Source organism: Bacteroides sp. AF32-8BH (assembly GCF_003435205.1).
Lineage (GTDB): Bacteria > Bacteroidota > Bacteroidia > Bacteroidales > Bacteroidaceae > Bacteroides > Bacteroides ovatus.
The window spans coordinates 1-115,343 of sequence record NZ_QVLZ01000009.1 but is presented as its reverse complement, the minus strand read 5'-3'; the positions used below and the strand labels follow the sequence as shown (position 1 = coordinate 115,343).

Sequence of the window (115,343 nt, the reverse complement as noted above, 5' to 3'; positions counted from 1 at the left end):
AACGGCTCTTGCCCATGATGTCATTGTCACTCGCAGGAAGTTTGGTGTGTGCCGTTTGCCGCCCTTTTTCCGTTTCTTCCAACGACCTCCATACTTTCACAATGCCCTTGAAGAAACGGGCAATCTTTGTGTCCATAATGCGGTCATAGAGTAGCAGGAACAGGAACCAGAGGTTGCAGCCGACCGATACGGCCAGCAGAATCATCGTCATGCTCATAGTTCTACTTTGGGGACTGCGTTCAACATACGGTTCAGCTCGTCACGGTGGGTACGGAGGTATTCCCTTACCACGTTCTCGGTGAAATCGGCAATCGTGACTTCTCCATTACCAAGCAGGCGGACAATCATGGCTATCTTGTCATGAATATCCTTGCTGATGTACACCTGTTTCCCGTCCCTTGCCTTGAAGCCTGATTTTTTCAGGAAGGCGCGACAATCATTCTTTTTTCTTTTCATGTTTCTTTTTGATGGTTAAAATACCGGATTGTAATTCTTTGCGTAATGGCTTTTTATCGCCTCCTCGCATTGTTTGAAATGGTGCGCAAGCACATGGTCGATGTAGGCGGACAGAGACAGCCTGTCATGCCCGATCACGCGGGTGATGCGCATGATGCGTTCGTGGAACTCCGGGCGCACATACGCCATCTTCCCCTCACGCGCCTTTACTTCGGGTTCTCGGATGAACAGCCGTTCATACTCTTTCTCGCTGCATTTGCCATGGATTGAAATGGACGATGTAATCTCCACACTCGTCTGCACTTGGGCAAACATACCGTTACCGCCTTGTTGCGGCAATCTTCTCTTAGGGTTCTTTTCCTTTATCATATTCAAATCAAATCTTCACGTTGTTTTTTGTATAATTCGTTTATTCTCTCTTTGTGCTGCTCCAGATGCCGGCGCAACACGGTATCCACATAGCCGCCTACCGGGATGTCCCCTCCGGCGATATCGTTCACTATCTTGAGGATTTTACCGTGAACATCGCGGCTGATATAGACACACTGGCGGGTCTTTATCTCGTTGCGGCGCAGGAACAGCTCATTATAGTCCTCTTCCGGCCTTTTCCGGCGGATGCCGTCCCTCTGCGCTTTCTCCCGGGTCACGGGTGGCGCGGGTGGCGGCTCCGGTACGGCGGTGCTTTCTCCGGCCGGTGCTACGGGAACTTCCTGCGTGGGGCGCGATGTCCCGTCAAGGGTGCGCCGCCCGATGGAGGCAAGCAACAGCTCCTCGTCGATGCCTTCCGTGTTCACTTTCCTGCTGCCCATGCTCACTGCGGTCTGATGATGTCACTTATCTCCTCGGAAAACTCACGGATGCCGCTCCCCTTCAACAGGGAGGTGTCCATTGGGAAGATGGTCGAGCGGAACACGCTCTTGCGCTCTTCCGACAAGTCGCGGCGGAACTTCTTGCTGTCGGGCAGGCGGGTGGAAAGCACCGGGAAGCCCATTTCGGCAATCACCTCCTCGTAGATGCCGTACAGGTCGTTCCGCTCCCTGCCGTCCACCATCGTCCAGAACAGGTACAGTCCTTTTGTCTTCGCCTGTCCGGTCGTCATCAGCCTGTCGCGGAACATCGTGACGAATTTCAGGGTGCTCTCCACGACAAAACGGTCAGCGCTAAGGGGTGTGAAGATATAGTCCATCTGCGAGAGCGTCTTTATCACGCCGTTGCTCCGGAGTGTCCCCGGCATGTCGAAGAACACCACATCGGGTTTCACATCCTCGGCGGCAACCATTCTTTCAGCGTCGTCGAGGGCGTTCACCGCATCGCTTTTGATGATGGTGTAGGCGTTCTTCCTGATTTTGCGGAAATGGTCGCACGCGAGAGCCTTGAAATAGGTGCTGCTGTCGATGAGTCCCGTTTCATGCTCACGCAGGCCGTGGATGCTGTGCTGCGGGTCGTCGCAGTCCACGACGGCGACATTGTAGCCTTTCACGTTGTGGAGGTAGCTGGCGGCAAGTGCCGTGACGGTGGATTTGCCGATGCCTCCTTTTTGTGTTGCGAATGCAACGAAGATTTCCTTGTTCATGGTTCCATTTGTTTTAATTGTTGATGATTGAATTTTCTGTTTCCTTGCGGATTTGGCTGTCGCGCCATCCGCTTCCGTGATTACACGCGCCGGCGGGTCGTCACGTATCCGGTTCTGTGGTGAAACGTTGCACCGGACAAACGGTGAATGACGGCATTGCGTCATGAAGTCATTGAATCCATACTTCACCAAATCGTCGGACAACCGAATTGCCGATTGTTTGGAAATCCGTTTCGGCAAATGCTTGACGAAGCGGTTTTGCGGGTATTTTAATGTTCCGTTTCTCATATCTTCAAATCGTTCGTTTCTTGAATCACGCTGCAAATAAACAATGATATTTTTGAATCTGCATCACTTCTCCGGCAAGTGGCAGCATGTTGCGCCGGTTGGCACTATCTGGCACACTTACACCTCTGTCATACATGGCTTTATCGCCCTAACTTTGCACCCGAACGGCAGGGTACGCCGCAGGTGGCGCAGCCCGGAGTTTGAAAGGCATTCCCCCAATCCGTCCGAAGGCGGATTTTTATGTTCGCCTGAACATAGCAAGGTATGTTTTCAGCCGCTCAAAACATTTTGAGCAGCCATGAAAACGCCTTGCCCCCGGGGGGCGGGCTTCCCCTCCGAAGTCGGGAAGCCTTTCAAACCTGCGGTGGCTGTGCCCCTAAGCGGCGGCTTATGCCGTCAAACCGCTAAATCCAAATTATATGAGTGAGAAAAGAAAGAACAAGACCGGGAGAAATCCCAAACTCGATCCGGCGGTGCATCGCTACACCATCCGTTTCAATGAAGAGGAACACAACCGTTTCCTCGCCATGTTCGAGAAGTCGGGCGTTTACGCCAAGTCGGTTTTCATCAAGGCGCACTTCTTCGGGCAGCCGTTCAAGGTGCTGAAAGTGGACAAGACGTTGGTGGATTACTACACCAAACTATCCGATTTTCATGCGCAGTTCCGCGCGATAGGCACGAACTACAACCAAGTCGTGAAGGAGTTGCGCTGCCATTTCTCCGAGAAAAAGGCGATGGCGTTGCTCTACAAACTGGAGCAACAGACCGTGGAACTCGTGAAATTGAGCCGTGAGATTGTGGAACTTTCAAGGGAACTGAAAGAGCAGCGAGAGCAGAGCCAAACTGGTTTGGACTCTGCCGAGTCGCGTTTGAAGAAGAGTGAAACTCAAATGGAGGCGAAATGGTCGCAAAAATCAGTGTAGGGAACTCGTTGTACGGCGCACTCGCCTACAACGGGGAGAAGATTAACGAAGCGAAAGGCAGGCTGCTTACCACCAACCGCATCTTCAATGACGGCACGGGGACGGTGGACATCAACAAGGCGATGGAGGGCTTTCTCACCTTCCTGCCGCCGCAGATGAAAGTGGAAAAGCCGGTGGTGCATATCTCGCTGAATCCGCATCCCGAGGATGTGCTGACCGACACGGAATTGCAGGACATCGCCCGCGAGTATCTGGAAAAGATGGGGTTCGGCAACCAGCCTTACCTTGTTTTCAAGCACGAGGACATCGACCGCCACCACCTGCATATCGTGACGGTCAGGGTGGACGGGAACGGCAGGAGTATAGACATGCGCAATAACTTCTACCGGAGCAAGCAGATAACCCGCGAGCTGGAACGGAAGTACGGGCTTCACGATGCGGAGCGGAGGAAACCACGTCTTGACACGCCGCTGCACAAGGTGGACGCTTCGGCTGGCGATGTGAAGAGGCAGGTGGGGAACACGGTCAAGGCTCTCAACAAGCAGTACCGTTTCCAGACGATGGGCGAATACCGCGCCCTTCTTTCCTTGTATAATGTGACGGTGGAGGAAGTGCGGGGCAATGTGCGCGGGCGTGAGTATTATGGATTGGTGTACTCCGCTACGGACGATGCCGGCAATAAGGTAGGCAACCCGTTCAAATCCTCACTTTTCGGAAAGGCTGTCGGCTATGAAGCCGTAGAAAGGAAGTTTGTTCGCTCCAAGCAAGAGGTCAAGGATAAAAAGCTCGCCGACATGACGAAGCGCACCGTCCTTTCCGTACTTGCCGCAACGTATGACAAGGAAAAGTTCATCGCCATGCTCAAAGCCAAGGGCATCGACACCATATTGCGTTACACGGAGGAAGGGCGCATCTATGGGGCCACGTTCATCGACCACCGCACGGGATGCGTGTTGAACGGCTCTCGCATGGGCAAGGAACTTTCGGCCAATGCCTTGCAGGAACATTTCACGCTGCCTTACGCCGGACAGCCGCCGATTCCACTGTCCATTCCGCTGGAAACCGGGGAGGAACAGCACGGGCAGACCGCTCCGGATTATGAGAACACGGTTGGCGGTGTCGGCTTGCTTTCACCCGAGGGTCCGGCTGTGGATGCCGAGGAGGAAGCCTTTATCCGGGCGATGCAGCGCAAGAGAAAAAAGAAGAGACGCAAGGGCTTGGGAATGTAAACAAAGTATCAACGAACAATCAAAAATTTTCAATTTATGTCACAAGAAGACGATTTGAGGGCACTGGCGAAAATCATGGATTTCCTGCGTGCCGTGAGTATTATTTTAGTGGTCATGAACGTGTACTGGTTCTGCTACGAAGCCATACGGCTGTGGGGTGTGGACATCGGCGTGGTGGACAGGATACTGATGAACTTCGACCGCACGGCGGGGCTGTTCCGTACTATCCTCTACACGAAGCTGTTCGCCGTCCTCCTGCTTGCCCTGTCCTGTCTGGGGACGAAAGGCGTGAAAGGGGAGAAAATCACTTGGGAAAAGATATGGACGATGCTTGCCGCAGGGTTCGTGCTGTTCTTCCTCAACTGGTGGATACTGGTGTTGCCGCTGCCGGTGGAAGCTATCGCCGGGCTGTACATCTTCACCCTCTCGGCGGGCTATGTCTGCCTGCTGATGGGCGGTCTGTGGATGAGCCGCCTGTTGAAGCACAACCTGATGGACGATGTGTTCAACGACGAGAACGAGAGCTTCATGCAGGAGACACGGCTCATCGAAAGCGAGTATTCGGTCAATCTGCCCACACGCTTCTATTACAAGAAACGTTGGAACAACGGCTGGATCAACGTGGTTAATCCCTTTCGGGCGTCCATCGTGTTGGGTACGCCGGGCAGCGGGAAGTCATACGCGGTTGTAAATAATTTTATCAAGCAGCAGATTGAGAAGGGATTTAGTCAATACATCTACGACTTCAAGTATCCTGACCTTTCGACTATTGCCTATAACCATCTGCTGAACCACCCGGAGGGCTACAAGGTGAAGCCGAAGTTCTACGTGATAAACTTTGACGACCCGCGACGCTCGCACCGTTGTAATCCCATTCACCCGGATTTCATGGAGGACATAACGGACGCTTACGAGAGTGCCTATACTATTATGCTCAACTTAAATAAAAGTTGGGTGCAGAAGCAGGGCGACTTCTTTGTGGAATCGCCAATCATTCTCTTCGCGGCTATCATCTGGTATCTCAAAATTTTTCAGAATGGCAAGTATTGCACGTTCCCCCATGCCATCGAGTTCCTGAACCGCCGTTACGAGGATATTTTCCCGATTCTGACCTCTTATCCTGAACTGGAGAACTATCTTTCACCGTTCATGGACGCATGGCTCGGAGGGGCAGCCGAGCAGTTGATGGGGCAGATCGCATCGGCGAAAATCCCGTTGTCACGTATGATTTCCCCACAGCTCTATTGGGTGATGTCGGACAGCGAGTTTACGCTGGACATCAATAATCCGAAAGAACCGAAAATACTCTGTGTGGGTAATAACCCCGACCGTCAGAACATCTACGGGGCGGCTCTCGGTCTGTATAATTCCCGTATCGTCAAGCTCATCAACAAGAAAGGTATGTTGAAGTCATCGGTCATCATCGACGAGCTACCCACTATATACTTCAAGGGGCTGGACAACCTTATCGCCACCGCGCGAAGCAACAAGGTTGCCGTGTGTCTGGGATTTCAGGACTTCTCGCAGTTGAAACGTGACTACGGTGACAAGGAGGCCGCCGTGGTGATGAATACCGTAGGCAACATCTTCTCCGGTCAGGTGGTGGGCGATACCGCCAAGACGCTTTCGGAGCGGTTTGGAAAGGTGTTGCAGAAGCGGCAGTCCATCTCCATAAACCGGCAGGATGTTTCCACCTCCATCAACACGCAGATGGACGCGCTTATCCCGCCGAGCAAGATTTCCGGCTTGACACAGGGAATGTTTGTCGGTTCGGTGTCCGACAACTATGGCGAGCGTATCGAGCAGAAGATTTTCCACTGTGAGATTGTCGTGGATGCAGGGAAGGTGAAGCGCGAGGAGAAAGCCTACAAGCCGATACCCGTCATTACCGATTTTACTGACGAAAACGGCAACGACTGCATGAAAGAAACGGTACAGGCGAATTACAGGCGCATCAAGGAGGAGGTGAAACAGATCGTGAAAGACGAGCTGGAGCGTATCGCGGGTGACGAAAATCTGAAACATCTGTTGCAGCAGAAATAACCGGTAGGCGACAAAAACGGGCGGGGCAAGTTTGATACCTTGTTCCGCCGGTTATCTTTACCCTTCGTTTTTCGGATTCTCTTCTTTCAGCAGTTTGTTTATGGTCGTTATCGTATGGGTCTGAAAGTAGGTCTTCAGTTCCGCGTCATCTTTCAGGAGTATGCCGCATTCCTCATCATAGGTTCCGATAATATACTTTTTAAGTTCGGAAAAACTTTCCGCAAACGGTATCTGTCTGTTTTCCTGCCAGTATTCGGTTACCACTTCGGAAATAAACGCTTTTAACACGGCTTTTCCCTCTTTGTCCAGTTTCTTGAAACGTGTCGTTTCACGGCTCACGGGCAACGGCTCCGGCAGAATATCCTCCGGATTCTTGCCGCTGCGCATGGCGGACATGCAACTCTTGCAGATATGTTGCGCGTGACCTTTGCCGCTGAACTTCTCGTTCGCCTTGTAGTCGCCGCAGATACGGCAATAGTGCCCCTGCTGTTTTTTCTTCTTTTTCGCCATGCCTATTGCTGTTTCAACAATTCCAAGCCTTTCTCTGTAAGGCGGTATTTCTGTTTCGGATGGCTCGGCTGTTCCGGATACAATGGTATGACATAGCCCTCATTCAATGCAGGATGCAAGTAGTTTGTCCTGAATGTGGGGCGATGGTTCAGTTCCAATGCCTCCATTATTTCTTTTACGGACAACTCACGCTCATTCAGTATTTTCACCAAAGCAAGGACTTGGTCGGTGCTTGGTCGGTACTTGGTCGGTGCCTGGTCGGTGCTTGGTCGGTTTGTAACCTCACATTTGAATATCAGCGTTACACTGTCCGCCCATATCCTGTATTCAGGTTCGGGCAATCCGGCTTTGCGACACTCGGACATCATCAGTCCTATGCCGCGTCCCCAGCTTTCCAGAACCTTCCGCTTGTACAGGACATTGGCCAACAATGGATTTTGTGGTTTCGATTCATGCTCTGACCTCATTTTCTCCGCATCCCAGTCGGGCGGGAAAGTGCCGGGGTTTTCTATCTCCACGCGGTCATCATAAATGGCTATGCCCACCGAACCGCCGGCTTCTTTGTACGACCTGTGGGTAAGGCTGTTCAACACTCCTTCTCTTATCGCCTTGTAGGGGATGGTCAGATGCTCCTCCCGTTCCAATGTGTCGGTTGTGCCGGACAAGGAAAGATGCTTGAATATAAATGCCATTGCCGCGTTGAGCAGTTGGAAAAAGTTCCCCTGAATGCGTTGGCTGTCCATGAATACAGTTTTGTCCGTGCCCTTGAAACGTGCCAACCGGAGCAGGCATTGGGGATATTCCATATCCTCATGTTTTCCAAACAGCACGGCTGCCGCATTGTTCAACACCCCGTCTTTCAATAGCCCGAACTTCCCTAATATGGCAGGAACGTCAGTACCTGTATCCTCCGGCAGACGGCCGCATTCTATACCTAACCTTACTGTCTTCAACACCTCGTTGGTGTCCAAGTGCTGCAAGGTTAGGTTTCTGTTCTCTAAAAGTTCCCAGCGGTATCTGTTACCGTCACGCTGCAACAGCAAGTCATTATATGCAGTCTGCGGCATCGTTGTTGTCGCGCTTTCCACACGCATATAGGGTCGCCCTTTATAGCAGAACGGACGGTTGAGCGTTGAATCTTCAACACGGAAAATAATTACTTTCTTCTCACTGTCCGGCAGTGGAGCATAAGATATTCGTACCATTGCTACCGGCTCCAGTCGGTTGATGGCCTCCGCCATATCCCGTTTGGTCTTGTCGCTCACTTCCTGTCCGATAATCTTTCCCTTGTCGTTCACACCGAACAGCACCGTGCCGCCGTTCCCGTTCAGGAAGGCGCAAAGGGTTTCCATGCCGCGCTCCAACTGACCGGTGGTTTCCTTGAACTCCACCTGCCCGTTTTCCTTTTCGTCAATCAGCCGTTTTACTATATCGAGGTTTTCTATAATCATATATGAATCTGTAACGTAAATGCAAATGTAGTGTTTTTCGCTGGCTTTCGGGCGAATAGATGGAGAAAAGTATCTGCATGGCATGGATAGCCTATAAAAAATCAGAGGATGACACCCCGTCACCCTCTGTCTTGTCTATGGTACAGACTATCTTCTCATCCGTTCCAGCTCCTCGTCACGCAGAATCTTTCGGTTGAGTTTCTCCTGCATCCTGTCAAGGAAATAAGTGCGGCTTTCGTTCTTCCGGCGTTTGATGTCGATGTAGAAACGGTAGCAGTCTTTGGCTTCGATGCCGAATATCCGGTACAGGAGCGGGGCAAGCTGTTTGAGCGGCATTTCACCGTTGTTGATACAGCCCATTTCATTGATGCCGTAGATAAGTTCCACGAGGTCGATGGCGTTGCCCGTCCATTGCAGGGGCGAGGCCGGGTTTTCGGTCGTGTTATTGGTGGAGGTACGGATAGCGGATAGTGGTGGCACTTGGATGTGGTCTGCGGCAGCGTGTTTCTGCATCTTCCGTATGAAGGAGAGGGCTTTGCGGACAAACAGATTCACGCTGTTCTCTGAATCTTCATACAGTGTATGATGGTGCTGCAATTCGTTTTCGGCGTAAGCCATTGCGATTGCGGCATCTGCACTATTGCCGTTCCCGTAGCACAGTGATATGACCGATTCCACAAAGCCGTTATAGGCAGCTTCCATGTTGTTGCCGTTCCCGGCTCCGTTTATCAGGGCGAAAAACTCGGTTTCCGCCAGTATGAGGTAGTTCATTTTCTTTTCCTGTTTGAGGGTTTAACACTTGATTGTCAGTGTGCGCACATATACTGATAGTGCAAAGTGTTCACCGACAAGCAGGAAAAAAGCCGGTATGATTCGGTATCACACTGGCTTACAGTTGTATAAGGTTGAAAAATATTTTTAACCCGGATTTTTGCCTCTGAAAAATGTGTCCAGACTTTGGGCATCTGTGCATTTTTCGGGCACGCATCCCTTAAAAATGTGTCCACAGGCCGGACACATCGGTATCTCAACGGCGTTTCCTGTTTCTCCGGTATGTCAGGCGGATTATGCCGCCACCATATTTCCGGTTCTCCGCCAATGTCCAGTCAGTCGGGAACAGGCCGGACTTGAAAAAGTGGTCGCCGGTTCCGATGATGCACGGCATGATATAGATGATGATCTCATCCACCGCGTTCATCCGTATCAGCCCGTTGGCATATCCCACTGTCTTTGCATCCGCTTCCAGCAGATAGCAGGTGTCGTCCTCTTTCTCCCGCTGGTCTTGCAGTATCGAAATGGTGTAGTCGGGTGTCAGCCTGTAAAGGGCTTTGCCCCGTATCTCCTCCATACCGTAGTCTTCGGGGCTCCTGAACAACCGTTTTTTAGGGTTCAGCTCCGAAAGGCATCCGTCCATCGAAAGTATGGCAAGTATCTGTACCTTTCCCATAATGGTTTCCTTTTTATCGTTTGCGGCGAGGCAAAAAAAGTAGCGTGCAATCCACGCTACTTCTGATGGAGGCTCTGGAATGCCTTGAAAGAAAATAGGTGAATGCACGCTATGCGTAGGCATAGCATAAGCAATCACGCAATGTTTTCTTTCGATGTTAATTTTCCAGATTCCCATCAGAAACGCCTTGCGGTCTTATGTCTATATATCATCGGCGAATGGCTTCCCAGTCGCCTGCTTTTCTCTTAAATATGCCGCAAAGATAGCGAATTATCTTCATTTGCAGGCATATCCGGTCAGTTTTCTTCGTTCAATCCATATTCGTCCAGCTTGTTATACAGCGTTGATCTGCCGATGCCGAGCATCTTGGCGGCGAGTTTCTTGTTCCCTTTTGCCTGTTTCAAGGCACGCAGGATGCGTTCTTTGTCCTCCTCATCATTCCTTAATGTAAAACTGGTAGGAAAGGTCGTTTGTTCACTGCCGATTTCCAGATCATCCACGGTTATGGTATCGTTTTGGGCTTGCAGTACCGCCGTCTGAATGGTTTGCTTCAATTCACGCACGTTGCCCGGCCACGGATAGGTGAGCAGGGCGTTACGGGCGGTGACTGTGAAGCCTTTAATGTTGCGTCCCAACTCCTTGTTTGCCGTTTCACGGAAAAACTCCGCCAATGACAGTATGTCTTCTTGGCAATCACGCAATGGCGGTACTGTTATCGTGTATTCTTTCAGGCGGTAGAACAAATCTTCCCGAAACCGTTTATCGGCTACAGCTTTCTGTAAGTCCTCGTTGGTCGCCACCACTATCCGCACATTGGCGGTCTTGTCCTCCTTTGCCCCGATGGGACGGTAACGCCGTTCCTGTATGGCACGGAGCAGCATCTGCTGTGTTTCCAACGAGAGGTTGCCCACCTCGTCAAGGAACAATGTGCCGCCGTCGGCTTCCTCAAAATAGCCTGTCTTGTCGTTGTCAGCACCCGTGAAAGCCCCTTTCCTGTGACCGAAGAAAGCGGATTGAGCCAGCGTCGGGGACAATGAGCCGCAATCCACCGGGACAAACGGCTTGTCCGACAGCTTGCTTTGGGCGTGGATGTGCTGTGCGATATGCTCCTTGCCCGTTCCGTTCTCGCCCAGTATCAATACGCTCAACCGTGTGGGAGCGACAAGGCGGACACGCCTCTTGATTTCTTGGTATGCCTTGCCTTGACGTGTGAAGATGGGGACTTGGGAGTGTTTCTTCTTTTCCTGCATCTTGTGCAGTGAACGGACAAGCGGAACGAGTTTGTCCTCTACCAGCCGTTTGGGTATATAGTCGGAAGAACCGAGTTTCATACTCTCCACCGCCGTATGTACCTCGGCGTAATCGGTCATTACAATGAAAGGTTGCCGTTTGCCATTGGCACGCATCCAGCGTAGCAGGTCGATACTCTCACCGTCGAGCAAGCGTAAGTCTGCAAGCACGATGTCATCATCTTCCGCTTTTGCCAACAGTTTCCTTGCGGTTGAAAGATGGTATGCCTGCATCGTGTCGAAGCCCTCCTTTTTCAGCAGGTTGCAGACGTAATCGTTATAGACGGGATTATCCTCAATCACATACACTTTCATCTGACTTCCTCCTTCTTTTCCTTCCTCGCCAGTTCGATTATTGCCGTACCCATGCGTAACACTCCGTTTACGGAATGGCGCAATTCTTCATCGGAACATTTTTCATCACGATGCAGAAGTTCATGCAGTTTCCATAATGGTCCGTCCGCACGTATTACCGCCCATGAACTGCGCAGGCGGTGTACCTGTTCGTCCAACGCCTTGCGGTCAAGTCGTCCAAAGGCTTCCCTCATGGCTTGCATATCCTTTTCCGTTTCGGTTATCAGGCGGTCGAGCATGGCAGTTTTATTCCCATAGGCAAGCAGGGAGGACAAGTCGGGATATTCTTCCACATCTGTTTTCTGTAAAAGGCATTTTTCTGAAACATCTATCAGTTCCGCCATATCGAAAGGCTTGAACAGGCAGGCGGTGAAACCGTGTGCCAACAATTCCTCTTCGGTACAACTGCCGGAAGCGGTTGCCACGATTACGGGAATGGTCTTGGAGTTGCCAATGTCGGATGAACGCAACAGTTCCAACACCTCGTAACCGTTGGTTTCCGGCATTTTCAAGTCGGTAATCAGCAAATCATAATTTCGTGTGCGTACTGCCTCCATCAAGTCACCCGTGTTGTCACACGCATCGCAACGGATGCCACAGTGGGCGTACATATCCCTTACCATCGAAAGAAGAATGTCGTTGTCGTCCAGCACAATGACCGAGAATGACCGTTCAAAACGGCGTTCCGGCTTGTACTTTTCTTCATCGGAAATGCCATCCGCCGTATTCATGGGGACTTCCACCGTGAAACGGCTGCCCCTGCCTTTTTCGCTTTCCAAACGGATTTTGCCGTGCATCATATCCACGATGCGTTTGACGATTGACAGCCCCAGCCCGAAGCCGTCCTGCGTGGCGGCATTGGAGAGCCGTTCAAACTCACCGAATACCCGTTGCTGTTCTTCCTCGCTCATGCCGCTGCCCGTGTCCTCCACGATAAGGGCAAGCGTCTTTCCGTCATAACCCGAATGGAAAGATACGCTTCCGGCTTGTGTGTACTTTATGGCATTGGAAAGCAGGTTGTCGCCTATCTGCATGATGCGCTCTTTGTCACCCATAAGAATAACATCGGTACTGTTCTCCACGATAAGTTTCAAATCCTTGCTTTCTGCCATAGGTCGGAACTCTGCTTCAAGTACGTCCGTTATGCTTTGCAGGCGGAACGGGGAAATGTTCATTCTCTCTTTTCCGTTTTCCAACCGAAAGAAACTCAACAGGGAGTTGAGCATGGCTATCATCCGCTTGGAGGCTTGCAGCACGCTTCCCGCATGGTGTTGGATTTCTGCCGTACCGCTTTTCCGTATCAGTTCCGCATAGCCGTGTATGGCGGTCAGCGGTGTACGCAGCTCATGGGTGATAGTGTACATCGTCTTCTGTCGGGTGGCGGTCAGCTTCCCGTTCATACTATTCGATTCGCTCAGTTGCGCTATCAGCGAGGTCGTCTCACGCCTGTAGCGGCTTATCCGTCTGGCGTAGCGGTGGATGATTATGTATGACATTATCAGCAGTAGGAGTATAAATCCTGTCAGACCGCCTATCTGCATGAACGAGCGTTCACGCATGAAGGTTATCTCCGCTTCCCTCCTCAAAAGGTCGGTCTGCACTTTTTTGTCCATCTGCTTGATTAAGGTTTGCAGTTGGTGGTTCAGTTCCGCGTTCCGTGCGGCGAGGCTGTCGGCGTGATCGGAAAGGCGGCGGCTCTGCGCCTTCTGCTGCGTTATCATGTCACGGTTGAGCGTGTAGAGCATGGTGGTTGTGGCGGTCGGTTCCGGCTTTTCCCTCTTGCCGAATATCCCGAACAGTCCCTTGCGCTTCGTTTTCTTCGGCTCTTCCTGCGTACTCTTCCATGCGATGACAGGCACACGCTCGGCAATCCTTTCATTGATGTCCTCCTGCTCGTCAAGCACACGCATGATGCCGCACAGTTGCTTCTCCTTGTCTTCCAACAGCCGCCGCACGCTGTCGATACGCTCCGCAGGGTAGATGTTTTTGAAGCGGCAGAGTAGGCTGTCCACCGCCTGCCGCTTGTCCCGGTATTCCTCCACGTCCGCCACCTCCCATTCCAGTACGGTCTCGCCGAGCAGGGAGAGTTCCACCACACGTACATACACGTCATGCACCTCCATACGCAGGGCGTTTATCCGATGATTCTCCGTCTCGAATGTCTCCAGCTTCCGCCACTCGTCGACCCATAAATGCACGATACCGCCCACCAGCAGGAATATCAATATATATCCTGCGGCTATCTTCGTGCGGAGATGTTCAGTATGCCTCCCTTGCCTCTTGTCTGTCATTCCCGTTTCCATATCCTGTTTTCCTTATTGTCCGTCACCTTCTTTCTGCATCACTCCATCCTGCCGCAGCCTCGCCTTGCAGGGCAAGCCCGGTGACGTGGCGATGGGTGGTGTATATGTCCTCGTACATCCTCCACAGCCGTGCCACGCCGCCTTCCACCTCCCGCATCTGCCGCCGCTCATATATCAAAATGGCGATCATACTGCCTATGACCGCCACTAAGATGATATATCCGAAAATGATTTTATGCTGCAATGGCATTCGTTTCTTTTCCATACGTATCACTTCTTATCCTTTAAAAAAGCAAATTCTCACCACGGCAGACCTTGCAAGCTCGACCTGCAACAAAACTCAACAATATCTTTCTATTCTTCTTCTCCCAACAGAAAGAAGAGCATACAACACTTCCTCCTTTCTTTATCCGGATACTGTCCTAACAGCTTTTGGAAACAGTCGTCAGTACACCGGTTTCTCAGAAAGCAAGGACGGGACGCACATTGTCACTGCCGTCGAATTTACTTGCCCAGATGCAGCGCACCATGCCTTGGAAGTTGTTCAAAATCCAGTACCATGTGTGGTACTTCGAGTGCTCCGAAGACGAACAAAACGAGACGAGGTTGTTGAATGTATCCTTGTCCCCAACGGCGATATTCTCCATCCATGCGTTTAAAGCAGCGGGAACATCGCCTTGACCTGACCAACCGAAATCATCGTCTTGCGATGAGGCTTGTTCATCCGGCTTTGCCAAAGCCGTACAACCGCCCAAATTTTGCAGGATGTCCCACCACTGACCTGATGCAGGAAGATACCAGCCGGTAGTAGTCGTGGGAACCGGGCAGGTCGTGTTGTAGCCGTCGGCGGCCTTGAAGGCGGGATAACGGTCGAAGTTTCCGCGATTGGCGCGGATATGCTCGCAATTGCCGTAACCACTGATGTCGCTGTAGTTATCGGCTTTCGTCCTGCATGTTGTAAGCCCCTCATCCATACCGAAAAGGCCCCACGCTTGTCTTGTCGCGATATTCTTCACAGCCATGACAAGGCCATGGACATTACCTTCTCCGCCTAACTTCTCTTTTTCCTTTGCACCGATACGGCTCTTGTCCGTCTGGAAAACGATGCCGACGACTTTAGCCGCCTGCACCGTCGTTTCGTCCGCCTCTTTCGGAATCAGATACCCCGTCGTACCGTTATTTTTCGTGCAGTAGAAGTCTCCGATGCGGGCAATGCCCGATTCGGCATAGGTGACGTTCTTTATGGTTTCCGCCGCGCCGTCCACCTTATATCTCTTGTATTCCCCTACGACAGGATGGGACGCGGACGTGGTGATGGTAAACTCCCTGTTCCCCCCGTCATAACATCCCTCGATAGTCGGCATGGACGAGTGCACCAAGTAGCGGTAAGTGCCGTCAGCCATGCGCAGCGGCTTGGCGGTGCCTGTGAACGTAGCTTCTGCCCCCACGGTGTAGTCGGGAACATTCGCGTCGATAAACTTGTAAACGGTCTTCGGCATCTCGATGACGGCCAACGCCATGCGGTGTTTCATGGCGAAAGAGAGGTGGATGGTGTTGCCCGTCCCTGTCGTTGAGCCTCCGGCTGTCATCAGGTCGGAGGCGGTGTAAGCGGCATGGGTGCTCTGGTCGTCCCCGGGTTGCCAGCCATCAATGAGCGGCTTGAAGAACTCGGCATCGGTCATGACCGCCCCCTCCGCAGGTGTGGCAGTCTTGCCCGCCATGTCCGCCTGATAAGGATAGTAGAGGTAGTAGCTCTCTCCATCCATTCCGGCGGCAAGCGTCGTACCGTCGGTTTTCCACATGATGCCGCCCGTGGCGGCATCCTTTTCGGCTGTCAGCTTCACGTTTGAATAAACCGGCTTTCCGCCGCGCACCATGTAGAATCCGCAGGCATCGCCTTCGGTGAACTCGGTGGTGTAGCCGTTCTCCACGGCACGGGTCTCGACACGGGTTTTCATATTCTCAACAGCCGATGTATATCCGCCATCGGTAACGGAGATTGTCAGTTGCTGCGCCTTGTCTTGCACGGCAGGGAACTCTTCTTGCGTGCAGGATACAAGCAGCAGGAGCAACGCAGCTTGCAAGAGGTGGTATATGTTTTGTATCTTCATATTCTTAAAGGACTAAATAGGCAAATAGTTCAGAAAGCAAGGACGGGACGGACAGCGTTACTCCATTTCTTATAGACAAAGTCGCAGCACACGTAATCAGAGGAGTACACGTTCCAGTTCCGTGCGCGGAACTGATTTAACTCCGATGACGACCAAAAACGGTCACCGGTGGTAAAATCATTCTTGCTGTCGGCTGCAATTTTATTCATCCAAGCATTCAAGGCAGCTGGAACATCGCCTTGACCTAGCCAACGGAAATCACCGGAATCCGACGAGGTTTGCTGACCTTTATCCGCCATAGCCGGACAACCGCCCAGATTCTGAAGGATGTCCCACCACTGACCGGAGGAAGGAATAAACCAGCCTGTGGTATTACGAGGTGGGCGGTATTCATTTATACTGTACATATCATTCCATTTCTCGACGGCTTCGAAGGCCGGATATGCCTCAATTCCACCGATACTATTTGCATGGTCAAGAATCTTGGTGTAATTGTGCAGACCGCTGATGTCAGAGTAGATTTCAGACTTGGACCAGCAGTCTTTCACGTCTTCCAAATTATTCTCTTCATGGCTCCATTGGATATCTGTTGCGGTGTTCTTTAAGGCCATTACAAGGCCATGCACATTCCCTTCGCCCAATTTGGACTTTTCGGCAGTGCCGATACGGCTCGGGTCCGTCTGGAAAACGATACCGATGACTCTTCTTTCTATTTCACTTTTTGTTTGGAGTACGGGAGCAGGCTTGGGGCTTGCTATCTTCATACTGCCGTCAGTATAGATTTTGCGCAGGCCGCCGTCGCTCCAAGTCCCGTCGGAATAGAAGTAGTCGCCGATTTTAAGTTCGTCAGCTGTGAAACTTTGCTTTACCTTTTTGGAGGTGACGTTCTCCTCGCCACATGCAACCCACGTGCCACCGGTCACCGCCTGCACGTCTATTCCGCTTGCTTTCACGGTGATGGTGTAGGCATACCGCTTGCCACCGAAAAACCCAAATTTGCCGGCAGCTTCTGTTTCGGGAGTGTAGGTAAAGTCATTGCTGCCTATGCTGATTCGGATGAGCGGCTTGCCCGTCATATCCTGCGGCGGCACTAACGCCTCGTATTTCTTCGTTGCGGCATCATAATAGGGCTTTATCTCGCCGTCCGATTGGTCACCCGGTGATACCAAGCCGGCGGTTGAGTGCGTTAGCGGGTCTCCGAAAATGGTGACGGTCGCACCCTCCAACTCCTCTTCCGTAATGCCTTCGCTAGCTTTGAGAATTACTTCGATTTTCGCCATGCGGTGGATGAAACGGAGATTTATGGCTTGGTCATAACGCCCTATGGCACTGGCGTACAGGACATCGAAAGCGGCATACCCCTTGGTTTGGTCGGAAATATCCGTTTCTACTTCCAGGTCCGGTGTCCATGCCGAGATGCGGTCCTCGGCGGTATTCTTCCAGAAGAAGGCATTAGCGGCATCATTCGGGACAGCGTTGCCCGATGCGTCCATCACGTATGTTTTGTTACCAAATACACCTTTCATTTCCACTCTGATTTCCTCTCCGCCCGTCCACGCGTCCTTGCCCGCGGCGCGGGTATGCGGCTGCGCCACCTCCGCCGTCAGTTGCAGCGGATACTTGCCGTCGGGCAGGGGCGTGGTGCTTTCATCCTCACTGCTACATGAAGCGAGCACCCCACAGATGAGCATCACAACCGGCAACCAGCCGCCGATGCGCGGCCACGGCCTTCTCGCTATGTTCCTTATTATTTTCATATTGTCTTTATTTATTTCGTTTTGTGCCACTGCCCGTTGCGACGCGGGCTGCCGCACCATTTATTATATATGGCGTGCCTCCGTCTTACGCCTGATGCACGGCAGTGGCTTTCAGACACACTACATTTTTGCATCACCCGCATGGCTACCACCGTCGTTCCAGTTTTCGATGGTGCTTCCGCTAAGGGTCAGCCCCGTCTTCTTCACCGTGATGGTGTAGGTATAAGAATAACCGGCCTCCAACGCGGGTTTGATCATGTCCTTGTTGGAGTAGCTCTGGTATTCCCCGTCATCGGGAGATATCTCAAGCACCAAAGCGTTGGCGAGTGTCTGCGGGAGCAGGATCATGGTGAAAGTCATCACGCCCGTGGCGGCGTCAAAGGTTGCTACGCACTTGTCCGTGGCCGTCTTCGGGGCACCGGTGCACTGGCGTAACATCCAGTCGCTCACAACGCTGCCCGCGGTCGCGGCGGTACCGGTCTTCACATCGAACGTTCCCTCGTGAACCAGGCCGCCCAGCTTGTAGTCGGCGAATTCCAGCACGGCAGTGTCGTCGAAACCGTCGGTGTTCGACACCTGCACCTTGAGGATAAGACGGGCCATCTTGTGCTTGAAGGAGCAGTCGCTGCCGCCCGCGGCGGTGTTGTCCGTGAAGCTGACGGTCGGACTGTCTTTATCGGCCTTGGCTCCCGTGGCATGGATGTAGTCCACCTTCTCCTGTTCCGTGGTCGTGGGCTGATTGCTTGTATTTACCGTAATCTTCCCGTCTGTACCAGGCAGGGTGGAGGCGTTTGCGCCCGATGCGTAAGGCGCGTAGGCGGCAAAAGTAAACTCGAGGAAAGCGTCCTCGAAGAAGATGCCGCCACCCGCCGTCATCGGGGTAAAGTCCGCGTTGGTGCCGGTACTCGTGGTTGCGTATCCCACGTTCTTGTACTTGCCGCCCATGGTCGTGGTCGTGCCAGGGGCATCCACCACCATCACGCCGATTCGGTCGGCGTTCCACCCGTTGTCCACAGCACGGGTCTTCGGCCCGCTCACGCCTGCCGTGATTCGTGCTTCCACCGGATTGTTCTGTACCTCGTTCTCTTGTGTACACGCAGCCAATAGCGTTGCTGCTGCTGCAATAATGAAAAACCTCATGTTCATTGTCATAATCTTGTTTTTTTGATTAAAATATTTATCGTCAGTTAGCATCCCCATTGCCGCTTTCTACCTCGTTCCAACCCGTGATGGTTGCGCCCGTCACCCCGGCCTCTACCGGCAGCAGCAGATTACCCGTGAGTTTAACCGGTTTGGCACCGTTATTGAAGTCCTTCATGGCCTCGGTAAGGTCGCTCACTATCTGCTGCGTGTCTCCGTTGTTGAAAGTGATGTCCACCGTGAGCGTCTGTGCTTCCGTCGGGACGATACCGAGCAGTCGGAAAAAGATTGTGAATTTGTTGCCGTCCTGCTTGAAAGCGTCTATCACTTGTGCCGCACCACTCCGTTCGCCTGTTGCTATGTCTGCTGTCGAAGCTACGCCGGAGAGCGTTGCCGTAGCCGACTGTACACGGCTGTAGTCGCCTTCCGTGGCGGTCAGTTCGATGTCGAGCCTGCGCACGTATTGTCTCATCGGGGCGGTGACGTGCAGGGTGTCATCCGCCACGACGCTGATGTCCTGGTGCGAGGCGAAGAGGTAGCCGGGGTGCGGCTCTATTGCACCCGTCAGATCCACCGGATTCACCGTTGCCTTGTTTCCGTCGATACTAATCCCCTCCGGGGAGTTGTACACCGTCAGGCCGTAGCCACCGGGCGCGAGCAGCGCGTCGAACACGTTGGTCGCCGCGCTCACGTTCTGTTCCCTCCCGCCGATGCGCAGTGTGTATGCCTGCGGTATGTCCGCCTCGGTGCTCTTTCCGCTCCAGTCTGTGGTTACGACCACCGCCCCACGGTCGGGGTGCGGCGTGTCATAGAGGTCGTCCTTCACGCACGAGGTCAGTATGGCCACCGCACCTATTAGATATAATAAGGTATAAGCCTTTCCGTATGCTCCCGTATATTCCTTTATCTGTCGTATGATTATCGTTGTATTCATTGTTCCTCCTTTCCGCTAAAAGATGTTCCACACCAGGGTGACACCCGCCGAGACAGGGCCCCACCAGTTCTTTGTTCCGCTGCCGCGCCTTACCCTCACGCCGTTGATGACCACATACTTGTCATAGTCGGCATGGATATAGCCCAACCCTAAGGAGAAGTCCATCGAGAGGGCATTGTTCAGTTTCAGCACGTAGCCGCCGGTGATGCCGCCACCCATGATGTCGCCCTGCTTGCCGGTCTCCGACAGCTTGTAGTTGAATGAGCCGACTTTGTACATAGCACCTACGTAGCCGCGTTTCTCGCTGCCTATATAATAGCGGAGTTCCGGTGCCACTTCCCAAAGGGCGTATCTTCTGTCCTTGTCATTCCACGACCACGAAGTCCACGAGCCGTTCACGGATATTCCCCATGACGGGTTGATGTGCCACTCAATACCGAGGTCGGGCGTGAGGGTTGCCCAACGCAGCAGGTTGGCACGCAGTGATAATCCCAAAGTTGTGGATGATGCCGACAGTACGGATTCAGGCTGATTTTCCTGTCCGGTAGACACCTTTGCCCCCTCTGTGTCTTGGATTGTTTCTGTAGCCTTGTCGTTTTCACGGTGTGACTGTTCCTTTTCTTCCTCGTAACCGGGATGTGTATCCTCCGCAATAACCGGCACTTTCTCTTTCGGCAGTATGATACGCACCGTCACGAAGTCGCCCTTCGAGGCATGGTTACGGGTGATGAAGTTGTTTTCACGCAGTCCTTTCCGGGTAATCAACTCTGATTTCACACGGTTGGAACGTGTCCCGGCGATAGCGAGGCTTGCCCGTTCCGACTTGCCGGAGTTACAGTATCCGTCCACGTAAAGAGGCAGCCGTCCCTCCACTATATCCGGTTTGTTACTTTCGATACACTCCAGAAGACGCGCAAGTTCTTTGCCATTGTCATTCCATGGCACATAGAACATGTCTTTTCGCGGCACGAAGCGGAAAGTGTAGACCGTGTCGGTTTTCTGCTGCGCAAAAGCAGGAAAAGCTGCCGATGCCAGCCACGAAAACAAAATGAAGAATAAGATTCTTTTGCTCATTTTTATATGCTTTTTTATTTCCAATTAGGAATATCAGCATACAAAATAAGCGAATAGATTTTATTCTGCCCGATTCTTGCCTATAAAAATTGTCTCAATTGTCAGAATCGCACATCTTTGTGGTTTAGAACATTTCAGTTTTGTCGTTCAGACTATTTTTTGTCGTTTAGGTTATTTCTATTGGGCATAAAGCAGTGCATTATTCCGCCTCTGTTTTCCTCCATTTGGCAGGAGTACAGCCTGAATTTTCCTTGAACAGCCTGATGAAATGGCTTGGGGACAGAAAGCCGGATCTTTCAGAAATGTCAGCAACCGTCAGCCTCGGATATTGCGCAAGCAGGCGTTTCGCATAATTGATGCGGAGACCGGTAATCCAATCGCGGAACGATGCACCATACGTCGTTTTGATATACTCAGACAGATAGGTGCGGTTAGTCTGGAGCATATCAGCAAGTTTCTTTATGGTAAGGCCGGACTGGATATAACCCTCCGCATCAATCCAGCCGTTTATTTTCTCCGCCATTTCGGAACGGTATGACGGGTTCTCCAGTTTCTGTATCTGTTCCAGTTTGGTGTCACACGGGTCTTCCTCTTCAGAAATCATACCATCTTCCATTGCGGTTTCCACCTGTTCGTAAAACAGCAGATAATTCAGGTAGCAATGGTAGAGATAGACGTAAAACGGAATTGATGACAGAATCCATATATAAACGTATTCATCAGGCAAAAATGTAAGCAATCCGCATCCAACTCCGAAGATAAGAGCCCAATAAGTAAAGATGGACAGCCATTTTATATATGCGCCTATATCATCGGCATGTGTGTCATCGAAAATCCGGACAGCCCTGCGGTATGCGACAATGACTCTGCGAGACAACACCAGTCCGTAAACCACCAGCCATGCTGCCAAAGCCAGCAAAGTGCTTTTCTGCACTATTCCATCCGGAAACAACAACAGGACAACCCCGGAAAGTCCGGAGAAGATGATCCATAGAATGATATGCGTCCGAATCCTTTTCCGTGTGATATAGAAACGGTCAAGCAGTGTTATCAATGCTGAACTGAAAAGGTAGTAGCACAGAAAATAGGTGGACAGATTCATCAATATGGCTGCATGGACATTTTTGAACCTTATCCCGAAGAAGAAATGTACCGAATAGTTTGCCGCAAGCAATAACAACGCCATACCCATTATCCGCCGGGAGCGTAGGTAATTCTCAAAAATGGCCTTTTCCGGGGTTTGGGCCAGCAAAAAATAAAAGCCGAAGAACAACATCAACGGCAGCGCAATACAAAGTGAATAACTGTATATAGATGGTTCCATTTTATTATGCCTGACTATTTTGGTTGCAAAATTAGCGAAAATACTGAAAATATGGCGGATTTGCCGTGACGATTTACTTTCAACACCCTATTCCTTGATATAAATTGGAGGATTTTACGTATGGAATCCCTGTTATACCATATTGATGGAAAAAGGCAGGAAAAGGAACGGTATATTCCCAATCCTGCCATACATATCCACACTCGTTCACATTTTTATTCCTTTCGGTTTGCATTCGTCACGAACGTTGAATCCCGGCCGTCCGATAACGACATGGTCGGCAATGAAATTCCCAGACGGACTTCGGTCATTCGCCGGGCTGCGTATCAGCGGAGCTTCTTCGGTGGGTTGTGACGGTACGTTCCGTACACCTTCCGTATCCGGCTTGACCTCCTGCCCGTCATTCTCCTTTTCGGCGACTTCGGGCGTGGGCGGCGCAAGCTCCAACTGTATCTTGCGGTCGAGCGCGGCAAGTTCGAACTTCAGCTGTTTCAACTCGTCCTCCTTCTTCCACACCTTGCCGGCTATCTCCTGCAACTGCGGTATCTCCTTTTCCAGCACCTCGTTCTTCGCCCTGTACTGGTCGATGGTGGAAGGTATCTTCTCCAACGCGTTCAGGAAGTTGCGTGCGGCGGCCACCGGGTCAGCCATCGCCAGATGCCCGTTGTTGTAGGTGTACTTGTAGTTCCCCTCCACCACGAAACGGTTGTCGGTAAACTCCAGCCCCTCTTTGAGCATCCTCTCGCTGACCACCTTTATCGGGAAACCGTAAAGTTCCCCGACAAGATTGTACAGTCCGCCCGTCGTAGCGTTCCTTGCTATCTCCTGCAAACGCTTTCCGATAACCTTCTCATCCGAAGAAGAGACGCCGTCCACCTTGACCGCATTCAGGCGGTTGCCCTCCTTGTCGGTCTTGACGACGGAAAGGAAACGGTTCCAGTCCTCCGTCATGGCATTGATGACCGCCGTGTTGTTGCGAAGTTCCCCCGTCTTGGCTTCCAATTTGAACTCCGAATCGCGCTTGCCCTTGCCAAACGACTTGCGCTCACCTTCGAGCGATGCGATTTTCTTCTCCAATTTCGCCTTGTCGAGCAGGTCGGTGTTGCCGGAGAGCAACGCCATGTACTCCGAGAAGTTCATGCCCGACTTCTCGTCCATAGCCCCCTCGTCGATGGTACGCGCTCCCAACGCCCCGCTTTTGAGCTGCGAGATGAACGTCTGCTTGCAGTGCAGGAGGTTGAACTTGTAGCTGTCGAGCGACTTCTCCACGGCATAGATGATGACATCCACGTTGTTCCCGGCAAAATGCTTGGCAATCTCGTTGCCCGCCCTGACTCCCCGTCCGTCCCTCTGTTCGAGGTCGGACGGGCGCCACGGTGTATCGAGGTGATGGATGGCGACACACCTTTTCTGCGCGTTCACGCCCGTTCCGAGCATACTCGTGGAGCCGAACAGCACACGCACCGTCCCGGCGTTCATGGCGTCTATCACCGCCTTGCGCGCCTTGTCGGTCTTGCACTCCTGAATGAAGCGGACTTCGTTTGCCGGTATGCCGTAGTCCTCCGTCAGCTTGCGTTTTATCTCAGAATAGACATTCCATCCCTCGCCCGGCCGGTACGTCCCCAGGTCCGAGAACACGAACTGCGTGCCCTTGTGCGCGTCGTATTTGTGGTAATACTCCGCAAGCATCTTGGCGCAATGCGAAGCCTTGTTGTCGGGATGGTCTTCGTAATGCGGGTCTATCATGCGCATATCGAGTGCCATTTTCCGTGCGTAATCGGTGGCGATGAGCATCTTCGCCTTTTCCTCCGTTTCCGACAGCGGTTCTCTGCCGAGCAGCGTGGCGTCGCCCGTCTTGGCGAACTGCATCAACTGCTTGATAAAGTACTCTTGGTCGGGCGTGGGCGGGATATGGTGCAGTATCTCGTTCTTGTGCGGACGGTCCACGCCCACGTCCTCCGCCGTGCGGTAGTCGGTAATCTCGTTGTAGAAGGCGGCAAGCTCCGGCACCTTGATGAAGTATCGGAAACGCTCCTTCTGCACGATGTTGTTGGTCACGTTGAACTCGAAGTCGGTCGTCTTCTTGGCGAAGATGGCCGCCCATGCGTCGAAGCACCGGATGTCCTGCCTCTCCAGTTCCTTCGGGCGCAGGTACTTGAAGAGCAGGTACAGCTCCGTCAGCGAGTTACTGATGGTCGTGCCGGATAGGAAGGTGGCCCCCAAGTCCCTGCCCATGCGCTCCTGTATGGTGCGTATGGCAAAGAGCATGTTCAGGGCCTTCTGGCTTCCCTCGCTGTTGCCCAAGCCCGCCACGCGGTCATGGCGGGTGTTGAAAGTCAGGTTCTTATAGTTATGCGACTCGTCCACGAGCAGGTGGTCGATGCCCATCTGCTTGAAGTCCACCACGTCGTCCGTGCGCGATTGGATGGCGTGTTCCACCTTTTCCAGTTTCGCTATAAGGTTGTGCTTGCGCTTCTCCAATCCTTTCAGCATGGCCCTCGACACGCTCCTGCCCTGCTGCCGCAGGACTTCGAGGTTTTCCTCCACCGTGTCAAGTTCCGCCTGCAATATCCGCTGCTGCAACTCCGGCGACTGCGGAATCTTGCCGAACTGGTCGTGCGACATGATGACACAATCATAGTCGTTGTTCCTGATGTTGTTGAAGAAACGCACGCGGTTGGCGGTCGAGAAGTCCTTCTCCGAGGCATAGAGGATGCGGGCGTTGGGATATGCCGCCTGATAGGTGGCGGCAATCTCTGCGACATTGGCTTTCAGCCCGATAATCATCGGCTTGTGGACGAGGTTCAGACGCTTCATCTCGTAGGCGGCAATGCACATGATGAGCGTCTTGCCGGTCCCAACTTGATGGTCGCAGATGCCGCCGCCGTTCTGTTTAAGCATCCATACGCAGTCCTTCTGCGAGGGATAGATGCTCTTCACGCCCCGGCTTGCCAGCCCCTTGAGGTTGAGGTCGGGGAAGGTCTGGTGCGAGCCGTCATACTTCGGACGCACGTAGCAGTTGAACTTGCGGTTGTACATCGTCGTCAGCCGCTCCTTGAACTGCGGCGACTGCTCTTCCAGCCACTCGGAAAAGCCGTTACGTATCTCATCAATCTTGGCGTTGGCGAGCTGTATGCCCTCGCTGTCGCGCACCTTGATGTCATTGCCGTTATCGTCCTTTCCTATGGACTTCATCATGTCGGGGCAGGTGTTGTGCAGGGCGTGTTTCAACAGGTGCATGCCGTCATAGTTCCGGTAATAGCCCTTTACCAAGAACTCGTCCGTGATTTTCATGGTGCGGCAGCCGCACGCCACCGAAAACTCGTCCAGACTGGCGGAATAGGCTATCTTGACCTCCGTGTCGAAAAGGCGGCTCATGTAGGCGGCGTACACGCCCGTGGGGATCCAGCGTTCCCCGAAGTTGAAGTCGAGATCCTCGAACGGGATTTTCTCCGGTTCGGCTTCTTTCAATGCCTCCAACGACTGCCTGACTTCCGGCAGCCGTTCGTTTTCGGGATTGTCGTTTATCCATGCCTCGATATTTTCCGCCTTCTCTATCACGTTCCCGGCGATGAACCTGTCCTTTATCTCGTAACCTGTCACGAGCGGGTTGTAGAAGATGCGCCCCTTGAGGGCACCAAGCAGTTCATCCTCCGTATTGTCGGTTATCTCCCGCATATAGTCGAGATTGACCGTGCCGTACTTGTTGAGCGATGCGGATAACGCCTCTTCGGGAGAGCTTACGTTGGCATGGCTCTCCACCGAGAAGGACACGGGACGCTCGAAGATGTCCGCCTTTACGAACTTTCCGTTCTCTGCCCGTTCCAGCGAGAGGATGTCTCGCCCTCCGGCATCCATCATCACCAGTTTCACGTTCTGCCTGGCGTTGAGGTAGCCGTAGCGCATGACGAACTCGTCGTAGCAGGTGTTCAGGTGCTCGCGCCACGGGACATTTTCCTCGCGCCTGTTCGATTCATAGCGGTACAGACGCTCGTATGCGTCACGGAGCGACACATACAGCAGCGCCTTCTCTTTCTGATACCCGGTCAGTCCGAGCGGCTGGAATGTCGCGCCGTAGGGAGTGATGTCCTTCAGATAACCGATGTCACGCGCCCTGCTTGCCACCAGCGAGCCTTCACGCAGGTGCATCTCCGGTGTGCGGTGGTAGGGACGCGGCGTAAGGTCGGGGGCTTCCTCCTTCGGCTTTTCCGCTTCCATTCCGGGGAAAAGGGAGGTCGCGGCCGTTTCCGTTGCGAGAGCGGCAGGAGTGGCGGCGGCTTCCGGCTGCGTTTCGGGTTGCCGTGTTTCCTGCTCCGGTGCGGCTTTCACGTCCGGGACATTCTGCCGTTTCTCCTGATGCTGCGCCGCCAGTTCCCGAAGCTCCTTGCGCCGTTCCGGTGTCAAGTCCATCATCATTTCGTAAAAGCCGTTGATGGGAGGGTTGGTTTCCCAATCCAGAGTGGCATAAATATCATCCGGATCGCCTTTGGCTTCAACATTTTCCGGCTTTGATTCATGTTTTTCCCCGTTCTCCGTCAAAGGGGTGGCAGACGGCTGTGGCGGTGCGGTCGTAATCTTCGGCGCAACCTGCGGTTTGGAAGGTACACGCCTTGCCGTGCTTCCTTTCTTCGCCGCCTTTTTCTTCTTGGGGGTTTGCTCCTTGCGGACTTCCTCCGTCATTCCCCAAAGGTCGAGCAGGGAGAGCTGCACGCCCTCCGAATAATCGGGGCGGCGCGGTTCTATCTCCGGCTTCTCGTCTATGGGCTGCGGTGCTGCCGCTTCGGGCTTCGCTGCCATTTCATGGCGTGGCTGTATTTCGGGAGTAACCACCGAACTGGAAATAATTTCAGTTTCCGTGCTTTTCCCTTGTTCCGAATGAAGACTATGCCTTTCATACAGCTCCCTGTCCAGTTGGTGCAGCTCTATCTTTAGATGTTCACGCAAGTCCTCCGCCAGCTGCGCAATGCCGCCCCGGTGCATGACCTTATAGGCTGGTTTCCCGTAAGGGTCTGTGTCGCGTATCAGATCCGAGTGGGGAATCATGCCGATGCTGCCGACATACCCGTTCTCGAAACTGCCGATCGGTGTCTTTTCCGTCTGTACGAACAGCTTTTCGTAATCGTACAGCTCCCGTTTCTTGCCGCTGTTCTTTTGCAGGATAACCAGGTCGCTGCCCACCTCCGTGCCCGCGTTGTCCGTGAAGAGGTTGTTCGGCAGGCGTGCGACACCCACTAAATTGGCATGGCCCATCATATACTCGCGTATGGGCGCGTTGGACGGTGCGTCCAGTACCCCCTGTGAGGTGATGAACGCCACTATGCCGCCCTCACGCACCGCGTCAAGGCTTTTCAGAAAGAAATAGTTGTGTATCGTCTTCGATGCCGAACGCCTTGCCGGGTCTTGGCTTCCCGTAAACTCCGGGTCGAACACCGCCACGTCACCGAACGGGATGTTCGAGATGGCAAGGTCGAAATAGTCCGTGAAGGGCTTCTCTATCTTCTCGAATCCTTGCACCCTTACCTTTTGGTCGGGATGCAGGTGTTTCAATATCTTGCCCGTCATCAGGTCTTTCTCGAAAGCCATGATGTCCGCGTCCGGCTTGTTGTCCAGCACGGCATCCACGAATGCGCCCACGCCCGCCGACGGCTCCAGCACCCGGTCGGGGCGTATGCCGTGTTCATGCAGCACGTCTGCGATAGTGCCGGTTATCTCCGGCGGGGTGTAGAAGGCGGTCAGCACGGACTGCTTCATGGCATCCACGTACCGCTTGTACTCCGTTTCGTCCTTGCTGTTCTCGCGCACCAGTTTGTGCAGCTCCACCGTAGGGGCAAACAGTTCGAGGTCGGATTTCGCCCAATGGACGGCATCCGTCAGTTCCTTGGCGGGGTTCAGTATGCACTTCAGCCCTCCGAAACCGCAGTAACGCTCCAGCAGCAGCCTTTCGCGTGCGGTGGGGGTGCGCTGTTCCCTGTCAAGGATGAACGCCGTCCGTATCGCCTCGATGTTGTCCCGCAGTTTCTGTTTGCGGTTAAACGCCATACTTTTCGATGTAAAGCACGACGGTTCCCGTCAGCTCCGTGCGCAGCAGGTCATATTCGGGCGACAGGGCGAAGTCGTCGTCCGAAAGGTCGTAAATGGAGAACACCGCATCCACGAGCGGAAGCAGTTTTTGGATGAAGGCTTCCCGTTTTTCCTCCGGCACTTCGTCGGCAAACTCTGTTTCCACGACTTCGCGGAGGATGGCGTACTTGGAATAGTGCAGCCCGCCCAGCAGGACATTCATCGCCAGCTCCTGCGCACCCTCGGCGGGATAGCCGTCAAGCCGCGCCTGTTCATACGTTTCGGCGGCACGGTCGGCACGCTCACGGATGAAGGCGGTATCAGTCGCTTGTTCAAACCTGTTCGTGTGGAGGTAGTCCAGCAGGTACAGACCGTAATAGGAAAAGTCGGTCTGACCCTCGTTTTTCTTCTTGTTGTTCATTACTTTACTTTGGAATTTAGTGGATTGATAATAATTGGGATAATCGTCCAGAAAGGAGAAAGAAAAGGCACCCGGTATCCCTCCGAGTGCCACCACTAAATCCAAAGCATGAGTGTAATCCGGTATCGAAGAACAATTCATTACTCTGAACCAGTGGCAAAGTTACTATTATTTCTTCCGTCCTGAAAATTTCTTGCTCGTTTTCCTTTCGGGGAACACAAAAGTCGTGTTAAACTCCCCGTCAAAGGCGACTATGGCATCGAAGCTCTTGCCCTGCTTGCTCTTGAAGCCTTTGAGCAGCTTCGTGTGCCCGTCGGTGAGCAGGTCTTTGATTTCGTCATCGGAAAGGGTGCGGTTCGCCTTCAGCCGGAACACGGGTAGCCCGCACTCCGCGTTGTCGCAGCGTACCACCTTGCCGTAGAACTGCATCCTGCCCGTTCCGCACTTGGGACACGCACAGCCGGAATCCTTGTGTGAGAAGAGTTTGTCGCACGAGAGCAGTTCGGAGGTGATTTCACGTGTGTACGCCTCTATCTCCTTGCGGAAAGTTTCGGCGGACAGCTCCCCGCGCTCGATGCGTGCCAGCTCCTTTTCCCATTCCCCTGTCAGGGCGACATCTGCAATGCGCATCGTCTTCACGACTGAATAAAGTGCGAGTCCTTTCTCGGTAGGCACAAGTGATTTCTTGCATCGTTCCATGTAACCGCGTTTGAAGAGCGTCTCGATAATCGCCGCACAGGTGGCAGGTGTGCCGATGCCGCAGTCCTTCAAAGCTTGACGGAGCGCGTCGTCCTCAATCTCCTTGCCCGCTGTTTCCATAGCGGAAAGCAAAGTCGCTTCGGTATGCAGCGGCTTGGGCTTGGTCTTTCCCTCCGTGATGGAGCAGCCTTTCAGCGTCAGCGTGTCGCCCTCCTGCCAGTCGGGGATGGAGATTTCCTCCTTGTCCTCCTCGCCATAGACGGCACGCCATCCGGCTTGCCTGATTACGCTGCCTTTCACGATAAACTCCACCCCGGCACACTCCGCCGTGACAGCGGTGGTGTCCTTGACGCATTTCTCTGAAAACGCCTCTATCATGCGTCCGGCAATCATCTGATAGACGGTGTTGTCCTCTTTGGAGAGGAACAGCGGCTTCTCTCCCGTGACGAGCAGGGCGTGGTGGTCGGTCACTTTGCTGCCGTCCACATTCCGGCGTGTCGGCTGCACCTTTGCCTGCACCTTGCCCTTCCATTCGGGCAAAGCCCCGATGAAGGCGAGCAGTTTGGGGATTTCGGCGAACACGTCTTCGGGGATGTAGCGGCTTCCCGTTCTCGGATAGGTGATGAGCTTCTTCTCGTAGAGCTTCTGCGCGATTTCAAGCGTCTGCTCCGCCGTGAAGCCGTGCTTGGCGTTGGCTTCCTTCTGCAAGGTAGTGAGGTCGTACAGCAGCGGAGTGTCCTCCGTCTTCTCCTTGCGCTCTGCTTTTGTGACGGTGGCTGCGCCTATTTCCTTTACCTTATTATATAATGCCGTTGCAGGTTCTTTCTCTTTCCATTTTTCAGAGGAGGAGAGTTTCACTGTCCCGTCATTATTGCCGTCCACGGCGATATGGAGCTGCCAGAAGGCTTCGGGCGTGAAGCGGCGGTTCTCCCAGTAGCGTTCGCACACCATTCCCAACGTGGGGGTCTGCACCCGCCCGACGGAGTATGTGCCGTGTCCGGCGGCGATGGAGAGAGCCTGCGTGCCGTTGATGCCCACGAGCCAGTCGGATTCGCTCCGCGCTTTGGCGGCAAGATAGAGGTTGTCATACTTGCTTCCATTTTCGAGGTTGCGCAAACCATCTCGGATAGCCTTGTCGGTAAGCGAGCTTATCCAGAGGCGAACGAACGGGGTGGTGCATCCGATGTAATGGTAGAGGTATCGGAAGATAAGCTCACCCTCGCGTCCGGCATCGGTCGCCACGATAATCTGTTCGCTTTTGTTGAACAGGGAAGTGATAACCTTTATCTGTGTCGTCACGCCGCTGTCGGGCTTGTAGCCCTTCTCCGTCTTTACCTGCCGTGGAATGAGCGTGAAGGTTTCGGGGATGACGGGCAGGTTGTCACGGACAAATTCGCGCACGCCGTATCCATCGGGCATGGCGAGCTGCACGAGGTGTCCGAACGCCCATGTCACGGCATAGCCGCCTCCCTCGAAATATCCTTCCTCTCTCTTTGTCGCGCCCACGATGCGGGCAATCTCACGTGCCACGAATGGCTTTTCTGCAATGATTGTCTTCATTATTTCTTGCTGTTTGATTGTTTACTTTTACTTGTTACTTTGGATTTAGTGGTGGACACCGGATTACATCCTCATGCCCTTGCTTTTTCTTTGGGGCTGCTCCTGATGCTGTTGCTGGGTTTCGTCCTTCGGGGCGGTCTGTCCTTTCTGCAACGGCTCTTTCAGGTTCTTGGTCGCCTCGTTGGTCTTGCCCTCGCTGTTCACCGCCACCTGCGTGCGGCTCTCGTTGGACGGGGCGACTTTCTGCGCGTTGTCGGGGTTGGTGTCGTAGCGGTACGGGCGTCCCTTCTCCGGGTTGAACCTGATGTACATCGTGGCGTGGAAGCCCTGCTTGTCGGTCACGTTCTCCAGTTTCACGGCTTTGCCAGCCACGTAGTCGGCTTTCTGCTGCTCGGTGAAGTCCACGCCGCTCCATTTGCTGATGGGGCGGATGCTGCCGTCGGCGTTCGTCCACGTGTTGCGCCGTTGCTCCTTCTGCGTGTTGGCGGTGGTTTCCGTACCCTGCGACTGCGCTTGCGTGGGATTGTCCTTCGTTTCCTGCGCTTGTGCGGTACGTGGCGACCTGCCCGTACCCGGCACGAACTCCACGCCGCGCTGCTCCACGTTCACTTGCAGGGTGGTGAGGAACTTCCTGCCGTCCTTGCGCTCGATGAGCTTGTCACGCACGGGCAGCCCGGCACGCAGCATGTCCTGCTCCTGCCTGGTGATCTCCGTGTTGCCGATACGCTCCGGTATGCGCACCTTGCTTGCCGGGACATCCGTGATCTCGTTCGTCTTGCGGTCGATGCTGACGAACGAGGGGGTGATTTCGCCCGTTTCCCTGTCCACAAGATCCACGACCCTGCCGAGGTTGCCCGTTTCACGGAGATTCTTGCGGTCTTCGTCGGAGAACTTGTGTTCCTTGTACTCGTCTAATTTCTGCTCCTTGCGGATGAAGTGCGGCACGAGGCTGACATCGCCCTCACCGTCCTTCCTAAAGGAGAGGCGGGCGTCCAGCTCGAAAGACTCACCGCCGAAATTGGGCGTTACCTTCACCAAGTCGGACTTGCCGTAGTTGAGCATCTTTGTCAGATCGCCCGACTTTTCAAGGTCGTCGCGCTTCACGCCCCATTTCTCCTCCAGCTCCTGCCAGTTGATTCTGCTCTCGTCGATGGGTTGGTAGCCCCGGTTGCCCTGCGTCTGCTGCGGGCTTTCCTGATTCTGTTCGTTTTTCTGTTCCATTTCTTCTTGATTTTTAGGTTCGTCATCTTGTTTCTGTCCCGGTTGTTCCTCCGGTTTCTGCTCTTGGTCAGCGGTCTGTGCCGCCTGTTCTTCCTGCACCTGCTTCTCGTAGCCGGAGGTGTCCACCGTGTGGGGCGCGAGCAGCTCCCTGTTAGCGTCCGGGTTCTTCAGCAGTTCCTTCATCACCTCCAGCAGTTTGTCGGCCTGCTCTGCCGCCACCCGGTAGAATCCGAAGCGGCTCGGCTCCTTGCACTGCCGGAAGAAATTCTTGAAGAAGTTGTCCAGCACGTCGCCGTGCCGGTCGAATTGCAGGAAACTCCGCGCGTTCTCCGCCTTGGCGGGGGTGCGCTTGGGGGAGCCGTCGGCATTCAGCCCGGCCACCACGCTGATTTCGCCCGTCTTTTCGTCACGGACTATCAGCACGTCCTTTTCGTCTGTTTTCTTTGCCATTTACTTTTGTTTTAATTGGTTTATTACAATTTGCGCCATGCTTCAAAGTTTCTCTCAAGTGCGTCCAGATGAAGCCGTAGCAGGTTCTCGACGAAACCGGACGCACTCATCCCACGCTCTCCGTGATAGCGTACCAACCTGTCGAGTCTGTTGCGCAATTCTTCGCTGATGAACACGGGCTTGCGGTTCGTGATTCTGGGAACTTGCAGGTATCTTTCCTTGTACTCATCAAGTGTGATCCGGCGTTTTCTTTGTCTCTGTGCGGTCTGGTTGCCGCCTGTTTTCTTCTTTTGTTCCATCTGATAAAAATTTTAATTGGTCGTTATTTATTGAACAGGTTGCGGATGCGTGCCTTGTAGAATTCGATGTCGTTCTGTCGGAAGTCCTTCACATGTTTGGAAAGGAAGTCCAGCACGTCCGTTTCACTGTAATAGGTCTTCTTGCCCAAGGTCTTGTAGGCGAGTGCGCCCTCGCTTCGGTAGCGTTGCAGGGTACGCTTGCTGATCTGGAGCAGCAAGCACAAGTCCTGATTGTCGAAAAGCCGGATGCCTTCGGACAGGGACGGTGGTTGCTGCCCCTGCGTCTTTATCGCCAGCAGCAGCTCGTCCTGACGGTCAAGGCGGTCGAGGATTTTCTGCATCCAGCCCTCGAAGTTGTTGCGGGTAAGCAGTTCCATATCTCATTTCCTCCTTCCTTTGCCGGTTTTCCTGCCGCCCGTCCGCAGGGAATAATTATGGAACAGGGCGTCTATCGTTTTTTCCTTGTTCCTGACGGTATTCGTTTCCAGCAATCTTTGCACTTCGGAGAGGCGGTAGCGGCAAGTGCCGCGTACTATCACATATTCTATGCGGTGGTCATCCCTCATCCGTTGCAGGGTACGGGTACTCACGTTCAGCAGTTCGGCGGCTTGGGCTGTATTGAGCAGGCAGTCTTTCGTCGCCGCATCCTGACGTTGTTTCTCCTCTTTCAATTCGCGGATATATCCGGCTATCTCCGTTATCTGTTCCATCATAGCCTGATATGCGGAACTCTCGATTGTTATCACTTTCATATACAGTTGTTTTTATTGTTTCTGTGGCAAAGTTCGGCAATAAACAATGGCGGCTTTAACAGCTCACTACGTGACTCACGCAAGATTTTTATGGAAATGGCTCCGTAACCCGGACAATCGGCGCAACAAGCTGCCATTCAGACAAAAACGATGGGCGTTTCAGCCCGTGCCGTTACCTTTGCGGCAAATTCAAAATCGTTTTGTATATGGAAATAGTATCTATCGAGAAAAAGACCTTCGGGGAAATGATGGCACAAACGGATGCCTTCGTGGAAAAGGTAGCCGCCTTACAGCGCAAAGGCGATGGAAAGCGGCTTGGGAAATGGCTCACGGGCGAAGAGGTCTGCGGGCAGTTGAGAATCAGCCTGCGCACGTTGCAGAAACTGCGGGACAGGGGCTTTATCGGTTATTCGCAAATCGGCTTCCGTTTTTACTACAAGCCGGAAGATGTGAAAAGGCTTATACCGCTTATCGGTACAATTTGCCCCACTGACAGATAACCAGGTCTAACTTAAAACAGATATGATTATGAACGAAGACAACAATGTTATCACGATGGATTGTGAATCAGTAGCCGTATTGCTGCAAAAGATACAGAAGGAATCCAGATGGCTCTCCGGTTTTTTTGAAAGTTACCGTCCCCCGTTGGATGGGGAGCGGTATCTGACGGACAAGGAAGTGGCGGAACTGTTGCGCGTCAGCCGCCGGACCTTGCAGGAATACCGCAACAACAGGATATTACCTTTTATCCTGTTGGCAGGAAAGGTGCTTTATCCGGAATCGGGACTGCGCGAAGTATTGGAAGCAAATTATAGAAAGCCACTGAAAGGATGAGATAAGGCGACTGTATGTACAAAGAGGATACGGACAACTCCGGTTGTGGAGCTGTCCGTTTCCTCTTTGTGTTGCCGGCATCGTCAATGTATCTTCAGCAATACCCGTTTGCCTTGTGGATGAGCATCACGTATGCCTGCTGCTTTTCTTTGGCAAGAGCCTTCTCCACCAGCCACCTTCGGAACACGTGCGTGCAGTAGGTGTTCAGCCGAAAAGCAATGGGGATGATGATTTCAAGGGCGTACACATCGGCGTGCAGACCGTTTTCAAGCCGCATGTAACGGCATACCTCGTAGTCGTCGTTCAGCACGTCCGACTTGCGGACGGCTTTGATGGCGGCGTTCACTGCCGGAACGCCTGCACGGAACAGTCCGGCGATTTCGGTGGCGGTCATCCATACCTCGTTACCGGTTACGCTGACCTTCTTGTCCTCTATGATAATTATTCCTCGCTTCATGTTTTTCTGTTTTTAAATGTTACATCCTGAAAATTCTTCAATGGTATTCAACCGTGCGGCAAGACTCTCCATGTCTTGGTTGAGCTTCTCCTTGGTTATCTTCGCATAAATCTGGGTGGTCTTTATACTTTTGTGCCCTAACATGGAACTCACCGTTTCAATGGGTACGCCGTTGGATAGGAACATCGTCGTGGCTGCCGTGTGGCGGCTTTGATGCCACGTGATATGCTTGGTGATGCCGCAACGCTTGGCGACAGCCCGGATTCCATGCAGACAGGTCATATAGTGGGGGACGGGAAATATCCTGCCGTCTTCACACAATCCCCGGTACTTGTCGATAATCCGCTTGGCGATGTCAAGCAGACGGATGTTGGAAACGACACCCGTCTTCTGACGGCTGATGTTGATCCACTCGTGGTCGTCGAAGTAGGTTCGGATATTCTCCTCCGTGAGATTGCGCATGTCAGCGAAGGACAAGCCCGTGAAGGCGCAGAACAGGTAGAGGTCGCGGTAAAGCTCCTGCTTGGCGTTCTTCAATTTCCCGTCCATCAGCAGGCGGATTTCATCTTTCGTCAGGAAACTGCGTGTCGTTTCCTCCTTCTTGATTTCGTACTCCCGGAACGGGTCGCGTGTGAGCCACTCGTTGTTGATGGCGATGAACACCATCGTCCGGAGCGGGCATACGTAAAGCCACACGGTGTTGGTGCAGCAGTGCTTGTCCGTGCGGAGGAACATCTCGAAGTCGGAGATGAACGCCGGGGTAAGCTCCTTCAAGGCGATGTCCTTCACATGGTAGCGGATGTTGAGGAACTCTTGCAGGTGCTTGTACACGGTCCTGTACTTGGCAAGCGTGCCTTTGGCTTTCATGCCTGCCTCCACCTGCTTCTCGTAGTCCTCGTTGTGCCGGCTGAACACCTGCATCAGCGTGTGGCAACGGTGTTCCAGTCCGAGAAAGGCGTTCTTGACCTTTTCCGCCGTGACGTAGTTGTCACGCTCCATGATTTCCTGATAGTGCTTGTTGATGCGCACCCGCATCTTGTCGAGCAGGCGGTTCGCTTCGAGTGCCGCCGTGCTTCTGCCCGTGACACGCCCGCCTTTGGTGTCCCACAACTTCGGATCGACGGTCAGCTTGCAACTGAACTGTGTCTGGCTTCCGTCCACCGTGATACGACCCATGACGGGCACTGTCCCGTCCTTCTTCACTACCTGCCTTTTGAGGTAAAAGATAACTGAAAATGTACTCTTCATCGTTCTGAACTTTTTTGGTTTCAAAATTACTTGGTGAAGAGCCTTTGGCTGGTACGCAAACAAATGCAAAATACTGCAATTTATTTCCGGTTCGGTTTTTCTTGCGTGAGTTGTTAGTAACTCACTATACCATAGTGATTTGCTATGTTTTTCCACATCCCCGTGACACATTACAGGGCATGGTAACAAATGGGTAACGTAGCGAAGTACCAACATGGCTGGAATATGACTTTTACCGTCGTCGAACTTCTGATGATAATCCCTAAAAGCACCTATCTATCAATATCTTTGCCTTACTTTTCCATATATCATTTTTTCTCGCTAACTTTGTACTTTCAATACTTGATACTTTCTCGAAATGACTGAAGATATAAAGAATAAACTTTTAATGTGTGCGGAGATGTATCATCGCGCAGACTTTATACAAAGCGATCCGGTGCAGTTTCCCCATCGTTATACGCTGAAACAGGATATCGAAGTCAGCGGTTTGCTGACAGCGATTATGAGTTTTGGCAATCGCAAACAGATCTTGAAGAAAGCGGACGAATTGCACGGGCTAATGGGAGATTCGCCTTATCAGTATGTATTGTCCTGCCAGTGGGAGAAGGATTTTCCTTCAGGAGCAACCAATAGCTTTTATCGGATGTTGTCGTATGCTGATTTTTATGGATACTTTCGGCGATTATATATAGCTTATACACAGTTTGAAAGTCTGGAGGAAGCTTTGATGTTATATCCCGGAATACCAATGGAAAAGTTATGTGCATTTCTTGAAGTTTCTGCCAAAAGTCCTCAAAAGAAACTGAATATGTTTTTGCGTTGGATGATTCGTCGGGATTCGGAGGTCGATTTGGGGATTTGGGAAAGTTTTGATCGCAGAGATTTGATTGTTCCTTTAGATACACATGTATGCCGGGTAGCACATTATTTCAAGTTGACGGATACGGAAACTTTTTCTTTGAAAAATGCCCGTCAGATAACGGCAGCATTGGCTACAGTCTTTCCGGATGATCCTTGTCTGGGCGATTTTGCTCTGTTCGGCTTGGGGGTGAATGGGGAGATTTAAATAGATAAACTAATAGTACTGATTTTTCCGGCTATTATCGAAAATATAGTGTTTTCTTAAGTTATTTCGATTATAACCGGAAAAGTCGATATTAAACCAACTTTATTCGATTATAATCGAAAAACTGGAGAACTGTTAGAACGTTGTTATCTTGTTTGTGAAATCCCTCCAACCATTTGCGTTCTTATATTTTTCCACAGATTCGGCAGGAACACGAATGACGGTAATATCATCCGGAAATCCGTACCATACTTTTTCAAATACCTGCGGAGGTGTTGTCCCTTCTACCTTTACTTCTTTAATACCTGTATTATTGAAAGCCGAAAAATTAATCTGTGTGACGTTTGCCGGAATGGTTAATTGGGTCACTTTCCTATTACCACCCAGTAATCCCTGTCCCAATATCCGAATACTTTCAGGTATTTCGAAGCGAGCCAATTTCGGACATCCTTCAAGACAATAGGGGTGGATCATAGCTTCGGGGTCATCATTGAAAGTACTCCCGTAGGTGGTCACTTCCGCCAATTCCGGGCAGTAATAAAAGGCTCTTTGCGCCATGGTTGTAACGCCGTTCGGTAACTTCACGGTTGTAACGCTACTTTCCCGGAATGTTTCCAATCCGATTGTTTTTACATTTTCCGGAATCTCAATCGTTTTCAGTTGAGATGTCTTAAGGAATGCCTGTGCTCCGATTTCTTTTAGTGTCGCAGGCAGCAGCACTTCTTCAACGCCCGCATATACAAAAGTGCTGGCGGGAAGTTTGGTGAGTTTCGTTTGGCTTAAATCTGCTTTTTTCAAATTCCGGCAATAGTAGAAAATGTTTTCCTCCATCTGTTCCAGGCTTGATGGAAATACTATTTCCTGAATGGCCGAATTGAAGAAAGCCATATCTCCAATCGATTTTAATCCTTCATTGAGTACTACCTTTGCTGTTTGGCTGTTGCTGAAGGCAGCTTTCGGGATTGATCTCACGCTATTGGGAAGTATGATTTCATTGTATCCTTTCAATATTTCCGTCAATACTCCGTTTTCTATACGGACGGGTGAAACCTGAACAGAAAAGCTTTTCTGTTTTCCTTCCAGTGTGATGGTTACTTCTTGTTTTTCGACAGGCGTGGATGAAGAGAAACCGCTGATCTGTTCCGGGGTAACTTTTACAGGCCGTTGTTTCCCGTCATCATATTTTCCTGTCACGTTAAGGCCGGTTAAGTCTATATTCTCTCCTAATGCATAAATTGTTTTTGAGGGTAGCTGTTCTATGAAGAAATCTTCAAGTGAAGCCTCTATGGGTTCAACAGGATTTGCTGCCGAAGGTGAATCTTTCCTGTATTCGTCATTTTCGGTGCTGCAACTTAGTAATATTGTTCCCAAAAACATTTGCAGGCAAAGTGCTGTAATTATATAAAGTCTAGTTTGCTTCATGTGATAAAGGCTTAGTTAGGGAATTGGGTTAAACGTATTTCTACTTTTACGGCTTTTCCGGCTTCTACGGTTTTGCCGGAAGACCATATCTGATAGTTGTTAGGGCCGCCCCCTTCTTGTACCACGAATGTCAGGAACCGTTGCGACTGCGTTGCAAACCATTCCTCTCGTGGCAGTACAAAGGTGGCCATACCACTTTCATTTGTCTGTATGATTGCAGTTGGCAAAGTTAAATTATCTTTTTCAAAAACCTTATAATCCTTTTCATTATACATTTTTACGGGAACGCCCGTTGCAATTTTTCCATTCTCATCATAAACGGATACCACTACTTTTGCTTCTTTCATTTCTTCGTTTCCTTTTTCGCATGCTACCATGAAAAGCATGGCGCTTAATAGAATAACAATCTTCTTCATAATCTTTTCTTTTTTCTAATTTTTCGAATGCAAAAGTAATAAGATTGCATCAAATTCGGGTTGTGATGCAATCTCGCAAATCTAACACTTTGATTTAAAGTATATTGATATTCAATGGATTATGAAAGATGTATTCTAAGATTTCTAACACAGGTCTAACACCTATCCGAAAAGTGCTAAAAACAACTCTTTATTGGCCGTTTCTGCCGATTTGATACGTGATTTGAGCCGTGACTTGCGAGCATATACATTAGCTACCGTATCTTTCATAAACAAACTGATTACTTGTGGAGAGAAACCTACAAAAATATAACAAAGCAGTCGTATGTCAGCTTCTTTCATTGACGAAAATTCATTCCGCAACTTCTCCATTGCATTATCATGGCAGGTATTTACGATAAGTTCCAGTTCTTGCAACATTGCATTGTTCTCTGCAAAATCGGTGATAATCTGTTTCACTTCGTGGAACATGGCTGCTTGTTGCGATGCGGTATTCTCACGTTCATAGTAAGTCTTTCCCAGTTTGTCAATGATGTCGAATCGTGAAGCTATCAAACCTTTTAAATGGCTTTCTGCATTGCGCTGTCCTTCCATATGTTCTGTCAGGGTTTTGTATTGGGCGTTGGCTTCTTCCGCCAATAGCAGGTAGCGGTCGGTACGTTCGCGTTGCAGGCGCAGACGTTGACGGATGATGTAGTATGCTACCCCTATTATTAGAAAAATTACGCTTGCTATGGTAATCTCCCAGGTAGTACGGTTCTTCATCCGGTATTCGGCAAATTTGGAGCGTTCCTTGAAATAGTCACGTTCCACCATACCGGCGGAGAATTGCATATTTGAACGTGTCAGCGAGTCAGTCAGATAGATATAATGGTGTATCTTCTCTGTCGCTTTCTCGAAGTTTCTGGCCTGCGCTTCAATCCGATAAGCGGTGTATTGCAGGTCTGCCATGTCACGTATATCGGTGGAATGTGTTTCTGCAAGTGCCAGATAGTAGCGTGCGCTGTCTATACGGTTTTTTAGTAGATTCACATCTACTAATGTATGGTATCCGTATAACGTATCTTGCCGGGCAGAGAGTTCGATGCGTTGCAGTAGGTCATGAGGAATTTGTTTCTTGCCTGACACCACATAGAGAGAAGCAAGATTGGTGAGACTGGCTTTGGCTAACTTATTGTACTTGTGCTCATCAGCCAAATCGAGTGCGGCAGAATAGAGTCGCATGGCTTTCTCCATATCTTTTGAATTGAAAGTTGCGGCTGCCATATCGAGAGTTGCCTCTGTTTCTTCACGAGTGTTATCAGTCTGCCGGAAGTTATTGCGAGCTTCACGAAAATAATGATAAGCCCGGCTATAGTTCATTTGGTCATAATACACTTCACCGATTTGACTGTATAAAAGCCCTGCATAATAAGGCTCATTGGTATCTTTCAGTTTCTCTTCAATTTCTAGGAAAAGACGTAACGCTCCCGGTTTGTCTCCTGCGCGCAGTTTAACCCGTCCCCAATAATAGAGAGTTTTGCATTGGCGGCGTAAATCTTTGGGATGATGTTTATAATGGCTCCAAGCCTGGCGAATGAGCGAATCATTGGTTACTTTGATGTGATTTTTGTCTAAAGCCTCTGAATAAAGCAACGCATACCTGGCCTGTTCAGCCTGGCCGCCTTCCGATTTGAGTTGTTGTAATATTGTTAAGGCACTATCCGGCTTATTTTGTAACAGTGCTTCCGCCTCATCAAGCCGGGAAATCTGTTCTCTGTTATAACATCCTGTAAAAAAGAGAATTACTAATAGTTCGAGTATAATTCTGCATTTCATGCTGTGAATGTAGTGAAAATATTTCGAGTTTAGTATGGAATCGTCATATCTTTATAATTCTTATGATGTTTAATTTTGTAAAGGTAGGAAAATAGATTCGAGTTGAATTTTTCGGACTAATATCAATATATCTTGAATATATAGTCTTTTAATAGTTCTTTTTCAACTTTAAAGTTGAATGTTTGTTGTGTTATACTACATTATTCATATCTTTGCATAAAGATATTTTAGATATGGATATAGAAACAGTCGATAAATTCTTGAAAGAATTTAAAGATAAGGCTAGGGTTTTCGGGATTATCTTTCGCATAGATAGAAAGAAGAATATGCAAGCTTTGCTTGATTTGGAGATTTCGGCAATTATGCGTGAAAAGATAATAATGTCTTTGACAGTTGAGGACTATTATAAAGGTCCTACGGAAGATAAGTTGAATTATATGGGAGAACTTTGGAAGTTTGGCAAGTCCGTAGATAAAAAGGAGGTTTATATCAAAATAAGTAAAGGTACTGGAGCAAATTCTCCAATCTGTGTCTCCTTTCATTTGGCAGAGAGAAAAATAGAACATCCTTTCAAAAATAAAAAGTAGAAGTTATGAAAAGTCCGTTTACAGGTGGTGACGCTGCATTGTGTCATGAGAAGCAATCATTTGAATTTCGAAAAGACAATTTTGAGATAGTATATCATTTTTATAGATGTAAGGATACAAATGAAGAGTTTACTACAACTGAACTTGATCAACTGAATATGAATCAAGTTTATAATTTGTATCGTCAGAAATATGCGATACCATTTCCGGATGAAATAAAAAGAGTCCGGGAATTATATGGTATATCTGCACTTCGAATGTCTAAACTTTTAGGTTTTGGCGATAACCAATATAGAAAATACGAAGAAGGAGAGATGCCTAGTGTGTCTAATGGAAAAATGATTTCAGCTTTGAAAGATCCTCATTTCTTTTTGGAAATTCTGAAACTTGCTCAAAATCAGTTTCCCAATGATGAGATACTTAAAATTGAAAAAAGGGTAAAGGAACTGTTATTAAATAATTCCTGTTTTGAGAATAAAATAAATGAATTTATATTTCACAACCATTTGTCTTTACGTTCAAGTATGAATGGGTATGCTTCTGTCATTCCCGAGAAGGTTAAGCAGATTATTGTCTTTTTTGCATCTGCATTACAAGGAGTTTTTGAAACAAAACTAAATAAATTATTATTTTATTCTGATTTTCTTTCCTATAAGAAATATGGTAAAGGTATTAGCGGGTTACAATACCAAGCTATAAGTTATGGGCCTGTTCCTGTGCGTTATAGTACTATATATGAGAACTTGGACGGATTAAAAAAGGAAATCATAAATTTGGGAAATGGTTATTCTGGAAGTATAATTACAACTGTTGAGCAATTTGAACAATCTTTATTTACAGTTGAAGAATTAGAGGTTTTACAATGTGTATTAGTTCATTTTGAGAAGAGTAAGGCTAATGAAATTTCAGAAATGAGTCATGCTGAAGAAGCGTGGCGTCAAAATGAAAAACAGCATAGCTTGATTGATTATAGTTATGCGTTTGATTTGAGACAGTTGTAATGTAAGCCCCCTTCCTAGTTCTGTATAAACAGAGAATCGCTATAAACTTATTAGATTTATATAGCGATTCTATAATTTATACGGGGACTTGAAGTTTTATGTAGTTTTAATTTATACCTATTACAGAACATCCGGCTCCTAATAATAGACTATAATTGGGATTATCGTCCGTTCTTGTTTTTATGTATCTAATTAAATCATTTACAGAACGTTCTTTAATTTTTAACTCTTCTCTAATCTCTGTTAGTGTGTACATAGTATTTAATTTAAAAATTGAATTTACAAAATTATTGAAACAATATTATATTCCAAAGCTTTTGGATGTTTTCTATCATATGTGGAATGAAAAATATTCCAAATCGCATTTGATTTTATCTTGAATAATTACTATGGGTATATATGCTGTAGCTTATCACTTAGGGATATTTGCTTATTAGTCTTATTAAACTTTCATTTTCTTTCTCCACCTCTGAAACCCTCTCATCAAACTTTCCTCTTCCACCGACTCCGCCATATCATACTTTATCACAAACTCATGCATTGACTTTATATACATCACTCCATTTTTGAACTTATTTTCCAACAGGAATGAATAAAGCTCCGCTTTCATTTCCACCTCAATTTCCTTTTCGATAATAAAGATACTGTCCTGCCCGAAATAATTATAAACTTCCGGATTCTTCCCTTGCCTTGGGCTGGGAAGAACAAAACAGATATTTCCTGTCTCTTTCCAGGAGACGCCTTGCGGATGAGGAACGGATAATTGATGCAGGAAGTGATAAATGGGAGTGAGGTGGGAGAGGTGGATTGGAGTGGGGAGCCTTGAAGGTGGATTGTTGTGCGATTGAAGTTCTAAACTTTGTCCGTATCGGACATACATATACCTCGCCAGATATGGCTTGATGGCAAACGTGACTGTAACCATGGGAATTGAATTTTGGATTGTTGAAATTTGTTGTATACTGATTGCCGCTTCGTGCGGCAGATTCTGTCGTGTTTGTTGGAAAAAATCCCATGGGTTACGGGGACGGAATTTTAATTCAGTAAGAAGTTGAAATTCAAATGGTTACAAATGCCGGTTTTTCCTTTAAAACCAACGGGCCGTTCCTTTAAAAGGAACGACCCGTTGCACACCGAGGAAGGACCTCTTCCTTTTAAAGGAACGGACGGCTCCCTAAAATCCATAGTGCAAAGCTATGCCTAATATTCTAATTTTTCAAAAGGAATAATAGCGGAAATATTTATATTATGTAATGAAATATCATAAATAGTATACATCTCTAATTTATGCGTATGCATATTGGAAATATGTAATAAAAATATACTGATTACTAGAACGTGTATTTTAACTATATTTATCAGATAACTATTCTTAAAGTGGAAAAACTTTTTATTCCATTTCTTGTTTCTTGCGTAACAGGCGGAAAAATAGTTCTGATAAGTAAGGTGAACTTCGTACTTTTACGTTTCAAACAAAAAAAGCAAGATATGATAACATCAGTGAAACTTATGCTGAATAAGAGCAGGATATTGAATAATGGCAGTTATCCTTTAGTATTTCAGGTGATCCACAATCGGAGAAAAAAGTTACTGTATACAGGCTACCGGGTGAAAGAGGAGGTGTTTGACGAGCTGGAAGGGAAGATTATGAATGGCGTAGGTTCTACTTTTACGGCTACAGAGGTCGTGAAAATGAACCGCGAGCTGCGGAAGATGCGGAATCGGATTGATACACGGATCAGGCAGCTTGAGCGGACAAGGGAAGAATTTACAGTGGAGGATATTCTGGCTCAAAGTGCTTTTGGTACAGGAAAACCACAGTTTTATTTATTGCGATATATCAATGCGCAGATTGAGCGTAAGCAGGAACTGAAGAAAGTGGGGATGGCTGCGGCCTACAAGAGCACCCGCTCGTCGTTGGCAAAATTTATAAGCCGCCCCGATGTCCGGATGTCGGAGGTCGATTCGGCGTTCGTCAGGAGATACGAGGATTTCCTGTATAGTAACGGCTCTTCCGGAAATACGGTAAGCTATTATCTGCGCAACTTGCGTTCCCTGTACAACCAGGCGGTAGCGGACGGTTATCATCCTCGTGGCGAATATCCGTTTGCGAAGGCACAGACCCGCCCGGCGAAAACGGTGAAACGTGCTTTGTCACGGACGGATATGCAGAATCTGGCGGACTTGAATTTGGAGAATGAACCTGAACTGGAGTTTGCCCGCGATTTGTATCTGTTCAGCTTTTATGCGCAGGGAATGGCTTTTGTCGATATTGTCCTTTTGAGGAAGAGCGATATTTGCAATGGTGTGCTGACTTATTCCCGTCATAAGTCGAAACAGTTGATTCGCATAGCGGTGACTCCGCAGATGCAGGGCTTGATGGATAAATACAAGACGGAAAATGAGTATCTCTTTCCGATAATCAGCGGTGAATACGCTTCGGGATACAAACAATACCGCCTGGCGTTAGGGCGTATCAACCGCCATTTGAAGAAAATCGCTGTTGCAGCTGATATAAAAGTTGCGTTGACGACGTACACCGCCCGCCATACCTGGGCTACCCTTGCCCGTGACTATGGAGCACCAATTTCTGTGATTAGTGCCGGACTAGGGCACACTTCGGAAGAAATGACACGCGTCTATTTGAAAGATTTCGATGTATCCATGCTTAATCAGGTGAACAGCATGGTTACAAATTTATCCAAGTGAAATGAAAATTTGTAATATAATCCGTTGAAAATTAGAAGATATAATATTTTTATTTATCTTTGCGATATTGTAATCTATTCTGTAATAGAGATTATATTAAAATCTCTTTGTTATTTTGAACTATTTCACGCTGCAAAGTAAGCTTATTTTTTTATAATATAAATTGTCATAAAGTACATTTTTTTATTCATTTTGTACACGTTGCGTGGTTATCCTCATTAATAGGGCTGTTTTCAGTCTGGCAGCGTTCCATTAACTGTTTGGCGGTACATCCGAAATATAGTTTGCAGTGACGGTTAAAGTTACTCTGCGAATCAAATCCCAATTCTTCAACGGCGTCTTTTATACATACTCCCGGTTCGGTCATTTTTTCGAGTATCCTTTGGTTCTTTTGTTTCAGCATCCATTGTTTGGCAGTCATTCCGAACACCTCGTTGAATTTGGAAAAGAAGCGGCTTCTTCCCAGGTTCGATAGTGAGATGAGCTGTTCTATATTATCCACTTTGGTATGGTTACGCATGACAAAATCCTTGAAGTCTATTTCTTTTCCGATGATAGGGTGAAGCAGGGTTGCAATCTCCCGCTTCTCATAAAATCCGCGCAGGAGAAAGAAGAATTCCCGTTGCATCAGGGTGTGCAGGTGTGCACAACTCATCCCGTTCTTGATACAGTGGGTTAACACTTCGAGGAATGGTGTCAGTGGGTAGTGTATTCTAATCGGTGAGAAGTCATATTCAATGTTGTTGCATAGCTCTGATAAAGATTGCAATATGAGCTTGTCACAGTTTCCTTCGGGCATATCGAAAAACATGGAGAGCAGGCTTGAACCGTTTTCTCCAATTCCCTTCAGCCGGGAAGAACGGGGGATGAGTATCATCTCTCCGGCATGAAACGATCTGTTGTGGAACTGGTTGCAAGTTATGGTGAAATCACCTTTCAGGAAGAATAGAAGATAATTCTTACTTGTAGTGTCTTCCTCAAATTCTGTGTTCTTATCGAACTCCAAATACTTGAATCCGGTTTCAATCGTTGTCATGTAGTTTTGGCATGACAGGTGTTCTTCGATGTACAGCAATTCGCTTTTCATAAGTTTTGTTTCCATGGCAATAACTGTTTTGATTGTTTGGTCTGTTACCTATCTGTTTGTTTCACAATTGTTTCAGTATCTGTATTTTTAATGAATTATATATCAGAATATTATTTTCTGTTTTGTTTGCTATGATTCATTTTATCATGATACTGAAACGTTATATGGGTGCTTTATGTGATATAAATCATTGGTAATTAGGTTTTTATTGTTTGTATTCTTTTGTTTTATCTCTATTACAGAATAGAGATGAAACAAAAGCAATAATAAATAATAAGATGACATGAAGAAATATCTATGTTTAATCGGAGTCTTGGGAATACTACTTTGTAATACGGGCAACTCTTACGCCCAAAAGGTTGCAGTAAAGACTAATTTGCTTTATGACGCTACTACTACAATGAACTTGGGGCTGGAAATAGGTTTGGGCAAGAAATGGTCTCTCGATTTATCCGGAAATTATAACCCCTGGAAGTTTGATGATGAAACGCGCCTTCGCCACTGGGGCGTACAGCCGGAACTTCGCTACTGGCTTTGTGAGAAATTCAACGGTCATTTTCTGGGTTTGCACGGACACTACGCCAAATACAATGTGGGCGGAATGTCATTTTTGAGTGATAACATGGAACGTCACCGTTATCAGGGACATTTGTGGGGCGGTGGAATATCCTACGGTTATCAGTGGCTGCTCGGCAACCGCTGGAGTATGGAGGCTGTACTTGGAGTCGGATATGCGCGGTTGGATCATTCCAAATATCCTTGTGCCACATGTGGAACCATTCAGAAAAGTGAGAAGAAAAACTACTTCGGCCCAACAAAAGCTGCCGTGAGTATCATATACATTATAAAATAGGCTAATGATGAAAAGAATCTGTATATACGTGACCTTGGGACTGCTAGGCGCAGTTTCCGCCCATGCCCAGGAGATAAATATCGGACAAGCCGTTGCCCGGAAAATAAGCGATGACAAAGTGGAAGTCTCATTTAATATGGATTGCAGTACACTGCGGCTTCCTTCACGCCGACAGATGATAATCACTCCTTTGATAATCAGCCGGTCGGAAAACGATACGCTCGCCCTGCCTTCAGTCTGCATTGCAGGCAGAAACCGTTATCGCATGAACAAGCGGAAAGAAAGTCTGTATGGCAAAGAACCGGCTGCGGGAGAGAGACAGGAAATGATTCGTTTTAACAGGAAACGGGATATGTTGTTAGAATATAACGAAACAGTCCCGGCACAGGAGTGGATGTCCGGAGCACGTGTCGAGATATTCCGTGAATTACAGGGATGCGCAGGTTGCGGAGAAGCACTGGGTAATGATCCCGTAGCGGAGCTTCCTTTATTCAAAGAGGTAGTGGAACGCCCGAATCTGGAAATAATGGTGGCACAGGCAGAGGAGAAACGCCGTTCTTTCACCCGCAGTGCATATCTTAATTTTAAAGTGAACCAGTCGGCATTGCTTGCCGATTATATGAATAATCCTGCCGAACTGGCTAAAATCCATTCGTCCATTGATTCTATCCGTGAGGATGATAACTATCGTATTGCCCGGATTAAGATAGTGGGCTACTCATCGCCGGAAGGCAATTATGACGGCAATGCCCGCCTTTCCGAACAACGTGCGAAAGCGTTGGTACAAAACCTGAAACATGCCTATAAGCTGGACGACAGTATGATAGAATGCCGTTCGGTGCCGGAAAACTGGGAGGGACTAGCTGCATGGTTGTGCGAATACCGTCCTTCCTATATGCAGAAAGTACTCGATATTATCGGGCAGACTCCCGAACCGGATGCGCGCGATGCGAAGATAAAAGCTATCGATGGCGGAAAAATATATAATGCCTTATTGCAAGAGGTATATCCGAAGCTGCGCTTAGTGGAATATACAGTCAGCTATACAGTGGTTCCGTTCTCTGTAGAGCAGGGACGGGAAATCATCAGAACACGTCCCGATAAGATGAACCATAACGAAATGTATCAGGTCGCAGTCAGCTACGGCAAAGGTTCGGACGAATACAACAGGATTATCCGGATGATTGCTGACCGTTTTCCGAGTGACAGGATAGCTAACAATAACGCCGCTATCGTGGCTTGGGAAATGGGAGATTACGACGCGATGCGGGTGTACCTGAAACGTTTGGAAGGTATAAAAGCTGAATAATATAATCTGAAACTTATACTTAGTAATTAACATTTTAGTATTCATTAAATTTTAAAACAATGAAATTGGACAAATCTTTTTTAACGCTGTTTGTCGGACTGGCGATGGCAGCATGTAGTAATGATGAAGAGATGGCAACCGGCGGACAAGACCTGTTGCCGATAGACGGCAGGGAGGCTTATATGTCCGTAGTTGTAGATATGCCTAAAAGTACGGGAACACGCGCTCCTGGAGAAAATCACGGAACAGCGGACGAACAGAATGTAAACGAAGTACTCCTTGCATTGTTTGATGCATCAGACGTTTGTTTGGAGACAAAGACATTGGCTTCGGCCGAGTATATTTTGAATGCAGGCGGTAATCCTGCAGCAGGGACCGGAAATGCATTCAAAGTTCCTTCTACTACCGCCAAAGTACTGGCAGTAGTTAATCCGAGCGACAAGTTCAAGGCTGCCTGTGTAGCTTCAGCTTCCTGGTCTGTCATCAATGGTGCTGTAGAGCAGGCACTCGAAGAGGTGATTGGAGCAGCAAAGAACAACTTTATGATGATTAACGCCGGCGACAATGCAAATCCGGCTAACGGAGCATTGGTGACAGCTAATGTGAAGGTGGTTGATGGAACGCTTATTGCTGATGCTACTGCCGCGATTGCCGCTGCCGAAGCTGACCGTTCCCTGATTCACGTAGACCGTGTCGTTGCCAAGGTTTCTTTAGGAATAAATCCGGGTGGTGTCACAGTTCCGGCAGGAGTAACCTGTACATTCGGCAACTGGGCATTGAATGTTACCAACAAGAGCATGTTCCCGTATGCTGAAATCGTAATGCCCGCCGGAGGTTCTGCAGGTGCGGATTACAGAATTGACCCGAACTATGAACTGGCAGGATTCAATGTGTCACAGTTCAACTATCTGAAAGTTGCTGACGACGGAACTTTGCCTGCTGATTTTTCAGCTATGACGGATAGCAAATACTGTCTTGAGAACACAATGGCTGCCGACGCACAAACCCAGGCACAGACTACAGCTGCCGTAGCAAGTGCGGTTTACACTCCTAATTCATTTACAGCAGGCGATAGCTGGTTCCGCCTTTTGGGTGTCACTTATAAGACACTGGCTGATTTGCAGGCAGTATATAATGCTGCAAAAGCAGTTACTTCACCGGATGCATTGCAAACACAGATAATCACTCTTTGTGACCAGTTCTATGCACGTATGTCTGCTGCCGCTACTGCACAAGGCAAAACTGTCGGTGCTGATTTTGCCGCTATTACTCTCGCCGAACTGGACGCTATTGCGAACGGTGGTGAATACTCCAAGCCTGATGCAACAGCCGGTGAAACCGTAGGTGTAGAATACTTCCAGAAAGGTGTATGCTATTATAACATCCTCATCCGTCATGACGATGCAATCACCGCCACAATGGCACTTGGCAAATACGGTGTTGTACGTAACAACTGGTACACATTGACTATCAACAGCGTGAAACAACCGGGTACTCCCTGGATTCCTGATACCACAGATCCTACTGACCCTGAAAAACCGGGTGAGAATGATGATGACGCTGAAGCATATCTCTCTGTAAGTATTACGGTAAATCCATGGACTACCTGGAGTCAGGGAGTGGATTTGTAATGACAACTATATCGGGCTAAAATAACAATTAAAATAATAAGAAGGCGTTATGATACGGCGCAGCTTGTCTTATGGCGCCTTCTTTTTTTTCTTTCTTTTCGTTTTTATTCAGCCGGCGGAGGCTTATTTCCGTGAATCAAGACCTTGATATAAAAAAACTGATAAAAACAGGTCTTCCATACAGGCAAGTTTTGCGATTTGTCAACTAAAGCAGATTATTCCGAGAAAGGCAAAAGTCGCTTTTCCACGCTATATATGAAATTAGAAAAATAAATAGAACCATAGATTATGAGAAAGATAATGAAAACAAAGGGTGTCGTCCGGTGGATGAATTATGGAAGTTGCCTGTTGTTATTGCTTGTACTCTTTTCCTGCACATCCATTGATGAGACACTACCGGAATGTCAGTTGTATGTTCGTTTCCGGTATGACTATAACATGGAGTTTTCCGACGCTTTTGCGGCTCAAGTGAATCGTGTCGACGTGTTTGTATTTGACAAGGAAGGTACGTTTATCATGAAGAAGAGCGAGCAGGGAGAAACTCTGGGCAGCGGCAGCTACCGTATGCCGTTGCCGCTTCCGGTCGGTGAATACCGGATAGCCGCTTGGGCGGGAGTGAGCGATGACTTTGAAATGCCGGAACTGGTTGCCGGGAAATCAACATTGGAAGACTTGATGGTAAGAATGAAACGGAAAGAGTCATTGGTGCATAATAAAGCTCTGAACCCGCTTTGGTATGGCGAGGTGAAGACTGTCGACTTTACCGGCAGACAGGAACAGACGGAAATGGTCTCTCTGATAAAGGATAGCAATAAATTCCGCTTTATCTTGCAAAAGTCCGGTCCGGGAGAAGAACTGGATATGAGTGATTGCCTGTTCGAAATCCATGCGGACAACGGATATTATGACTGGAATAATGACTTGCTGGATGACGACGTGATTAGTTATCAGCCCTATCATTTGGAAAAAGTGGAAGATGTGGGCATTGTGGCGGAAATGAATACCATGCGCCTGCTCGAACATAAAAAAGTATATCTGACGCTTACACGCATGTCGGACAGTAAGGAACTGATGAAGGTTGACCTGATACCTTACCTGCTACTTACAAAAATGGAGGGGCACAATATTCCGGCGCAGGAGTACCTCGACCGTCAGAGCGAGTATGCGATAGTCTTTTTCTATAATCCGGAATTATTGAATTTCCTTTCCACGAAGATTGTGATTAACGGCTGGACTATCTGGTTGAAAGGTGAAGACCTTTAGTAAACGTAAACTATAACAGCAAATGATATGAGATATACAAAATATAAATGGATGATGTGGCTTGTGCTGCTTTGTTTCTCATGTGTGAATGAGGAACAACGTGCAGTTCTGTCGGATGAACCGGGAAAGGTGCGAATGAATATGAGTATCAGTACACGTGCTACATATGATCCTGAAGTATTGAACGAAAATGAAACGCGTATCAACCGGTTACGTCTTTACGTTTTTGATGGCTCTACTTTAGATAAGATGTATTATTGGTCGGATTTGAATATAAATGATGGTGTATACGTTACTCCGATATTTCTAGTAAAGGCTGCTACTGGTAAAACGTTTTATGCCATTGTAAATGAGCCAACGGATATGGATTCCCGTGCTTTATTGGAAGCAGTGGATCATCCGGATGATTTGGCTGAAATACAATACAGGAGACGTGATATAATGGATTATTGGAATCCTAATATAATGGGCTACTATAATGATTATTGTTTGCCGATGTATGGAGAACTGACAGGAGTGGACGCATTGGAAGGGACGACACAAATAATCAATCTGCAAGTAGACCGAGCTGTTGCGAGGGTAGATGTTTATATGAGGAGGGAAATAGGACAGGATGAAAACTACTGGGAAAACAGGCTTTATATTGAAGAGTTAGGAGTGGATCGTATATCAGATATTGGATTTATATCGCCTGTCCGAGTGCCGGATAACCGTTACGATAATATCTATTTTATGGACAGAAAAGAAATCAGAGAAGAAGTATATTCTGATGATAAAGGAGAATTATTATATTCTTTTTATGTTCCGGAAATGGAGTGTATATATGATAAATTATCCTTAGATTTCCATTATAGATATGAAACGGGATATGATGGTCGTGCTTGGGTCGAGTTGGGCGGATATGATCCTTATACCGGTTATCCCTATGGAGAAATTCTAGAAAAAATAGAACGTAACCATGTATATAAACTTTTTTGCCGTTTTACTCAAAAAACAGCTAAGTTTGAACTAAATCTGACAGTGTGTCCATGGGAATATCTTCCGCCACAAGCAGAAGAGGTGAAGGGAGAAGTTAAGATGACGAATTGTTATATGGTAGCTCCGGGCGGAAGGGTGGATATTCCTACTGAAAACGTATATAAGATATGGGCTCAACAAGCAGAGTTTGGCAATATTCCAATTCCGGATGGAGACGTAACGGCAGAACTCGTATGGCAAGATGAACAAGGAGTTATTGCGGACGAAGGAGTAACGGTAGTCAATGCTTTGGAGCGCGAGAGGGCTTATTTGCAGGTAAGGACGGCAAAAGAGGGAAATGCGGTTGTTGCGATGAAAGTAAACGGCGAGATTTATTGGAGTTGGCATATTTGGTGTACAGATTATGAACCAAATGTAACAGAAGGACAGAAGTTTTTTAATAATTTGGTTTGGATGGATAGAAATCTGGGAGCTATGACTAATGAATATACAATTGACGGTGGAGTAAAAGGTTTACTGTATGAATGGGGACGTAAAGATCCTTTTCCTAGTGCTGAAAATTGGACTCAAAAGGAAAAAACACTTTATACGGAAAATAGTGTAACCAATGTCCGTTTTAAAGTAGCTGAAGTGGAAAACTTAGTAGAGTCGGTTCGTGAACCTCTAACTTATATAACTAATGAGCGAAGTTGGGGAGACTGGTATACAAATTCGGTGTCATTAATGAATTATTCATTATGGTTGCCAAATAATAAAACAATATTTGATCCATGTCCGATAGGTTGGCGTGTTCCCCCAGACAATCAACCTTGGAAGGGATTACAAGCTGGTTCAACTGAGAGTACACAAGGTATTATTCATCCAGAAGCAGGCTATTATCCAAGATCAGACAAACGTCTGCCTCAAGATGGTCGTCTTATATCTGGATTGTCGCATTGGGCATCTGTAGCTTCAGTAAATTCAGTTTATCCTTTAGGGGGATATGGTTATGGCTTGGGACAAGAATGGCAACCGTTTTGGCGGGCAGATGGACGCTCTATACGTTGTGTTAAAGAATAAACTAAGAATAGCAGAATAATATATAGTATGAAAAAGTACATTGTATATCTAATATTATGCTCTGTAAGCTGTTTTATATTCTCATGTACGTCAGTGTATGAGAATGGAGACACTTCATGCATACCGGAAGGAATGGAGAGGCTTACTTTTAAAGTCATAGTACCTTCTTCTAAAGTTGTGGGTTCTAATACACGCAGCACTGCTTTAGAAAAAGAAAATGAGATAAAAGACTTGTTTGTAAAAATAAGAAATTATGATAGTGACCATTACAGAAATTTCTATTCTACGCAGAATGGAGCAATATATCTTGATTCCTATGCTTATGAGGATAGTATATATAAGGCAAGTATTGAAGTGCCTATTGGTACATTTAGAGATGGAGATAATATTTATGTGTGGGCAAATCAAGAATATCCGATTGATGTCACTCCAGAGGAGGAATTGACAACTCCGTTATATATGTCCGGGATAGGGACAATAAGAGATAGGTGGGGCGGTGGTCGTGAGTTTGAGGCTGATGTACATTTACTTCGTGGAGTCGCTAAGTTACGAACCGTGGTTCGTACTACAAAACGCTCCGTTCTAGGGTCATGGAATATTAATATAAATCAGGTAGAGACTCAAATACTTCATATGCCTTTGTGTATTCGTCCATTTGCACCTTTTGAGACTCACCGTAATCCTGCTGCAAATGATTGGTGGAATGACGTATATCACAGATATATAGATTGTACTTTAAAAAATGTTGATTGGTGGTTTCGCTGGGAAAATTCTCATTTATTATCATCCGTTGAGTTACCGATAGATGACGGGGTAAATGTTGATAAAGTAGCGGAGACGTCTTATGACCGCTATATTTATGAGAACTGGTTAGAGAATGAATCAGACTATGATGAAAATACGAATGTTACAGCTTTGAAAGTCAGGATTCCTTTGTGGAATAATGAAACTGGAGAAAATCGTATTATTGAACGTGTAATTCCTATTAAAACAAATGATAGTTATCGAATATTGAGGAATCATATTTATACAGTGGACGTGAGGGTGCTAAGTGTGGATGATGTAGAAATTGATATGGATTTGTTGGACTGGAGAGAAGAGATAAATATTAATGGCGATGTCCCGGGTGAAGGCTTTACGGTAAGTAAGGGGGAAGTAGCCTTATTGCCGAATATAACTGATCCGACTTCTGTTTTTACAGTTTCAACTTCAGGCAGGCCTGACAAAACTATAAGTATTTCTATTGTAAAGGCTGACAAACAGACTGAAATAACACAAGATAAAGAAGGGGTGGTATTATGGGATTATACTAATGGAAGCCTGCAAAGAACAAATAATGATAATCATGTTTCTATAAGTAGTAGTGCTGTGTCAGCTGACGAACTTGGAATAAAACTAGCTATTACAACGAAGGATAAATCAGGTTTCGAAGGTGGCTTTTTCAAGGTCTCATGTGGAAATTCTGTACGCTATTTACCTATTGTGGAGCCTGCTCCTACCGTAGCATTAGATATCAATGAAAGTTATGCCAACTGTTATATTGCAGAAAAAGTAGGAACTTATTCGTTCAATGGGGCTATTATGGGAAATGGGGCAGAAGGAATTATTCATGATCCTTCTCATGAGAATCCCGATTATTCTTTTGAAAAAGCTGATGGAACACGAATGGTTAAAGCGGAAGGAGCAGGAATCGCTCCTAAATCGGCAAAGTTGCCTTGGCAAGATGCAGAAGGATTAATTACACAAGTTGCCTTCAATAATGATAGGGTTGAATTCATAACTTCGGGTAGTCAGGGATTTGGAAATGCTGTAATTGCCGTGTATGATAATGTAGATCCTAATGCAAATGATGCAAAGGTGCTTTGGAGTTGGCATATTTGGTGTGCTCCTCGTCCTTCAGATAGATATATTCATTCAGAGTCCGGAGGTACGATTTACACGTTTATGGATCGGAATATAGGGGCTGTTTCGGATGCTGTAGGTGATAATTCTTATGGTCTGTATTACCAATGGGGACGTAAAGACCCGTTTGAGAAGCCAGGTAAACCTCTCTTTGACGTTTTGGGGATGAAGGTTTCTGCTTTGCATGAATTAAAACGAGTTTCATTAAGTGAAGGTATTCTAAATCCCATGTCTTTCTTTAGTAAAGGGACTGATATAAGAACTGCCTGGTCATTTTTCAGTCCGTATAGATGGGAAGGTAGAGATATAACAGCAGGTAAATCTATATACGATCCCTGCCCCTATGGATATAGGGTGCCTATTAATATTGTTTTTTATAATTTGAGAAAGGACTATTATTTAACTGAAAATTGCCGTATGGAAGATACGGGAGTTTATTTTTCAGTAATACAGCCTGGTAGAGAATTGTTTTTCCCAATGACGGGTGTAATTGATTTCGATTATAGTTTTGTATATGATAATGGGCTACAATATTGGACTGCTTCTCCAATGACAACAACAAGTATGACTTTTGGGTGGTATAATGGAAAGTGGATTGATTTTTACGATAATGACATGGGAACAGCACGTGGATTACCAATACGTTGTGTGCGGGAAGATTGATTATTGGGAATGATAAATACGTATAAGATATGGAAAAATGTATATATATAGTTTTGTTCTTATTAGGCAGTTTGGTATTAGGAAGTTGCGAAGATGATTGTTCTGCTGTTGCGGAAGGAGATAATCAAAAAAATGTAATACAACTGTCTATTGTGGGCATGCAGGATGTCCAGGTGCGTGGGATAGCTTCTGAATGGCAGAATGAAATCTCATTTTACACTTTATTTGTATATAGGGGTGATAATTTAAAGAGTACTCCTGTATATTATCAAGATGGAAATTCCAGGGCAATATTGGGAAATTCAACAGCTTCCCCATTATTGAAATTCACAGATGATTTTACTCCGCAAACGAATGATCGTGTTTACGTATTACTAAATGCTAGTGTCGGTAATTCTTCTATTTCGGAAGAAGATTTGCAGAAAGCTAAAGTCAGTCCTATTCAGGGCTTGTCTGACTCCGGTAATTTTTATATGTGCTTTAGTGGCTCATTGGTATGGAAGGAGAATGCATCCAATCTTTGTGTTATGGATCGTCGAATGGCTGCCGTTAGAGTAAATTTGTCTTCTGGTATAAATAAGACAATAAACAAGATTGTCTGCTATAATGAACCTCGTTATATATCTTTGTTTAATGGTGATGATATATATACGGAAGTTGGGGAACTGTCTTATGCTTATACTTTATCTTCGTTAGGTATAAGTTCGGCAGAAACGTTAATATCAGAATACAGATGCTCTGATCATACTGCCATGTCAGGAGGTAAAACACTTCAGGAAACTGTTTTTAGTCCTCAACGGATGGGAGTGATAATTATTGTAGAAGATAATGTTACCAATAAAGAAGAATATTATCGGCTCGATTTTTATGATAAAGTTGCTGGTAAGTACATAGATGTCAAACATGGATGCCGATATACTTTCAATATTTCTAGCGTGCGTTCTGATGGTTATTCTTATGTAGAGGATGCGGTAAATATGCCGGGTAGTAATTTGGAATATACAGTTTCTGTAGATAATTCATGGACAGGAGTATATGAATATAACGGGCAGTATCAAATGAATTTTAGTAGGGGAGCAGTTGAACTTTTATCTGAAATTTCAGATCCGGTCTCATTGGTAAATGTCGATTTATATAACAATGATTCAGATGAGGCACTTTTGGATAAATTGATCTTTCGTAGTATAAGGGTTGTTCAACCAGACAAAGAAACGACTATGCCTACATCTAATTTGCAGTTATGGCGTTATGATGAGAAAATAGAGAATGTAATTAAAGTAGATAATAATTATGCATATAACGACAATCGTTCGCAACGTATTGATTGGCTTAGTGGAGATATTTATTCGTGGAAGTTTTATTGTACAACAGGGAAGGGATTTGATGGTGGCTATTTAGAAGTGAAAATGGGAAATATGACTAGATATATTCCAATATCAGAGATAGGGACTTCGAATGTATTGGACGAGGAAGGGACTTCCAATTGTTATATTGTATCTCCCTATGCAGGAAAATACTCGTTTGACGCTACTGTTATGGGAGTCGGTGCGAGAGGTATTATTGATGTGGGAACTTTTAGGGATGCCGATGATAATCTGTTGACACAGGCAGGTGGTGCGGAGATTCATCCTAAATCTGCAAAACTAATTTGGCAGGATATGGAAGGGTTGATAACGCAGGTTGCATTTAATTCGACAACAAACCGAGTTGAATTTGTAAAAGGAACAGGAAGTGGCAATGCCTTGATTGCTGTATATGATGATAACGATCCTAATGCAGAAAATGCGAAATGTCTTTGGAGTTGGCATATTTGGTGTACAGAACAACCGGAAGAACAAAAATATGTGATACCTACGAATGACCGGACTTATAGTGGAAAGCAGTATTATGTACTCGATCGTAATTTGGGAGCTACATCTGTCCAAACTAATTCGATTAAATCGGTTGGCTTACATTATCAATGGGGACGTAAAGATCCTATGATTGGCAAAGTGTCATTAACAGAGGGAAAGGATGCTCTGGTTTATAATGTACGTGATAAACAAATAGAGTTGGAAAATGTGGTGATGAATCCGAATGTTTCAGGGCTTCAGTATGCTATTCAGAATCCGGAGAAGTTTATAGAATGTATACTACACGGTAGTATGGAGGATCGTTACAATGATACATGGATACCTTATTCAGAAGAACTTTATAACTTGTGGGGAGTCCCTGTCCAGGATTATAAAGTTGAGGCTGTAAAAACAATTTATGATCCCTGCCCGCTGGGGTATATGGTTCCGCAAACAGACTTTGCCGCTTCTTTTTATAAATCCGGTGTAGGTTCTGAATTAGATAATTTGTATTACGATTCTTCCATGTCTTATGAAAATAATATGGGATATTGTTTTTATTATGATGCTGAACGTCGTAAAAAGGCTTATTATCCTGCTACAAGTGCAAAAGTCGCAAAAAACACCTTTTATTTTCTTACTGATGGGTATTATTGGACTTCCCGTCCACAAAAATGGGCTACTCCCAGTAACGATGGTTCAATGGCGTGGGCTGAATGTCTTATGTTTACATCGTCAGAAATTGAACTTTCTGCATATACGGGTTCTTGGGATGCAGCCCAATCAGTGCGGTGTGTGCGTGAATGACGTTGTCGTGTAAATTATAAATTATGAAAATATGAACAAATCAGAACTAATCAAAGAAGTAGCCCTTAAAGGTCAGTTGAGCTTTAACGAAGCTACGAATGCAGTAGATGCAATCATGGAAACCATTGCGGAAACAATGCATAAAGGAGAGAGTGTCACTTTAGTCGGTTTCGGCAGTTTTGTCGTTCAGGAACGGAAAGCACGCAACGGGCATAATTCTGCCACAGGCGGCTCAATGCTGATTCCGGCCAAACGACAAGTGAAATTCCGCCCCGGAAGTAAAATGAGATTAGAGTAAAGAAACAGGTTAAACTAAATGTTGAACATAAAAATTGAAACATGAAAAAGAAAATTATTACAGTTGCATTGGTATTATCATCAGTCTGTGCCATGGCACAGCAAAAGGAAAATCGTGACACGGACGGAAATATTCTCCGTGGCCCGTATGAAACGAATAGTTTCTGGAGTAACTGGTATATCGGTGTAGGCGGTGGAATCAATATCTATGAAGGCGAATTTGATAACAAGACATCGGTGGGCAACCGTATCGCTCCTGCACTGGATGTGTCGTTGGGCAAGTGGATTACTCCTTCTTACGGAGTCCGTCTGCAATATTCGGGTCTGAAAGCCAAGGGGCTGACGGACGCAAGCGGAATGTATGCCAAAGGGGCGCATCGCGGTTATTACAAGGAAGAGTTTAATGTATCCAATCTCCATGCGGACTTTATGTGGAACTGGTCGAACGGTTTCCTCGGATTCAATGAGAAACGTGTGTGGAATGTGATTCCGTTTGTAGGTTTCGGTTGGGCACGTTCGTGGGGAAACAGTACGCATGACAATGAAATTGCCGCCAACATCGGTATCTTGAATACGTTCCGCCTGGGCAAGCGTCTGGACCTGACTCTGGAAGGACGGCAAATGCTAGTGAAAGAGTGTTTTGACGGAACTGTAAGTGGCAGCAAAGGTGAAGGTATGAGTTCGGTGACACTGGGTCTAAGCGTGAAGTTGGGCAAGACCCGTTTCAATCGTGTCGAGAAAGTGGCTCCTGCAGATTATTCATCTTATAATGAACGTATCAACGCGCTTCGCGCCAAAAATCATGATTTGAGCACCGAAGCACAGCGCCTTGCCGCCGAACTGGAAGCTGCCAGAAGTCGGAAACCGGAAGTGGTGAATGAATCGAAAGTGACTGCTTCGCCGGTAGCCCTGTTCTTCAATATCGGCAAAGCTACCCTGGACAAGAAGGAACTTACCAATCTTGAGTTTTATGTGAACAACGCCATCAAGGCGGATAAGAACAAGACTTTCACGCTGATTGGTTCGGCAGACAGCGCTACGGGCAGCAAGGAACTGAACCAGCGTTTGAGTGAACAACGTATGGAATATGTGTACAATTTATTAGTCGAAAAGTATAAAATTTCCCCTGAACGTCTCGTGAAGAAAGCGGAGGGCGATACGAACAACCGTTTTAGTGAACCTGAATTGAACCGTGCCGTAATCGTCGAATAATAGTTTTATTTCATTTCAAGGTATTTCAGGCAACATTGCGGGGCTGTCTCGTTTTCTTCTACGTCGGGACTGAAAGTGCTTTGTCGTTACAAGGTGGGCTTGTCGACCGGTAGTTGGATGGTTCTTTGCAATGTTGCTTTTTTTTAAATGAAGAGGAGGATATGATAATATATAATAGTCTGTTGGCGAAAACTTTCCTGAACAGGAAGAAAAGGCATTATTTTATGATTTTCGGATGTTGTTTCACCCGGTTCAAATATTTGGAAGGGTGGGAGGAGATGGAACTTCAGATTCATGCGCGACAGTATACGGAGTGTTTCTTCTTGGCATTATTGCCAGCATTGGCGCTATCCGTCTGGCTTTCGTGGTGGTGGATGTTGCTTGCGTTCATGAGTTATCATCTGCTTTATTGGTTGGAGAGGTGGTTCGGACACCATTCTTCATTTGACTGGGAAGCGTTGGAGCATTGTAGCGATGCGCTTTATTTGAGAAAGCGGAAATCTTGAATGATTGGAGAGAATTGAAAATCTTTTAGTTGAATATCTTGTAATTGAATAGAAAAAAGTAGATTATGAAAACGAAATTTATAGCTGAAATGGTGGGCACTATGGTGCTTGTCTTAATGGGATGCGGCGCTGCTGTATTGAATGGCGGCGCGACATCGGTAGCCGCGGTGTTGGCGATTGCTTTCGCGTTCGGTTTGTCGGTGGTGGCAATGGCGTACACAATCGGTCCTGTTTCGGGCTGTCATATCAATCCGGCCATCACCATCGGTGTTTGGCTGAATGGCGGACTGTCGGTAATGGAAGCCGGTGTGTATATCGTAGCGCAAGTGACGGGCGGAATACTTGGCTCTGCATTGTTGTGGTTGATTACCGACACAATGGGGATAGAAGGTACGGGAGCCAACGGTTTTGAAGAGCCGTATCTGCTGGCTGCATTTGTAGCCGAGGCGGTGTTTACGTTTATCTTCGTGCTGACTGTATTGGGCACTACCGACCGCGATAATGGCAGTCCTCATTTTGCCGGGCTGGCTATCGGATTGACTTTGGTTTTGGTGCATATTGTATGTATTCCCGTTACGGGGACATCGGTTAATCCTGCCCGTAGCATTGGTCCGGCATTGTTTGCCGGAGTGGAGGCTATCAGCCAGCTTTGGTTGTTTATTGTGGCTCCGATTGTCGGTGCGGTGGTAGCAGTGCCAGTCTGGAAAACAATAAAAGGAAATTAATTGTTTCATTTCATGTTTTTGTGAGAATAGAAAAAGATGTAGGTTTTCCCCATATAGTATAATAAATGAGTTTAATGGCCTATATCCTTTATGTCGCTGTGAAGCGCCTCATTTCCCCAAGAGAATCCATGCCCTAAACATTTTTCTTTTAGTAATAGTAGCATGGGAAAAATGGAATAATGGGTTCTCCTCTGCCTGTGAAGGTAGACTATTGTTTGTTTTGTTTGTGTGGTGCACCTTTTTCCCGGTGGGGGAGAAGGTGCACTCTTTTTGTATGATATCTATTCGTTTGAATATATTTGTTTGTTTATTATTCTCCCCCGGCTATCGGTTTTGTCGCTTTTTCTTTGCTTTTTGTCGTTATCTTGTCGTTTATTTAGTTCCTCTATGTCAGTTGTATATGTCTGAAATGCTTTTTAGTACTTTTCTGATGAGGTTATTAGGTGTCGTTTCATCTCCGTGGAAGATGCTGCATCTTTGCATCGTTAACGTTAGCGAAGTGATAATTAAAACAGTATTTATTTAAAAAAGAAAAGTAGTATGGCTATTAGATTTAGAAGGGTGTCTCGCCTGTGTGACCCTACAAATAAAGAAGCAGGAAAGAAAGTGTATCCGGTGATTTCTTATCAGTATGATACGAGTGCAACGTTGGATGAGTTTGCAAAGGAGATTGCGTCTGCTTCCGGTGTCAGCGAGGGTGAAACGATTAGTGTATTGAAAGATTTCCGTACGTTATTGAGAAAGACATTGCTGGGTGGCCGTTCGGTGAATATCGCCGGTCTGGGATATTTTTACCTTTCTGCCCAAAGCAAAGGGACGGAGAAGGCGGAAGATTTTACGATCGCTAATATTTCAGGGCTTCGTATCTGTTTTCGTGCTAACTCGGACATTCGTCTGTTTACCGGGACGACTACCCGTTCGGATGGATTGAAGTTCAAGGATTTGGATCATATTAATGATTTGGGTAGTGTTGGTGACGGTTCGGATGATGGGGGTGAAACTCCGGATCCGGATGGTGGTTCGGGTGGTAATGGTGAAGCACCGGATCCGGCTGCTTGATTCATGAGCCGTTGAGAACTGTCTGGTTTGTATGGAATGGGGCTTCGGCCTCATTCTTTCTTTATAACTACGTAAAAATATAAATATGCAAATAACTACAATCCTTGCTTTTATTACTGCTATGGGTGGTTTGGAAGCAGTGAAATGGTTAGTGAGGTATCTCACTTGTCGTAAGACGGATGCACGGAAAGAGGAAGCGTCCGTGAACAGTATGGAAGAAGAAAATCGCCGTAAAAAGGTGGACTGGCTGGAAGAACGGCTGACTCAACGTGACGAGAAGATAGACGGGCTTTATATTGAACTTCGCAAGGAGCAGGAAGAGAAGATTGACTGGATACATAAATGTCATGAAGTGGAGTTGATACAGAAGGAGTCGGAAGTGAAGAAGTGTGAGATTAGAGGGTGTGTGAAGCGTATGCCGCCTTCGGATTATTAACAGGTACATTTGAACTAATAATGAATTATCATGAGAAATATAGATTCTATCATAGTGCATTGTTCGGCTACGAAAGCCGGACAGGATTTTACTGCCACAGATATTGACCGTTGGCACCGGGAACGTGGGTTCAACGGTATCGGGTATCACTATGTGATCCGTTTGGATGGGAAATTGGAAAAGGGGCGGGATGTCGCTTTGGCCGGTGCTCATTGTAAGGGTTGGAATGAGCGAAGTGTCGGGATATGTTATATCGGCGGATTGGATGAGAACGGGCGTCCGGCAGATACCCGGACGAATGCTCAAAAACGGGTGCTTTATCAGATTATTATCGATTTGCAGCGGGAATATAATATTCTCCAAGTGTTGGGACATCGGGATACTTCACCGGATTTGAACGGGGACGGAGTGATTGAACCTTATGAATATGTGAAGGCTTGTCCCTGTTTTGATGTGAAGGAGTTTTTGAGGAGTGGGAGGGAGTTACTGTTTGTGTTGTTGGTGGCTTTGGTTGTGCCTGTATTGCTGTCGGGATGTAGGAGTAAGAAAGAGGTGATAAACAGGGAGAGTGAAGTTAGGGTTGATTCAAGTTTAAATAGTAGCTCCGGGAAAAGTCTTGTTAAAAATAAGGTTGCTTCAGAAAAGGATTCGGAGGTGGTGGAGGAGCATATCGAGCAGGTGTTGTTTGTGTTTCCTGTGGATACGCTTAGATTGAAGGCTGGGATGGTGGTGAAGACTGTGGTGGATAGGAAAAATGTTAATGAGAAACAACTGCTTCAAGAAGTAGATTTACAGTCTGTGAGCTTGTCGGATATGAGTGCTAAGAAGGAGATTTCTAAAACGGGAGTTGAGAAAACTACTAATAGGACAACCGGAGGTTGGTATTGGTACGGAATTATTTTGCTGGTTCTGGTTATTGTGTGTTGGATTTGCAAAGTGAAGAGGAAGTGAGATGGTGCTAGTCTGGTACAGAGCTAGTTTTGATGAAAAATGGAGTCATGGTAGTGATGTCTGTGAAACTGTGTACTTTTTTGTGGAGTTTGTATGTGTATTCCCATGGAAATGCGTATCTTTGAATAATCAAAATAGAGAAAAAATCATGGACGGGATATTACGTAAACTTCCTATTGGAATACAGACTTTTGAGAAACTTCGTGAAGGAGATTATCTTTATGTGGATAAGACTGCTCTTGTATGGAGAATTGCTTCAACGGAGACTCCTTATTTTTTAAGTCGTCCTCGTCGTTTTGGCAAGAGTCTTCTTCTTTCTACTTTCGAAGCTTATTTCGAAGGTAAGAAAGAATTATTTGAAGGGTTGGCCATAGCTGATATGGAAAAGGAATGGAAGACATATCCGCTATTTCATTTGGATTTAAACGCGGAAAAATATGATTCTCCCCAGGCTTTAGTCGAAATTCTTAGCAGGCAGTTGACGCAATGGGAACTGAAATATGGCAAAGGGGAGGATGAGGAAACTCTCTCCGGACGTTTTGCGGGTGTAATTCGCCGAGCCTGTGAACAGTCTGGTCGTGGAGTCGTAGTCTTGGTGGATGAATATGATAAACCTTTGTTGCAGGCATTGGGTGATGACGCTTTGCTTGATGACTATCGTAAGACATTGAAGGCCTTCTATGGTGTACTGAAAAGTTCTGACCGTTATCTTCGTTTTGTTTTCCTTACCGGTGTGACTAAGTTTGCGCAAGTCAGTGTGTTCAGTGATTTGAATCAACTGAATGATATCAGTATGAAGCCGCAGTATGCCACGATTTGTGGTATTACACGACAAGAATTGGAGGATACTTTTATTCCTGAACTGAATCGATTGGCAGAAACAAATGAACTGACTTGTGAAGAAACATTAAATAAGATGACGGCTTTATATGACGGTTATCATTTTTGTGAGTTTGCGGAAGGAGTATTCAATCCATTCAGTGTGCTTAACGTTTTTGACGGGTATAAGTTTAGTAATTATTGGTTCCAAACCGGTACTCCTACTTTTTTAGTCGAACTGCTTAAAAAGAGTGAGTATGATTTGCGTACGTTGATTGATGGGGTAGAAGCCAATGCTTCTTCGTTTATGGAATATAGGGTAGATGCTAATAATCCGATTCCGTTGATTTATCAGAGTGGCTATTTGACTATAAAGGGGTATGACAAGCGTTTTGGAAACTACCTGCTGAAATTTCCCAATGATGAAGTACGATATGGATTTATGGATTTTTTGGTTCCTTATTACACATCAGTGGTAGATGATGAACGGGGCTTTTATCTTGGTAAATTTGTACGTGAATTGGAGAGTGGTGATGTTGATGCTTTTCTTACCCGCTTGCAGGCTTTCTTCGCAGATTTCCCTTATGAACTGAATGAAAAGACCGAACGACATTATCAGGTTGTATTTTATTTAGTTTTCAAACTGATGGGGCAATTTACCGGAGCAGAGGTTCGTAGTGCCCGCGGACGGGCGGATGCAGTGGTGAAAACTCCGAAGTATATTTATGTATTTGAATTTAAACTGAATGGTACTGCCGAACAGGCTTTGCAGCAGATTGATGAAAAAGGCTATCTGATACCTTATCAGGTAGACGGGCGTGAGTTGGTTAAAGTTGGAGTGGAGTTCAGTGCAGAAAAAAGGAATATAGACCGGTGGTTGTATTAGCTCGATAACCATGTTGTTAAAGGAGTTACGGAGCCGTTTGAGATTGTTCAAGCGGCTCTTGTTTTGCGGGTAGTTCTTTTAATTTTCGATGTTATATTCTATTACAGGAACCGACAACTGGGTGAAGAAACAGAATAAGTCAAAGTTAGCTTGTGCATAGCCCTTGTGGCTGCCACATAAAGCATACTTTTATCAATATTGGAATGATAGTTCTTATCATCTGTTTGCGGAATGATTACTTCGTCAAATTCCAGTCCTTTCGCCATATGGGCGGAAGTGATGATAATCCCTTTCACATAAGCAGAACTTTGATTTGATAAAAGTGAGATGTCGTTTGCATATATCTGGAACTTTTGAACAAGTTCTTTTGCTTGGGATTCTGTTTTGCAGATGATCCCTAATGAGGTATAATGGGAGTTCCTGAAGGAGTTTACTAAATCCGCAATACCTTGGATTTCCTCTTCTGTATTTTTGAATGGAAGAATCTTGGGGTGTTCCCCATGTCTTATAATCGGTTCTAATTCATTGTTCGGTTGAATTTTTTGTGCAAAACTGGTGATCTCAAAAGTAGAACGATAGCTTTTGCAAAGTTTCATTATTTCTCCTGTTGCAAATGCTTTCTGAATCATATTGGCAGTGGAAGAACCATAAGGATTGACGGATTGGGAAGTGTCTCCAAGAATTGTTTTTCGACACGGATAAAGTTTTTGAATCACTTTGTATTGTATGGGAGAATAGTCTTGCATTTCGTCTATCAGAAGGTGTTTGACGTAAGATTGGGCGTTGTTCCCATTTAATGCGATATGCAGATAAGCCAAAGGGGCTAAATCCGCATATTCCAGTATGCGGTTTTTGCGTGTCTTGAACATCTCCGGTTTTCCGATCCACTCAAAAAAGTCTTTATAGATTTGGAGATCGTTATTGCCTACGAACATCTTTTTTATCTCTTTCTTTAGTTGGTTTTTCTCCGGAGTGCTAACTGTGAGATTATATTGTAGTTGCATCATTTCCAGGATGTAATCTGTCATAGTCTCAAATCGTTGACGTATGGGATAGCGGTGGAATCGTTTGAATTGTTCGTTAATAAATTCGGCAGGAATGGTGATGTATTTGGTGAGTTTTATGTCTGTTGCTTTGAAATAGTTGTTTTCCATGTAAAGGATGAATTTGTCAAGTAGTGATATAAACTCGAAGGAGGCTTTGTATTGTATCCGTTCGATAAAGTCGGGTGTCGGGTTTTCTAATAGTTCCGTCACCTGTTCGAAGAAATTCTGGTGTTTATATTTGTTGTCAATTACGTCCGACAGAATTTGCCCCATGCTGGTTTCGGGAACGGTCTCTTCGCCAAGTTCTGGAAGTACATTAGAAATGTAATCGGCAAATACTTTATTGGGGGAGATGATTAATATGTCTTTGGAAGAAATCTGTCCTTTCTGTGCATAAAGCAGGTAGGCAATACGATGGAGGGCGATAGAGGTTTTTCCTGAACCGGCAACACCTTGTATAATAAGTACAGAAGCGTTTTCATTACGGATGATCTGATTCTGTTCCCTCTGAATTGTCGTGACGATATTTTTCATTTTATTGTCGGCATTGGAACATAGTTCTTTTTGCAGAATATCGTCATGAACAGTTACGGAACTTTCAATCATATACTCCATTTTTCCTTTGCGAATACGATATTGGCGTTTGAGTGAGATCGCTCCGTTAATTTTGCCTGCCGGGGAGGAGTAGAACGCCTCGCCTAATTCATGATCGTAGAACATGCTTGAAATAGGAGCTCGCCAATCGTAAATCAGATTCTTTTTTTGATTGAGGTCATAGAAAGTATGTATTCCTATATAGATCGGACTAACTTGGCTTTTGTCTTTCTTTTCCTGAAAGTCGATTCGTCCGAAATAGGGGATATCCAGTATTTTGCTTAGTCGCCTGCGTTTGTCAATTACATTTTCACCTAATGCAAAATGATTTAATATGCTTTCGCGCATGGAACGGATTTCGTGGGGATCGATATCTTTGTTCGACCATAGATAATCCTTGTACTCCTGCAGGGTGTCTATATGCTCTTTGACGGAAGTACTGGTAGTGTTAATCGTATCATGGATAGTGGTTATGACTTGCTGTAAATACTCTTTTTCCTGTTTCTCTGTTTGATTGAATATCATAATCTCTTTTTAGTTGTATGATGAAGAATTGAAATTGCAGGCAAAGTTAGCTCAACCCATTAAGGGATTAAATAGTTATTTATAGCTATATATGTATCCTTTTTCCTATTTTTGCATACTTACTTAATAAGGAAAAGATGAATATTCTTGAATTGGCAAAACGTAACCAGCAGAAAGCTTGGGAGATTATAGAGGATACCCGTATTGTTCGGATATGGGAGGGGATTGGTGCCAAAGTGAATCTGGTAGGTTCGTTGCGTACAGGATTATTGATGAAACATCGGGATATTGATTTTCATATTTATACTTCTCCTTTGGATTTGTCTGCCAGCTTTCGGGCGATGGCTGAATTGGCGGAAAATACGTCCGTAAAGAAGATTGAATATACGAATTTATTACATACAGCAGAAGCGTGTATAGAGTGGCATGCATGGTATCAGGATATGGAAGGAGAACTCTGGCAAATGGATATGATTCATATCCAAGAAGGCTCTCGTTATGATGGCTATTTTGAAAGGGTGGCCGAACGCATTTCTGCGGTATTGACAGATGAAATGAGACTGGCTATCCTGAAATTAAAATACGAAACGCCTGATACGGAAAAGATTATGGGAGTGGAGTATTATCAAGCTGTGATTCAGGATGGTGTACGTAGTTATCCGGAATTTGAGGAATGGAGAAGATTACACCCGGTGGTGGGTGTGGTGGAATGGATGCCTTAGACAGACTGGTAGCTTCGGGAAAAGTGCGTATGGGTTAATTAACTTAGTAGTCCGGTTTCCTGTCCTAAGCGAATGGCTTCGATAGAATTTTGCACACCTAATTTGCGTAACAGGTTCTGCCGGTGAATATTGACAGTGTGAATACTGATACATAGCTTGTCTGCAATCTCTTTACTTAACAACCCTTTTTGAATAAGCCGTAATATCTCTATTTCCCGATTAGTGAGGTTGAGCGAAGAAGGCATTAGCAAAGAGGAAGGAGAGAAGAATTCCCCGTTCTTCAGATTTAGGACAGTGCAGTCTACTGTTTCGGAATGTTTTTGGTCGGGTGAAATATCCATATTGCCTATTACGAGCCATGCTTTGCCGTTACGGTCATGTTCCAAAACTTGATGTCGGCTAGAGACACGTATATATTGCTGCCTGGCATTGAGTATACGGAAACTGTAAATGTTGGAATAGTCGTTTCGCTGTTCGAGAGGCAGACTGTAAATGAACTGGCTTAACGTGACCTGTAATGCTGCCAGTTGCGCACGGTCGTCCGGATGAATACGTGATTCTAAATAATCTCCCTGCTTTTCCAAAGTTTCTATCTTGTGACTGTCATACCCCAGTAAATCAACGAAATTCGAGGATGCATACGTGTAATTGCATTTGTAAACATCGACAACAAATGTGCAGTTGTGACAGATTTTTGAAAGTTGGTGAAGTATGGATTTATCCCGTTCCCACACAGCGTAATCAATATCGGTAGCAGACAAGCATTGCTTTGCCCACATTTCTTCCCGAGTGATATTGTTTGATTTATTCATAGCGAATGTTTTTGGGTACTGATAATCTGTTTTGAGAAATCGTTTATTTACCAATCAATTTCTTCTATTCCCTTGCTATGCAAGAAAGCATTGGCTTTACTGAAGTGTTTACAACCGAAGAAACCATATTCGGCAGAGCGGGGAGAGGGATGAACAGTGGTTAGTACCAGATGTTTGTTGGTATCTATCAAAGATCGTTTCTCTTTCGCATAACTTCCCCAAAGCATAAATATCAAATTCTCCCGTTTTTCACTTAGTTTCCTGATAACTGCGTCTGTGAAGATTTCCCAACCCATATTTCGATGAGAACCGGTTTCGTGCGCACGTACAGTAAGAACAGAGTTTAGCGGGAATACACCTTGAGCTACCCAACGATCCAAATTACCAGAAGTTGGAATTGGCTTTCCCAAATCTTGGTGTATTTCTTTGAAGATGTTGCTTAGTGAACCAGGGATAGCTACTCCATCAGGTACAGAAAAACAGACTCCATAATATTGTCCGGGATTGGGATAGGGGTCTTGTCCAAGGATAACTACTTTTACCTTTTCGAAGGGACAGGAATTGAATATATGAAAAATCTGATGTCCGAGAGGGAGGACGTGTGCCCGTTTGTATTCATCTTTGACGAATGTAACCAACTTTTCGAAGTATGGTTTGTCAAATTCTTCTTGTAATTGTTGTTTCCAACTTGGTTCTATTCTGACATCCATAAAGTGGGACTTGATAATTTATGTAATGGCAAAAGTAGATATATTACAAGAGAATATCAAGAATGATAGGCAAAATTGTGTATCTCGCCGATTTAGGATGAATTGTGTGCTAATAAATGATAATTATCGTCTTTCTTCCGAAAAAGAACGGGTATAAATGTATTATTCTGATTTATTGTGTTACCTTTGTACCAAGAGTTTGAGTTACGAATCATTATCGTATAGTTCTTCTTTATAATATTTTATTAGCAAGCAGTCCTTGTCTTTAATTATCCTCCTCACTCCAAATTAGTATTTATTTTAATAAAATTTTAAATGAACATTTACATTTCAGGTTTAAGCTATGGCACTAATGATGCTGACTTAACAAATTTATTTGCAGAGTTTGGAGAAGTTTCTTCAGCTAAAGTAATTTTTGACAGAGAAACTGGTAGATCCAGAGGATTTGCTTTCGTAGAAATGCCGAATGATACAGAAGGACAAAAAGCAATTGACGAACTGAATGGAGTTGAATACGACCAGAAAGTTATTTCAGTAAGCGTGGCACGTCCTCGTACTGAAAGACCGTCTAACGGTGGTGGCCGTGGTGGTTATAATAACTCTAGAAGATATTAATATCCGAATAAAAGCAGAAGATAATATCTTCTGCTTTTATTTAATAAGTTATTTCTGTTTCATGATTCAACGGAGGAATCTTCTGATTGACACAGGGGAAGACAAAAAATCATATTACATTTAAGTTCTGCTAATTCTGGCTCTTTTTCTGTGCAATATCAGGAATATCTACTCCTGCACTTTCCATTCTGAAAATAGATTTATTAGACTTTTTTGTAATACACAATACTCTTGAAGAAGTCAGGAGTAAAGGTTTAATAAATTACACCCAACAAGGCAAATAGTCAATGACAGGGCCAATCTTGAGCGCTTGAATAAAGTGTGCTCACACTGTTTATCTTGTTCAATTGCTCTAAAGCAAAATAAAACATATGAAATCATTCTTTATAGGAAATATTGAGATAAAAACACCTGTAATACAAGGTGGAATGGGAGTAGGTATCTCGCTCTCGGGTTTGGCTTCGGCAGTAGCAAACGAAGGAGGAGTAGGCGTTATATCATGCGCAGGTTTAGGTTTGTTATACCCCAAAGGGAAAGGTACTTATCCTGAAAAATGTATTAACGGGCTGAAAGAGGAAATCCGGAAAGCACGTGCGAAAACAAAAGGTATTATTGGCGTAAACGTCATGGTTGCTTTATCGAATTATGCGGATATGGTGCGCACCGCAATCGAGGAAAAGATTGATGTGGTATTTTCCGGTGCCGGGCTTCCACTCGACCTGCCTTCATATCTGACTCCGGAGAGTACAACCAAGCTAGTGCCTATTGTATCTTCTTCACGAGCAGCCAAAATCATCTGCGATAAATGGCAGAAGAACTATAATTATCTGCCCGATGCAATCGTGGTGGAGGGGCCTAAAGCCGGTGGACATTTAGGATTCAAAAAAGAACAATTACAGGATCAGCATTATGCTTTGGAAACTTTGATTCCGGAAGTGGTAATGATTGCATCCAGCTATAAAGAACAGAAACAGATTCCGGTGATTGCCGCCGGTGGCATTTCGACGGGTGAAGATATTGCACATTTTATGGGACTGGGAGCTGCAGGGGTACAAATGGGAAGTATATTTGTTACCACCCAGGAATGTGACGCGTCCGAGACGTTCAAGGAAGTATATATTCACTCCAAGTCCGAAGATGTTCTTATTATTGAAAGTCCTGTGGGAATGCCAGGACGAGCTATTGACGGGGAATTTATTCACAATGTGAATAGTGGACTGGAGAGGCCTAAGAGTTGCTCATTCCATTGTATCAAAACATGTGATTATACAAAAAGCCCTTATTGCATTATTAAGGCTTTATATAATGCAGCCAAAGGAAATATGAAAAAAGGCTATGCTTTTGCCGGTAGCAATGCTTTTCTCGCTGAAAAAATCAGTAGTGTAAAAGAAGTAATGAGTACACTGGAGCGCGAGTTTTTCTTGGCAACCCATAAACTGGCTTAACCTACGGGATTTTCATTCCCATGATGGAGTTTGTCAGTCCCTTTACAATATAAATTAATAGCTGTTTTGATACAGCAAAAATAACAATTATGACATTTAAAGAATTAAATATAACCGAACCGATTTTAAAAGCTATTGAAGAAAAAGGATATGCAGTGCCCACTCCCATTCAGGGAGAGGCAATTCCGGCTGCATTAGCAAAAAGAGATATATTAGGCTGTGCGCAAACGGGAACAGGTAAAACTGCTTCGTTTGCTATTCCCATTATACAACATTTGCAAATGAATAAAGAGGCAGCCAAGTGCCGGGGGATTAAAGCGTTGATTTTGACGCCCACCCGTGAACTTGCCTTGCAAATAAGTGAATGCATTAATGATTATGCCAAATATACCCAAGTGCGGCATGGGGTTATTTTTGGCGGAGTAAATCAACGTCCTCAAGTTGACATGTTACACAAAGGAATTGATATCCTGGTTGCTACACCGGGACGTTTGCTTGACTTGATGAATCAGGGACATATCCATCTGGATAAGATACAATATTTTGTACTTGATGAAGCAGACCGTATGCTTGATATGGGATTTATTCATGATATCAAGCGGATATTACCGAAACTTCCGAAAGAAAAACAGACTTTATTCTTCTCCGCTACAATGCCTGATACAATTATTTCTTTAACGAATTCTTTGTTGAAGAATCCTGTACGAATCAGCATAACTCCGAAATCATCGACTGTGGATGCTATTGAACAGATGGTTTATTTCGTAGAGAAAAAGGAAAAGAGTCTTTTACTGGTTTCGATTTTGCAAAAATCAGAAGATCAGTCGGTGTTGGTATTTTCACGTACGAAGCATAATGCTGATAAGATCGTAAAGATACTGGGCAAGGCGGGAATTGGTAGCCAGGCGATTCATGGAAATAAAAGTCAGGCAGCGCGGCAGTTGGCTTTGGGCAATTTCAAGTCGGGCAAAACACGTGTGATGGTGGCTACTGATATTGCAGCCAGAGGTATCGATATTAACGAACTTCCTTTAGTTATCAACTATGATCTTCCTGATGTGCCGGAAACGTATGTGCATCGTATCGGACGTACCGGAAGAGCCGGGAATACAGGGACAGCACTGACATTCTGCTCGCAGGAAGAGCGTAAACTCGTTAATGATATTCAGAAACTGACGGGTAAGAAGCTGAATAAAGCCAGTTATACTATTTGAAATCAACAAATAACAATCTCTTTAAAATTAATATAAAACTAAATATAAATTCTATGGCAAAATCCATGACAGTTGGTAAACGTGAAAATGAAAAGAAAAGACTCGCTAAACGAGAAGAAAAACTGAAAAAGAAAGAAAGCAAGAAATTATCGGGCAGCTCAAATAGCTTTGAGGATATGATTGCCTATGTAGATGAGAACGGAATGATAACTTCGACTCCTCCGACAGAGGATATAAAGAAGGAAGAAATTAATCCGGATGAAATAATTATAGCAACTCCTAAAAAGGAAGAAGAGGAGCCGACGATCTTGAGAGGACGGGTTGAGTTTTTTAATGAGTCAAGAGGATTTGGCTTTATTAAAGACCTTTCAGGTGTTGAGAAATACTTTTTTCATGTGAACAATGTCATTGGCAATATTGCAGAAAATAATATCGTAACATTTGACCTTGAGCGTGGAGTGAAAGGCATGAATGCGATCAATATCTCTTTGGAAAACAAATCTACATCGGAAGATTTAGCTCAATCTAAACCTGTATAGGGAAGTGTATATTCTGCTTGTGTGTAAAATAAAAAACAAAATAATTAGAGATATGAAAAAAGGTAATATAATGCGTGATGTTATTTCATCCAGTCAGTTTACTGAAAATGTTATTAAAGAGTATAAAAAGGGTTTGGGAGATATGGTATTGGTAGCAATAACTCCGCGGACTACCATTGAACTTCCTGCGCATTTGACTCAAGCAGAAATAGATGCTCGTGTGGAGATTTATAAAAAACTGCATAGTTCTAAAGTATAGGCGGTTGCAAATTGCAATACGAGGAATAAAAAAATCCCTTGAACTTCAAAAGTTCAAGGGATTTTTTTATTACCGAATCGTTAGTGGTGCCACCAGGAATCGAACCGGGGACACAAGGATTTTCAGTCCTTTGCTCTACCAACTGAGCTATGGCACCTCGTGCTTGTTCGGTCCGGTAATATCTCTTTTGCGGTTGCAAAGGTAGTGAAACTTTTGGATTCTGCAAGTCTTCTGGAAATAAAAAACACTGATAAAAAGTTAGTCGGCTTATTATCAGTGTTGTATAAGATAAAAAATATTTCAGGTATGTGATGAAATCTATTGCTTATCTTCTTTTAATGGATTCCATCCCTGTGCTTTTAGTTCGAATTCTTGTCCATCACGGGTAATCAATGCACAGCCAAGTTCGGGTTTGGTAATATGTCCGATGAGACGAACTCCTTCCATTTGTGAAATTTTCTCATGATCGGCGATGGAAACAGTAAAGAGTAGTTCATAATCTTCTCCACCATTCAAGGCACAAGTCGTAAGATTCATGTTAAACTCTTCGGCCATAACAGCTGTCTGATAATCGATTGGGATATGCTCCTCGTAAACGCGGCAACCAGTATTGCTTTGTTTGCAGATATGCATCAGTTCTGATGATAGGCCGTCAGAAATGTCCATCATAGAAGTAGGGATTATATTGGCGGCTGCCAATTTCTCAATGATATCTTTGCGCGCTTCCGGTTTCAATTGGCGTTCTAATAAATACTCTTTGCCGGAGAAATCCGGTTGGACATCTTTATCACCTTGCAATACGACTTTTTCACGTTCCAAGAGTTGTAAACCCATATAGGCTGCCCCCAAGTCGCCGCTGACGCAGATCAGGTCAGTGTCTTTGGCTCCATTACGGTAAACTACTTTATCCTTGTCGGCATCGCCAATACAGGTGATGCTGATAGCAAGGCCTGTCAAGGAAGAAGTGGTATCGCCTCCCACAATGTCGACATTATATTGCTGGCAAGCCAGACGGATACCGGAATAAAGTTCGTCCATATCTTCCACGCTGAAACGCTTGGAAAGACCAAGAGATACCGTAATCTGCCGGGGAGTACCGTTCATGGCATAAATATCGGAGAAATTAACTACTGCTGATTTATATCCCAAGTGCTTCAAGGGAACATAAGTCAGGTCAAAATGCACACCTTCCATAAGCAGGTCGGTTGTTACCAGTACTTGCTTTTCTGAAGGGTAGGAGAGAACGGCGGCATCGTCGCCCACTCCATATTTGCTGGATTCGTTTTCCAGTTTGATTCCCTCGGTGAGGTGGTCAATCAGACCAAACTCACCGAGAGATGCTATTTCAGTTCTCATAAATCGGGATGGTTGTTTAGGCACGGTTGATAAGTTCACGCATGATCGTGGTCATTTTCGGTTGAGCAGCGTCAGCGGCTTTCTGAACTTCTTCGTGTGTTACTTCTACGATTTTTCCTTCTACTCCCAAGTCGGTGATGACGGAAATACCAAAAACTTTGATACCACAATGGTTGGCTACGATAACTTCCGGAACGGTAGACATACCAACCGCATCAGCACCAAGGATATGGAATAATTTATATTCGGCAGGAGTTTCGAAAGTAGGACCTTGCGTACCAATATACACTCCGTGTTGTACTTTAATTCCTTTTTCTTTGGCAATCTCGTCAGCCTTACTAATCAATTCCTTGCAGTATGCTTCGCTCATGTCCGGGAAGCGAGGTCCGTAAGGGATATTTTTTCCGCGAAGCGGATGTTCGGGGAAATAGTTGATATGGTCAGTGATAATCATCAGGTCACCGATTTCGAAATCTGCATTTGTACCGCCACTGGCATTGGATACGAACAAGGTTTTGATACCTAATTCACGCATGACACGTACAGGGAAAGTTACTTCTTTCATCGAATAACCCTCGTAATAGTGGAAGCGTCCCTGCATAGCCATGATATCCTTATTGCCTAGTTTGCCGAAAATCAGCTTACCGCTATGACCTTCGACGGTAGATACCGGGAAGTTGGGGATATCTGAATACTTTATTTCATACTTCTCGGTGATTTCGTTTGCCAAACTGCCAAGTCCGGTGCCTAGTATAATGGCAGTTTCCGGACTGGTATGCATCTTACCTTTCAGATAAGCTGCGGTTTCTTGTATTTTCTCTAACATAGTCAATAATATGTTGGTTAAATTTATCTTGTTGATTTTGTAATATTTCAATTTCAATAGGCAAGGCGTAGATAAATGGTTTCAATTCCTTGTCCAAAGCCGGATGGTTAATCAGGCGTGTTGCATCTTTCTCGGTGGTAATAATCAACCGGTGTTCTCCTTTCAGTTTATGAAACCGTTCTTTGATAAGCTGTATATCCCGATGAGTGAAATTGTGGTGATCGTCAAACGATAGTAAATCTATTTGTTTGGTACAACCTTCCAGTCTTTCGAGAATAGGGGCAGGTGAGGCAATTCCCGTCATCAATAATATATCAGTGTTTGTCAGTGAGGACAAAGCAACCTCATGGTTTGTCGAAATTGCATTTGTGTCCGGAGACATGGTAGGGAACACTGGTTGCAGGTTACCATACCGGAACGATGAGAAGAATAACTGTTGATATGGATAAAGGTTCAGCCGTTTCGTGATAATGTTATAATCAATAGGCTTGATGTCTTGCGGGCATTTGGTGACAATAACGATTTGCGCCCGATTCTTGCCGCTAATTGGTTCACGAAGCCGTCCTGCGGGGAGCAAAGTGTCATCACAGAATAATCGGTGATAATCCGTTAACAGAATACTCAATCCCGGTTTGACGTATCGGTGCTGGAAAGCATCGTCCAATAGGATAACATCTATTGAAGGCTTTTGCAGTGCAAGCAACTTTTCTATGCCATGACAACGCTTTTCATCGACAGCTACTGTGACAGACGGGAATTTTTGATGCATCTGGTAAGGTTCGTCGCCAATGCTTCTTGCCGTACTTTCCGGAGTTGCCAATACATAACCTTTCGTGTGCCGTTTATATCCCCGGCTTAATACAGCTATCTTATATTGATTACAAAGAAACTTTATCAGATATTCAGTGTGTGGAGTTTTTCCTGTCCCTCCTACAGCGAGATTACCCACGCTGATGATAGGTATATCAAAACTCTTTGATTGAAGAACTTCCCAGTCAAAGAGTTTATTTCTCATCATTACCACTGCTCCGTAGAGCCAGGAGGCAGGGTAGAGCCACTTATGTATCTTGATAAAGTGTTCGTCCATGTATTACGGTTTATTTAATATTCAGTTCGAACGGAATACGTGCCTGAATCATGGATTGTTCTTGCAGATTTTTCAGTAAACCGAATTGCTGGTAGTACTCGCCTAATTTACTTTTCAGTAATTGTGATTCTACATAATTCGTCGGTTTCGTATCAAACAGGGAAGACAGGAAATCTTGTTTCTCCGGATAAGAGACAACGGTATAGCCTTCGATACCGGCTTTTGCAACAGCGATATCCAGTGCCTTGTCAATGCCACCTAATTCGTCTACTAATCCCAGTTCTTTAGCAGTTTCCCCAGTCCATACACGGCCTTCGGCAATCTTCTCGATAGCTTCCTTCGTCATGTGACGTCCTTCGGCACAACGAGTTACAAAGGTATCATATCCTTCAGTTATCATCATTTGAAGCAATGATTTCTCATCCTCGTTAAACGGACGCATGATATTTCCGAAATCAGCGAATTTATTCGTTTTTACGACATCATAACTTAAACCGATTTTATCAGTCAATCCTTTCACATTAGGAATCATACCGAAGATTCCGATAGAACCGGTCAGGGTAGTAGGCTCTGCAACAATCGTATCGGCAACGCAAGAGATATAGTAACCTCCTGACGTGGCATAATCACCCATAGAGACAATGACCGGTTTCTTTGTTTTCAGCTCTTTTACAGCATGCCAGATTTGTTCCGAGGCGAAAGCACTTCCACCTGGAGAATTGACACGGAGTACAACAGCTTTCACATCATCATTATCTTTCAATTTGCGCAGGTCACGAATTACTTTCGAACCGACAATCCCGTCTTCGGAAGTTGCAGAGCTCGGATAGTCTGTAATTTCACCGGATGCATAATAAACAGCTACGATATTACCGCTTTTATCTTTCGGCACATTTTTCCTTACGTTCATCATGTCGCCCAATCCTAATATAGGAAGATTATCATCTTCATTGATCTCAACCAATTTCTTAAGATAATTGCGCACATCATTGCGGTAAATCAATGTATCAGCCAATCCGCATTTTACACTCTCTTCTGCCGGATAGAACATGAGCATACGATCTGCATAAACATTCAGTGAGTCTACAGAAATATTACGTGAAGTAGATACCCCTTCCGTAACCTGCCCCCAGATAGAAGTGATAAATGTGGTAACCTGTTCGCGGTTGGCAGGACTCATTTCCGTAGCAATAAACGGCTCTACGGCAGATTTGTAAGTTCCCACCTTGAACACCTGCATCTCAACTCCTATTTTTTGCAGCAGATCTTTGTAGAACAGGGGAGCAGAGGCGATACCCCGCCATTCAATCATCCCTTTGGGATTGAGCAACACCTTATCGGCTGCGCTGGAAAGATAATAAAGTCCCTGCGTATAGGAGTCTGCATAAGCAATAACGAATTTTCCACTTTCTTTGAAGTCGAGCAGTGCGTTGCGGATTTCCTGCAAAGAAGCATAGGAGGTGCCTAATGAGTTTGCCTGTAGATAAATCCCTTTAATATTTTCGTTTTCTTTAGCCTTCTGGATGGAAGAAAGAATATCGTCCAGTCCGTACGTGTTAGATCCGTCACCCAACAACTGTGATAAAATACCCAGCGGATCTTCTTGCGTACGTTCAACCAACGTTCCGTTTAAGTCGAGCATCATTACAGAATTCTTTTTTACGATTGTTTCCGTGTCCAAAGCAGACATGATGCCAAACAACGTTACCATGCTGATTATAAATAATACAATACTTGACAAAATGATACCTGTCACCGTGGCAAGTGTAAATTTCAAGAAATCTTTCATTATACTTATTGTTTTTTGCGCCAGCTTGTTATTAAGCTAACAAAGATAAATAATTGAGTTGATATTTATTCAATAAGTCGTACGAATTTTTGTTTTATCACAGCGAATCCACATAAATAGGAACTTCCTCCATTTAAGATTTAAGTATATTTGTCTGTATCAAATCCTTTTAAATGAGAAGAAATCTCTAATTTTGTGGCACAACTATTAATACATTGAATAATACTATCATGAAAAAACTCACATCTATCCTTTTATTGCTTTTGTTTGTATGGACGGTACAAGCGCAAACTGCTCGTGAAGAGATCCGTGCAAACCGGTATTTATCCGCTAATAATTATTATGCATATCCCACGCCTACTGCCAAGCAGACAGCTGCTCCTAAGGGGTACGAACCTTTTTATATCAGCACATATATGCGTCATGGTTCACGGTATTTGATTGATCCGAATGATTATCGTTTCCCCAAGCAAACTTTATTAAAAGCCGACTCTTTAAACAAACTTACTGCAACAGGTAAAAACACACTGGATATTGTTTTGCGCATGGCTGATATGGCGGAAGGTCGTCTTGGTGAACTGACTTCGGTGGGAGCACGCCAACACAGAGGAATTGCAAAGCGTATGTATACTAATTTCCCACAGATATTTGCGGATGGAACAGAAGTGGATGCCCGTTCCACAGTTGTCATCCGGTGTATATTATCCATGACATCCGAATGCCTCCAATTGCAGGCGATGAATCCTAATCTATGTATCAAGAATGATGCAAGTTACCATGATATGTATTACATGAATCCTCCTGCTAAGGATTTGAGTAAAATAGCTAGTTCCGATAAAGTGAAGAAGGTTCAGAAAGATTTTGAAGCTACCCATGTACGTCCGGAACGGTTGATGAAAACATTGTTTACAGACGAAGCGTATGTAAAAGCAAACGTTGATGAAGCGCGCCTGATGAGACGTCTTTTTGATTTGGCTTGTAATATGCAGAGTCATGATACAGATATACAGCTATATTCTCTTTTCACGGATGAAGAGTGTTATGATCTATGGAGTTGTAACAACTTATATTGGTATCTGACACACGCTTGTTCTCCTGTAACGGATGGTTTGATGCCCTATCGGGAAGCCGACTTGTTGCGTAATATTTTAGATAGGGCAGATGCTGCTTTGAAAGAAGGTAAGAACCAGGCCACTTTAAGATTTGGTCATGAGTCTTGTCTGTTACCGTTAGTCGCTTTATTGGAACTGAATCATTATGGAGAATCTTACCCTGACGTAGAAAAGTTATCCGAACAATGGAGAGCGTATGATATTTTCCCGATGGCTAGTAACGTGCAATTCGTCTTTTTCCATAAAAAAGGAAGTAACGATGTATTGGTAAAAGTATTACTTAATGAAAAGGAAACTAAACTACCGGTGAAAACAGACGTAGCTCCTTATTACCACTGGAAAGATGTAGAAAGCTACTATCGTGAAAAATTAGATAAATATCAGCATATATAATGCGGCATTAACTTAACATTATTATATTTACCATGAGAAGAAAAACCCCTTTTATGGCTGCAACTCTGGCAGCAGGCTTGTTTTTTTATTCTTCTTGTACTCCGGCTGAAAAGACGGATACAAAAGATTATACTCAATACGTTAATACCTTTATCGGTGGCGCAGACAACGGGCATACATTTCCCGGCGCATGTTATCCTTTCGGTATGATACAGACCAGCCCTGTGACGGGTGCAGTCGGTTGGCGTTACTGTTCTGAATATGTTTATGAGGATTCTCTGGTTTGGGGATTTACACAGACACATTTGAATGGAACAGGCTGTATGGATTTAGGCGATATTCTGGTGATGCCGGTCACTGGCACACGTGCCCGTGCGTGGGATGCTTATCGTAGTCATTTCCCTAAAGATAAAGAAGCGGCTACTCCGGGATATTACACCGCAGAGCTCTCTGATCCACAGGTAAAAGCGGAATTGACTGCCTCTATCCATGCTGCCCTTCACCGCTATACTTATCACAAGGCTGATTCTGCCTCTATATTGATTGACTTGCAACATGGCCCTGCATGGAGAGAAGAACAATATCATTCACAAGTCAACAGTTGTGAAGTGAACTGGGAAGATGATCAAACACTGACAGGACATGTCAATAACACGGTATGGGTCAATCAAGATTATTTCTTTGTGATGAAATTCAACCGTCCGGTAGTCGATTCACTTTATCTTCCGATGGGCGAAACAGAAAAAGGAAAACGCATCATTGCCTCTTTTGACATGCAGCCGGGAGACGAGCTGATGATGAAAGTGGCTCTTTCCACCACCAGCATAGACGGGGCTAAAAAGAATCTGGAAGCAGAAATTCCTGCCTGGGATTTTGAAGGAGTAAGAGCTACCGCCCACAATGAATGGAATAACTATTTGAGCCGTATTGAAATAGAGGGTACCGATGATGAAAAGACAAATTTCTATACTTGTTTCTACCACGCATTGATTCAGCCTAATCAAATTTCGGACGTAGATGGTATGTATCGTAATGCCGCCGACTCTATTGTAAAAGCCGGAACTGGTGCTTTCTATTCTACATTCTCTTTGTGGGATACTTACCGTGCCGCTCATCCATTTTATACATTGGTGATTCCCGAACGTGTGGACGGTTTTGTGAATTCTCTCATCGAACAGGGTGAAGTGCAAGGCTTCCTGCCTATTTGGGGATTGTGGGGAAAAGAGAATTTCTGTATGATTGGTAATCACGGCGTATCAGTCATTGCCGAGGCTTATCGCAAAGGATTCCGTGGCTTTGACGCTGAACGTGCTTTCAATATAATAAAGAAGACGCAGACTGTATCTCATCCGTTGAAGTCTGATTGGGAGGTTTATACGAAATATGGTTATTTCCCGACAGACCTGATAAAAGCAGAATCTGTATCTTCCACTTTAGAATCTGTATATGATGATTATGCTGCTGCCGATATGGCACGTCGTATGGGTAAAGAGGAAGATGCCGCTTATTTTGCGAAACGTGCTGACTATTATAAGAATCTTTTCGATCCGGAGACGAAGTTCATGCGTCCGCGCAAAGCTGACGGAACTTGGAAAGCTCCGTTTAACCCAAGTGCGTTGGCACATTCTGAAAGTGTCGGTGGAGATTATACGGAAGGAAATGCATGGCAATATACTTGGCATGTACAACATGATGTTCCAGGATTAATCCAGTTGTTTGGGGGAGAAAAACCTTTCTTGAATAAATTAGACTCATTGTTTACGGTTAAGCTAGAAGGTGAAAGTTTGGCAGATGTTACTGGATTAATCGGGCAATATGCTCATGGAAATGAGCCAAGCCATCATGTGACTTATTTGTATGCACTGGCTGGTCGTCCGGAACGTACACAGGAATTGGTTCGTGAAATATTTGATACTCAATACAAAAACAAACCCGACGGACTTTGTGGAAATGATGATTGCGGACAGATGTCTGCCTGGTATATGCTTAGTGCGATGGGATTCTATCCGGTAGATCCGGTAAGTGCGGAATATGTATTCGGTGCTCCACAGTTGCCGAAGATGACTTTGCATCTGGCCGATGGCAAGACTTTCACGATTATTGCGGAGAATTTGTCGAAAGAACATAAATATGTAGATAGTATTACATTGAATGGCGAACCATATACGAAGAAAACAATCTCGCATGAGGATATTGTAAAAGGAGGAACGCTGGTATACAAGATGAAGTAATAAATTCGTTTCTGTACTGTTATGGGACTAATGATTTTAATTAATAGTGGTTGGGATCATAACTTATAGTAGAGAAGAAAAAAAGATACTGCAAGAATAAATTGTACGACACCCGGGTGTCGTACAACTTAATACTACCAAATGAAATTAATTTGAAGCCATACGATTAAGTTTGTACTAATACAAACTTATTTCCGTACAATCCTACTCACCTCTATACGCTGCTTTTCAAACTTCTCATTATTGGTGTTGCGGTTACTAACCTCTTTACAGCGAATAGGTGCACTCATTTCAAGCAAGCGCAAAATCTCATTTAAAGATTCACCTTCAAAAGTCGCTTTATAGGAATACTTTCCTAATTCAGCGTCTTTCAGAATAAATTCCACGTTATAAGTCTGTCCCAAACGCTTGAATACATATTCCAGCGGGTCATCTCTAAAAATGAGTATTCCATCTTTCCATGAGCACCATTTATAAGTGTTGGTTTTATTGACGTTATATAAAGAAGTGGCTAGATTATAGTCAATTTTCTCTCCCGGTGAAAGGGGAATCGTCTTTTTCTGGTCAAGAGTAACTGCGACCTTTCCTTTTACTAACGTCACTGCTGCTACATGATCCGGAGCGTATGCGTTCACATTGAATGCAGTGCCGGTAGCTTCTACAGTCAGTTGTTTTGTTTTTACGATGAAGGGATGCTCTTTATCGGATTCTACTTCAAAATAGGCTTCACCCTGCATCGAAACAACTCTTTGCTTATCATTGAATTGAGTCGGATACTTTAAAGAACTTCCGGCATTTAGCCAAACCTTAGAACCGTCAGGCAGATTAACTACCGACCAAGTGCCATAAGGAGTGAATAGCTCCTGATAAGTCTCTGCAATTTGAGAAGCGGGTTTAAAATAAAGATAAGCAGATAATATCAGTAAAGGAAGAAGTAAGATAGCTGCCACTTGCTGCCAATAGTGTAGGAAGGACAACTTAGGACGAACGGAAACCGGCTGGTTTGGATGGAGAATCTGCTCCATTACTTTTCTGTGCGCACTGTCCACATCTATCTTTTCCGGATTAAAAGCCGGGTGACTGACTTCCCACACATTCTTTTGTGATAGAAAGCTCCTATAGTTTTCGGGAGTAGCTGATGTCCAATCTTCCAGTATCTTAATGTCTTCTGGTGTAGCCTCTTTCGAGAGATATCTGGAGATTATAATTTCTATGTCTGAATCTTTATTTATCATATGCATTTTACCTTATATATAATAGACGTTTCAGAAAGAAAATCCCACATTCATTAGTGGAAAAGAAATAAAAAAAGTAGTAAATAAAAATCTTTTAATAAGATGCGGAGCTGCTTCAATGCTTTGCTGATACGTACTTCTACCGTTCTGACAGAGATATTCAGGCGATTGGCTATTTCCTGATATTTAATATTTTCTAATCGGCTCATCTCGAATACTTCTCTTTCTTGAGGAGGTAATTGTTCCAATGCATTTTTAAGTTGCCGGCATAAATCAGAATATAGTATGTAGTTTTCTGTCGTATCTATATCCTTAGAACTCGATTTAAGCTCGTAAGCGATATGTTCATCTATAATCCTGCGATGGCGTAATTCGTCCAGACAGTAATTCCTGACCGCTTTCAGTAAATATGATTTTAGTGAGTTCTCAATTTCCAATGACTTCCGGTCATTCCATAGTTTGAGAAAGATATTTTGCACAATATCTTCGCAGGTCGATTTCTCTGGAATATAAGTACCGCCAAACAACACCAAATCTTTATAATAAGCATGGAATAATCGGGTAAAAGCCTGTTTATCATCCTGTTTCAGTGCTATTACCAGAAAACGGTCGTCGGAAGTCTGTTGTTGGATATTCGACATAGTATTGTAGTAAAGGTTCTATTGTTGGGGGTAAAAATAGAAAGATTATTTGGGATAAACGATAGTTTGATGAAAAAATAATGCAGATGAAAAAATAATGCGATATCCAATGTGGCTTTTATTTTTAGAAACGTCTTATTGATAGAAACGAGAGAAAAACACATTTATTAACCTTTAAATAATACAAGCCATGAGAAAGACATAATCAGTGAATTCAGCTTCCGACAACTGATAAAAAAAGGAAGGTCTGACTCACCTTCCTTTCCAAAGATTCAGTTATTCGTTAATCAACTTATTTGTAGAACCAATAACCAAACATGTAAAGGTATGAAACTTATTTCAATTAGAAAAATGAAAAAGAGAATTAATGTACCTGCGAATGTAAAAATGGGGAGAATCTGTGCTATATGGTTGTTTTGTATAGCTTTGCAAGCTATCAGTATACCTATCCTGGCACAATCCGCCAAAATTACATTGCGACTGAAAAATGTGACTGTAGAGGAGGTCTTGACTAGTATCGAAAATCAGACAGAATATCGTTTCTTATACAACAAAGACATTGTTGATGTAAGCCGTATAGTAAGCATTACTGTGAAAAATGAACGGATGACTCTGGTGCTGGATAAACTTTTTAAAGGCGAAGGAGTATCTTATACGATTGAAAAACGTCAGATTGTATTAAACAAAGTTTCATCTCAACCACAGGATAACAAACAGCCGGTCAAAGTGACCGGAAAGGTAGTGGACGAATCCGGAGAGGTTCTTCCGGGAGTGACTGTGATGATAGAAGGGGCTACTCAAGGAACCATTACCGGTATAGATGGCAATTACCAGTTGCAAGTTCCGGAAGGCTCGACACTGAAATTTACTTCAATAGGTTACACTACATATACGCAGAAAATTACCCGACCGATGACGTTGAATGTGACGATGAAAGAAGATTCGAAACAGTTGGATGAAGTTGTTGTGGTAGGGTATGGAACGACCACCCGTAAGAATCTGACAACTTCCATTGCAACGGTAAAAACGGAAAAAATATCGCGAGCCGCAACAAGTAATATGTCACAGATGTTGCTTGGGCGGGCTGCCGGACTGGAAGCTACGTTGACAAGCCCGCAACCGGGTGGAGCAGTTGACCTTTCAATTCGTGGGGCAGGTACTCCTATCTTTATAGTGGATGGCGTAATGATGCCTTCCACTTCTTTAGAGGTTGGAAACGGAAATCAGGTTATGCCCAACTCTATCAATCGTTCGGGATTGGCCGGACTTAATCCTGCCGATATTGAATCTATCGAAGTGTTAAAGGATGCATCTGCCTCCATTTATGGAATTGGTGCAGCCAATGGTGTCGTTTTAATCACTACAAAGAAAGGTACTGAAACTCGTCCCCAAATCACTTATGAAGGAAATTATTCTATCGTGAAAAACTATCCGTATCTGGAACCTTTGAGTGGGGAAGAATATATGAATGTTGCCAACATTTTCAATAAAGAAAACTATTTATTTACGAACGGTATGTATCCTTATGGTGATAAACCTTTTGATAATAAATGGGTACCTCAATTCTCACCTCAACAGATAGCTGCCGCTCAAACAACAGACTGGCTGGATTGTGTATTAAAGGATGGTAGCATCAATAATCATAATATCACAATTACGGGTGGTTCTAAACTGCTGAAATATTATCTGTCCGGAAATTATTACAAACAGGAAGGTACGGTAGAAAACTCCGCTATGGAACGTTATGCTCTTCGGACAAACATATCTTCACAATTGCTTCCATTTCTTAAGTTGACAGCAATTGTCAATGTAAATGAAAATGAATATACAAATTCAACTTCCGGTGGCGGAGGTGGTGGAAATGGGTACGATGCTATACAATCAGCATTGACTTATCCTTCTTATTTACCAATCAGAGGTGAGGACGGAAAGCCTACTTTATATTCAAATTACCCTAACCCGGCTGAAATGATAAAAGTTAGTGACCGGACTAAAACAAGCGGTTATTATCTAAACTTTGCTGCCGATGTGGATATAATCAAGGATATGTTGTCTTTCCGCTTGATGTATGGTATCAATAAGGAAAATGCTAACCGTAACTTGTATGTTCCTTCTGATATTTATTTTATGGACATGTATAAATCAAGAGGGCATTTGGGATATGTTGAACGTAGAAACCAAACCATGGAAGGCACATTGACTTTCAAAAAGCAGTTTGGAGATTTGTTACGTGTCGATGCCGTAGTCGGTATGGGAAGATATACGAACGATTCAAATGGACTTGAACTTGACTACGAACAGATTAACGATCACATTGCTGCTGATAAGGTGGAAGCTGCGGAAGGCGCTTTCTACCCGACTTCTTTCAGAGCAGCCGATGAACGTCGTTCTCAATTTGCCAGGGCAAGTGTGGATGTGCTCGACAGATATGTGGTTGCCGCTACTATTCGTCGCGATGGAACGGATAAGTTTTTTCCGGGAAAGAAATATGCCTATTTCCCTTCAGTGTCATTGGCCTGGAAATTATCTAACGAGCCGTTTATGAAGCATATATCATGGATTGACCAGTTGAAGATTCGTGGTAGTTATGGACAGACTGGTAATGATAATCTGGGTAGTTCGCTTTATGGCACTTTCAGTCTGGCAGCCCAATATATCAAGTTTTCTAACAATTCAGTGACTTATGTGCCCTATCTGCTTAGCGGTCCTGATTACCCGAATGTAACTTGGGAAAAGACTACCATGAAAAATATAGGTGTAGACTTTTCTGTTTTAAAAGATAGAATCTGGGGAAGTTTTGATATGTTCCGCAATGATGTAACCAACTTGCTGGGATATGACTCTGCCTCTCCGCTTAGTATGACATCTTCCGTCCCGATGAATTATGGACATTATGTACGTTACGGATGGGATGCGACTATTAACTCACTTAACTTTGAAATCCCCCGTGTATTTAAGTGGACCTCACAATTGACCTTATCACATCATAATGCCGTTTGGAAAGAACGGATGCCCAACTATTATTATGAAGAATATCGAATCCGCAAGAACGAACCGGTGAATGCTTATTATTACTATGAAACGGAAGGCGTTATCAACATAGATAAAAGCAATATGCCCGAATCGCAGAAATCTTTGCCGGCAGATGCGCAACAGCCCGGTTATCCGATTATTAAGGATGCAAATGGGGATAACAAAATAACGATTGATGATGTAAAGATGCGGAATACACTTCCAAAAATTCACATAGGCTTTGGAAATACATTTGTATACAAAGATTTTGATCTGGATGTATTTATGTATGGACAATTCGGACGTACACGCTATAACTATGCATATCGTTGGGCACTTGTCGGAGATGTGTATTACACGAGTCCCAAGAATTCGAACAAATATGTATATACTATCTGGAATTCTCAAACCAATCAGAATGGAAATCGGCGTGGTATTGCTTCAACAAAGGCTGTCGCTTTGCCTGGTAACGTAGGTTTTGAGGAAGATTATCAGAATGCTTCGTTCGTACGTGTCAGGAATATCACTTTAGGATATAACCTTTCAGGAAAGAAGCTGGGAAGAGTGGGTGATTATGTGAGTTCTATCAGAGTTTTTGTCGACTGTCAGAATCCGTTTACTTTTACCAAGTTTGTAGGTGTCGATCCTGAAATAAAGACGGGTGGCGACGGCTCCAAAGCGGAGTATCCGATGACGAGAACATACTCCTTCGGAGCAAAAATATGTTTCTAAGAAAACCTGTAACGAAAGAAAAGATTGAAAATATGAACAAGAATAAATTATTTAAGGTGTTTGTCATGATTGCATTTATCATGTGCAGTTGTGAGGATAATTTTGATCCGAAGATGTATGGCACGTTGAATGTTTCTAATTATCCGGTGACTGAAGCCGAATACGAATCATTTATGATGACCTGCTATATGCCTTTTACGACAACATGGACCTATTGGATCGGTGCCGGAACAAGTGGCAATCAGCACGGTTGGTATATCCCTGCCGGAGGTGTACTGAAGTTCTTTGATTATCCGACAGATGAGGTGGCTGTGTGGAATAATGGTTGGGGAGGCGGATATTATTTCCTTTCTAAAGCCGATTTCAGTCAGTGTGTTTATTACGCAAGCGGTACATTAAGCGATGAAAACCCGAACCACTTTCCGAAAGTAAGTGAGATTTCCTACTTCACCAATGTGATCGGCACACTGGAGAAGGCTTCTACCGAAGTGGTCTCTGAAGAGCGTAAAAGAGAATTTATTGCTGAAGCCCGTCTTTGTCGTGGATTGATGATGTATTATCTATTGCATGTATATGGTCCTGTTCCTTTGATTGTCGATCCGAACGACCTGATTAATCCTTCAAAACTGGAAAATCTGGTACGTCCGACATTGCAGCAAATGACGGAGTGGATTATGGCTGATTTTGATTATGCTTATCAGTATATTGCAGATACACAGCCGGAGCAGGGACGTTACAATAAAGACTATGCACGTGTATGCATCATGCGGCATTGCTTGAATGAAGGCTATTATATGTCCGGTTATTATCAGAAAGCGATTGATATGTATAACGAGTTGAAGGGACGGTATAGTCTTTTCAAGAAAGGGGACAATCCTTATATCGAGCAATTTAAAAATGCTAATAACTTTAATTCGGAAGTGATTATGGCTGTCAGTTGTGATGAAACGGCGGACGGTACGAATAAGTCCGGCAACTTTAACCCGCTGATGATGCTCGCTACTCCCGATAATGCAGCTCGAGTGGACGATCAGGGAAATCCGACTCCTTTCTACCTGCAAGGGCAGGGATGGGGGCAAACCTTCAATGTGTCTCCGAAATTTTGGGATACGTATGATCCTTCGGACAAACGTCGTGAAGTGATCCTGACCAAATATTATACGACTGCAGGAACCTGGATTGACCGGAATACTACTACATGGGACGGGTTTATCATTAATAAATTCCCGGTGGAAACAGCTACGGCTTTTCAGGGGACTGATATACCGTTAGCCCGTTGGGCAGATGTATTGCTCATGTATGCGGAAGCCGAAGTACGTAAAAACAATGCGGCTCCGTCCGCTGACGCTATTGCTGCGGTCAATGAGGTGCGTAAGCGTGCCGGACTGGGGGATCTCCCGTCATCGGCAACAGCGAATGTTGAAGCTTTTCTGGATGCTTTACTTACGGAAAGAGGACATGAAATGTTGTATGAAGGGATGCGTAAAATAGATCTCATCCGTTTTAATCAGTATGCGCAGCGTACAGCGAAGATCAAAGGAGTGGCTCCTACACATCAATATGTGCCTATTCCTAATTATGCGGTTCAACAAGCTTCGGAATCTTATGGAAAAGTGTTGGCACAGACATTTGAACGTGAGGGATGGAAAGCGGATCTTGCGGCAGCTCGCAATTAATGTCATCATTCATTATTGTTAAACTAGAGATCTTAAGAAAAATGAAAAAGATATACGTATTATTCATGTCGTCGTTATTGCTCCTTTCGTGTGCAAAAGATGATGTTAGTAAGCCAAGTGAATGGCCGGAGTGGCCTACACCTTCAAAACCTAAAATAGAAAATGCCGTATTGCGGGGAGTGAATGGTGAAACGGTTGTGGCGGCTGGTGATAAAGTGAAGTTCACCGCACAAGTCAGTGATGAATATAATGATTTGGTTTCATTCCAATTATTAGTGACAATGGATGGAGCCGAAATCTTGAATTTGTCTAAAGGATTGAGCGGACGTTCTGCGGTTATTGAAGAGGAAGCTACTTTACCTTTTGTTGCCGGTTTCCAGAATGGACGTCCTGTGGTGACTATAAAAGCTGTAAACGATTTAGGTGGCAATGAATCGACTCTGACTTTGGATGAGGCCGCAAGTGTGGCGGTAACCCGTCCGGAAACACCTTCCCAATTATACCTTGTTGATGATTTGGGAAATGTGTATGAAATGGACAAGGAGAGTCAGAATGAAACGGATTATAGTTTCCGGACGAGTGCGGCGGATTTGGCAGGGATTGGCGACCATTTTAAAGTTGCCGAAAAGATAATAAATAATAAACCTGATTATTCCGGTTTGGTATGGGGATATTCAGACAATAAGATCGCGATTGTGACTGATGATGCAGCTACTTCGATTCCGACTCCTAAGGTAGGGAGTTATACATTGGAGAATATCACTTTTGATATGTTGAGTTTTCTGGCTGATAAGACTTTGACATACAGCATTGATATTGATAAGTCCCGCTTCTTTGATGTGGGAGGAGGATATGTCCAGTTGGATGTTCAGTTGGTAGAAAGTGCCAAGATTAATTTTATAGGTTTTGGTAGTGATGTCACCAATATGCTCCGGCCGGAATTCTTTAAAGATGTTTCAGGGAGCAAAGCAAAATTCGATGGTCCGTCGGTACTTTATAACTTGAAATATAATACATCAAATGGTTTTATGTATATGGAACGTCCGCGGGATGTTTTTTATCCGGAGGTGATGTATATTCTCGGTACTGGAGTCGGATTTCCACGCGAACCTTATGTGGCTACGCTTGCTTGGGACTTCGCATATCCTCACCAGTGGTTCTTCTTTAAAAAGGTCGGTGCAAATACTTTCGAAGCAGTTGTATACATCGACCAGACGATGGGATTTAAGTTCTATAGAGGATATGGATGGGCGCAAGAGGAAGATACGAAGAACTCATATACGGTTGAGCCTGTCAACTTGGTTACGAGAAATGCTCCCGGCGATCTGATTCCCGGTCCTGATTTTAAAGCCGGACTTTATACGATACATATTGATAAAGCCAGTGAAGTGATACGATTGACTCCTTACAATTAAGAGGGGATCATGATTAATAGTCTTTAATTTAATATTCAATAGAATTATGTATATATCAATGAAAACATATAGTAAGAAATTTCTGGTTACGTTCTTTTTTTCGATGTTGCCAATGTTATTAATGTCTTGTTCGATGGATCCGGAGAAAGCCTCTTTTTCTATTTCCGGAAATTTAGAGAAGTTACAGATCGGTAATGACGGTTTTACGGAGGTTTATTCGATAAAGTCTAATACGGAATGGAAATTTGTAAACGAGACGGATCAGTCTTGGGTTACCATCTCACCGACCAAAGGGAGTGGAAACGGAACTGTGACAATTACTGCAAATGCAAATACAGGAACCGGACGTACGGCTGTATTCCGCGTAGTACCTAATGGAGTAAAGACACAGGAAATTGAGATCATTCAGGGTAATTCTTATATCCCTACAACTGATGGAGAATTCCCGATTATAGCATGGACCGGGGTGGAAGCAGATAAGTCGCTGGAGAAATTCCCGGTGATGAAAGCATCCGGCATTAATATTTATCTGGGATGGTATGATGATTTGGAAACAACATTGAAGGTGCTTGACGCCGCACAGAAGACCGGAGTGAAAATGATAACTTCTTGTAAGGATCTCTTGTCTGTCGCTACTGCCGAAGAGGTTGTAAAAGCGATGATGAATCATCCGGCTTTGTATGCCTATCATTTGAAGGATGAACCGGAAGTGAATGATTTGCCGGGCTTGGGCGAATTGGTGAAGAAGATTAAAACCATCGACAGTCATCATCCTTGTTATATCAACTTGTACCCCAATTGGGCATGGGGGAAAGAACTTTATTCTGAAAATGTAAAGTCGTTTATAGAACAAGTCCCTGTTCCGTTTATTTCGTTTGACAATTATCCAATTGTCTCTATAAATGGTGCTCCAAGCATTATCCGTCCGGACTGGTATCGAAATCTGGAAGAAATATCGGCTGCTGCTAAAGAGAACAATAAGCCGTTCTGGGCATTTGCACTTGCACTTTCCCATAAACTTGATGACACTCATTTTTATAAGATACCGACATTGCCCGAGTTGAGATTACAAGTCTTCAGTGATTTAGCTTATGGTGCGCAGGCAATCCAGTATTTTACCTATCGCGGACTTCAACATGATGATCCGACTGAAGTGTATGATTTGGTCAAGACTGTTAATCAGGAAGTACAGCAACTTGCGGGTATATTCTTGGGAGCACAGGTTATTTCAGTATCTCACACCGGAAGTGAAATACCTGAAGGCATGAAGGCTTTGGGAAGTCTGCCGACTCCTATAAAATCATTGACTACGAGTGATACAGGTGCTGTTGTCTCTGTCCTGGAGAAAGGTGGTAATCAATATCTTGTGGTAGTAAATAGAGATTTTCGTAATGTGATGAACCTGTCTATCGATGTGGATAGTTCTGTTAGCAGAGTGTTGAAAAATGGTTCAACGACTACTCCGGACGGCTCTACGATAGCAGTCGAACCGGGTGATATGGTAATATTTACGTGGAGAAAATAAAAAGATTTTTAATTTGATAAAGTAAAACGATTATATGAAAAAGATATTACTTTCCTTTTTTATTGGTGTTATGTTGATTGCCTGCAACCAGAAAACTGTCTCTGTTCGTGAGGTCTGGACGAAAGAGCAGGCTAATGAGTGGTATAAACAATGGGGATGGCTTCGTGGATGCGATTTTATTCCAAGCACGGCAATCAACCAAATGGAGATGTGGCAGGCAGATACTTTTGATCCGGTGACTATTGATCGTGAACTGGGGTGGGCGGAAGAAATAGGCATGAACTGTATGCGCGTATATTTGCATCACCTGGTTTGGGAAACAGATAAGGAAGGCTTTAAGAAACGTATCAATGAATACCTTACTATTGCCGACAAGCATCATATCTCTACCATCTTCGTCTTCCTGGATGATTGTTGGAATCCTGTATATCAGGCTGGCAAACAGCCGGAACCACAGCCGGGAGTACACAATTCGGGATGGGCACGTGACCCGGGTGATCTGTATTATAAAGGCGATACGGCAGTGATACTTCCGATATTGGAAAGCTATGTGAAAGATATCCTGACTACCTTTAAGGATGATAAGAGAATCGTATTATGGGACTTATATAATGAACCCGGAGGTTCGGGAGGATATAGATACGGTGAAAGAAGTTTGCCGTTATTGCAGAAGATATTTACGTGGGGACGAACGGTGAATCCGTCACAACCTCTGTCGGCCGGAGTTTGGGATATGAGCCTGACTAATCTGAATAAGTTCCAATTGGAAAATTCGGATGTGATAACATACCACACGTATGAAGGCGTGAATTCGCATCAGCAACTCATTGATACATTGAAGCAATACGGTCGCCCGATGATTTGTACAGAATATATGGCACGTACTCAAAATAGTACTTTCCAGGATATTATGCCAATGCTGAAGAGAGAAAATATCGGTGCAATCAACTGGGGACTTGTAGCCGGAAAAACAAATACGATCTTTGCATGGGACACTCCATTGCCTGATGTTGTTGAACCTCCATTGTGGTTCCATGATATATTCCGTAGTGATGGAACCCCTTATTCGACAGAAGAAGTGGAATGTATTCGTTCATTAACTAAATAATTCCCTTATGATAACTATGAGGAATATATGGATAATGATGTTGGGGATATGCCTGTTTGGTTGCGGGGCTGGTAAACAGCCCCCTTCCTCACAGCTATCCTTAACATGGAAACTGGAAAAAGATAGTGTGGAAGCCAGATATTTTAAGAATACATTCTGCCTGACGAATAATGGGAATAAATCCTTGACTAATAATTGGGTGATCTATTTTAATCAGACACCTATTTATTATCAGCAACCTATTAATGCACCGCTGGAAATTGAATGTTTGGGTTCGACTTACTATAAAATGTACCCCACTGAACACTACCAGGCATTGCCACCGGGTGAAACAATCACTTTTACCATATTGAGTGAAGGAAATGTGATTAATGTGTCCTCGGTTCCTGAAGGGGCCTATGTGATAACTACCGATGAAAAAGGAAAACCGTTACAACCGCAAAATGTCCCCATTGAGATCGAGCTTTTTAAGCCCGATACCCAATGGGTTAGCTCGAGGAATAGCTTTCCCTATGCAGATGGGAATTATTTCTATAAGCAGAATGATGATTTCAGCAAACCGGTAGATTGTGATATGCTTTCTCTTTTTCCTGCTCCTAAAAAAGTGGAAAAGACGGGCGGGGTTTCTTCTTTCTCTCAAAAAGTCTGTCTGAAGTTTGATGATGCGTTTAAAGAGGAAGCTCTTTTATTGAAAAGTCAATTGACTTCATTATTAAGATGTAGCGTTTCCGATAAGGATGAAGAAACAATCATTGAATTGAAGAAAATGGAGGTTCCTATTACCTGTCAATATCCCGATGAATATTACGAAATCGTGATAAAGAATAACCGGTTGACTTTGAAAGCTAGTGATACACATGGCATATTTAATGCTTGTCAAACATTGCTTGCCTTATTAGATAACATGGAACTAACTTCTTCTCCGCTACCTAATCTTCATATTACCGATTATCCGGACATGGGGCATCGGGGAATTATGTTGGATGTAGCCCGCAACTTTACAAAGAAAGCGGATCTGCTGAAACTGATCGATATATTATCATTCTATAAGATGAATGTACTGCATTTGCATTTGAGTGACGATGAGGCCTGGCGTGTGGAAATACCCGGATTGGAGGAATTGACAGAAATAGCTTCTCGCAGAGGACATACCATAGATGAACAGACATGTCTTTATCCTGCGTATGCCTGGGGATGGAATGAGACAGATACTACTTCATTGGCCAATGGATATTATTCTCGCAGTGACTTCATGGATATTCTGAAATATGCGAAAGAAAGGCATATCAGAGTTATTCCCGAAATAGACATTCCCGGACATTCCCGGGCAGCGATTAAAGCCATGAATGCCCGTTATCAGAAATATATAGATACAGACCAATCGAAAGCGGAAGAATATCTTTTGACTGACTTTGCAGATACTTCCCAATATCTGTCTGCACAAAATTTTACAGACAATGTGATTAATGTTGCCATGCCTTCCACTTATCATTTTCTTGAAAAAGTGATTGACGAAATCGTACGGATGTATCAGGATGCAGGAGTAGAACTGACTGCTTTCCATGTGGGTGGAGATGAAGTGCCGGAAGGTATTTGGGAAGGTTCTTCTATCTGCCGCACTTTTATGCAAGAGAACGGACTGACTAAGATACGGGATCTGAAGGATTATTTTCTGGAACAAATATTGGAAATGCTGGACAAACGTAACATACAGGCAGTCGGATGGCAGGACATTGTTATGAATCCTGATAATACCGTTAACGAACATTTCAGAAATAGCAAGGTCTTGAATTATTGCTGGAATACAATTCCGGAACAGGGTGGGGATGAAGTTCCGTATAAGTTAGCAAATGCGGGCTATCCTATTATACTCTGTAATGTGGGTAATTTCTATTTGGATATGGCCTATTGTTATCATGTGGAAGAACCGGGGTTACGTTGGGGTGGTTACGTAGATGAGTACGTAACGTTTGATATGTTGCCTTTTGATATTTACAAGTCTTTACGGCGGAATCTGAAAGGTGAATCTGTGGATGTAAAAACAGCCTCAAACGGTAAGCAACCTTTGACAAAAGAGGGGTATAAGAATATCAAAGGTTTGTCCGGACAAATCTGGGCGGAGACAATCCGTAGTTTCGAACAAATAGAATATTATCTTTTCCCGAAAGTCTTTGGACTGGCAGAACGCGTTTGGAATGCTCAACCATCGTGGGCATTGTCTCCGGACGGCAAAGTATATATGGATGCCAAACGAAAATATAATGCCGGTATTGTAACTTATGAATTGCCCCGTTTGGCAAAACGAGGTATTAATTTCCGGGTATCTCCTCCAGGTATTATAGTAAAGGATGGATTGTTACTTGTTAATACTACCAATCCCAATGCGGTAATCCGGTATACAACCGATGGCAGTGAACCTACGGAAAGTTCTGTAGAATGGCAAACACAGATAGCATGTGATGCTCCACTGATAAAAGCAAAGGCTTTTTATTTAGGAAAGGAAAGTGTAACTACCGTATTGATAAACGAATCATATTAAATGGTATGTTAAACCCTCCAGAGAAGAAATTCTTTGGAGGGTTTTCTTATTAATTTTGCTTTTAACTCGAATAATTCTCTAAATTTGTGCCATTAACTCGACTAATACATCCATGGAGCATACTGAAACTTTAATAGTAGAGCAGTTGAAGACAGGTAATGAAGATGCCTATCAATACATCTATGACCGTCACTATGCCCTGTTATGTCATGTCGCGAATGGCTATGTAAAAGATCAATTCCTCGCGGAAACCATCGTCGGAGATACTATTTTTCATTTATGGGAGATTCGTGAAACGCTGGAGATTTCCGTTTCCATCCGTAGCTATTTGTTGAGAGCCGTCCGTAATCGTTGTATCAACTATCTTAATTCAGAATGGGAAAAGCGCGAGATTGCGTTTTCATCTCTGATGCCCGATGAGATAACAGACGATAAAATGACGATATCCGATTCGCATCCGTTGGGGACATTGCTGGAGCGTGAACTGGAAGAGGAAATATATAAAGCCATTGATAAATTGCCGAACGAATGTCGTCGCGTGTTCGATAAAAGCCGTTTTGAAGGAAAATCATACGAAGAAATTTCTCAAGAGTTAGGCATCTCTGTCAATACGGTTAAGTATCATATAAAGAATGCATTAGCATCTTTACAAACGAATCTAAGTAAATATCTGATTACTCTACTTTTATTTTTTTTCGGGTAAAAACGAAAAAAAAGTCATTTTTAGACTACCCTCAATTAAAAATCTACTGTCTCCTTTATAGAACGCAGAAAAATGGAAGAAGAAAAGAAACATATTGATGAATTGATTGCAACCTATCTGACCGAAGGTTTGGACAAAAATGCTTTAGCCGAACTAAAAGCATGGATAGCTGCATCACCTGAAAATGAGGATTATTTTATTCAGCAACGGGAAGTCTGGTTCTCTGCCGTGAGCCGTGAAGCCGCGTCGAAATACAATAAAGATAAGGCATTCGATACCTTTAAGAATCGTATCGGGAGCCGGAAGCAAGTGGAGAAAGCTCCTCGCCAGGAATTCCGTTTGTCGGCGTTGTGGCGTTATGCCGCGATTATCGCAGTCATACTTGCAGTAGGATGCTTCTCATATTGGCAGGGAGGAGTGAATGTAAAAGACACTTTTGCAGATATATCCGTAGAGGCTCCTTTAGGATCAAGAACGAAACTTTATTTGCCTGATGGTACATTGGTTTGGTTGAATGCCGGTTCACGAATGACCTACTCACAAGGCTTTGGAGTAGATAACCGTAAAGTAGAATTAGAAGGTGAGGGATATTTTGAAGTCCAACGGAATGAGAAACTCCCTTTCTTTGTAAAGACTAAAGATTTGCAATTGCAGGTATTGGGAACAAAATTTAATTTCCGCGATTATCCGGAAGATCACGAAGTGGTAGTATCCTTGTTGGAAGGGAAAGTGGAATTAAATAATTTACTGAAAAAAGAGAAAGAAGCTTTCCTTGCACCCGACGAGAGAGCGATATTAAACAAAGCGAACGGATTGATGACCGTAGAAACGGTCACAGCCTCCAATGCCTCCCAATGGACGGATGGCTATCTGTTTTTTGATGAAGAACTTTTGCCGGACATCGTGAAAGAACTGGAACGTAGCTACAATGTGAATATCCACATAGCTAATGATTCATTAAATAAATTCCGGTTCTACGGAAACTTCGTCCGTCGGGAACAAAGTATTCAGGAAGTGTTGGATGCGTTGGCATCTACAGAGAAAATACAATATAAAATTGAAGAGCGCAATATAACTATCTATTAACCGGTTACCAGAGATTATAATACTATGATTGTTTAACCTTATAATTGAAGAATATGAGTAAAGGAAATAATACTGAATAGTCTTTAGTGAATGATAAGGAGAGAAAAATAAAAACCGGAAGATCTCGAACATCTTCCGGCTCCTGAATCTCTTCTTCAACAACTTTCAAACGTGAGCATGTTTTCAAAAGAGATTATGCAAAGTTAGCAAAATACATCTCTTTTAAAACGAGTTATTCAAGTTTTAATTAAATAATTTGTTTATTTTATGAATTACAGGAAGAAGGCCATATTAATGGTCGTGGCTCTCTTTTGCCTTAACATAGCAATACTAGCCCAGGCCGTTTCATTGAAAATGAATAATGTTTCAGTGAAAGAAGCAATGACGCAATTGAAGAATAAAAGCGGATATTCTTTCGTATATAAAGTGGGAGACCTGGATACTAGGAAGATTGTAAGTGTAAAGGCAAAACAATTGAATGAAGCTATCGATCAGATATTGTACGGGCAAGAAGTTGTTTATGAGGTAAAGGGCAAGAATATTATTGTCCAAAAAGGGCAAGCGCGGCAGAATACCTCTAAAGACACTAAAAAGCGTAAAGTCACAGGTACAGTGAGCGATGCCAACGGTGAACCGATCATCGGTGCTACCATTAAGGAAAAAGGAACAACCAACGGAACCGCATCTGATTTGGATGCTAAGTTCTCTCTGGAAGTGTCACCGGGAGCTGTATTGGAAGTCTCCTATATCGGTTATCAGACACAGGAAGTAAAGGTGGGCGACCGGGTATCTTTATCTGTCACCTTGGCTGAAAATCAGCAAATATTGGACGAGGTGGTAGTGGTGGGGTATGGTACAACCTCCCGTAAAAACCTGACTACTTCTATCGCTACCGTAAAAACAGAAAAAATATCCAAAGCGGCTACTAGCAATATCTCAGGAATGTTGCTGGGACGTGCTGCCGGTTTGCAGGCAACCGTTGCCAGTCCCCAGCCGGGAGGAGGTATTAATATCTCCATTCGTGGAGGTGGTACACCGATTTATGTGGTGGATGGAGTAGTTATGCCTAGCGGCTCTTTTGAAGTCGGCACGGGAAGTACGTCACTTCCTTCTTCCGTCAATCGTGCCGGACTGGCCGGATTAAACCCCAATGATATTGAATCCATTGAAATCCTGAAGGATGCTTCTGCAGCAATTTATGGTATCGGAGCAGCGGATGGTGTTATTCTGGTGACTACCAAAAAAGGAAAAGAGGGAAAACCGACCATCGTGTATGAAGGAAGCTATTCCGTGCAAAAACATTATCCTTACCTGGATGTATTGAGCGGACCCGAACTGATGAACATGGTGAATGTGTTCAGTAAAGAGAATTATTTATATGACAAAGGCCAGTATCCTTATGGAAATGCCGCTTATGACGATAAATGGACACCTATCTTTACACCGACACAAATAGCCAATGCCCCGACTACGGATTGGCTGGACAAGGTACTGAAAACAGGTGCAGTGACCAATCATAATCTGACGATTAGCGGTGGTTCGGAAAAGTTTAAATACTATCTGGGCGTTAACTACTATAAAGAAGACGCTACCGTTTATAATTCGGATATGGAGCGATACTCCCTGCGTACAAACATCACATCCCAGCTGACTAATTTCCTGAAACTGACAACAATTGTCAACTTGAATCAGAATAATTACACGAACTCTACTGTCGGCGGAGATGTCGGAAACTTAAGAGATCAGGGAGCCGGAGCACTTTTCGGAGCAATCTTCTATCCCTCTTATCTTCCCGTGTACGATGCCGAAGGACAATATAATGTATTCAGCCGGACGCCTAATCCCGTTTCCATGCAAGATATTAATGACAAATCCGAGCAAAATGGTTACTACATGAACTTCTCACTGGATGTCGATATTATCAAGAATATGCTTTCGGCAAAAGTTTTGTATGGCTTGAACAAGGAAAATACTTCTCGTGATTCATACATACCTTCTGATGTTTACTACGCATTGCAACGTAAATCCAGAGGAAACTTAGGATATGGAAAAAGGCAGCAAAGCACTCTCGAAGGTACATTAACATTCCAACATAAATTTGGAGAGTTATTGGATATGAATTTGATGGCCGGTATGGGACGTTATCTTGATAGTGGCGATGGTTCGGATATATCTTATGAAAATGCCAATGACCATATACAGGGAAGTAGCGTAGGTATGGCAGACGGTCCTTTCTATCCGACTTCCTATAAATATAAGAATGAAAAGAGATCACAGTTTGTCAGAGGAAGTTTCGACTTATTCGGACGCTATGTAGTATCCGCTTCATTGCGTCGTGACGGTACGGATAAATTCTTTCCCAGTAAGAAATACGCCTTCTTTCCATCTGTTTCTCTTGCATGGAAGATGAACGAAGAATCATTTATAAAGAATATCTCCTGGATTAATATGTTGAAATTAAGAGCCAGTTACGGTGAAACAGGTAGCGATAACCTGGGTACAACACTATACGGTATTGTAACGACAACCCGCGAGGATGTTCAATTCAATAATAACTCGGTAACTTACATTCCCTACATATTGTCCGGCGCTAACTATGAAGATGTCACCTGGCAAAAGACAGTCATGAAAAATATCGGATTGGATTTTTCTATTTTTAGAGATCGAATCTGGGGTAGTGTAGATGTATTCCGTAACGACGTAACCCATTTGTTGGGAACAGCGCCGACAGAATTATTGGGAATGCACGGAACACGTCCAATTAATGGAGGGCATTATAAACGTACCGGAGTAGATGTAAGTCTGAACTCATTGAATCTCCAGACACATGATTTTAAATGGACCTCTCAAATTACGATGTCCCATTATAACGCAGTATGGATAGAACGTATGCCTAACTATGATTATCAGAAATATCAGAAAAGGAAAAATGAACCGATGAATGCATTCTATTATTATAAAACGACCGATATTATCGATGTGGATAAGAGTAATATGCCCGAATCGCAACGTTCATTGGGACCTGCCGCCTGTATGCCGGGTTATCCTATTGTCGAAGATAAAAACGGTGATGGAATTATTGACGTGAATGACTCTTACATGGATAACATGCTTCCTAAATTATATTTTGGTTTTGGCAATACATTTACATGGAAAAACTTTGATCTGGATATATTTATGTACGGACAATTAGGTGTAAAGAAATGGAATGACGCATATAGTTATAGTGCAGATGCCGGAAATCTCTCCAGAGGAGTGGATGCGCACAATGTTGGTATCTATTCTTATAACATCTGGAATACCCAGACAAACATGAACGGACATTTCCCGGGTATCGCAATCAGTAAATCAGTGGCTTTACCCGAAAATCTGGGCTTTGATTATACAAGAGAAAATGCCTCTTATGTGCGTGTGAGAAACATCACATTGGGATATAACCTGGGTCCCAAAGAATTATCCATATTTAAAGGGTATATTAGAGGAATACGTGTGTTTGTCGACTTTCAGAATCCTTTGACCTTTACCAAATACAAAGGATATGACCCTGAAATCAACACTTCTTCTTCGAATCTGACCGGAGGACAATATCCTCAAATGAGAGTTTATTCAATAGGTGCAAAATTAACCTTCTAAACTTCAAGCTATGAAATCTAACAAATTATGTCGTATGAAAAAGAAGTTCTTTTTACCGATGCTTGTTTCCTTGCAACTCTTATTCGGTAGTTGTGAGAATAATTTTGATCCTTATATTTACGGAGCTTTGTTACAGGGAGAATATCCTTCCACAGAGCAAGAGTATGTTTCCTATATGATGGTTTGCTACCTGCCTTATACTACGGTTTGGACGTATGATATGGGTTCGGGTGGTTTACAACATGGTATTCATATACAGTCTGGAGGAGCGGTGCGTATGTTTGATTCTGCTTCTGATATATGTGCGCCTGCTACCACAGTAGGTGCAGACTGGGAACGCCTTAGTAAAGGAGATTACAGTAATTGCTTTTATTACTGGCGTGGAAATGTAGACGACGGTGGTAACTTGAATCATTTCCCGAAAACAGCCCAGGTGACCCGTATGACTGAAGTGATTGGAACGTTGGAAAAAGCTCCCCTGACTGCTCTTACGGAAGAAAAGAAGAATAATTTACTTGGAGAAGCACGTTTGTGTCGTGGATTGATGATGTACTTCCTGTTGCATGTTTACGGTCCCGTACCGGTAATCCTGGATCCCGAAAAAGTAATTGATCCGGAAGCGTTGTCGAATACCGTGCGCCCTTCTTTGGATGAAATGACTCAATGGATTACGGATGATCTGGAATTTGCCGCAAAGAATGCTCCCGAAGTAGCCCCGGATTTGGGACGCTATACGCGTGACTATGCCCGCTTCTGCCTGATGAAACACTGTCTGAACGAGGGTGAACACATGGAAGGTTATTATCAGAGAGCGATTGATATGTATAATGAACTCAATACGGGCAAATATGATTTGTTTAAAACCGGAAGTACTCCGTACGTTGACCTGTTCAAGAATGCCAATAAATTCAATAAAGAAATGATTATGGCTGTCAGTTGTAGCCCTACTGCTGATGGTAACCCGAAGCATGGAAATGCGAATCCTTTCCTGATGTGGGCTTTACCTTCTGATGTGGCAAAAGGGGATCCTTTTCCAATGGGAGGTGGATGGTTCCAGGCTTTCAGTATGGATAAAAAATACTACGATGCTTTCGAAAGCAACGACGGTCGTCTGAAAACCATTGTAACCAGTTATAAGGACAAGAATGGTGTCGTTATCAACAAAGATAATCTGGGGGTGAGATGGAACGGATATATTATAAATAAATTCCCGCAGGAAACGATGACTACTTTCCAGGGTACCGATATTCCTTTGGCAAGATGGGCCGATGTATTATTGATGTATGCAGAGGCAGAAGTGCGTAAAACAGGAACTGTACCTTCCGTAGCTGCTATAAATGCGGTGAATCAGGTGAGGAAAAGAGCCGGGCTGTCGGACTTACCGAGTGTGACAACCAATACAAAAGACGCTTTTTTAAACGCTATTTTGATAGAGCGGGGACATGAATTTTTCTATGAAGGTAATCGAAAGATTGACTTGATCCGTTTTAATAAATACGCGCAAGAAATGTATAAGGCGAAAGGCATAATGCCGACGCATCAGTACATGCCGATTCCTAACTATGCAGTCGAACAGGCCATTTCTTATGGAAAAGAGCTGAAGCAGACTTGGGAACGTCCGGGTTGGGCGGAGGATAAGAGCAAAGCGCAACAAAGTATAAATTAAACCTATTAACTGAATAAAAGATATGAAACGTATGAGTTACTATATAATTGGTCTATTATTGTCTTTAATGAGTTGGTCGTGTTCGGATGATGCAGAAACAGGCAGAGAAGAAATTCCGGTGGAAACTGATGGCGGATATTTGTTCGCCCACATGACTAATGCAAATTATGGAAAGTTATATTATGCTGTTTCCCGGGATGGCATCAACTGGGAAACACTGAATAAAGGCCGGATCATCAATAGCGCTTACATTGGACATCCTGATATTTGTCAGGGACATGACGGAGCTTTCTATATGATTGCAGTCAATCCGCTGGCTTTGTGGCGTTCGGAAAATCTGGTGACATGGACATCTACCCAGTTGAATGAAATGATTTTTAATCGTAGTAATGCACAGGGATTCTATACTACCTATTATTGGGGAGCACCCAAAATGTTTTATGACAAGGATAGCGAACAGTACATTATAAGCTGGCATGCCTGCAACGACCCGGATAAGGACGATTGGGACAGTATGCGCACTCTCTATGTGTTGACAAAGGATTTCGAGACCTATACGGAACCACAGAAATTATTCAATTTTACTGGTACGGATGAGAATATGGCTATTATCGATGCTATTATCCGTAAAGTAAACGGTGTTTATTATGCGATCATGAAAGACGAACGCGATCCGGCTGTTGCTCCGGAAACAGGGAAAACAGTCCGTATTGCCACCTCTTCCAATCTGACTGGTCCCTATACCAATCCGGGAGCACCTGTCACTCCGAATGATATGATGCGTGAAGCACCTATTTTTATCGAACGGCCGAATCATAGCGGTTGGTTTATTTATGCGGAATCTTATGCAGCCAAACCTTATGGGTATCATTTGTTTCAGTCTACCTCTATGGACGGGCCATGGAAAGAACGTACTTTCTCCGGACCTAATGTAAAGGATGGTACGGACAGACCCGGCGCACGACACGGCTGTATTGTGAAGGTGAACGAAACAGTTTATCAAGCTCTGCTGAAAGCATATAAAAAATAAATGTATAATCTTAATATGACTGCATTATGAAATATTATATATATACGGTCCTTCTGTTGCTGTTAACGGCATCTTGCAGTGATGACGTACAGAAATGGGATCAATGGCCGGAATGGAAACTTGCCTCTCCTCTTTCTGTAGGAGGTCAAGTGTTGGATGAAGAGATTTACTCTAATTTTCAGGGAAAAAAGCTTCATCTGGAAAAAGGACAGGAAGTCGAGTTTTCGGGGATTGACGAAATAGAATCCATTCTTTCACCGGATTACTTTGAATATGTGTCCGAAAATAAGGCCCGTTTCAAAGGAGAGACGGCTGATTATAGTGTGCTTTATGATCCTGCTAATGAGCTTTTGTACATAGAAAAAGCCGGGGCGACCTATCCGGACGGATTATGGTTCTGCGGAGCCAACTGGGGACATCCTCAAGCGAGGCTGGTTACCACAAGCGGTTGGAGTATGGACGGACCTAACAATGTGCTTTATTGTTATAAAAGTGCCGACAATGTTTTTCAACTGACTCTCTATCTGGCTAATAACTTCTCATTTAAGTTTTTCAAGCATAGAGGCTGGGGAGAGGGAGACAATGAGATCACTACTCTTCCCGAAGATAATATCACTCTAACTACCCCTTTCTTGGTTGCCGGAAAGACGGGAGGAGATTTTATTCCGGGACCGCTGTTCCAACCCGGAGTTTATCTTATCACGCTCGATTTGAACAATAACACTTGTGCTTTTGAAGCGAAAGATGAGAATATTCAAGAACAATCTTTCCTGGTTAACGGTCAGGAAATGGGTATATTAGAAGAGGCTTCATCTTTTCTGGGCATTGCTTTGGAACTTCATAAAGGTGATGAAGTGACTTTCAGCAATTTTGGTGATGTGAGAAAGATGCTTCAACCGGATTTCTTTGAAAACATAATAAAAGATAAAGCTACATTTATAGGAGTAGACGGAAACTATAAATTGTATTATGATCCGATAAACAAACTGACATATCTGGAAAACCGCTCGGTAAATTATCCGGATGGGTTATGGGTTTGCGGATCCAGTTTCGGACATCCTCAAGCCGGACGGGTGACTGTCGGTGCATGGACTTTCAACTTGCCGAGTGATGCATTCCAGTGTGTGAAGGTAGCAGACAATATTTTTGAAACCACTCTTTATCTGGTTAAAGATTTCCAGTTTAAATTCTACAAACAACGTCCTTGGGGAGGTGAACTGGCTAGTACTATTGTCAATACGCAACCTGTTAATTTATTGGGTAAGGGATGGTATTACAGTGATCCGGCAACAGGTGGCACTGGTGGCGGACATTTTACCGGTGATTTTGTAGCCGGACCGGATTTCACACCGGGAGTATATCGTGTCCGGATAGATTTGAATAAGAATATATGTATGTTTATTGATAAGGTGGATGAAGGACAACTTGGACCGGAATCTTATAAAATAAATGGTACGGAACTGACTCAATCTACTAATCCAAGCTATATCGCTGTAGAGTTAAACCTCACGAAAGGACAAGTGGTCGATTTCGAAGGATTTAGTTATCTGGACTATATGCTTCAACCGGAATACTTTACGAATGAAAATGGACAATATACGTTTAACGCTCCGGACGGTAAGTATCGGATTTCATATAATAAGGATAGAGAACTTATATATGTAGAGAAAACGACCGATACGGAATTCCCGGAAACAGTATGGATAACTGGAGCTGCCTTCGGCCATCCTAGAATCAGCGGACTCCTTCCCGATGACATTGGAAATTGGGGATGGGATAATCCAAAAGACTTTATTTGTTGTGTGAAGACCGGAGATCGTGTATATGAAACTAACCTCCTTCTGAACAACGATTTCATGTTCAGATTTTATAAAAGAAAAGGTTGGAATAATGAAATTACTTCGTTTGATGTGACCATCGTATCTGAAGGTGATTTAATAGCCCGGGGCGGTTATTGGGATGGAGATCAATGGAAGGAAACAGAGAACTTTGGACCGGGAAATAATTTCAGAGCCGGTATATATCATGTCAAACTGGATATGAATACAAATACCTGTACGTTTACAAAGAGATAATAGTCTGACATAGGTATTAGTGTTACATAAGATAAAGAGGCCGGGTTTCACCGAAACACGACCTCTTTATACAAATAGCAATGTGGCTTTTTCTTTCAGAAATGTCTTATCATATAGATTCTAAAAATAATATTCATGAAGAATTTCCTATTTGTCTTAACTTTATTGTTTTCATTATCATCCTTTTCCCAGTCTCCGGTCGATAAGTCTTTTCCTCCGGAAGAGTTGTTTGCTTTGGGCTCTTACTATTATCCCGAGCAATGGGATTCCTCCCAATGGGGGCGTGATTTGAAGAAAATGTCGGAAATGGGCATCAAATTCACCCATTTTGCAGAGTTCGCCTGGTCTATGATGGAACCGGAAGAGGGAGAATATCATTTTGAATGGCTGGATCGTGCAGTCTCTCTGGCGGAGAAGTATGGTCTGAAAGTAATCATGTGTACACCTACCCCCACGCCTCCCGTCTGGCTGTCGAAAAAATATCCCGACATACTGATTCAACGGGATAATGGAGTGACCATTCAACACGGACGACGTCAGCACGCTTCCTGGAGTAGCGATCGCTACCGTCATTATGTAGAAAATATCGTTTCCCGCCTGGCAATACATTATGGCAATAATCCCACTGTTATCGGCTGGCAGATTGACAATGAACCGGGACACTACGGGGTGGTAGATTACAGTGAAAATGCACAAGCCAAATTCCGTATCTGGTTACAGAAGAAATACGGCACTATTGACAAACTGAATGATACCTGGGGTGCCTCTTTCTGGAGTGAAACCTATCAGAACTTCGAGCAGGTTCGCCTTCCCAACCAGCAGGAAGTACCTGATAAGGCCAATCCTCACGCCATGCTCGATTTGAACCGCTTTATGGCGGATGAACTGGCAGGCTTTGTCAATATGCAGGCAGACATCCTTCGGCGGCATATCCACAAAGACCAATGGATCACTACCAACCTGATACCTATTTTCAATCCGGTCGATCCGGTACGGATCGATCATCCGGACTTCCTGACCTACACCCGCTATCTGGTGACCGGACATAATCAGGGAATAGGCAGCCAGGGTTTCCGGATGGGTATTCCGGAAGATCTCGGTTTCTCAAACGACCAGTTCCGTAATCGCGTAGGTAAAGCCTTTGGAGTTATGGAACTCCAACCCGGGCAGGTGAACTGGGGAGTGTATAACCCCCAACCTTTACCCGGTGCCATCCGTATGTGGGTGTATCACGTCTTTGCAGGTGGTGGAAAATTCGTATGCAATTACCGTTTCCGTCAACCTCTGAAAGGCAGTGAGCAATATCATTACGGTATGATAATGACTGATGGAGTAACTCTTTCTCCGGGCGGTGAAGAATATGTACGCATTACGCAGGAGATGAAAAAACTGCGTGCCGCCTACGATAAGAAAAATCGTATGCCCGGTCAACTGGCCTCCCGGCGTATTGGTTTACTTTTCGATATGAGTAATTATTGGGAAATGGAGTTTCAGCGGCAGACGGATCAATGGCGGACGATGGCTCACGTGCATAAATATTACAATCTGCTAAAATCTTTTGCAGCTCCTGTAGACGTGATTTCGGAGAAAGAGGATTTTTCCGGTTATCCTTTCTTGATAGCTCCTGCCTATCAGTTGCTTGACAACAAGCTGGTGGAACGTTGGACTGAATATGTGAAGAAGGGAGGACACCTGATCCTGACTTGCCGTACCGGTCAGAAAGACCGTGACGCCAAACTGTGGGAGGCTCCTTTGGCTGCTCCGATTCATCAACTAGCCGGAATAAATAGCCTGTATTATGACCATCTGCCCCACAATCTGTACGGAAAGATCGATTTCGAGGGTAAGGAATTTGCCTGGAATAATTGGGGAGACGTACTGACACCGGCTGCCGGAACAGATGTGTGGGCTGTCTATACAGACCAGTTCTATAAGGGAGCTGCTTCCGTGATACACCGCAAACTGGGTAAAGGAACGGTCACTTATATCGGAACGGATACCGATGACGGCAAACTAGAAAAAGAGGTAGTGCGTCGTGTATATACGGAAGCAGGAGTATCGACCGAAGATCTGCCGTACGGAGTAGTGAAAGAATGGCGCGACGGTTTTTATATCGCTTTAAATTATACATCGGACGTTCAGGAAATAGCCATTCCCGACAAGGCGGAGATACTGATCGGCAGTGCATGCCTCGAAGCTGCGGGAGTAGTGGTGTGGAAAGAAAAATCAGACAACAGGCATAAATAATCAGCTGACAGGAAAAATGAAGATAAAGAATTTGGTCTTTTATACCCTTTACGGGTTTACTCTCTTTGTTTGATCTTAAGATAAAAAATGAACAAATAGATTTATATATTAATCAATTGAAATAGCATGAAAAATAAATGGTGTGTTAATGTTGTGTTTTTATTCTTTTTGGGGATATGTGTATGCGCCTGTACACAGGATTCTAATTCTTCAAACAACAGCCGTTGGTCGGAAGAGAAGATACAGGAATGGTATGACAATCAGCCTTGGTTGGTAGGTTGCAATTATATTCCGGCAACGGCAATCAATCAGATAGAAATGTGGAGTGCGGTTACTTTCGATTCTGAGCAGATAGACAAAGAACTTTCATGGGCACATGAACTGGGCTTTAATACCTTACGCGTTTTCTTGAGCAGTGTTGTATGGCAAAATGATGCAACAGGAATGAAAAAACGTGTGGATGAATTCTTGAATATTTGTCGGAAGTATTCAATCCGTCCTATGTTTGTGTTCTTTGATGATTGTTGGAATCCAGAGTCGGCTTATGGCAAACAACCGGAGCCGAAGCCGGGAGTTCATAATTCCGGATGGGTACAGGACCCTTCATGCAGCTTGCGCAAGGATACGCTGACTTTGTATCCTTTTCTACAAGAGTATATCAAAGATATTGTACGCACTTACGCTCATGATGATCGGATATTGATGTGGGATTTGTATAATGAACCCGGAAATAGTAAACACGAGGAAACCTCTTTGTCTTTATTGACCAATGTTTTTCGCTGGGTACGCGACTGTAAACCGTCACAACCGATTACTGCCGGTATCTGGGACTATAATTCTTCCCGCAAGAATGTTCTGAATGCATTTATGCTGAATCATTCGGACATTATCTCTTATCATAATTACGATAATGAGGCACGGCATGCCGAGTGCATCAAATTTCTAAAGATGCTTAACCGTCCGTTGATCTGTACCGAATATATGGCCCGCCGCAATGACAGCCGTTTTTGCAATGTTCTTCCTCTGATGAAAAAAGAAAAGACCGGAGCTATTAATTGGGGATTTGTTGCAGGAAAGACAAATACTATTTTTGCCTGGGATGAAGTGATTCCGTCGGGAGAAGAGCCGGAGTTATGGTTCCATGATATTTATCGTTCTAACGGAGTACCTTTTCAACAGGAAGAAGTCGATTGCATAAAATCTCAGACAGGAAAAAGATAGAATCCCGTATTCATTTTTCATTTCTGTTTTTTAGTTTTCATATAGGTTACTACCATATATTATTTTATTTTTGCATCATTCTTCTTATGATTTGATAACTACTATAATTAAAACCATGAAAAAACTGAAGATTTTATTATTTCTATGTGTTGTCGCATGTACGCTTACGGTACAAGCACAAAAACAATTTACCTTGAATTCTCCGGATGGGAAACTCCAAACAACTATTACCGTCGGTGATAAGTTGACTTATGACATCCATTGTGACGGACGTCAGATACTGGCTTCTTCTCCAATTTCAATGACATTGGAGAATGGAGAAGTTTGGGGAGAGAAAGCAAAGTTGGCCGGCACTTCCGGGAAAAAAGTAGATCAGATGATTCCTTCTCCTTTCTATCGCGCCAACGAACTAAGAGATTACTATAATGAACTGACTCTCCGGTTTAAGAAAGATTGGAACGTAGAGTTTCGTGCTTACAATGATGGTATTGCATATCGCTTTGTCAGCCGGTCGAAGAAACCTTTCAATGTAGTGGATGAAACTGTAGATTACCGTTTCCCGTCCGATATGGTAGCCTCTGTTCCGTATGTAAAAGCGGGGAAAGATGGTGATTACGAATCCCAATATTTCAATTCTTTCGAGAACACTTATACTACTGATCGATTATCGAAACTGAATAAAAAACGTTTGATGTTTCTGCCGTTAGTAGTGGATGCTGGTGAAGGTGTCAAGATTTGTATCACAGAATCCGGTTTGGAGAATTATCCCGGTCTCTATTTATCTGCTGCTGAAGGGGAAAAACGGTTGACGGGTCAATTCGCTCCTTATCCCAAGAAGACGGTGCAGGGCGGACACAATCAACTTCAGATGTTGGTGAAAGAGCGTGAAGCTTACATTGCCAAAGTAGATAACCCCCGAAGTTTTCCATGGCGAATGAGCATTGTTACCACTTCCGATAAAGATTTGGCGGCAAGCAACTTGAGCTATTTGTTGGCTGCTCCTTCCCGTCTGACGGATATTTCATGGATCAAGCCCGGTAAAGTGGCATGGGATTGGTGGAATAACTGGAACTTGGATGGCGTTGATTTTATCACCGGAGTAAATAATCCGACTTATAAAGCATATATTGATTTCGCTTCTGCAAACGGAATAGAATATGTAATCCTTGATGAAGGTTGGGCAGTCAACCTGCAGGCGGATTTGATGCAAGTAGTGAAAGATATTAATCTGAAAGAACTGGTAGATTATGCAGCTTCCAAAAATGTAGGTATCATTCTTTGGGCTGGTTATTATGCCTTCGATCGTGATATGGAGAACGTTTGCCGTTATTTTGCCGACATGGGAGTCAAAGGCTTTAAGGTCGATTTTATGGATCGTGACGATCAGTATATGACAGCATTCAATTATCGGGCTGCCGAAATGTGTGCTAAATATAAATTGATTCTCGATTTGCATGGAACGCATAAACCGGCCGGCTTGAATCGTACCTATCCGAATGTGTTGAACTTTGAAGGGGTTAATGGCTTGGAACAGATGAAATGGAGTCCGGCTTCGGTCGATCAGGTGAAGTATGACGTACTGTTGCCTTTCACCCGTCAGGTTTCTGGTCCGATGGATTACACCCAAGGCGCGATGCGTAATGCTTCGAAAGGTAACTATTATCCTTGTAACTCGGAACCTATGAGCCAGGGAACTCGCTGTCGCCAACTTGCTCTGTATGTGGTATTCGAGTCTCCTTTCAATATGCTGTGCGATGCGCCAAGCAACTATATGCGCGAACCGGAATCGACCGAATTTATTGCCAATATTCCGACCGTATGGGATGAAAGTATCGTGCTTGATGGTAAAATGGGAGAGTACATCGTAACGGCACGCCGGGCAGGAAATGTCTGGTATGTAGGTGGAATTACCGATTGGACGGCACGTGACATTGAAGTCGATTGTTCCTTCTTGGGCGACAAGACATACGATGCTACATTATTTAAAGATGGAGTGAATGCCCACCGGGTTGGACGTGATTATAAATGTGAATCTTTCCGGATAAAGAATGACAGTAAGTTGAAGATTCATTTGGCACCCGGAGGCGGTTTTGCACTGAAGATCAAATAATAGCTACTTTAGGTTCTATATTCTATCTAAATATTGAACCGGATTTGATAAGTTTGAAATAGGTTCGATGCTGTTCAGTAAATTTGATACAGCATCGAATTTTTATGAACAGGTTGATTGAAGACCTGCCATGCAATGACAAATTAGAACGTGTCAGGATAATGCCGCAATACCTGTTCCTATCAGATTGGCATTATTCATACTTTTTATGTCGATCTCTACGTCTTCCAAACCAAATAAACTGAAGAGTTCCCGTAATTTCTCCATGACAATCATATTATAGTTTTTATCTTTTCTGTTCTTGCTCCAGAAAAGACTTCCTTCGGCAACCAGGCAAATTCTCCTTATCTCCTTATTGTATGACTTTAGCAACATGATAAGCCCTGTAAGTGAAGCTGCAACCAATTGCGCTGATCTGCCATATATCCACTGTGCTACCTGCACATACACTTCTTTATAAATATCGGGATAGTTCATGATAGAGGTAAGCTTTTGTGCATCGAATTTTTCTTCAAATTCTTCCAGAGGGAAAGTCGCTTTTAGAATGTCTCCCAAGTACATGCCGGATACAGCTTTCTCGAAACGTTGTCTTCCCGGATTGTCGGAGATTACATCTACCGTATTATCTACTGCGGTGAGGAATGGTGGATGGAAGTTCCCTGACTCCAGATTAACGGGAATCAAGCCATCAACCTTATGTGACGGACTTAACTTCTTAATTTTGTCAGCCGGAATAAAAGTAGCCATATTGGTACCTGTTCCCACAATCAGACCTATATATGCATCGTAACTGCTGTCGGTAAGTCCTGCGAATAAACTGGCTACGGTGTCATTAAGTACTTTTATATTCGTAAACTTGATTTTATTTCTTTCGTTTAGATAATCCAATAAAGGCTTCCCTACCACTTCTCCGATCATCTCTTTTATGTCAACTCCTTTTGTCCAGCGTAAGAGTTTTGCATCTCCGCTTGGCACAGACTCTGTCGGATAAGAAAAGCAATATCCGATTGGCATTTCTTTTTCCCGTTTTATTCCGGTAATCATGTCTGCCAATTCTTTGAATAATTCCTCGCGGGTATAGCCGGGAGATTTCATAACCGACATGTCTTTCTTCCAACCATTGTTGGGGTGAATAGTTGGAGGAACTTTACTGAAGTCAACGATTGCCACCCGATAATTGGTTCCTCCCAAATCAAGCACTAACGATTTACCATTAATACTACTTGCTTTCGGAGTGATAAAAGTTGGAATGCATTGTATCTCTGCATTTTCAGTGTTCAATCCCTCTTCTACTTTTGCTTTGAATGAACGGGCAATTTCTTTGAGTTGCTCATTATCTAACTGAAAAATATTCTTCTCCATGATATTGACTTTTATTGTGTATACTATGATATATATGAATAACAACTGAAAAGGAATTTTGCTCGGTCGGTATACGGTATATGGATTCGGCCGGATTCCTGATTTATCTCTTTCTTTTTTGCTCTTTCCTAAAAAATAACCTTTCGTTGAATTCAAGTTCTCCTGCAAATGATTTTTCATTTTCATTTCTCATGTTCTCATAAGTTGTATGGTATTTGTTTGTAAATCAATAATATAATGCTATGAGAAATAAACTGTAAAGTGGTATTTCTCATAGTATTTCCATCATTTATCCTTAAAAAAGCTGCATTTCTCATCGGTTTCAACTCATTTTTCCTCTTATTCTCATACTCCTTTTATCTGTTTTGCTTATTTCTCATGCATGATGGCTGCAGCTTTTCCCGAACTCTCGCCGGACTTACGATTATTCCTTTCCTTATGTTGTTTATTAATCAACTTCCTATTGTTTACTGCTTTCCTGTGTATCATTCACCTTATATCTTACTGTTTTCCCTTACTCATTGCCATTTCTTCCTGCTACTATCTGTATCGTTGCACTCAAGTGAACAGATCGTTCCACTCTAGTGGACGGTTCTTTCTACTCTAGTGCACAGGCCTGTTCACTGGGGTGGAACGATACAGATGCAGGTAGGAAAATATGCGAATATCTGCTCTATATACTTTCAATAAGCATTGATAATATATTGTAAAGCGGTGTGCAGTCTGATATTCATCTTGGTCTTTAGTTTAAAGTCTAGCTTGAGAATTTTATAGGATAAATAGCCAAAATAAGATGAGAAATAGTTTAAACCCTATGAGAAATACTCGATTTTACGGACTAAATCATGGCAATACTATGAGAAATACCCTTTTGTGTTTTATTTCTCATAGTATTATCTATTTGATTCACAGATGATTATTATGTATATTATGAGAACATGAGAAATGAAAAAGAAAAATCCTTTTCAGCAAAGTGAAGTTTCTACGCATCATTCTCATACAAGTATCATATTAATGAATCAAACTAAGGAATGGAATCCACTATAAAACCACTATCTCTTATATCTATCTTTCTTCCCTATTATTTTTATGAACTGATTCTTTAATTGCTCCCTAACGCAAACTGATTCCCGGCGCACCTACGCGCCCGCGTGTGATATAATAATGTGTATCCCTCTCGTCGTTTCCGCGCACAATTTCCCTATACATAAAAAATATGTTCTACAACATCGTTATGCGTCAGCACTTTAGCAAATGTATTCAAAAATAATTAGAAAAAATAGTTTGATATATTTGGAGTATATATCAAAAGGGCGTACTTTTGCACCCGCTTTCCAAGAGAAGAAAGCCTTGACAAATTGACTTAGTGAAAAAGTGGAATCCCACTTAAAGAAAAGAACAAAAAAACTTCCGAAAAAGTTTGGATTATAATAAATAAAGTTCTTATCTTTGCAGTCCGATTTGCAAAGAAAATTGGCAAGAGTTATTCTTTCATACATTCTTTCCCTTTCGCATAGAGAGCCAGAGAAACCAGCGTAAAAAGAAAAACTA

At 44.6% G+C, this 115,343-nt stretch carries 89 protein-coding genes and 1 tRNA gene (1 of these 90 running past the window's edge); 47 read left to right on the top strand and 43 right to left on the bottom strand.

Translation table 11 applies throughout. The features are described from left to right. The 5 genes in view from DWZ47_RS08070 to DWZ47_RS08050 are tightly spaced (at most 15 nt apart) and all read right to left on the bottom strand, a layout consistent with a single transcriptional unit that may run on beyond the window. Positions 1 to 217 carry the 5' end (the start) of a hypothetical protein gene (locus DWZ47_RS08070; protein WP_008655886.1) on the bottom strand. It extends 500 nt beyond the left edge of the window, so only the first 217 of its 717 coding nucleotides appear in the window; the start codon lies at positions 215 to 217; the stop codon falls past the left edge of the window. Further along, positions 214 to 456, bottom strand: a complete 243-nt coding sequence (locus DWZ47_RS08065; protein WP_008655884.1) for a DUF3408 domain-containing protein — start codon at positions 454 to 456, stop codon at positions 214 to 216. Before DWZ47_RS08065 ends, DWZ47_RS08070 begins: the two co-directional genes overlap by 4 nt. Positions 457 to 471: 15 nt before the next feature. Continuing rightward, complete coding sequence (locus tag DWZ47_RS08060; protein WP_008655882.1) at positions 472 to 825, bottom strand: DUF3408 domain-containing protein; 354 nt, start codon at positions 823 to 825, stop codon at positions 472 to 474. Positions 826 to 827: 2 nt separating this feature from the next. Next, the gene (locus tag DWZ47_RS08055) at positions 828 to 1,265 is read right to left on the bottom strand and encodes a DUF3408 domain-containing protein (protein ID WP_117512751.1); all 438 of its coding nucleotides are present in this window, start codon (positions 1,263 to 1,265) and stop codon (positions 828 to 830) included. Between the two features lie 2 nt (positions 1,266 to 1,267). Next, complete coding sequence (locus DWZ47_RS08050; RefSeq protein ID WP_008655872.1) at positions 1,268 to 2,317, bottom strand: ParA family protein; 1,050 nt, start codon at positions 2,315 to 2,317, stop codon at positions 1,268 to 1,270. Between the two features lie 419 nt (positions 2,318 to 2,736). Between DWZ47_RS08050 and mobA the strand changes: the two genes are divergently transcribed. Genes mobA through mobC form a run of 3 tightly spaced genes read left to right on the top strand, consistent with a single transcriptional unit; the run spans position 2,737 to position 6,512 of the window. Beyond that, positions 2,737 to 3,240: a conjugal transfer protein MobA gene (mobA, locus tag DWZ47_RS08045; RefSeq protein WP_106624778.1), complete on the top strand. Its 504-nt coding sequence runs from the start codon at positions 2,737 to 2,739 to the stop codon at positions 3,238 to 3,240. Further along, positions 3,219 to 4,469: a conjugal transfer protein MobB gene (mobB, locus tag DWZ47_RS08040; protein ID WP_106624779.1), complete on the top strand. Its 1,251-nt coding sequence runs from the start codon at positions 3,219 to 3,221 to the stop codon at positions 4,467 to 4,469. The genes mobA and mobB overlap by 22 nt, the downstream gene beginning before the upstream one ends. A 36-nt stretch (positions 4,470 to 4,505) precedes the next feature. Beyond that, a complete protein-coding gene (mobC, locus tag DWZ47_RS08035) occupies positions 4,506 to 6,512 on the top strand; it encodes a conjugal transfer protein MobC (protein ID WP_117512749.1) in 2,007 nt (668 codons plus the stop codon). A gap of 57 nt (positions 6,513 to 6,569) precedes the next feature. Here mobC and DWZ47_RS08030 read toward each other — a convergent pair whose 3' ends face one another. The 20 genes from DWZ47_RS08030 to DWZ47_RS07935 all read right to left on the bottom strand — a co-directional run bounded on the left by DWZ47_RS08030 (position 6,570) and on the right by DWZ47_RS07935 (position 33,668). Then, the gene (locus DWZ47_RS08030; protein WP_106624781.1) at positions 6,570 to 7,022 is read right to left on the bottom strand and encodes a hypothetical protein; all 453 of its coding nucleotides are present in this window, start codon (positions 7,020 to 7,022) and stop codon (positions 6,570 to 6,572) included. Between the two features lie 2 nt (positions 7,023 to 7,024). Continuing rightward, positions 7,025 to 8,473 (bottom strand): Fic family protein, encoded by a 1,449-nt coding sequence (locus DWZ47_RS08025; RefSeq protein WP_117512747.1) that lies wholly within the window; start codon positions 8,471 to 8,473, stop codon positions 7,025 to 7,027. A gap of 147 nt (positions 8,474 to 8,620) precedes the next feature. Continuing rightward, a complete protein-coding gene (locus tag DWZ47_RS08020) occupies positions 8,621 to 9,244 on the bottom strand; it encodes an RteC domain-containing protein (RefSeq protein ID WP_106624783.1) in 624 nt (207 codons plus the stop codon). Positions 9,245 to 9,500: 256 nt separating this feature from the next. Next, positions 9,501 to 9,920 carry a dihydrofolate reductase family protein gene (locus DWZ47_RS08015; RefSeq protein ID WP_162864709.1) on the bottom strand — a complete coding sequence of 140 codons (420 nt, stop codon included), beginning with the start codon at positions 9,918 to 9,920 and terminating at the stop codon, positions 9,501 to 9,503. A gap of 296 nt (positions 9,921 to 10,216) precedes the next feature. Further along, positions 10,217 to 11,524 carry a sigma-54-dependent transcriptional regulator gene (locus DWZ47_RS08010; protein WP_106624784.1) on the bottom strand — a complete coding sequence of 436 codons (1,308 nt, stop codon included), beginning with the start codon at positions 11,522 to 11,524 and terminating at the stop codon, positions 10,217 to 10,219. Beyond that, complete coding sequence (locus tag DWZ47_RS08005; protein WP_233525022.1) at positions 11,521 to 13,866, bottom strand: hybrid sensor histidine kinase/response regulator; 2,346 nt, start codon at positions 13,864 to 13,866, stop codon at positions 11,521 to 11,523. Before DWZ47_RS08005 ends, DWZ47_RS08010 begins: the two co-directional genes overlap by 4 nt. Positions 13,867 to 13,888: 22 nt before the next feature. Beyond that, positions 13,889 to 14,131 (bottom strand): hypothetical protein, encoded by a 243-nt coding sequence (locus DWZ47_RS08000; protein ID WP_229115746.1) that lies wholly within the window; start codon positions 14,129 to 14,131, stop codon positions 13,889 to 13,891. A 196-nt stretch (positions 14,132 to 14,327) separates the two neighbouring features. Then, positions 14,328 to 15,977 carry a fimbrillin family protein gene (locus DWZ47_RS07995; RefSeq protein WP_117512744.1) on the bottom strand — a complete coding sequence of 550 codons (1,650 nt, stop codon included), beginning with the start codon at positions 15,975 to 15,977 and terminating at the stop codon, positions 14,328 to 14,330. 29 nt (positions 15,978 to 16,006) lie between these two features. Continuing rightward, positions 16,007 to 17,734, bottom strand: coding sequence for a fimbrillin family protein (locus tag DWZ47_RS07990; RefSeq protein WP_117512832.1), 1,728 nt, complete (start codon positions 17,732 to 17,734; stop codon positions 16,007 to 16,009). A gap of 120 nt (positions 17,735 to 17,854) precedes the next feature. Further along, positions 17,855 to 18,886 (bottom strand): fimbrillin family protein, encoded by a 1,032-nt coding sequence (locus DWZ47_RS07985; RefSeq protein WP_004318997.1) that lies wholly within the window; start codon positions 18,884 to 18,886, stop codon positions 17,855 to 17,857. Between the two features lie 31 nt (positions 18,887 to 18,917). Continuing rightward, positions 18,918 to 19,808: a FimB/Mfa2 family fimbrial subunit gene (locus tag DWZ47_RS31370; protein WP_117512742.1), complete on the bottom strand. Its 891-nt coding sequence runs from the start codon at positions 19,806 to 19,808 to the stop codon at positions 18,918 to 18,920. 15 nt (positions 19,809 to 19,823) lie between these two features. Continuing rightward, on the bottom strand, positions 19,824 to 20,882 hold the full coding sequence (locus DWZ47_RS07975; RefSeq protein ID WP_013610850.1) for a DUF3575 domain-containing protein: 1,059 nt from the start codon (positions 20,880 to 20,882) through the stop codon (positions 19,824 to 19,826). Positions 20,883 to 21,081: 199 nt separating this feature from the next. After that, positions 21,082 to 22,206, bottom strand: coding sequence for an AraC family transcriptional regulator (locus DWZ47_RS07970; protein WP_117512740.1), 1,125 nt, complete (start codon positions 22,204 to 22,206; stop codon positions 21,082 to 21,084). 207 nt (positions 22,207 to 22,413) lie between these two features. Then, on the bottom strand, positions 22,414 to 28,245 hold the full coding sequence (locus tag DWZ47_RS07965) for an N-6 DNA methylase (protein ID WP_117512738.1): 5,832 nt from the start codon (positions 28,243 to 28,245) through the stop codon (positions 22,414 to 22,416). Further along, positions 28,235 to 28,687, bottom strand: a complete 453-nt coding sequence (locus tag DWZ47_RS07960) for a DUF1896 domain-containing protein (protein ID WP_181951174.1) — start codon at positions 28,685 to 28,687, stop codon at positions 28,235 to 28,237. The genes DWZ47_RS07965 and DWZ47_RS07960 overlap by 11 nt, the downstream gene beginning before the upstream one ends. Before the next feature lie 168 nt (positions 28,688 to 28,855). Further along, positions 28,856 to 30,946 (bottom strand): type IA DNA topoisomerase, encoded by a 2,091-nt coding sequence (locus DWZ47_RS07955; RefSeq protein WP_117512736.1) that lies wholly within the window; start codon positions 30,944 to 30,946, stop codon positions 28,856 to 28,858. 63 nt (positions 30,947 to 31,009) lie between these two features. Then, complete coding sequence (locus DWZ47_RS07950) at positions 31,010 to 32,617, bottom strand: DUF4099 domain-containing protein (protein ID WP_117512734.1); 1,608 nt, start codon at positions 32,615 to 32,617, stop codon at positions 31,010 to 31,012. Between the two features lie 23 nt (positions 32,618 to 32,640). Further along, positions 32,641 to 32,916 carry a DUF3408 domain-containing protein gene (locus tag DWZ47_RS07945; RefSeq protein ID WP_106624792.1) on the bottom strand — a complete coding sequence of 92 codons (276 nt, stop codon included), beginning with the start codon at positions 32,914 to 32,916 and terminating at the stop codon, positions 32,641 to 32,643. Positions 32,917 to 32,939: 23 nt separating this feature from the next. Beyond that, positions 32,940 to 33,293 carry a helix-turn-helix domain-containing protein gene (locus DWZ47_RS07940; protein WP_117512732.1) on the bottom strand — a complete coding sequence of 118 codons (354 nt, stop codon included), beginning with the start codon at positions 33,291 to 33,293 and terminating at the stop codon, positions 32,940 to 32,942. Between the two features lie 3 nt (positions 33,294 to 33,296). Then, entirely contained in the window at positions 33,297 to 33,668 is a 372-nt protein-coding gene (locus DWZ47_RS07935) for a helix-turn-helix domain-containing protein (RefSeq protein ID WP_106624794.1), read from the bottom strand. A 200-nt stretch (positions 33,669 to 33,868) separates the two neighbouring features. Between DWZ47_RS07935 and DWZ47_RS07925 the strand changes: the two genes are divergently transcribed. Further along, a complete protein-coding gene (locus DWZ47_RS07925) occupies positions 33,869 to 34,168 on the top strand; it encodes a helix-turn-helix domain-containing protein (protein WP_181951175.1) in 300 nt (99 codons plus the stop codon). 25 nt (positions 34,169 to 34,193) lie between these two features. Beyond that, on the top strand, positions 34,194 to 34,502 hold the full coding sequence (locus DWZ47_RS07920; protein ID WP_117512830.1) for a helix-turn-helix domain-containing protein: 309 nt from the start codon (positions 34,194 to 34,196) through the stop codon (positions 34,500 to 34,502). A 94-nt stretch (positions 34,503 to 34,596) separates the two neighbouring features. Here the strand turns inward: DWZ47_RS07920 and DWZ47_RS07915 are convergent, their stop codons facing one another. Then, positions 34,597 to 34,959, bottom strand: a complete 363-nt coding sequence (locus DWZ47_RS07915; RefSeq protein ID WP_117512731.1) for a RhuM protein — start codon at positions 34,957 to 34,959, stop codon at positions 34,597 to 34,599. A gap of 12 nt (positions 34,960 to 34,971) precedes the next feature. After that, a complete protein-coding gene (locus DWZ47_RS07910; RefSeq protein ID WP_117512730.1) occupies positions 34,972 to 36,207 on the bottom strand; it encodes a site-specific integrase in 1,236 nt (411 codons plus the stop codon). Positions 36,208 to 36,565: 358 nt separating this feature from the next. Between DWZ47_RS07910 and DWZ47_RS07905 the strand changes: the two genes are divergently transcribed. Next, a complete protein-coding gene (locus DWZ47_RS07905) occupies positions 36,566 to 37,273 on the top strand; it encodes a TIGR02757 family protein (protein WP_008774575.1) in 708 nt (235 codons plus the stop codon). A 135-nt stretch (positions 37,274 to 37,408) separates the two neighbouring features. Here DWZ47_RS07905 and DWZ47_RS07900 read toward each other — a convergent pair whose 3' ends face one another. From DWZ47_RS07900 to DWZ47_RS07890, 3 genes are all read right to left on the bottom strand, one after another. Further along, a complete protein-coding gene (locus DWZ47_RS07900) occupies positions 37,409 to 38,695 on the bottom strand; it encodes a leucine-rich repeat protein (protein WP_008774574.1) in 1,287 nt (428 codons plus the stop codon). An 11-nt stretch (positions 38,696 to 38,706) separates the two neighbouring features. After that, the gene (locus DWZ47_RS07895) at positions 38,707 to 39,111 is read right to left on the bottom strand and encodes a hypothetical protein (RefSeq protein WP_008649835.1); all 405 of its coding nucleotides are present in this window, start codon (positions 39,109 to 39,111) and stop codon (positions 38,707 to 38,709) included. Positions 39,112 to 39,273: 162 nt separating this feature from the next. After that, positions 39,274 to 40,929: a hypothetical protein gene (locus tag DWZ47_RS07890; RefSeq protein ID WP_008774573.1), complete on the bottom strand. Its 1,656-nt coding sequence runs from the start codon at positions 40,927 to 40,929 to the stop codon at positions 39,274 to 39,276. A gap of 233 nt (positions 40,930 to 41,162) precedes the next feature. On the opposite strand from DWZ47_RS07890, the gene DWZ47_RS07885 reads away from it, so the two are divergent. Then, complete coding sequence (locus tag DWZ47_RS07885; RefSeq protein WP_008649839.1) at positions 41,163 to 41,516, top strand: type II toxin-antitoxin system MqsR family toxin; 354 nt, start codon at positions 41,163 to 41,165, stop codon at positions 41,514 to 41,516. A gap of 5 nt (positions 41,517 to 41,521) precedes the next feature. Beyond that, positions 41,522 to 42,517: a type II toxin-antitoxin system antitoxin SocA domain-containing protein gene (locus DWZ47_RS07880; protein ID WP_009040197.1), complete on the top strand. Its 996-nt coding sequence runs from the start codon at positions 41,522 to 41,524 to the stop codon at positions 42,515 to 42,517. Between the two features lie 442 nt (positions 42,518 to 42,959). Here DWZ47_RS07880 and DWZ47_RS07875 read toward each other — a convergent pair whose 3' ends face one another. Further along, positions 42,960 to 43,442, bottom strand: coding sequence for a hypothetical protein (locus DWZ47_RS07875; protein ID WP_008649850.1), 483 nt, complete (start codon positions 43,440 to 43,442; stop codon positions 42,960 to 42,962). A 563-nt stretch (positions 43,443 to 44,005) separates the two neighbouring features. On the opposite strand from DWZ47_RS07875, the gene DWZ47_RS07870 reads away from it, so the two are divergent. Further along, positions 44,006 to 45,226, top strand: a complete 1,221-nt coding sequence (locus DWZ47_RS07870) for a site-specific integrase (protein WP_032852803.1) — start codon at positions 44,006 to 44,008, stop codon at positions 45,224 to 45,226. A gap of 187 nt (positions 45,227 to 45,413) precedes the next feature. On the opposite strand, the gene DWZ47_RS07865 is transcribed toward DWZ47_RS07870, so the two are convergent. Further along, positions 45,414 to 46,328: a helix-turn-helix domain-containing protein gene (locus tag DWZ47_RS07865; protein ID WP_008649853.1), complete on the bottom strand. Its 915-nt coding sequence runs from the start codon at positions 46,326 to 46,328 to the stop codon at positions 45,414 to 45,416. Between the two features lie 268 nt (positions 46,329 to 46,596). On the opposite strand from DWZ47_RS07865, the gene DWZ47_RS07860 reads away from it, so the two are divergent. The 15 genes from DWZ47_RS07860 (at position 46,597) to DWZ47_RS07785 (ending at position 65,501) form a co-directional block, all read left to right on the top strand. Beyond that, positions 46,597 to 47,166: a DUF3575 domain-containing protein gene (locus DWZ47_RS07860; RefSeq protein WP_055279194.1), complete on the top strand. Its 570-nt coding sequence runs from the start codon at positions 46,597 to 46,599 to the stop codon at positions 47,164 to 47,166. A 4-nt stretch (positions 47,167 to 47,170) separates the two neighbouring features. Beyond that, positions 47,171 to 48,475, top strand: coding sequence for a DUF3868 domain-containing protein (locus DWZ47_RS07855; protein ID WP_117512729.1), 1,305 nt, complete (start codon positions 47,171 to 47,173; stop codon positions 48,473 to 48,475). Between the two features lie 59 nt (positions 48,476 to 48,534). Further along, entirely contained in the window at positions 48,535 to 50,106 is a 1,572-nt protein-coding gene (locus tag DWZ47_RS07850; protein ID WP_008649857.1) for an Mfa1 family fimbria major subunit, read from the top strand. A gap of 288 nt (positions 50,107 to 50,394) precedes the next feature. Further along, a complete protein-coding gene (locus tag DWZ47_RS07845) occupies positions 50,395 to 51,369 on the top strand; it encodes a FimB/Mfa2 family fimbrial subunit (RefSeq protein ID WP_117512728.1) in 975 nt (324 codons plus the stop codon). Positions 51,370 to 51,396: 27 nt separating this feature from the next. Beyond that, positions 51,397 to 53,406, top strand: a complete 2,010-nt coding sequence (locus DWZ47_RS07840; protein ID WP_008649859.1) for a hypothetical protein — start codon at positions 51,397 to 51,399, stop codon at positions 53,404 to 53,406. A 27-nt stretch (positions 53,407 to 53,433) separates the two neighbouring features. Then, positions 53,434 to 55,971, top strand: coding sequence for a hypothetical protein (locus DWZ47_RS07835; RefSeq protein WP_117512727.1), 2,538 nt, complete (start codon positions 53,434 to 53,436; stop codon positions 55,969 to 55,971). A 29-nt stretch (positions 55,972 to 56,000) separates the two neighbouring features. Further along, positions 56,001 to 58,610: a hypothetical protein gene (locus tag DWZ47_RS07830; protein ID WP_118775110.1), complete on the top strand. Its 2,610-nt coding sequence runs from the start codon at positions 56,001 to 56,003 to the stop codon at positions 58,608 to 58,610. Between the two features lie 16 nt (positions 58,611 to 58,626). Next, entirely contained in the window at positions 58,627 to 58,908 is a 282-nt protein-coding gene (locus tag DWZ47_RS07825) for an HU family DNA-binding protein (RefSeq protein ID WP_287645906.1), read from the top strand. A 41-nt stretch (positions 58,909 to 58,949) separates the two neighbouring features. Then, positions 58,950 to 60,119, top strand: a complete 1,170-nt coding sequence (locus tag DWZ47_RS07820) for an OmpA family protein (protein WP_008649871.1) — start codon at positions 58,950 to 58,952, stop codon at positions 60,117 to 60,119. A gap of 161 nt (positions 60,120 to 60,280) precedes the next feature. Then, entirely contained in the window at positions 60,281 to 60,625 is a 345-nt protein-coding gene (locus DWZ47_RS07815) for a hypothetical protein (RefSeq protein ID WP_117512725.1), read from the top strand. A 65-nt stretch (positions 60,626 to 60,690) separates the two neighbouring features. After that, positions 60,691 to 61,350 carry an MIP family channel protein gene (locus tag DWZ47_RS07810; protein ID WP_117512724.1) on the top strand — a complete coding sequence of 220 codons (660 nt, stop codon included), beginning with the start codon at positions 60,691 to 60,693 and terminating at the stop codon, positions 61,348 to 61,350. Positions 61,351 to 61,890: 540 nt separating this feature from the next. Beyond that, positions 61,891 to 62,409, top strand: a complete 519-nt coding sequence (locus DWZ47_RS07800; RefSeq protein ID WP_004296149.1) for an HU family DNA-binding protein — start codon at positions 61,891 to 61,893, stop codon at positions 62,407 to 62,409. Positions 62,410 to 62,494: 85 nt separating this feature from the next. Then, positions 62,495 to 62,845 carry a hypothetical protein gene (locus tag DWZ47_RS07795; RefSeq protein ID WP_008649883.1) on the top strand — a complete coding sequence of 117 codons (351 nt, stop codon included), beginning with the start codon at positions 62,495 to 62,497 and terminating at the stop codon, positions 62,843 to 62,845. A gap of 30 nt (positions 62,846 to 62,875) precedes the next feature. Continuing rightward, positions 62,876 to 63,796, top strand: a complete 921-nt coding sequence (locus tag DWZ47_RS07790) for an N-acetylmuramoyl-L-alanine amidase (RefSeq protein ID WP_008649885.1) — start codon at positions 62,876 to 62,878, stop codon at positions 63,794 to 63,796. Positions 63,797 to 63,944: 148 nt separating this feature from the next. After that, on the top strand, positions 63,945 to 65,501 hold the full coding sequence (locus DWZ47_RS07785; protein ID WP_117512722.1) for an ATP-binding protein: 1,557 nt from the start codon (positions 63,945 to 63,947) through the stop codon (positions 65,499 to 65,501). Positions 65,502 to 65,602: 101 nt separating this feature from the next. Here the strand turns inward: DWZ47_RS07785 and DWZ47_RS07780 are convergent, their stop codons facing one another. Beyond that, a complete protein-coding gene (locus DWZ47_RS07780; protein WP_117512721.1) occupies positions 65,603 to 67,666 on the bottom strand; it encodes a HelD family protein in 2,064 nt (687 codons plus the stop codon). A 137-nt stretch (positions 67,667 to 67,803) separates the two neighbouring features. Here DWZ47_RS07780 and DWZ47_RS07775 point away from each other — a divergent pair, with 137 nt between their 5' ends. Then, a complete protein-coding gene (locus DWZ47_RS07775) occupies positions 67,804 to 68,388 on the top strand; it encodes a hypothetical protein (protein ID WP_004296144.1) in 585 nt (194 codons plus the stop codon). 38 nt (positions 68,389 to 68,426) lie between these two features. Here DWZ47_RS07775 and DWZ47_RS07770 read toward each other — a convergent pair whose 3' ends face one another. Together DWZ47_RS07770 and ung are read right to left on the bottom strand one after the other, a co-directional pair. Next, positions 68,427 to 69,200, bottom strand: coding sequence for a LuxR C-terminal-related transcriptional regulator (locus DWZ47_RS07770; RefSeq protein ID WP_117512720.1), 774 nt, complete (start codon positions 69,198 to 69,200; stop codon positions 68,427 to 68,429). A 47-nt stretch (positions 69,201 to 69,247) separates the two neighbouring features. Next, positions 69,248 to 69,910 (bottom strand): uracil-DNA glycosylase, encoded by a 663-nt coding sequence (ung, locus tag DWZ47_RS07765; RefSeq protein WP_004310617.1) that lies wholly within the window; start codon positions 69,908 to 69,910, stop codon positions 69,248 to 69,250. A 315-nt stretch (positions 69,911 to 70,225) separates the two neighbouring features. Here ung and DWZ47_RS07760 point away from each other — a divergent pair, with 315 nt between their 5' ends. From DWZ47_RS07760 to DWZ47_RS07740, 5 genes are all read left to right on the top strand, one after another. Beyond that, entirely contained in the window at positions 70,226 to 70,525 is a 300-nt protein-coding gene (locus tag DWZ47_RS07760) for an RNA recognition motif domain-containing protein (protein WP_004296140.1), read from the top strand. Positions 70,526 to 70,896: 371 nt separating this feature from the next. Further along, positions 70,897 to 71,970, top strand: coding sequence for an NAD(P)H-dependent flavin oxidoreductase (locus tag DWZ47_RS07755; RefSeq protein WP_004323237.1), 1,074 nt, complete (start codon positions 70,897 to 70,899; stop codon positions 71,968 to 71,970). An 89-nt stretch (positions 71,971 to 72,059) separates the two neighbouring features. Further along, positions 72,060 to 73,184 carry a DEAD/DEAH box helicase gene (locus DWZ47_RS07750; RefSeq protein WP_004296138.1) on the top strand — a complete coding sequence of 375 codons (1,125 nt, stop codon included), beginning with the start codon at positions 72,060 to 72,062 and terminating at the stop codon, positions 73,182 to 73,184. A gap of 53 nt (positions 73,185 to 73,237) precedes the next feature. After that, positions 73,238 to 73,723 carry a cold shock domain-containing protein gene (locus DWZ47_RS07745; protein WP_004307024.1) on the top strand — a complete coding sequence of 162 codons (486 nt, stop codon included), beginning with the start codon at positions 73,238 to 73,240 and terminating at the stop codon, positions 73,721 to 73,723. Positions 73,724 to 73,775: 52 nt separating this feature from the next. Further along, complete coding sequence (locus tag DWZ47_RS07740) at positions 73,776 to 73,982, top strand: hypothetical protein (RefSeq protein WP_004307025.1); 207 nt, start codon at positions 73,776 to 73,778, stop codon at positions 73,980 to 73,982. An 84-nt stretch (positions 73,983 to 74,066) separates the two neighbouring features. On the opposite strand, the gene DWZ47_RS07735 is transcribed toward DWZ47_RS07740, so the two are convergent. The 5 genes from DWZ47_RS07735 to sppA all read right to left on the bottom strand — a co-directional run bounded on the left by DWZ47_RS07735 (position 74,067) and on the right by sppA (position 79,040). Then, positions 74,067 to 74,139: transfer RNA gene (locus DWZ47_RS07735), tRNA-Phe, on the bottom strand. 161 nt (positions 74,140 to 74,300) lie between these two features. After that, on the bottom strand, positions 74,301 to 75,338 hold the full coding sequence (thiL, locus tag DWZ47_RS07730) for a thiamine-phosphate kinase (protein WP_117512719.1): 1,038 nt from the start codon (positions 75,336 to 75,338) through the stop codon (positions 74,301 to 74,303). 16 nt (positions 75,339 to 75,354) lie between these two features. Continuing rightward, positions 75,355 to 76,164 (bottom strand): purine-nucleoside phosphorylase, encoded by an 810-nt coding sequence (locus DWZ47_RS07725; RefSeq protein WP_004298940.1) that lies wholly within the window; start codon positions 76,162 to 76,164, stop codon positions 75,355 to 75,357. Then, the gene (gene lpxK / locus DWZ47_RS07720) at positions 76,121 to 77,251 is read right to left on the bottom strand and encodes a tetraacyldisaccharide 4'-kinase (RefSeq protein WP_008649900.1); all 1,131 of its coding nucleotides are present in this window, start codon (positions 77,249 to 77,251) and stop codon (positions 76,121 to 76,123) included. The genes DWZ47_RS07725 and lpxK overlap by 44 nt, the downstream gene beginning before the upstream one ends. A 10-nt stretch (positions 77,252 to 77,261) precedes the next feature. Further along, the gene (gene sppA, locus DWZ47_RS07715; protein ID WP_117512718.1) at positions 77,262 to 79,040 is read right to left on the bottom strand and encodes a signal peptide peptidase SppA; all 1,779 of its coding nucleotides are present in this window, start codon (positions 79,038 to 79,040) and stop codon (positions 77,262 to 77,264) included. Positions 79,041 to 79,270: 230 nt separating this feature from the next. On the opposite strand from sppA, the gene DWZ47_RS07710 reads away from it, so the two are divergent. Together DWZ47_RS07710 and DWZ47_RS07705 are read left to right on the top strand one after the other, a co-directional pair. Continuing rightward, a complete protein-coding gene (locus DWZ47_RS07710; RefSeq protein WP_117512717.1) occupies positions 79,271 to 80,545 on the top strand; it encodes a histidine-type phosphatase in 1,275 nt (424 codons plus the stop codon). A 32-nt stretch (positions 80,546 to 80,577) separates the two neighbouring features. Beyond that, positions 80,578 to 82,776, top strand: a complete 2,199-nt coding sequence (locus tag DWZ47_RS07705) for a GH92 family glycosyl hydrolase (protein WP_165860877.1) — start codon at positions 80,578 to 80,580, stop codon at positions 82,774 to 82,776. A gap of 188 nt (positions 82,777 to 82,964) precedes the next feature. Here the strand turns inward: DWZ47_RS07705 and DWZ47_RS07700 are convergent, their stop codons facing one another. Together DWZ47_RS07700 and DWZ47_RS07695 are read right to left on the bottom strand one after the other, a co-directional pair. Continuing rightward, a complete protein-coding gene (locus DWZ47_RS07700) occupies positions 82,965 to 84,011 on the bottom strand; it encodes a FecR family protein (RefSeq protein ID WP_117512828.1) in 1,047 nt (348 codons plus the stop codon). A 53-nt stretch (positions 84,012 to 84,064) separates the two neighbouring features. Continuing rightward, positions 84,065 to 84,652 carry an RNA polymerase sigma-70 factor gene (locus tag DWZ47_RS07695; RefSeq protein WP_117512715.1) on the bottom strand — a complete coding sequence of 196 codons (588 nt, stop codon included), beginning with the start codon at positions 84,650 to 84,652 and terminating at the stop codon, positions 84,065 to 84,067. Positions 84,653 to 84,979: 327 nt separating this feature from the next. On the opposite strand from DWZ47_RS07695, the gene DWZ47_RS07690 reads away from it, so the two are divergent. The 15 genes from DWZ47_RS07690 (at position 84,980) to DWZ47_RS07615 (ending at position 112,430) form a co-directional block, all read left to right on the top strand. Further along, a complete protein-coding gene (locus tag DWZ47_RS07690; RefSeq protein ID WP_117512714.1) occupies positions 84,980 to 88,396 on the top strand; it encodes a SusC/RagA family TonB-linked outer membrane protein in 3,417 nt (1,138 codons plus the stop codon). A 32-nt stretch (positions 88,397 to 88,428) separates the two neighbouring features. After that, entirely contained in the window at positions 88,429 to 90,072 is a 1,644-nt protein-coding gene (locus DWZ47_RS07685; RefSeq protein ID WP_233525019.1) for a RagB/SusD family nutrient uptake outer membrane protein, read from the top strand. After that, a complete protein-coding gene (locus DWZ47_RS07680) occupies positions 90,072 to 91,487 on the top strand; it encodes a DUF5125 domain-containing protein (RefSeq protein WP_117512712.1) in 1,416 nt (471 codons plus the stop codon). Before DWZ47_RS07685 ends, DWZ47_RS07680 begins: the two co-directional genes overlap by 1 nt. Positions 91,488 to 91,533: 46 nt before the next feature. Continuing rightward, complete coding sequence (locus DWZ47_RS07675; protein ID WP_117512711.1) at positions 91,534 to 93,012, top strand: BACON domain-containing protein; 1,479 nt, start codon at positions 91,534 to 91,536, stop codon at positions 93,010 to 93,012. Positions 93,013 to 93,046: 34 nt separating this feature from the next. Then, entirely contained in the window at positions 93,047 to 94,120 is a 1,074-nt protein-coding gene (locus DWZ47_RS07670; protein ID WP_004315169.1) for a cellulase family glycosylhydrolase, read from the top strand. 7 nt (positions 94,121 to 94,127) lie between these two features. Continuing rightward, complete coding sequence (locus tag DWZ47_RS07665; protein ID WP_117512710.1) at positions 94,128 to 96,659, top strand: family 20 glycosylhydrolase; 2,532 nt, start codon at positions 94,128 to 94,130, stop codon at positions 96,657 to 96,659. 112 nt (positions 96,660 to 96,771) lie between these two features. Then, on the top strand, positions 96,772 to 97,362 hold the full coding sequence (locus DWZ47_RS07660; protein WP_004307060.1) for an RNA polymerase sigma-70 factor: 591 nt from the start codon (positions 96,772 to 96,774) through the stop codon (positions 97,360 to 97,362). Positions 97,363 to 97,434: 72 nt separating this feature from the next. Further along, a complete protein-coding gene (locus DWZ47_RS07655) occupies positions 97,435 to 98,448 on the top strand; it encodes a FecR family protein (RefSeq protein WP_004307061.1) in 1,014 nt (337 codons plus the stop codon). Between the two features lie 267 nt (positions 98,449 to 98,715). Then, positions 98,716 to 102,081: a SusC/RagA family TonB-linked outer membrane protein gene (locus tag DWZ47_RS07645; RefSeq protein WP_032856062.1), complete on the top strand. Its 3,366-nt coding sequence runs from the start codon at positions 98,716 to 98,718 to the stop codon at positions 102,079 to 102,081. Positions 102,082 to 102,091: 10 nt separating this feature from the next. Further along, positions 102,092 to 103,747 (top strand): RagB/SusD family nutrient uptake outer membrane protein, encoded by a 1,656-nt coding sequence (locus DWZ47_RS07640; RefSeq protein WP_004307063.1) that lies wholly within the window; start codon positions 102,092 to 102,094, stop codon positions 103,745 to 103,747. Positions 103,748 to 103,778: 31 nt separating this feature from the next. Then, positions 103,779 to 104,777, top strand: a complete 999-nt coding sequence (locus tag DWZ47_RS07635; RefSeq protein ID WP_004310635.1) for a family 43 glycosylhydrolase — start codon at positions 103,779 to 103,781, stop codon at positions 104,775 to 104,777. A 26-nt stretch (positions 104,778 to 104,803) separates the two neighbouring features. Continuing rightward, the gene (locus DWZ47_RS07630; protein ID WP_004310636.1) at positions 104,804 to 106,852 is read left to right on the top strand and encodes a DUF5125 domain-containing protein; all 2,049 of its coding nucleotides are present in this window, start codon (positions 104,804 to 104,806) and stop codon (positions 106,850 to 106,852) included. A 135-nt stretch (positions 106,853 to 106,987) separates the two neighbouring features. Beyond that, positions 106,988 to 109,099 carry a beta-galactosidase gene (locus DWZ47_RS07625; RefSeq protein WP_004310637.1) on the top strand — a complete coding sequence of 704 codons (2,112 nt, stop codon included), beginning with the start codon at positions 106,988 to 106,990 and terminating at the stop codon, positions 109,097 to 109,099. Positions 109,100 to 109,225: 126 nt separating this feature from the next. Then, entirely contained in the window at positions 109,226 to 110,320 is a 1,095-nt protein-coding gene (locus tag DWZ47_RS07620; RefSeq protein WP_004310638.1) for a cellulase family glycosylhydrolase, read from the top strand. Positions 110,321 to 110,435: 115 nt separating this feature from the next. Then, entirely contained in the window at positions 110,436 to 112,430 is a 1,995-nt protein-coding gene (locus DWZ47_RS07615; RefSeq protein ID WP_004310640.1) for a glycoside hydrolase family 97 protein, read from the top strand. 153 nt (positions 112,431 to 112,583) lie between these two features. On the opposite strand, the gene DWZ47_RS07610 is transcribed toward DWZ47_RS07615, so the two are convergent. Beyond that, a complete protein-coding gene (locus tag DWZ47_RS07610) occupies positions 112,584 to 113,792 on the bottom strand; it encodes a hexokinase (RefSeq protein ID WP_004307069.1) in 1,209 nt (402 codons plus the stop codon). Between the last annotated feature and the right edge of the window lie 1,551 nt (positions 113,793 to 115,343).

Excerpts from the sequence above, each read along its gene's own strand:
- DWZ47_RS07790 (WP_008649885.1), top strand. The coding sequence starts at position 62,876 with ATGAGAAATATAGATTCTATCATAGTGCATTGTTCGGCTACGAAAGCC.
- DWZ47_RS07860 (WP_055279194.1), top strand. The coding sequence starts at position 46,597 with ATGAAGAAATATCTATGTTTAATCGGAGTCTTGGGAATACTACTTTGT.
- DWZ47_RS07635 (WP_004310635.1), top strand. The coding sequence starts at position 103,779 with ATGAGTTACTATATAATTGGTCTATTATTGTCTTTAATGAGTTGGTCG.
- DWZ47_RS07800 (WP_004296149.1), top strand. The coding sequence starts at position 61,891 with ATGGCTATTAGATTTAGAAGGGTGTCTCGCCTGTGTGACCCTACAAAT.
- DWZ47_RS07680 (WP_117512712.1), top strand. The coding sequence starts at position 90,072 with ATGTCATCATTCATTATTGTTAAACTAGAGATCTTAAGAAAAATGAAA.
- DWZ47_RS07675 (WP_117512711.1), top strand. The coding sequence starts at position 91,534 with ATGTATATATCAATGAAAACATATAGTAAGAAATTTCTGGTTACGTTC.
- DWZ47_RS07780 (WP_117512721.1), bottom strand. The coding sequence starts at position 67,666 with ATGATATTCAATCAAACAGAGAAACAGGAAAAAGAGTATTTACAGCAA.
- DWZ47_RS07645 (WP_032856062.1), top strand. The coding sequence starts at position 98,716 with ATGAATTACAGGAAGAAGGCCATATTAATGGTCGTGGCTCTCTTTTGC.
- DWZ47_RS08030 (WP_106624781.1), bottom strand. The coding sequence starts at position 7,022 with ATGGCGAAAAAGAAGAAAAAACAGCAGGGGCACTATTGCCGTATCTGC.
- DWZ47_RS07870 (WP_032852803.1), top strand. The coding sequence starts at position 44,006 with ATGATAACATCAGTGAAACTTATGCTGAATAAGAGCAGGATATTGAAT.
- DWZ47_RS07655 (WP_004307061.1), top strand. The coding sequence starts at position 97,435 with ATGGAAGAAGAAAAGAAACATATTGATGAATTGATTGCAACCTATCTG.
- DWZ47_RS31370 (WP_117512742.1), bottom strand. The coding sequence starts at position 19,808 with ATGAATACAACGATAATCATACGACAGATAAAGGAATATACGGGAGCA.
- DWZ47_RS08010 (WP_106624784.1), bottom strand. The coding sequence starts at position 11,524 with ATGAAAGTGTATGTGATTGAGGATAATCCCGTCTATAACGATTACGTC.
- DWZ47_RS07915 (WP_117512731.1), bottom strand. The coding sequence starts at position 34,959 with ATGAAGCGAGGAATAATTATCATAGAGGACAAGAAGGTCAGCGTAACC.
- DWZ47_RS07760 (WP_004296140.1), top strand. The coding sequence starts at position 70,226 with ATGAACATTTACATTTCAGGTTTAAGCTATGGCACTAATGATGCTGAC.
- DWZ47_RS07630 (WP_004310636.1), top strand. The coding sequence starts at position 104,804 with ATGAAATATTATATATATACGGTCCTTCTGTTGCTGTTAACGGCATCT.
- DWZ47_RS08050 (WP_008655872.1), bottom strand. The coding sequence starts at position 2,317 with ATGAGAAACGGAACATTAAAATACCCGCAAAACCGCTTCGTCAAGCAT.
- DWZ47_RS07855 (WP_117512729.1), top strand. The coding sequence starts at position 47,171 with ATGATGAAAAGAATCTGTATATACGTGACCTTGGGACTGCTAGGCGCA.
- DWZ47_RS07670 (WP_004315169.1), top strand. The coding sequence starts at position 93,047 with ATGAAAAAGATATTACTTTCCTTTTTTATTGGTGTTATGTTGATTGCC.
- DWZ47_RS07970 (WP_117512740.1), bottom strand. The coding sequence starts at position 22,206 with ATGGAACCATCTATATACAGTTATTCACTTTGTATTGCGCTGCCGTTG.
- DWZ47_RS07725 (WP_004298940.1), bottom strand. The coding sequence starts at position 76,164 with ATGTTAGAGAAAATACAAGAAACCGCAGCTTATCTGAAAGGTAAGATG.
- DWZ47_RS07835 (WP_117512727.1), top strand. The coding sequence starts at position 53,434 with ATGAAAAAGTACATTGTATATCTAATATTATGCTCTGTAAGCTGTTTT.
- DWZ47_RS07830 (WP_118775110.1), top strand. The coding sequence starts at position 56,001 with ATGGAAAAATGTATATATATAGTTTTGTTCTTATTAGGCAGTTTGGTA.
- DWZ47_RS07910 (WP_117512730.1), bottom strand. The coding sequence starts at position 36,207 with ATGAAGAGTACATTTTCAGTTATCTTTTACCTCAAAAGGCAGGTAGTG.
- DWZ47_RS07880 (WP_009040197.1), top strand. The coding sequence starts at position 41,522 with ATGAAAAGTCCGTTTACAGGTGGTGACGCTGCATTGTGTCATGAGAAG.
- DWZ47_RS07935 (WP_106624794.1), bottom strand. The coding sequence starts at position 33,668 with ATGAAAGTGATAACAATCGAGAGTTCCGCATATCAGGCTATGATGGAA.
- DWZ47_RS08055 (WP_117512751.1), bottom strand. The coding sequence starts at position 1,265 with ATGGGCAGCAGGAAAGTGAACACGGAAGGCATCGACGAGGAGCTGTTG.
- sppA (WP_117512718.1), bottom strand. The coding sequence starts at position 79,040 with ATGAAAGATTTCTTGAAATTTACACTTGCCACGGTGACAGGTATCATT.
- DWZ47_RS07700 (WP_117512828.1), bottom strand. The coding sequence starts at position 84,011 with ATGATAAATAAAGATTCAGACATAGAAATTATAATCTCCAGATATCTC.
- DWZ47_RS07755 (WP_004323237.1), top strand. The coding sequence starts at position 70,897 with ATGAAATCATTCTTTATAGGAAATATTGAGATAAAAACACCTGTAATA.
- DWZ47_RS07975 (WP_013610850.1), bottom strand. The coding sequence starts at position 20,882 with ATGAGCAAAAGAATCTTATTCTTCATTTTGTTTTCGTGGCTGGCATCG.
- DWZ47_RS07820 (WP_008649871.1), top strand. The coding sequence starts at position 58,950 with ATGAAAAAGAAAATTATTACAGTTGCATTGGTATTATCATCAGTCTGT.
- DWZ47_RS08015 (WP_162864709.1), bottom strand. The coding sequence starts at position 9,920 with ATGGGAAAGGTACAGATACTTGCCATACTTTCGATGGACGGATGCCTT.
- DWZ47_RS07745 (WP_004307024.1), top strand. The coding sequence starts at position 73,238 with ATGGCAAAATCCATGACAGTTGGTAAACGTGAAAATGAAAAGAAAAGA.
- DWZ47_RS07685 (WP_233525019.1), top strand. The coding sequence starts at position 88,429 with ATGAACAAGAATAAATTATTTAAGGTGTTTGTCATGATTGCATTTATC.
- DWZ47_RS07620 (WP_004310638.1), top strand. The coding sequence starts at position 109,226 with ATGAAAAATAAATGGTGTGTTAATGTTGTGTTTTTATTCTTTTTGGGG.
- DWZ47_RS07640 (WP_004307063.1), top strand. The coding sequence starts at position 102,092 with ATGAAATCTAACAAATTATGTCGTATGAAAAAGAAGTTCTTTTTACCG.
- DWZ47_RS08000 (WP_229115746.1), bottom strand. The coding sequence starts at position 14,131 with ATGGAAAAGAAACGAATGCCATTGCAGCATAAAATCATTTTCGGATAT.
- DWZ47_RS07740 (WP_004307025.1), top strand. The coding sequence starts at position 73,776 with ATGAAAAAAGGTAATATAATGCGTGATGTTATTTCATCCAGTCAGTTT.
- DWZ47_RS07885 (WP_008649839.1), top strand. The coding sequence starts at position 41,163 with ATGGATATAGAAACAGTCGATAAATTCTTGAAAGAATTTAAAGATAAG.
- thiL (WP_117512719.1), bottom strand. The coding sequence starts at position 75,338 with ATGAGAACTGAAATAGCATCTCTCGGTGAGTTTGGTCTGATTGACCAC.
- DWZ47_RS07900 (WP_008774574.1), bottom strand. The coding sequence starts at position 38,695 with ATGAAGCAAACTAGACTTTATATAATTACAGCACTTTGCCTGCAAATG.
- DWZ47_RS07965 (WP_117512738.1), bottom strand. The coding sequence starts at position 28,245 with ATGGCGTTTAACCGCAAACAGAAACTGCGGGACAACATCGAGGCGATA.
- DWZ47_RS07840 (WP_008649859.1), top strand. The coding sequence starts at position 51,397 with ATGAGATATACAAAATATAAATGGATGATGTGGCTTGTGCTGCTTTGT.
- DWZ47_RS08025 (WP_117512747.1), bottom strand. The coding sequence starts at position 8,473 with ATGATTATAGAAAACCTCGATATAGTAAAACGGCTGATTGACGAAAAG.
- DWZ47_RS07995 (WP_117512744.1), bottom strand. The coding sequence starts at position 15,977 with ATGAAGATACAAAACATATACCACCTCTTGCAAGCTGCGTTGCTCCTG.
- DWZ47_RS07610 (WP_004307069.1), bottom strand. The coding sequence starts at position 113,792 with ATGGAGAAGAATATTTTTCAGTTAGATAATGAGCAACTCAAAGAAATT.
- DWZ47_RS07865 (WP_008649853.1), bottom strand. The coding sequence starts at position 46,328 with ATGGAAACAAAACTTATGAAAAGCGAATTGCTGTACATCGAAGAACAC.
- DWZ47_RS07850 (WP_008649857.1), top strand. The coding sequence starts at position 48,535 with ATGAAATTGGACAAATCTTTTTTAACGCTGTTTGTCGGACTGGCGATG.
- DWZ47_RS07705 (WP_165860877.1), top strand. The coding sequence starts at position 80,578 with ATGAGAAGAAAAACCCCTTTTATGGCTGCAACTCTGGCAGCAGGCTTG.
- mobC (WP_117512749.1), top strand. The coding sequence starts at position 4,506 with ATGTCACAAGAAGACGATTTGAGGGCACTGGCGAAAATCATGGATTTC.
- DWZ47_RS08065 (WP_008655884.1), bottom strand. The coding sequence starts at position 456 with ATGAAAAGAAAAAAGAATGATTGTCGCGCCTTCCTGAAAAAATCAGGC.
- DWZ47_RS08005 (WP_233525022.1), bottom strand. The coding sequence starts at position 13,866 with ATGGAAACGGGAATGACAGACAAGAGGCAAGGGAGGCATACTGAACAT.
- DWZ47_RS07710 (WP_117512717.1), top strand. The coding sequence starts at position 79,271 with ATGAAAAAACTCACATCTATCCTTTTATTGCTTTTGTTTGTATGGACG.
- DWZ47_RS07955 (WP_117512736.1), bottom strand. The coding sequence starts at position 30,946 with ATGAAGACAATCATTGCAGAAAAGCCATTCGTGGCACGTGAGATTGCC.
- DWZ47_RS07770 (WP_117512720.1), bottom strand. The coding sequence starts at position 69,200 with ATGAATAAATCAAACAATATCACTCGGGAAGAAATGTGGGCAAAGCAA.
- DWZ47_RS07845 (WP_117512728.1), top strand. The coding sequence starts at position 50,395 with ATGAGAAAGATAATGAAAACAAAGGGTGTCGTCCGGTGGATGAATTAT.
- DWZ47_RS07690 (WP_117512714.1), top strand. The coding sequence starts at position 84,980 with ATGAAACTTATTTCAATTAGAAAAATGAAAAAGAGAATTAATGTACCT.
- DWZ47_RS07990 (WP_117512832.1), bottom strand. The coding sequence starts at position 17,734 with ATGAAAATAATAAGGAACATAGCGAGAAGGCCGTGGCCGCGCATCGGC.
- DWZ47_RS07890 (WP_008774573.1), bottom strand. The coding sequence starts at position 40,929 with ATGAAATGCAGAATTATACTCGAACTATTAGTAATTCTCTTTTTTACA.
- DWZ47_RS07940 (WP_117512732.1), bottom strand. The coding sequence starts at position 33,293 with ATGGAACTGCTTACCCGCAACAACTTCGAGGGCTGGATGCAGAAAATC.
- DWZ47_RS07875 (WP_008649850.1), bottom strand. The coding sequence starts at position 43,442 with ATGGTTACAGTCACGTTTGCCATCAAGCCATATCTGGCGAGGTATATG.
- DWZ47_RS07815 (WP_117512725.1), top strand. The coding sequence starts at position 60,281 with ATGATAATATATAATAGTCTGTTGGCGAAAACTTTCCTGAACAGGAAG.
- DWZ47_RS07665 (WP_117512710.1), top strand. The coding sequence starts at position 94,128 with ATGATAACTATGAGGAATATATGGATAATGATGTTGGGGATATGCCTG.
- DWZ47_RS07945 (WP_106624792.1), bottom strand. The coding sequence starts at position 32,916 with ATGGAACAAAAGAAGAAAACAGGCGGCAACCAGACCGCACAGAGACAA.
- DWZ47_RS07615 (WP_004310640.1), top strand. The coding sequence starts at position 110,436 with ATGAAAAAACTGAAGATTTTATTATTTCTATGTGTTGTCGCATGTACG.
- DWZ47_RS07750 (WP_004296138.1), top strand. The coding sequence starts at position 72,060 with ATGACATTTAAAGAATTAAATATAACCGAACCGATTTTAAAAGCTATT.
- DWZ47_RS07625 (WP_004310637.1), top strand. The coding sequence starts at position 106,988 with ATGAAGAATTTCCTATTTGTCTTAACTTTATTGTTTTCATTATCATCC.
- mobB (WP_106624779.1), top strand. The coding sequence starts at position 3,219 with ATGGTCGCAAAAATCAGTGTAGGGAACTCGTTGTACGGCGCACTCGCC.
- DWZ47_RS07905 (WP_008774575.1), top strand. The coding sequence starts at position 36,566 with ATGACTGAAGATATAAAGAATAAACTTTTAATGTGTGCGGAGATGTAT.
- lpxK (WP_008649900.1), bottom strand. The coding sequence starts at position 77,251 with ATGGACGAACACTTTATCAAGATACATAAGTGGCTCTACCCTGCCTCC.
- DWZ47_RS08060 (WP_008655882.1), bottom strand. The coding sequence starts at position 825 with ATGATAAAGGAAAAGAACCCTAAGAGAAGATTGCCGCAACAAGGCGGT.
- DWZ47_RS08020 (WP_106624783.1), bottom strand. The coding sequence starts at position 9,244 with ATGAACTACCTCATACTGGCGGAAACCGAGTTTTTCGCCCTGATAAAC.
- DWZ47_RS07785 (WP_117512722.1), top strand. The coding sequence starts at position 63,945 with ATGGACGGGATATTACGTAAACTTCCTATTGGAATACAGACTTTTGAG.
- DWZ47_RS07795 (WP_008649883.1), top strand. The coding sequence starts at position 62,495 with ATGCAAATAACTACAATCCTTGCTTTTATTACTGCTATGGGTGGTTTG.
- DWZ47_RS07810 (WP_117512724.1), top strand. The coding sequence starts at position 60,691 with ATGAAAACGAAATTTATAGCTGAAATGGTGGGCACTATGGTGCTTGTC.
- mobA (WP_106624778.1), top strand. The coding sequence starts at position 2,737 with ATGAGTGAGAAAAGAAAGAACAAGACCGGGAGAAATCCCAAACTCGAT.
- DWZ47_RS07950 (WP_117512734.1), bottom strand. The coding sequence starts at position 32,617 with ATGGCAAAGAAAACAGACGAAAAGGACGTGCTGATAGTCCGTGACGAA.
- ung (WP_004310617.1), bottom strand. The coding sequence starts at position 69,910 with ATGGATGTCAGAATAGAACCAAGTTGGAAACAACAATTACAAGAAGAA.
- DWZ47_RS07895 (WP_008649835.1), bottom strand. The coding sequence starts at position 39,111 with ATGAAGAAGATTGTTATTCTATTAAGCGCCATGCTTTTCATGGTAGCA.
- DWZ47_RS07985 (WP_004318997.1), bottom strand. The coding sequence starts at position 18,886 with ATGACAATGAACATGAGGTTTTTCATTATTGCAGCAGCAGCAACGCTA.
- DWZ47_RS07775 (WP_004296144.1), top strand. The coding sequence starts at position 67,804 with ATGAATATTCTTGAATTGGCAAAACGTAACCAGCAGAAAGCTTGGGAG.
- DWZ47_RS07695 (WP_117512715.1), bottom strand. The coding sequence starts at position 84,652 with ATGTCGAATATCCAACAACAGACTTCCGACGACCGTTTTCTGGTAATA.
- DWZ47_RS07660 (WP_004307060.1), top strand. The coding sequence starts at position 96,772 with ATGGAGCATACTGAAACTTTAATAGTAGAGCAGTTGAAGACAGGTAAT.
- DWZ47_RS07960 (WP_181951174.1), bottom strand. The coding sequence starts at position 28,687 with ATGAACAACAAGAAGAAAAACGAGGGTCAGACCGACTTTTCCTATTAC.